102 protein-coding genes and 1 riboswitch (1 of these 103 only partly in view) are annotated in these 113,238 nt (G+C 62.0%); of the genes, 36 read left to right on the forward strand and 66 right to left on the reverse strand.

The annotated features are described in order from the left end of the window. The 9 genes from ACP7AD_RS11540 to ACP7AD_RS11580 form a co-directional block, all read right to left on the reverse strand. Nucleotides 1-404: GTP-binding protein (locus tag ACP7AD_RS11540; RefSeq protein WP_426166132.1), on the reverse strand; the 404-nt coding region annotated here is incomplete at its 3' end. 176 nt (nt 405-580) lie between these two features. Further along, a complete protein-coding gene (gene fusA / locus ACP7AD_RS11545; protein WP_426147659.1) occupies nt 581-2,683 on the reverse strand; it encodes an elongation factor G in 2,103 nt (700 codons plus the stop codon). Between the two features lie 200 nt (nt 2,684-2,883). Then, on the reverse strand, nt 2,884-3,357 hold the full coding sequence (gene rpsG, locus ACP7AD_RS11550) for a 30S ribosomal protein S7 (protein WP_011799634.1): 474 nt from the start codon (nt 3,355-3,357) through the stop codon (nt 2,884-2,886). A 216-nt stretch (nt 3,358-3,573) separates the two neighbouring features. Then, nucleotides 3,574-3,951: a 30S ribosomal protein S12 gene (gene rpsL, locus ACP7AD_RS11555; protein WP_011799633.1), complete on the reverse strand. Its 378-nt coding sequence runs from the start codon at nt 3,949-3,951 to the stop codon at nt 3,574-3,576. Between the two features lie 219 nt (nt 3,952-4,170). Then, nucleotides 4,171-5,379 carry a D-alanyl-D-alanine carboxypeptidase family protein gene (locus ACP7AD_RS11560; protein WP_426147656.1) on the reverse strand — a complete coding sequence of 403 codons (1,209 nt, stop codon included), beginning with the start codon at nt 5,377-5,379 and terminating at the stop codon, nt 4,171-4,173. Nucleotides 5,380-5,464: 85 nt separating this feature from the next. Then, complete coding sequence (locus ACP7AD_RS11565; protein WP_426147654.1) at nt 5,465-6,109, reverse strand: alpha/beta hydrolase; 645 nt, start codon at nt 6,107-6,109, stop codon at nt 5,465-5,467. 122 nt (nt 6,110-6,231) lie between these two features. After that, nucleotides 6,232-6,612: a (2Fe-2S) ferredoxin domain-containing protein gene (locus ACP7AD_RS11570; protein ID WP_426147652.1), complete on the reverse strand. Its 381-nt coding sequence runs from the start codon at nt 6,610-6,612 to the stop codon at nt 6,232-6,234. 9 nt (nt 6,613-6,621) lie between these two features. After that, a complete protein-coding gene (locus ACP7AD_RS11575; protein WP_426147650.1) occupies nt 6,622-7,797 on the reverse strand; it encodes a VanZ family protein in 1,176 nt (391 codons plus the stop codon). A 90-nt stretch (nt 7,798-7,887) separates the two neighbouring features. After that, the gene (locus ACP7AD_RS11580) at nt 7,888-8,310 is read right to left on the reverse strand and encodes a CopD family protein (RefSeq protein WP_426147648.1); all 423 of its coding nucleotides are present in this window, start codon (nt 8,308-8,310) and stop codon (nt 7,888-7,890) included. 342 nt (nt 8,311-8,652) lie between these two features. Between ACP7AD_RS11580 and hemB the strand changes: the two genes are divergently transcribed. The 4 genes from hemB (at nt 8,653) to ACP7AD_RS11600 (ending at nt 12,296) form a co-directional block, all read left to right on the forward strand. Continuing rightward, a complete protein-coding gene (gene hemB, locus ACP7AD_RS11585; RefSeq protein ID WP_426147646.1) occupies nt 8,653-9,669 on the forward strand; it encodes a porphobilinogen synthase in 1,017 nt (338 codons plus the stop codon). Nucleotides 9,670-9,776: 107 nt separating this feature from the next. Continuing rightward, nucleotides 9,777-10,892 carry a magnesium transporter CorA family protein gene (locus ACP7AD_RS11590; protein WP_426147644.1) on the forward strand — a complete coding sequence of 372 codons (1,116 nt, stop codon included), beginning with the start codon at nt 9,777-9,779 and terminating at the stop codon, nt 10,890-10,892. A 20-nt stretch (nt 10,893-10,912) separates the two neighbouring features. Next, complete coding sequence (locus ACP7AD_RS11595) at nt 10,913-11,701, forward strand: DUF72 domain-containing protein (RefSeq protein WP_426147642.1); 789 nt, start codon at nt 10,913-10,915, stop codon at nt 11,699-11,701. Between the two features lie 34 nt (nt 11,702-11,735). Next, the gene (locus ACP7AD_RS11600; RefSeq protein WP_426147640.1) at nt 11,736-12,296 is read left to right on the forward strand and encodes a DUF1003 domain-containing protein; all 561 of its coding nucleotides are present in this window, start codon (nt 11,736-11,738) and stop codon (nt 12,294-12,296) included. A 15-nt stretch (nt 12,297-12,311) separates the two neighbouring features. Here ACP7AD_RS11600 and ACP7AD_RS11605 read toward each other — a convergent pair whose 3' ends face one another. Continuing rightward, entirely contained in the window at nt 12,312-13,001 is a 690-nt protein-coding gene (locus ACP7AD_RS11605) for a dienelactone hydrolase family protein (RefSeq protein ID WP_426147638.1), read from the reverse strand. A 63-nt stretch (nt 13,002-13,064) separates the two neighbouring features. Next, a complete protein-coding gene (locus ACP7AD_RS11610; protein WP_426147636.1) occupies nt 13,065-13,670 on the reverse strand; it encodes a 2-hydroxychromene-2-carboxylate isomerase in 606 nt (201 codons plus the stop codon). 96 nt (nt 13,671-13,766) lie between these two features. On the opposite strand from ACP7AD_RS11610, the gene ACP7AD_RS11615 reads away from it, so the two are divergent. Both ACP7AD_RS11615 and ACP7AD_RS11620 read left to right on the forward strand, forming a co-directional pair. Then, complete coding sequence (locus tag ACP7AD_RS11615; RefSeq protein WP_426147635.1) at nt 13,767-14,513, forward strand: SDR family oxidoreductase; 747 nt, start codon at nt 13,767-13,769, stop codon at nt 14,511-14,513. 458 nt (nt 14,514-14,971) lie between these two features. Next, a complete protein-coding gene (locus ACP7AD_RS11620; RefSeq protein WP_426147633.1) occupies nt 14,972-15,604 on the forward strand; it encodes a MarC family protein in 633 nt (210 codons plus the stop codon). Nucleotides 15,605-16,327: 723 nt separating this feature from the next. On the opposite strand, the gene ACP7AD_RS11625 is transcribed toward ACP7AD_RS11620, so the two are convergent. From ACP7AD_RS11625 to ACP7AD_RS11640, 4 genes are all read right to left on the reverse strand, one after another. Further along, complete coding sequence (locus ACP7AD_RS11625; protein WP_426147631.1) at nt 16,328-17,035, reverse strand: ABC-type transport auxiliary lipoprotein family protein; 708 nt, start codon at nt 17,033-17,035, stop codon at nt 16,328-16,330. Further along, nucleotides 17,032-17,964 carry an MlaD family protein gene (locus tag ACP7AD_RS11630; protein ID WP_426147630.1) on the reverse strand — a complete coding sequence of 311 codons (933 nt, stop codon included), beginning with the start codon at nt 17,962-17,964 and terminating at the stop codon, nt 17,032-17,034. Before ACP7AD_RS11630 ends, ACP7AD_RS11625 begins: the two co-directional genes overlap by 4 nt. A 15-nt stretch (nt 17,965-17,979) precedes the next feature. Further along, nucleotides 17,980-18,771 carry an ABC transporter ATP-binding protein gene (locus ACP7AD_RS11635; protein WP_426147628.1) on the reverse strand — a complete coding sequence of 264 codons (792 nt, stop codon included), beginning with the start codon at nt 18,769-18,771 and terminating at the stop codon, nt 17,980-17,982. Nucleotides 18,772-19,100: 329 nt separating this feature from the next. Beyond that, nucleotides 19,101-20,237, reverse strand: coding sequence for an MlaE family ABC transporter permease (locus tag ACP7AD_RS11640; RefSeq protein WP_426147626.1), 1,137 nt, complete (start codon nt 20,235-20,237; stop codon nt 19,101-19,103). A gap of 244 nt (nt 20,238-20,481) precedes the next feature. On the opposite strand from ACP7AD_RS11640, the gene ACP7AD_RS11645 reads away from it, so the two are divergent. After that, the gene (locus tag ACP7AD_RS11645; RefSeq protein ID WP_426147624.1) at nt 20,482-22,224 is read left to right on the forward strand and encodes a GMC family oxidoreductase; all 1,743 of its coding nucleotides are present in this window, start codon (nt 20,482-20,484) and stop codon (nt 22,222-22,224) included. Between the two features lie 247 nt (nt 22,225-22,471). On the opposite strand, the gene ACP7AD_RS11650 is transcribed toward ACP7AD_RS11645, so the two are convergent. Both ACP7AD_RS11650 and ACP7AD_RS11655 read right to left on the reverse strand, forming a co-directional pair. Further along, nucleotides 22,472-22,786, reverse strand: coding sequence for a hypothetical protein (locus ACP7AD_RS11650; RefSeq protein WP_426147622.1), 315 nt, complete (start codon nt 22,784-22,786; stop codon nt 22,472-22,474). A 34-nt stretch (nt 22,787-22,820) separates the two neighbouring features. Continuing rightward, nucleotides 22,821-24,197: an ammonium transporter gene (locus ACP7AD_RS11655; RefSeq protein ID WP_426147620.1), complete on the reverse strand. Its 1,377-nt coding sequence runs from the start codon at nt 24,195-24,197 to the stop codon at nt 22,821-22,823. A gap of 489 nt (nt 24,198-24,686) precedes the next feature. Here ACP7AD_RS11655 and ACP7AD_RS11660 point away from each other — a divergent pair, with 489 nt between their 5' ends. After that, a complete protein-coding gene (locus ACP7AD_RS11660) occupies nt 24,687-25,445 on the forward strand; it encodes a sulfite exporter TauE/SafE family protein (RefSeq protein WP_426147619.1) in 759 nt (252 codons plus the stop codon). 46 nt (nt 25,446-25,491) lie between these two features. Here the strand turns inward: ACP7AD_RS11660 and mrdA are convergent, their stop codons facing one another. The 4 genes from mrdA to ACP7AD_RS11680 all read right to left on the reverse strand — a co-directional run bounded on the left by mrdA (nt 25,492) and on the right by ACP7AD_RS11680 (nt 30,338). Beyond that, nucleotides 25,492-27,618, reverse strand: a complete 2,127-nt coding sequence (mrdA, locus tag ACP7AD_RS11665) for a penicillin-binding protein 2 (RefSeq protein ID WP_426147617.1) — start codon at nt 27,616-27,618, stop codon at nt 25,492-25,494. Nucleotides 27,619-27,786: 168 nt separating this feature from the next. Beyond that, on the reverse strand, nt 27,787-28,305 hold the full coding sequence (gene mreD, locus ACP7AD_RS11670) for a rod shape-determining protein MreD (RefSeq protein WP_426147616.1): 519 nt from the start codon (nt 28,303-28,305) through the stop codon (nt 27,787-27,789). Further along, entirely contained in the window at nt 28,302-29,222 is a 921-nt protein-coding gene (gene mreC / locus ACP7AD_RS11675) for a rod shape-determining protein MreC (protein WP_426147614.1), read from the reverse strand. Before mreC ends, mreD begins: the two co-directional genes overlap by 4 nt. Nucleotides 29,223-29,294: 72 nt before the next feature. After that, complete coding sequence (locus tag ACP7AD_RS11680; RefSeq protein ID WP_426147612.1) at nt 29,295-30,338, reverse strand: rod shape-determining protein; 1,044 nt, start codon at nt 30,336-30,338, stop codon at nt 29,295-29,297. Between the two features lie 301 nt (nt 30,339-30,639). Between ACP7AD_RS11680 and gatC the strand changes: the two genes are divergently transcribed. From gatC to gatB, 3 genes are read left to right on the forward strand one after another with little or no spacing between them, the layout of a single operon-like run. After that, entirely contained in the window at nt 30,640-30,939 is a 300-nt protein-coding gene (gene gatC, locus ACP7AD_RS11685; protein WP_426147611.1) for an Asp-tRNA(Asn)/Glu-tRNA(Gln) amidotransferase subunit GatC, read from the forward strand. Beyond that, nucleotides 30,936-32,468 (forward strand): Asp-tRNA(Asn)/Glu-tRNA(Gln) amidotransferase subunit GatA, encoded by a 1,533-nt coding sequence (gene gatA / locus ACP7AD_RS11690; protein WP_426147609.1) that lies wholly within the window; start codon nt 30,936-30,938, stop codon nt 32,466-32,468. The genes gatC and gatA overlap by 4 nt, the downstream gene beginning before the upstream one ends. Further along, the gene (gatB, locus tag ACP7AD_RS11695; RefSeq protein ID WP_426147607.1) at nt 32,465-33,931 is read left to right on the forward strand and encodes an Asp-tRNA(Asn)/Glu-tRNA(Gln) amidotransferase subunit GatB; all 1,467 of its coding nucleotides are present in this window, start codon (nt 32,465-32,467) and stop codon (nt 33,929-33,931) included. Before gatA ends, gatB begins: the two co-directional genes overlap by 4 nt. A 126-nt stretch (nt 33,932-34,057) precedes the next feature. Here gatB and ACP7AD_RS11700 read toward each other — a convergent pair whose 3' ends face one another. Together ACP7AD_RS11700 and pyrE are read right to left on the reverse strand one after the other, a co-directional pair. Then, nucleotides 34,058-34,693 carry a DUF4124 domain-containing protein gene (locus ACP7AD_RS11700; protein ID WP_426147605.1) on the reverse strand — a complete coding sequence of 212 codons (636 nt, stop codon included), beginning with the start codon at nt 34,691-34,693 and terminating at the stop codon, nt 34,058-34,060. Nucleotides 34,694-34,706: 13 nt separating this feature from the next. Further along, nucleotides 34,707-35,462, reverse strand: coding sequence for an orotate phosphoribosyltransferase (gene pyrE, locus ACP7AD_RS11705; RefSeq protein WP_426147604.1), 756 nt, complete (start codon nt 35,460-35,462; stop codon nt 34,707-34,709). 21 nt (nt 35,463-35,483) lie between these two features. Here pyrE and ACP7AD_RS11710 point away from each other — a divergent pair, with 21 nt between their 5' ends. Next, nucleotides 35,484-36,533, forward strand: coding sequence for an exodeoxyribonuclease III (locus tag ACP7AD_RS11710; protein ID WP_426147602.1), 1,050 nt, complete (start codon nt 35,484-35,486; stop codon nt 36,531-36,533). Here ACP7AD_RS11710 and ACP7AD_RS11715 read toward each other — a convergent pair. Continuing rightward, nucleotides 36,515-36,766, reverse strand: a complete 252-nt coding sequence (locus ACP7AD_RS11715; RefSeq protein WP_426147601.1) for a hypothetical protein — start codon at nt 36,764-36,766, stop codon at nt 36,515-36,517. The genes ACP7AD_RS11710 and ACP7AD_RS11715 overlap by 19 nt on opposite strands. A 278-nt stretch (nt 36,767-37,044) precedes the next feature. Further along, nucleotides 37,045-37,257: a hypothetical protein gene (locus ACP7AD_RS11720; protein ID WP_426147599.1), complete on the reverse strand. Its 213-nt coding sequence runs from the start codon at nt 37,255-37,257 to the stop codon at nt 37,045-37,047. Nucleotides 37,258-37,660: 403 nt separating this feature from the next. On the opposite strand from ACP7AD_RS11720, the gene ACP7AD_RS11725 reads away from it, so the two are divergent. Further along, nucleotides 37,661-39,436, forward strand: coding sequence for an ABC transporter ATP-binding protein (locus ACP7AD_RS11725; protein WP_426147597.1), 1,776 nt, complete (start codon nt 37,661-37,663; stop codon nt 39,434-39,436). A gap of 6 nt (nt 39,437-39,442) precedes the next feature. On the opposite strand, the gene ACP7AD_RS11730 is transcribed toward ACP7AD_RS11725, so the two are convergent. Further along, entirely contained in the window at nt 39,443-40,285 is an 843-nt protein-coding gene (locus tag ACP7AD_RS11730) for a PA4780 family RIO1-like protein kinase (protein WP_426147595.1), read from the reverse strand. A 79-nt stretch (nt 40,286-40,364) separates the two neighbouring features. On the opposite strand from ACP7AD_RS11730, the gene ACP7AD_RS11735 reads away from it, so the two are divergent. The 3 genes from ACP7AD_RS11735 to ACP7AD_RS11745 all read left to right on the forward strand — a co-directional run bounded on the left by ACP7AD_RS11735 (nt 40,365) and on the right by ACP7AD_RS11745 (nt 43,477). Then, entirely contained in the window at nt 40,365-40,970 is a 606-nt protein-coding gene (locus ACP7AD_RS11735; protein ID WP_426147594.1) for a TetR/AcrR family transcriptional regulator, read from the forward strand. A gap of 126 nt (nt 40,971-41,096) precedes the next feature. Beyond that, the gene (locus ACP7AD_RS11740; RefSeq protein WP_426147592.1) at nt 41,097-42,254 is read left to right on the forward strand and encodes an iron-containing alcohol dehydrogenase; all 1,158 of its coding nucleotides are present in this window, start codon (nt 41,097-41,099) and stop codon (nt 42,252-42,254) included. A gap of 113 nt (nt 42,255-42,367) precedes the next feature. Continuing rightward, nucleotides 42,368-43,477 (forward strand): alkene reductase, encoded by a 1,110-nt coding sequence (locus ACP7AD_RS11745; RefSeq protein ID WP_426147591.1) that lies wholly within the window; start codon nt 42,368-42,370, stop codon nt 43,475-43,477. 25 nt (nt 43,478-43,502) lie between these two features. Here ACP7AD_RS11745 and ACP7AD_RS11750 read toward each other — a convergent pair whose 3' ends face one another. Next, entirely contained in the window at nt 43,503-43,652 is a 150-nt protein-coding gene (locus tag ACP7AD_RS11750) for a hypothetical protein (RefSeq protein WP_426147590.1), read from the reverse strand. Between ACP7AD_RS11750 and ACP7AD_RS11755 the strand changes: the two genes are divergently transcribed. Continuing rightward, nucleotides 43,651-44,334, forward strand: a complete 684-nt coding sequence (locus tag ACP7AD_RS11755; RefSeq protein ID WP_426147588.1) for a type 1 glutamine amidotransferase domain-containing protein — start codon at nt 43,651-43,653, stop codon at nt 44,332-44,334. The two genes, ACP7AD_RS11750 and ACP7AD_RS11755, sit on opposite strands and share 2 nt — an antisense overlap. Before the next feature lie 101 nt (nt 44,335-44,435). After that, nucleotides 44,436-45,806, forward strand: coding sequence for an NAD-dependent succinate-semialdehyde dehydrogenase (locus tag ACP7AD_RS11760; protein ID WP_426147587.1), 1,371 nt, complete (start codon nt 44,436-44,438; stop codon nt 45,804-45,806). Between the two features lie 169 nt (nt 45,807-45,975). On the opposite strand, the gene ACP7AD_RS11765 is transcribed toward ACP7AD_RS11760, so the two are convergent. The 19 genes from ACP7AD_RS11765 to ACP7AD_RS11855 form a co-directional block, all read right to left on the reverse strand. Beyond that, on the reverse strand, nt 45,976-47,949 hold the full coding sequence (locus ACP7AD_RS11765; RefSeq protein WP_426147585.1) for an acyltransferase family protein: 1,974 nt from the start codon (nt 47,947-47,949) through the stop codon (nt 45,976-45,978). Nucleotides 47,950-48,125: 176 nt separating this feature from the next. Continuing rightward, entirely contained in the window at nt 48,126-49,538 is a 1,413-nt protein-coding gene (locus tag ACP7AD_RS11770) for an undecaprenyl-phosphate glucose phosphotransferase (protein WP_426166136.1), read from the reverse strand. A 65-nt stretch (nt 49,539-49,603) separates the two neighbouring features. Continuing rightward, nucleotides 49,604-50,686: an acyltransferase family protein gene (locus tag ACP7AD_RS11775; protein WP_426147583.1), complete on the reverse strand. Its 1,083-nt coding sequence runs from the start codon at nt 50,684-50,686 to the stop codon at nt 49,604-49,606. Between the two features lie 78 nt (nt 50,687-50,764). Further along, entirely contained in the window at nt 50,765-52,012 is a 1,248-nt protein-coding gene (locus ACP7AD_RS11780; RefSeq protein WP_426147581.1) for a glycosyltransferase WbuB, read from the reverse strand. Between the two features lie 81 nt (nt 52,013-52,093). Then, a complete protein-coding gene (locus ACP7AD_RS11785) occupies nt 52,094-52,981 on the reverse strand; it encodes a glycosyltransferase family 2 protein (protein WP_426147580.1) in 888 nt (295 codons plus the stop codon). Between the two features lie 109 nt (nt 52,982-53,090). Continuing rightward, entirely contained in the window at nt 53,091-53,927 is an 837-nt protein-coding gene (locus tag ACP7AD_RS11790; protein ID WP_426147579.1) for a carbohydrate deacetylase, read from the reverse strand. A 40-nt stretch (nt 53,928-53,967) separates the two neighbouring features. Next, entirely contained in the window at nt 53,968-54,573 is a 606-nt protein-coding gene (locus ACP7AD_RS11795; RefSeq protein WP_426147577.1) for a putative colanic acid biosynthesis acetyltransferase, read from the reverse strand. Continuing rightward, nucleotides 54,573-55,727, reverse strand: a complete 1,155-nt coding sequence (locus ACP7AD_RS11800; RefSeq protein ID WP_426147575.1) for a glycosyltransferase — start codon at nt 55,725-55,727, stop codon at nt 54,573-54,575. The genes ACP7AD_RS11795 and ACP7AD_RS11800 overlap by 1 nt, the downstream gene beginning before the upstream one ends. Before the next feature lie 328 nt (nt 55,728-56,055). Continuing rightward, a complete protein-coding gene (locus tag ACP7AD_RS11805; protein ID WP_426147574.1) occupies nt 56,056-57,222 on the reverse strand; it encodes a glycosyltransferase family 4 protein in 1,167 nt (388 codons plus the stop codon). A gap of 33 nt (nt 57,223-57,255) precedes the next feature. Further along, nucleotides 57,256-58,350 carry a CgeB family protein gene (locus ACP7AD_RS11810; RefSeq protein ID WP_426147573.1) on the reverse strand — a complete coding sequence of 365 codons (1,095 nt, stop codon included), beginning with the start codon at nt 58,348-58,350 and terminating at the stop codon, nt 57,256-57,258. 43 nt (nt 58,351-58,393) lie between these two features. Next, nucleotides 58,394-60,049 carry a hypothetical protein gene (locus ACP7AD_RS11815; RefSeq protein ID WP_426147572.1) on the reverse strand — a complete coding sequence of 552 codons (1,656 nt, stop codon included), beginning with the start codon at nt 60,047-60,049 and terminating at the stop codon, nt 58,394-58,396. After that, complete coding sequence (locus tag ACP7AD_RS11820; protein WP_426147571.1) at nt 60,042-61,016, reverse strand: glycosyltransferase family 2 protein; 975 nt, start codon at nt 61,014-61,016, stop codon at nt 60,042-60,044. Before ACP7AD_RS11820 ends, ACP7AD_RS11815 begins: the two co-directional genes overlap by 8 nt. A 28-nt stretch (nt 61,017-61,044) precedes the next feature. Then, nucleotides 61,045-61,737 carry a polysaccharide biosynthesis C-terminal domain-containing protein gene (locus tag ACP7AD_RS11825; RefSeq protein ID WP_426166146.1) on the reverse strand — a complete coding sequence of 231 codons (693 nt, stop codon included), beginning with the start codon at nt 61,735-61,737 and terminating at the stop codon, nt 61,045-61,047. A gap of 985 nt (nt 61,738-62,722) precedes the next feature. Further along, nucleotides 62,723-63,832 carry a GDP-L-fucose synthase family protein gene (locus ACP7AD_RS11830; protein ID WP_426147570.1) on the reverse strand — a complete coding sequence of 370 codons (1,110 nt, stop codon included), beginning with the start codon at nt 63,830-63,832 and terminating at the stop codon, nt 62,723-62,725. A 6-nt stretch (nt 63,833-63,838) separates the two neighbouring features. Then, nucleotides 63,839-64,972: a GDP-mannose 4,6-dehydratase gene (gene gmd / locus ACP7AD_RS11835; RefSeq protein ID WP_426147569.1), complete on the reverse strand. Its 1,134-nt coding sequence runs from the start codon at nt 64,970-64,972 to the stop codon at nt 63,839-63,841. Nucleotides 64,973-64,999: 27 nt separating this feature from the next. Further along, complete coding sequence (locus ACP7AD_RS11840; RefSeq protein ID WP_426147665.1) at nt 65,000-66,433, reverse strand: mannose-1-phosphate guanylyltransferase/mannose-6-phosphate isomerase; 1,434 nt, start codon at nt 66,431-66,433, stop codon at nt 65,000-65,002. A gap of 70 nt (nt 66,434-66,503) precedes the next feature. Beyond that, nucleotides 66,504-68,735: a polysaccharide biosynthesis tyrosine autokinase gene (locus ACP7AD_RS11845; protein ID WP_426147568.1), complete on the reverse strand. Its 2,232-nt coding sequence runs from the start codon at nt 68,733-68,735 to the stop codon at nt 66,504-66,506. Between the two features lie 569 nt (nt 68,736-69,304). Then, nucleotides 69,305-69,865: a transcription termination/antitermination protein NusG gene (nusG, locus tag ACP7AD_RS11850; RefSeq protein ID WP_426147566.1), complete on the reverse strand. Its 561-nt coding sequence runs from the start codon at nt 69,863-69,865 to the stop codon at nt 69,305-69,307. A 737-nt stretch (nt 69,866-70,602) separates the two neighbouring features. Beyond that, nucleotides 70,603-71,445 (reverse strand): M48 family metallopeptidase, encoded by an 843-nt coding sequence (locus ACP7AD_RS11855; protein WP_426147564.1) that lies wholly within the window; start codon nt 71,443-71,445, stop codon nt 70,603-70,605. A gap of 31 nt (nt 71,446-71,476) precedes the next feature. On the opposite strand from ACP7AD_RS11855, the gene ACP7AD_RS11860 reads away from it, so the two are divergent. From ACP7AD_RS11860 to ACP7AD_RS11870, 3 genes are all read left to right on the forward strand, one after another. Next, nucleotides 71,477-72,868, forward strand: coding sequence for an AmpG family muropeptide MFS transporter (locus ACP7AD_RS11860; protein ID WP_426147563.1), 1,392 nt, complete (start codon nt 71,477-71,479; stop codon nt 72,866-72,868). Nucleotides 72,869-73,028: 160 nt separating this feature from the next. Next, a complete protein-coding gene (locus ACP7AD_RS11865; protein WP_426147562.1) occupies nt 73,029-73,751 on the forward strand; it encodes a response regulator in 723 nt (240 codons plus the stop codon). 19 nt (nt 73,752-73,770) lie between these two features. After that, nucleotides 73,771-74,961 (forward strand): ATP-binding protein, encoded by a 1,191-nt coding sequence (locus ACP7AD_RS11870; RefSeq protein WP_426147663.1) that lies wholly within the window; start codon nt 73,771-73,773, stop codon nt 74,959-74,961. A gap of 300 nt (nt 74,962-75,261) precedes the next feature. Here the strand turns inward: ACP7AD_RS11870 and waaF are convergent, their stop codons facing one another. From waaF to ACP7AD_RS11890, 4 genes are all read right to left on the reverse strand, one after another. Further along, entirely contained in the window at nt 75,262-76,269 is a 1,008-nt protein-coding gene (gene waaF, locus ACP7AD_RS11875; protein WP_426147561.1) for a lipopolysaccharide heptosyltransferase II, read from the reverse strand. Between the two features lie 146 nt (nt 76,270-76,415). Next, on the reverse strand, nt 76,416-76,625 hold the full coding sequence (locus tag ACP7AD_RS11880; protein WP_426147559.1) for a zinc-finger domain-containing protein: 210 nt from the start codon (nt 76,623-76,625) through the stop codon (nt 76,416-76,418). 36 nt (nt 76,626-76,661) lie between these two features. Next, nucleotides 76,662-77,603: a branched-chain amino acid transaminase gene (locus tag ACP7AD_RS11885; RefSeq protein ID WP_426147557.1), complete on the reverse strand. Its 942-nt coding sequence runs from the start codon at nt 77,601-77,603 to the stop codon at nt 76,662-76,664. A gap of 115 nt (nt 77,604-77,718) precedes the next feature. Further along, nucleotides 77,719-78,132 carry a glycerate kinase gene (locus ACP7AD_RS11890; RefSeq protein ID WP_426147555.1) on the reverse strand — a complete coding sequence of 138 codons (414 nt, stop codon included), beginning with the start codon at nt 78,130-78,132 and terminating at the stop codon, nt 77,719-77,721. 115 nt (nt 78,133-78,247) lie between these two features. Between ACP7AD_RS11890 and ACP7AD_RS11895 the strand changes: the two genes are divergently transcribed. After that, on the forward strand, nt 78,248-78,493 hold the full coding sequence (locus ACP7AD_RS11895) for a hypothetical protein (protein WP_426147553.1): 246 nt from the start codon (nt 78,248-78,250) through the stop codon (nt 78,491-78,493). A gap of 116 nt (nt 78,494-78,609) precedes the next feature. Here ACP7AD_RS11895 and radA read toward each other — a convergent pair whose 3' ends face one another. Then, nucleotides 78,610-79,989, reverse strand: coding sequence for a DNA repair protein RadA (gene radA / locus ACP7AD_RS11900; protein ID WP_426147552.1), 1,380 nt, complete (start codon nt 79,987-79,989; stop codon nt 78,610-78,612). Nucleotides 79,990-80,105: 116 nt separating this feature from the next. Between radA and ACP7AD_RS11905 the strand changes: the two genes are divergently transcribed. Both ACP7AD_RS11905 and ACP7AD_RS11910 read left to right on the forward strand, forming a co-directional pair. Next, nucleotides 80,106-80,273 (forward strand): hypothetical protein, encoded by a 168-nt coding sequence (locus ACP7AD_RS11905; RefSeq protein WP_426147550.1) that lies wholly within the window; start codon nt 80,106-80,108, stop codon nt 80,271-80,273. A gap of 78 nt (nt 80,274-80,351) precedes the next feature. After that, nucleotides 80,352-81,326 (forward strand): 2-dehydropantoate 2-reductase, encoded by a 975-nt coding sequence (locus ACP7AD_RS11910; protein ID WP_426147548.1) that lies wholly within the window; start codon nt 80,352-80,354, stop codon nt 81,324-81,326. Between the two features lie 149 nt (nt 81,327-81,475). On the opposite strand, the gene alr is transcribed toward ACP7AD_RS11910, so the two are convergent. Continuing rightward, nucleotides 81,476-82,576 carry an alanine racemase gene (gene alr / locus ACP7AD_RS11915; RefSeq protein ID WP_426147547.1) on the reverse strand — a complete coding sequence of 367 codons (1,101 nt, stop codon included), beginning with the start codon at nt 82,574-82,576 and terminating at the stop codon, nt 81,476-81,478. A 194-nt stretch (nt 82,577-82,770) separates the two neighbouring features. On the opposite strand from alr, the gene lplT reads away from it, so the two are divergent. Genes lplT through ACP7AD_RS11930 form a run of 3 tightly spaced genes read left to right on the forward strand, consistent with a single transcriptional unit; the run spans nt 82,771 to nt 85,510 of the window. Beyond that, nucleotides 82,771-84,051 (forward strand): lysophospholipid transporter LplT, encoded by a 1,281-nt coding sequence (lplT, locus tag ACP7AD_RS11920; RefSeq protein WP_426147545.1) that lies wholly within the window; start codon nt 82,771-82,773, stop codon nt 84,049-84,051. Nucleotides 84,052-84,065: 14 nt separating this feature from the next. Further along, nucleotides 84,066-84,977 (forward strand): DMT family transporter, encoded by a 912-nt coding sequence (locus ACP7AD_RS11925; RefSeq protein ID WP_426166140.1) that lies wholly within the window; start codon nt 84,066-84,068, stop codon nt 84,975-84,977. 35 nt (nt 84,978-85,012) lie between these two features. Continuing rightward, nucleotides 85,013-85,510 carry a glutathione peroxidase gene (locus ACP7AD_RS11930; RefSeq protein ID WP_426147542.1) on the forward strand — a complete coding sequence of 166 codons (498 nt, stop codon included), beginning with the start codon at nt 85,013-85,015 and terminating at the stop codon, nt 85,508-85,510. Between the two features lie 94 nt (nt 85,511-85,604). On the opposite strand, the gene glcF is transcribed toward ACP7AD_RS11930, so the two are convergent. The 3 genes from glcF to glcE are packed head-to-tail and all read right to left on the reverse strand — an operon-like array spanning nt 85,605 to nt 88,776. Continuing rightward, nucleotides 85,605-86,843 carry a glycolate oxidase subunit GlcF gene (gene glcF / locus ACP7AD_RS11935; protein WP_426147540.1) on the reverse strand — a complete coding sequence of 413 codons (1,239 nt, stop codon included), beginning with the start codon at nt 86,841-86,843 and terminating at the stop codon, nt 85,605-85,607. 8 nt (nt 86,844-86,851) lie between these two features. Continuing rightward, nucleotides 86,852-87,616: a YoaK family protein gene (locus tag ACP7AD_RS11940; protein ID WP_426147539.1), complete on the reverse strand. Its 765-nt coding sequence runs from the start codon at nt 87,614-87,616 to the stop codon at nt 86,852-86,854. 8 nt (nt 87,617-87,624) lie between these two features. Beyond that, nucleotides 87,625-88,776 carry a glycolate oxidase subunit GlcE gene (gene glcE / locus ACP7AD_RS11945; protein WP_426147538.1) on the reverse strand — a complete coding sequence of 384 codons (1,152 nt, stop codon included), beginning with the start codon at nt 88,774-88,776 and terminating at the stop codon, nt 87,625-87,627. Between the two features lie 29 nt (nt 88,777-88,805). On the opposite strand from glcE, the gene ACP7AD_RS11950 reads away from it, so the two are divergent. Continuing rightward, a complete protein-coding gene (locus tag ACP7AD_RS11950; protein ID WP_426147537.1) occupies nt 88,806-88,985 on the forward strand; it encodes a hypothetical protein in 180 nt (59 codons plus the stop codon). A 51-nt stretch (nt 88,986-89,036) separates the two neighbouring features. On the opposite strand, the gene ACP7AD_RS11955 is transcribed toward ACP7AD_RS11950, so the two are convergent. The 4 genes from ACP7AD_RS11955 to glnK form a co-directional block, all read right to left on the reverse strand. Further along, nucleotides 89,037-90,311 (reverse strand): glycerophosphodiester phosphodiesterase family protein, encoded by a 1,275-nt coding sequence (locus tag ACP7AD_RS11955; protein ID WP_426147536.1) that lies wholly within the window; start codon nt 90,309-90,311, stop codon nt 89,037-89,039. 409 nt (nt 90,312-90,720) lie between these two features. Next, nucleotides 90,721-91,647 carry an SMP-30/gluconolactonase/LRE family protein gene (locus ACP7AD_RS11960; protein ID WP_426147535.1) on the reverse strand — a complete coding sequence of 309 codons (927 nt, stop codon included), beginning with the start codon at nt 91,645-91,647 and terminating at the stop codon, nt 90,721-90,723. A gap of 138 nt (nt 91,648-91,785) precedes the next feature. Further along, a complete protein-coding gene (gene amt / locus ACP7AD_RS11965; RefSeq protein WP_426147534.1) occupies nt 91,786-93,321 on the reverse strand; it encodes an ammonium transporter in 1,536 nt (511 codons plus the stop codon). Between the two features lie 38 nt (nt 93,322-93,359). After that, a complete protein-coding gene (gene glnK, locus ACP7AD_RS11970) occupies nt 93,360-93,698 on the reverse strand; it encodes a P-II family nitrogen regulator (RefSeq protein ID WP_426147532.1) in 339 nt (112 codons plus the stop codon). Between the two features lie 337 nt (nt 93,699-94,035). Here glnK and ACP7AD_RS11975 point away from each other — a divergent pair, with 337 nt between their 5' ends. Continuing rightward, nucleotides 94,036-95,580 carry a YifB family Mg chelatase-like AAA ATPase gene (locus tag ACP7AD_RS11975; protein ID WP_426147530.1) on the forward strand — a complete coding sequence of 515 codons (1,545 nt, stop codon included), beginning with the start codon at nt 94,036-94,038 and terminating at the stop codon, nt 95,578-95,580. A 19-nt stretch (nt 95,581-95,599) separates the two neighbouring features. Here ACP7AD_RS11975 and metH read toward each other — a convergent pair whose 3' ends face one another. Beyond that, a complete protein-coding gene (gene metH / locus ACP7AD_RS11980) occupies nt 95,600-98,383 on the reverse strand; it encodes a methionine synthase (RefSeq protein ID WP_426166143.1) in 2,784 nt (927 codons plus the stop codon). Between the two features lie 50 nt (nt 98,384-98,433). After that, nucleotides 98,434-98,525, reverse strand: a riboswitch (S-adenosyl-L-homocysteine riboswitch). Nucleotides 98,526-98,590: 65 nt separating this feature from the next. On the opposite strand from metH, the gene ACP7AD_RS11985 reads away from it, so the two are divergent. Further along, nucleotides 98,591-99,175, forward strand: coding sequence for a cyclic nucleotide-binding domain-containing protein (locus ACP7AD_RS11985; RefSeq protein WP_426147527.1), 585 nt, complete (start codon nt 98,591-98,593; stop codon nt 99,173-99,175). Nucleotides 99,176-99,217: 42 nt separating this feature from the next. Here ACP7AD_RS11985 and ACP7AD_RS11990 read toward each other — a convergent pair whose 3' ends face one another. Next, a complete protein-coding gene (locus tag ACP7AD_RS11990) occupies nt 99,218-100,264 on the reverse strand; it encodes a homocysteine S-methyltransferase family protein (RefSeq protein ID WP_426147525.1) in 1,047 nt (348 codons plus the stop codon). A 218-nt stretch (nt 100,265-100,482) separates the two neighbouring features. Between ACP7AD_RS11990 and ACP7AD_RS11995 the strand changes: the two genes are divergently transcribed. Further along, nucleotides 100,483-102,468 carry a RecQ family ATP-dependent DNA helicase gene (locus ACP7AD_RS11995; protein ID WP_426147523.1) on the forward strand — a complete coding sequence of 662 codons (1,986 nt, stop codon included), beginning with the start codon at nt 100,483-100,485 and terminating at the stop codon, nt 102,466-102,468. On the opposite strand, the gene ACP7AD_RS12000 is transcribed toward ACP7AD_RS11995, so the two are convergent. Together ACP7AD_RS12000 and ACP7AD_RS12005 are read right to left on the reverse strand one after the other, a co-directional pair. Continuing rightward, nucleotides 102,426-103,448, reverse strand: a complete 1,023-nt coding sequence (locus ACP7AD_RS12000) for an acyltransferase family protein (RefSeq protein WP_426147521.1) — start codon at nt 103,446-103,448, stop codon at nt 102,426-102,428. The genes ACP7AD_RS11995 and ACP7AD_RS12000 overlap by 43 nt on opposite strands. Nucleotides 103,449-103,944: 496 nt before the next feature. Continuing rightward, on the reverse strand, nt 103,945-106,314 hold the full coding sequence (locus ACP7AD_RS12005; protein WP_426147519.1) for an ATP-binding protein: 2,370 nt from the start codon (nt 106,312-106,314) through the stop codon (nt 103,945-103,947). A gap of 203 nt (nt 106,315-106,517) precedes the next feature. Here ACP7AD_RS12005 and ACP7AD_RS12010 point away from each other — a divergent pair, with 203 nt between their 5' ends. Continuing rightward, a complete protein-coding gene (locus tag ACP7AD_RS12010) occupies nt 106,518-107,720 on the forward strand; it encodes a threonine ammonia-lyase (protein WP_426147517.1) in 1,203 nt (400 codons plus the stop codon). A 115-nt stretch (nt 107,721-107,835) separates the two neighbouring features. Here the strand turns inward: ACP7AD_RS12010 and ACP7AD_RS12015 are convergent, their stop codons facing one another. Continuing rightward, the gene (locus ACP7AD_RS12015) at nt 107,836-108,414 is read right to left on the reverse strand and encodes an MOSC domain-containing protein (protein ID WP_426147515.1); all 579 of its coding nucleotides are present in this window, start codon (nt 108,412-108,414) and stop codon (nt 107,836-107,838) included. Nucleotides 108,415-108,424: 10 nt separating this feature from the next. Next, a complete protein-coding gene (locus tag ACP7AD_RS12020; RefSeq protein WP_426147513.1) occupies nt 108,425-108,883 on the reverse strand; it encodes a glycine zipper family protein in 459 nt (152 codons plus the stop codon). Nucleotides 108,884-109,007: 124 nt separating this feature from the next. Between ACP7AD_RS12020 and ACP7AD_RS12025 the strand changes: the two genes are divergently transcribed. The 3 genes from ACP7AD_RS12025 to ACP7AD_RS12035 all read left to right on the forward strand — a co-directional run bounded on the left by ACP7AD_RS12025 (nt 109,008) and on the right by ACP7AD_RS12035 (nt 112,181). Further along, a complete protein-coding gene (locus ACP7AD_RS12025; RefSeq protein WP_426147511.1) occupies nt 109,008-109,175 on the forward strand; it encodes a hypothetical protein in 168 nt (55 codons plus the stop codon). 151 nt (nt 109,176-109,326) lie between these two features. Continuing rightward, complete coding sequence (locus tag ACP7AD_RS12030) at nt 109,327-109,974, forward strand: ABC transporter ATP-binding protein (RefSeq protein ID WP_426147509.1); 648 nt, start codon at nt 109,327-109,329, stop codon at nt 109,972-109,974. A gap of 338 nt (nt 109,975-110,312) precedes the next feature. Further along, nucleotides 110,313-112,181, forward strand: a complete 1,869-nt coding sequence (locus ACP7AD_RS12035; protein WP_426147507.1) for a phosphoenolpyruvate carboxykinase (GTP) — start codon at nt 110,313-110,315, stop codon at nt 112,179-112,181. A gap of 263 nt (nt 112,182-112,444) precedes the next feature. Here the strand turns inward: ACP7AD_RS12035 and ACP7AD_RS12040 are convergent, their stop codons facing one another. Next, nucleotides 112,445-112,621: a hypothetical protein gene (locus ACP7AD_RS12040; RefSeq protein ID WP_426147505.1), complete on the reverse strand. Its 177-nt coding sequence runs from the start codon at nt 112,619-112,621 to the stop codon at nt 112,445-112,447. A 182-nt stretch (nt 112,622-112,803) separates the two neighbouring features. Between ACP7AD_RS12040 and ACP7AD_RS12045 the strand changes: the two genes are divergently transcribed. Next, nucleotides 112,804-113,238, forward strand: the 5' portion of a protein-coding gene (locus ACP7AD_RS12045; RefSeq protein WP_426147503.1) for a metallophosphoesterase. Its footprint extends 432 nt past the window's final position; only the first 435 of its 867 coding nucleotides appear in the window; the start codon lies at nt 112,804-112,806; the stop codon falls past the right edge of the window.

Genomic DNA, 113,238 nt, shown 5'->3' on the forward strand with positions numbered 1-113,238 from the left:
AGGAACACGATGATGTAAGGCACGCCGACCTGGCGGGCCAGCAAGATATGCTCGCGCGTCTGGGGCATCGGGCCGTCAGCAGCCGAACAAACGAGAATGGCGCCGTCCATCTGGGCCGCACCCGTGATCATGTTTTTCACATAGTCGGCGTGGCCCGGGCAGTCAACGTGCGCATAGTGGCGCGCAGCCGTTTCGTACTCGACGTGGGCGGTGTTGATGGTAATGCCGCGCGCTTTTTCTTCCGGTGCCGCGTCAATCTGGTCGTAAGCCTTGGCTTCGCCGCCGAACTTGGCGGCCAGCACGGTGGCGATTGCCGCCGTCAGCGTGGTCTTGCCATGGTCGACGTGGCCGATCGTGCCAACGTTGACGTGCGGCTTGGTCCGCGAAAATTTCTCTTTTGCCATTTCTATCTCCAGATAAAGAACTTGCCCGTGTACGGTTTAATGTTTGCACTACGCTGCTTTGTTTTTCACCACGGGCAGTGAAAGGCGCGTAATCGCAGACAGGGAATTCGGGGATTAATCAGTTTGGGGACAGAGCGAAAGTGCGCTTCGCGCGTCTTTCAGTCTGTCCCGCAAATTTATTTGGCTCTCGCAGCCATGATGGCTTCCGACACATTGCGCGGTGCTTCGGTGTAGTGCTTGAACTCCATCGAATACGTGGCACGGCCTTGAGTTGCCGAACGCAGCGTGGTCGAGTAGCCGAACATTTCGGACAATGGCACTTCGGCCTTGATGACCTTGCCGCCACCAATCATGTCTTCCATGCCCTGCACCATGCCACGGCGTGAGGCCAGATCGCCCATCACATTGCCGGCGTAGTCTTCAGGCGTCTCGACTTCCACAGCCATCATCGGCTCCAGAATGACCGGGCCGGCCTTGCGGCAGCCTTCCTTGAAGCCAAAAATCGCGGCCATCTTGAACGCGAGTTCGTTCGAGTCCACGTCATGGTAGGAGCCGAAATGCAGCGTTACCTTGACATCGACCACCGGATAACCGGCGAGCACGCCAGCCGTCACGGCTTCGTTGATGCCCTTTTCGACCGCAGGAATGTATTCACGCGGCACCACGCCACCCTTGATGGCGTCGATGAATTCAATGCCCTTGCCGGGCTCGTTCGGCTCGATCTTGAGCACGACGTGGCCGTACTGGCCCTTGCCGCCCGATTGACGAACGAACTTGCCTTCGGCATCTTCGATGGTCTTGCGGATGGTCTCGCGGTAAGCCACTTGCGGCTTGCCGACGTTGGCTTCCACACCGAACTCGCGCTTCATGCGGTCAACGATGATTTCCAGGTGCAGCTCGCCCATGCCGGCGATGATGGTCTGGCCGGATTCTTCGTCGGTCTTGACGCGGAACGATGGATCTTCTGCGGCCAGGCGCTGCAGGGCGATACCCATTTTTTCCTGGTCAGCCTTGGTTTTTGGCTCGACGGCCTGGGCAATCACAGGCTCGGGGAAGACCATGCGTTCCAGCATGATGATGGCATCAGGATCGCACAGCGTTTCGCCCGTGGTCACGTCTTTCAGGCCCACGCAGGCTGCAATGTCGCCCGCGACAATTTCACTGACTTCCTGACGCTCGTTGGCGTGCATCTGCACGATACGGCCGATACGTTCTTTTTTGCCCTTGATGGGGTTGTAAACGGTGTCGCCCTTTTTCAGCACGCCGGAGTAGACGCGCACGAAGGTCAGCTGGCCCACGAACGGGTCGGTCATCAGCTTGAAGGCCAGCGCCGAGAATTTCTCCGAGTCGTCAGCCTTGCGGGTGACGGGCTCTTCATCATCGTCCGTTCCCTTGACAGGCGGAATGTCGATCGGCGACGGCATGAAGTCAATCACGGCGTCCAGCATGCGCTGCACGCCCTTGTTCTTGAAGGCAGAACCGCAGTACATCGGCTGGATTTCGCTGGCAATGGTGCGCGCGCGAATGCCGAACTTGATTTCCTCTTCGGACAAATCACCTTCTTCAAGGTATTTGTTCATGAGCTCTTCGTTGGCTTCGGCAGCAGCCTCGACCATTTTTTCGCGCCATTCCTTGGCCGACTCCAGCAGTTCGGCTGGAATGTCACGGTATTCGAACTTCATGCCTTGCGAAGCTTCATCCCAGATGATGGCCTTCATCATGATCAGGTCCACGACGCCGGTGAAGTTTTCTTCAGCGCCAATTGGGATGACCATGGGAACAGGGTTGGCCTTCAGGCGCAGTTTCATGCCCTCGACAACCTTGAAGAAGTTGGCGCCGGTGCGGTCCATCTTGTTGACAAAGGCCAGGCGTGGCACTTTGTACTTGTTGGCTTGACGCCAGACGGTTTCAGACTGGGGCTGCACGCCACCCACGGCGCAATAAACCATGCAGGCACCGTCAAGCACGCGCATCGAGCGCTCGACTTCAATCGTGAAGTCAACGTGGCCCGGGGTGTCAATGATGTTGATACGGTGCTCAGGGAAGGACTTGTCCATGCCTTTCCAGAAGCAGGTGGTGGCAGCGGAAGTGATCGTGATGCCACGCTCTTGCTCCTGCTCCATCCAGTCCATGGTGGCGGCGCCGTCATGGACTTCACCAATCTTGTGGCTCACGCCGGTGTAAAAAAGGATGCGCTCGGTAGTGGTGGTTTTGCCTGCATCGATGTGCGCGGAAATACCAATGTTGCGGTAGTTTTTAATGGGGGTAGCGCGGGACATAAATTACTTTCAGTTCGGTGTTACGAACAAAGACTCGTTGCCAAGATAGTTCTCTTGTTTTTCTACGCGTCTGCCGGCCGGGCGCTTTTGGCGCCGGGCCGGCAGGAGTTGGGGTTGAACCGCCAGAAATCAAGGTGTTTTGGTCACCTGATGCCTGGGGGCAGCCCGTCAAGCAAGCGCAGTCAGCACTGCAATCGATATTAGAAGCGGAAGTGGCTGAAGGCCTTGTTGGCTTCGGCCATGCGGTGAACTTCGTCACGCTTTTTCATGGCGCCGCCACGGCCTTCGGTGGCTTCCATCAATTCATTGGCCAGGCGCAATGACATCGACTTTTCGCCACGCTTTTTGGCCGCTTCCTTCAACCAGCGCATGGCCAGGGCCATGCGGCGGACAGGACGCACTTCTACCGGCACCTGGTAGTTTGCACCACCGACGCGGCGGGATTTCACTTCAACCATGGGCTTGATGTTGCCGATGGCCATGTGGAAAGCCTCCAGCGGATCTTTGCCAGGGTTCTTTTTCTCGATTTGCTCCAGGGCGCCATAAATAATGCGCTCTGCGACGGCTTTCTTGCCGCCTTGCATGATCACGTTCATGAATTTGGCAAGATCGACATCGCCAAATTTAGGATCAGGAAGAATTTCACGTTTAGGGACTTCGCGACGACGTGGCATTTTTTCACCTCTTTGCTTCAGTTGGCACCGCTTTGAGCAGCACCGCGAGAGTTATCACAACCCCCACTTACTCGACCGGCACAAACAACTTGCGCTTGGGTCACTTCGCTTCACATCACCTGCCAGGATGAGTCAAGCACCTGTTTTTTTGAAAAAGTCGTGACAAACCCGTCAAGACATCTTCTGGCGCGAACCGCAAGGCCCGAGCCGACTAGCTTATTTAGCCTTTGGACGCTTCGCGCCGTACTTGGAACGCGACTGCTTGCGGTCTTTCACGCCTTGCAAGTCGAGCGAACCACGAACGATGTGGTAACGCACGCCGGGCAAATCCTTGACCCGACCGCCGCGAACCAGCACGACGCTGTGTTCCTGCAGGTTGTGGCCTTCGCCGCCGATGTAGGAAATGATTTCAAATCCATTGGTCAGGCGAACTTTGGCAACTTTACGCAGCGCAGAGTTAGGCTTTTTAGGCGTGGTGGTGTACACGCGGGTGCAAACACCACGGCGCTGTGGAGAATTTTCCATCGCAGGGCTTTTTGACTTGATCTTTTCGACCTCGCGCCCCTGACGGACTAACTGATTGATGGTTGGCATTGAAAAACGTCCCTAAACGTCTGGAAAACGATATGAAAATACGGAAAACTTCTCCGCACCAAAAGCGGAAAAGCTTCCTAGTATAAGCCGGATAGCCAAAAGGCTCAAGGATTACGCCGTAACAGGGCTTGGCTGCACAGGCATGGCTTGATGCAACCCCCGGCTTTTTCGCTCAGGACAGGACGACCGCAAGCATCACTTTTGCCTGAAAACCCTTGTTTACTTGATCCACAACCGGATCGAATCCCATGCGCGGCCCAGAATGCCGGCCTCTTCCACGGCTTGCAGCGCCATCAGCGGCACTTCGGCCATGGGCATGGGGTCGTCGCCGTTCATGATCTTCAGGCTGCCCACCAGCTGGCCTTTCTTGAAGGGCGCAACCAGCGGCTCGGGCCGGGCGACCTGGGTCTTGAGTTTGGATGCGCTGCCGGCCGGCACGGACACCACGATCGCTTCGGGGCGGCCCAGCTTGACCACCGCGTCCTTGCCCTTCCAGACCGCAGGCGTGACGACGGCCTGGCCGGCATCGAACAGCTTGACCGCCTCGAACGCGGTGTAGCCCCAGTTCAGCAGTTTTTGCGTTTCATTGGCGCGGGCGCTGTCGCTCGACGCGCCCAGCACGATGGCCAGCAAACGCCGGCCGCCGGGCTTGCCGGCCGCGCCCAGGTTCGGAAACTCGCGCCGGGCCGTGGCAATCATGCAGTAGCCGGCGGCATTCGTATGGCCGGTTTTCAGGCCGTCGACTGTCGGGTCGCGAAACAGCAGCGTGTTGCGGTTGGTGTCGTTAGTCGCCGGCGTTCCGGGATAGCGGTATTTCTTGATCGCCGAGTAACCGATGTAGTCGGGAAAATCGCTCATCAGGCGCGTGGACAAAATGCTCAGGTCGCGCGCTGTGGTGGTGTGGCCCGGCTCGGTCAGGCCTTCGGGGTTTTTGTAACTGGTGGACTTCATGCCCAGCGCCTTGGCCTGCTGGTTCATCAGTTCGACGAAATGCTCGGCCGTGCCGCCCACGCCTTCGGCCAGCGCCATGGTGGCGTCGTTGCCCGACTGCACGATCATGCCCTTGATCAGGTCCTCGACCGGAACCTGCATTTTCGGGTCGATGAACATGCGCGAACCCGGCATTTTCCAGGCGTGCTCGCTGACGCCGAAGGTCTGGCTCAAGGTAATTTTCTTGGACTTGAGCGCGTCGAACACCAGGTATTCGGTCATCAGCTTGGTCAGCGACGCGGGCTCGACCGGCGAATCGATGTCCTTGGCGGCCAGGATCTGGTTGGCCGTGACGTCGAGCAGCAAATAGGAACGGGCAGCGATTTCAGGCACCTGCGGTGCCTGGGCATGCGCTGCCGGAAGCGCCACCGAGACAAACAGGACCAGCGTGGTAGCAAGAGAGCGCAGGCCGGCAGGGGCCTTGAGAAAGCATTGCATGTCAGAAAACCGGTAAGGGAAAGAGGGAAGAATAAGGGAGGAAACGCAAGGCAGAGCGCAATGGACCACGCTCGCCCCGAAAGATTCAATTCACGGACGAAGCCAGGTGGCGGAGCACCAGGTTTTTCAGCAGCGGCAATTGTCCATGAAAGAAGTGCCCCACCCCGGGGACAACCGTAACAGGCAGTGCCTGCGGACGCGCCCAGTCCATCACGTCAAGCAGCAGCACGGTGTCGTCCTGCTCGCCGTGCACCACCAGCGTCCGGTTGTGCGCGGCGGTGTCGATGGGCGCGGCAGGCGCACGGCTGACGCTGGTGCCTACCAGGACGAGCTTTTCAATCGGGCGGCTGGCCTGCAGCCGGGCAAACGCATGGGTGGTGACAAAGGCGCCGAACGAGAAACCGGCCAGCGCCAGCGCCGCCTGCCCAACGCCTGCAGGCGCGGCATGCTGCACCACGGCCAGCAAGTCTTCCAGCTCGCCCCGGCCTTCGTCATGGCTGCCGGCGCTGGCGCCGACGCCGCGAAAGTTGAAACGCACGGCGGTCCAGCCGGACTGCACGAAGGCCCGCGCCAGCGTCTGCACGACCTTGTTGTCCAGCGTGCCGCCAAACAGCGGATGCGGATGGGCGATGACGGCAATGCCGCGCGATTCGCCCGCAGGCAGGTCCAGGGCAAGGTCCAGCGCGCCGGCCGGGCCGGCAATGTGGGTCTTCTGGGTTTTGGAATTCATGGAAAACGCTTTCTTTTTCTGCCAATTGATCGCTATACAAACCATAGCTGCTTGCGCCCGCCGGTATTGCGCAAAAGGCTTAAATCATGCTGTTTTTATTGATTCAGCCGCCTCGCCAGGCCTTAGCGCCCCACGTCGGGCGGCATCAGCAAACGTTCGACGACCTGGCCGTTTTTCAGGTGCGACTCGACAATCTCGTCGATATCGCTGGCGTCCACATAGCTGTACCAGACGGCTTCCGGGTACACCACCGCCACCGGCCCGCCGGCGCAGCGGTCAAGGCAGCCGGCCTTGTTGACCCGCACCTTGCCCGGCCCGGACAAGCCGGCGGCCTTGACCTGTTTCTTGCAGTGGTCAAAAGCCTGCTCCGCGCCCCGGTCGGCGCAGCACGACTCGTTGTTGCGCTGGTTCAGGCAAAAGAAGATGTGTCGTTCATAGTACGAGGCCGCAGAGGCGGGCTGGACGCCATCGGGCGAAGGGTTGGGGGCAGTGGAAAGGGTCATGCGGCAATTTTACTTTTCGCCGGCGGGCGCCTTCAGCTCCTGGCTGGAAAGCCGCGCCAGCATGCAGGCGAGCGCGGCATAGGGCCAGAACCAGCCCAGCCACTGCACCAGGCCGTAAAACTTGATGAAGCGGCCCTGCTCCCAGATCTGCAGCGTCTGGGCGAAGTAGGGGTTGGCCGGCGCCTGGTTGAGCAGGCTCAGGTGAATCGCCAGCGCCAGCAGCGCCAGCGCGGCAGCGGCGCGGCTCGGCACGGCCAGCAGCAGCGCAGCCAGCACCACGGCCAGACCGATGCCGGCCTGGACCGGCAGATCCAGCCAGGCCCAGGCATGCTCGGGTCCGTAGCTGAGGGCGGCCGACAGCGCCGACACGCCCAGGCCGAGGGCCAGGGCAGCGGCGGCAAACACCGCGCGCTGCCCCAGACGGCGAATCACGCAATAGCCCAGCAGGCAGGGAATCAGCGCGCCCAGCGCCACGCACACCAGTTCGGCCAGCGGCACGAGGGGCTGGAGCTCGACCGCGCGCACGGGCATCCATTCCAGAAAGGGCGTGTCGGCCAATGCATCGGCGAGCGCCGACTCCAGCCGCTCGAACACCTGCCCCAGCCCCATGGGAACCGACGCCGGGAACAGCAGGGCCACCGGCCAGAGCAGCAGCAGCACCAGCACACTGCGCGCGTCAGGTGAAAACCAGCGCGCCCGCACACGGCTCCAGCGTTCAATCACTCCCGAGCGCTCCAGCGCCAGCGCGCAGCAGGCCCCTAGCCAGGCCCCCAGCGTGTTCAGCGCCAGATCGACATTCGAAGGAATGCGCGACGGCAAGTAGTTCTGCAGCGTTTCCATCGCCAGCGACAGCAGGCCGGAGCCCAGCACCGAAACACTGACAGCCCAAGCCACGCGCCGGCTGCGCAGCGCCGACACGGCCAGCAGGAAGCCGAGGGGCGCGTATCCCAGCAAATTGATGCCGACATCAAAGCCGGTCCAGTACTTTGGCAAGGGCGAGGCCAGATAGCGCAGCGGCGAAATGCCCTGGTTGCGCCACTCCGAAAACGGATACAGGCTGGCGTAAATGATCAGGCAGACCAGCGCCAGCGCGAGCAAGATGGCCACACCCCCATCGGCAGGAGTCGGCACACCCCCATCGTCGTCACTGCGCTGCGCTTCGTGTAGTTCCGCCCCCCCTTGCATGGGGCGACGCATGGCATCCGGCGAAGCCGGCCTGCCTGCGTCTGCTGGGGGGGAATCGGTGGCCACGTCGTGTTGGATTGAGCCGGGCCGTCAGAACGGCTTGACAATCACCAGGACGACGGCGACCGTCAGCAGCAGCACCGGTACTTCATTGAACCAGCGCATCCAGACATGGCTGCGGGTGTTGCGGTTGGCGGCGAACTTCGCCAGCATGCGGCCGCAGGCATGGTGGTAACCGATCACCAGCACCACAACGGCCAGCTTGGCATGCATCCAGCCACTGCCGCGCCCGATGCCGTAACCCAGCCACAGCCACAGGCCCAGGGCGATGGCCGGCACCGCCAGGATGATGGTGAAGCGCATCAGCTTCTTGGCCATCAGCAGCAGCCGATCGCGCTCGGCAATACTTTGCGGCGGCACCATGGCCAGGTTGACAAAAATGCGCGGCAAGTAAAAAAGACCGGCGAACCAGCTGGCGATGAAAACGATGTGAAAGGATTTGACCCAGAGCATCGGCGTAGTTTAGCCCCCGCGATTTCACCCCCCAGTCCGCCGCTGTGTTTGCCTGCGCGCCTGGCAGCGGGCAAAAAAATCCCGGCGACCTGATGGTCTGCCGGGATTAAAACGCCTTTTTGCTGTCACGCGCAAAGGCCCCGCCCAGGGAGGAAAAGCGGGATGCGATCGCCATACACTGGTAACCGCACGTTTTTATTCTATTCCCCGGACATACAAATCGCTACGCAACGTTGACAGCGGCGGCAGTAAGTGCTTGTAAAAACTGACACATTCATGGCGCAAAAAGGGAACTGGGCAAGGTATTCGGGCGCGGACGCAAAGCTTTGGCACAATTTGCCCATGACACTGCATGCCTCCAACTTCGCTCCTTTCCCGATGGGTCGCCCCCGTCGCCTGCGCCGTGACAGCTTCACGCGCAACCTGGTGCGTGAAAACGCCCTCACGGCGCACGACCTGATCTACCCGGTGTTTGTGCTCGCCGGCCAGCACCGGCGCGAGCCGATCGGCTCGATGCCGGGCGTCGAGCGCCTCAGCCTGGACCTGCTGCTGCCGGTGGCGGAGGAGTGCGTGAAACTGGGCATTCCGGTGATGGCGCTGTTTCCGGTGATCGACGCTTCGCTCAAGACCGAGGACGGCCGGGAAGCGCTGAACCCCGAAGGCCTGGTGCCGCATGTGGTGCGCGAACTCAAACGGCGCTTTCCCGAACTCGGCGTGATGACCGACGTGGCGCTGGACCCGTTCACCAGCCACGGCCAGGACGGCTTGCCGGATGCCAACGGCTACATCCTGAACGACGAGACACTCGAAGTGCTGGTGCAGCAGGCGCTGACGCAGGCCGAGGCCGGCGTGGACATCGTCGCGCCCAGCGACATGATGGACGGGCGCATCGGCGCGATCCGCGAGGCGCTGGAAAGCCAGGACCTGGTCCACACCCGCATCATGGCCTACAGCGCCAAGTACGCCAGCGCGTTCTACGGCCCGTTTCGCGACGCGGTCGGCTCGAGCGGCAACCTGGGCAAGGCGGATAAAAAGGTCTATCAGATGGACCCGGGCAACAGCGACGAAGCGCTGCGCGAAGTCGCCATGGACATTGCCGAGGGCGCCGACATGGTGATGGTCAAGCCCGGCATGCCCTACCTGGACGTGGTGCGCCGCGTGAAGGACGAATTCCAGATTCCAACCTTCGCCTACCAGGTCAGCGGCGAATACGCCATGCTCAAGGCCGCCGCGCTGAACGGCTGGCTCGACCACGACGCGGTGATGATGGAAAGCCTGCTGGCCTTCAAGCGCGCCGGCGCCGATGGCGTGCTGACATATTTCGCCATCGACGCCGCCAGAAAGCTGCGCCAGGCTTGAAACCATCAGCTTTCCATCTTCATTTGCTATTAAAACAGTAGCTACACGTGACCGTAAAATAAGCGCAAGAAGCCAATCCGATACTTAACCCAGAGGTTTTAGACTGCATGCGCGTGTTCACCATCATCTCCGGCAGCCAGGGCGTCCTGGAGACCGATGCCTTGCCGACCGAACTGCCGCCGCTGGGCTTTGTCTGGATTGCCTGCGCGCGGCGCGAGTTCGAGGTGATGCAGGCGCAAGTCCAGGCGACGCTGCAGTCGCTGTGCGGCACCCAGCTGGTGGACCTGCACATGTCGGACCTGCTGAACAACCAGCTGCCCTCGCACTACGACTACACCTCGCAGTACGACATGCTGGTGTTTCGCCGGCTCGCCGCCGGCCACACCGAAACCGACCTGTCCCAGCCCGGCGAGCCGCTGCACCAGCCGACCAAGCGCAGCGGCCCGCCGGTGCTCAAGCGGATCGACACCAGCCCGGTGGGTTTTGCGGTGTTTGACCGGGTGTTGCTGACGGTGCATCCGGCCGGCTGCGCCGTGCGCGAAGCCTATGCGCTCAAGCTGCTCAACGCCACATCGAGCGAAGCACGCGCCAACGGCGTCAAGCTGCCCAGCAGCCCGGCCGACCTGATGATGCGCATTGTCAACCAGATGGTCGATGGCTACCTTGATCTGCGGCGCGAACTCACGCGCCAGATGGACCACTGGCAGTCCGAGCTGCTCAATCCCGGCACGCGCTTCAACAACTGGAGTTCGGTGCTCGACGCCCGACTGGCGCTGCACCAGCTCGACGAGATTTGCGAAGACCAGCGCGCGGCCCTGCAGGACTGGATTGATTCGATTGAAACCTGGCCGGACGCCGACACGCCGGCCGCGCAACGTGAGCGCGATCTGCTCAAGGTACGGTCGCGCGATGTGCTGGAGCATATCGAGCGCGTCGTTCACCATGTGCGGCGCATGGAGCAAAGCGCTGAAACAGCGGTACAGATGCATTTTTCGGCGCAGAGCCACCGCACCAACGACATCATGCGCACCCTCACGGCGCTGACGGCGGTGTTTTTGCCGCTGAACCTGATCACCGGATTTTTCGGCATGAACTTCGAATTCCTGCCCATTATTCACAGCCCCACCGGTTTCTGGTGGACCTTCAGCCTGATGGTATTGGTGGTGGTCGTCGTGGTGTCAGTGTTCTGGCGAAAACGCTACCTGGCCAGGACCAGCCGCTAAAAACCAGAGGATTCCGGGACATGCAAGCCAGCCTCTTTCCCGATGCAAGCCCTTCTCCGGTCGCCGCGTTTTCTCCGGTTTCCCGCATCATGACGGGCTGCGCGGGCTGGAGCCTGCCGCGCGCGCTGTGGCCGTCGTTTCCCGCCGAAGGCACGCATTTGCAGCGCTATGCCGCCCGCCTGAACGCGGTCGAGATCAACTCGTCGTTCTACCGGCCGCACCGCTTCGAAACCTATGCGCGCTGGGCGGCCAGGGTGCCGGAGCACTTCCGCTTTTCGGTCAAGCTGCCCAAGACCATCACGCACCAGCAGCGCCTCGTCGATTGCGGCGAACTGCTTGACGAATTTCTGGCGCAGGCCGGCGGCCTGGGTGAAAAACTCGGCTGCCTGCTGGTGCAGCTGCCGCCCAGCCTGGCCTTCGAGCCGGACACGGTGGCCGCCTTCCTGCGCCTGCTGCGGGCGCGGCACCCGGGCCCGGTGGCGCTGGAGCCGCGCCATGCGAGCTGGTTCACCGCGCCGGCCGACCCCTTGCTGGACGCCTGGCAGGTCGGCCGGGTGCTGGCAGACCCGGTCGTGCATGAAGCCGGGCGCCTTCCGGGCGGTTTTTCCGGCCTGGTCTATGCGCGCCTGCACGGCTCGCCGCGCATGTACTACTCGGCCTATGACCGCGCCGTGCTCGATGCGCTGATCGCCAGGCTGTGGCTTGCGGCAACGCCCGATACAGCCGTCTGGTGCATCTTTGACAATACCGCCGAAGGTGCCGCAATTGAAGACGCCCTGTACACCGTGCAAGGGCTGGCCCAGCGCTGAACCAGCGTGGCCGCACCGCCAAAAAGGATTGTTGATGCCCGTTTTATTCACCGCCGACCCCGGCACGGCCGAGGCCAGCGCCGATGACCTGACCCGGGACAACGTCGAGTCGATGCGCCGGGTGGAAGCGCAGGCCATGGCCAGGCGCAGCCGGGCGGACCGCATCGCCGCTTTCGTGGCCACCTTTTGCGGCTCCATGCCCTTTGTCTGGCTGCATGTGCTGATTTTTTGCGGCTGGCTTGGCTGGAATTCGCTGCCGGGGCTCAGGCACTTTGATCCCTACCCGTTCACCTTTTTGACACTGGTCGTTTCGCTTGAAGCGATTTTTCTCTCGGCCTTCATCCTGATCAGCCAGAACTACGAGTTGCGCATCAGCGACCGGCGCAACCAGCTCGATCTGCAGATCAACCTGCTGACCGAGCAGGAAAACACCAAGATGCTCCAGTTGCTGGAGCGGATTGCCGAAAAAGTGGGCGTCGATGTGAGCGCGGATGCCGAGCTGCGCTTTTTAAAGCAGGTCACCCACCCGGAAAAGCTGATTGCCCAGATCGAGCAGGCACAGCAGGAAAACCCGCTGCAGGCCAGTTCGGTTTAACGGCCGGCCAATCGGTCAGCCCAGCTTATCGGCCAGGAAAGCCAGCGTGCGCTCGTGCGCCAGGCTGGCGGCAGCCTCGTTGTACGACGCGCGCTGGTCGCAGTTGAAGCCGTGGTGGGCCGGATAAACATACGCCTGGACCTGGGGATGCGCTTTTTGGAAGGCCTCGATGCCTTCCATCGGAATCCAGTGGTCCTGGTCGCCGAAATGCGCCATCACCGGGCATTGCGGCTGGCGGGCGATTTCGCTCTCGGCGGTGATGCCGCCGCCATAGTAGGGAACCGCCGCCGACAGGCCGGTGAGCAGGCACGCGGCCTTCCAGGTGAGCAGGCCGCCCCAGCAAAAGCCGATGATGCCGACCTTGCCGCCACCTAGCTGCGCCGCATGGTCGATGGCGGCCTGAATATCGGGCAGCACGCCGGCGCCCGGCAGCGCATCGACGGCGGTCTTGAGCTCGAACCCGGCCGTCATGTCGTCCTCGGTGTAGCCGAGCTCCACGCCGGGCTTGACGCGATCAAAAGTGGCGGGCGCCACCGCCAGGTAGCCCTCGGCGGCAAAGCGGTCGGCAACCGAGCGGATGTGCGAGTTGACGCCGAAGATTTCCTGAACTACGACGATGGCGGCGCGCGGCTGGCCTTCTGGTCGCGCGACATAGGCAGACAGCGTGAAGCCGTCGGCGGCGGTAAGCGTGGTGAATTGACCCATGGTGTTGAAAGCTCCTGTTGAATCGTTAATCGTTGTTTTGAAATGAATGCCGGCGGATGATGATCAAACCGCCTGGAGCCTGCGCTCGACAAAATCGAGCCGGTCCTGGCCCCAGAACAGCTCTCCCTCGATCACATAACTGGGCGCGCCGAAGACGCCGGCCTTGATCGCCTGCCCGGTATTGGCCTCATAACGCTCCTGCACCGCCTGGCTGTAGGACTGCTCCAGCCGGCTGGCATCCAGGCCGCATTCGGCCAGCAGTTCGGCCAGCACCTTCTCGTCGGCAATGTGCCGCTCCTGCGCCCAGCAGGCGCTGAAGACCGCGCCGCTGATCTTCATGGCGGCCTCCACGCCGTCGTGCAGGTCCACGGCAATGATGAGACGCGAGGCATCGTCGCCCGAGACCGGAAAAAATTTGGCCTTGACATGCAGCGGCAACCCCAGGAAGTCCGCATGCCGGCGCAGTTCGAGCAAGCGGTAGGCCTGACGCTGCGGCGCGCGCTGGCCCAGCGGCAAGCCGCCTGAGATGGGAAAGACCTTGCCGCCCAGGTCGATCGGCAGGATACGGACCGTGGCGCCTGTCCGGCACGCGATGTCTGCAAATCGCTCATGGCCCAGGTAGGCCCAGGGGCTTTGCGGGGTGAAGTAGTAGTCCACGGTGGTGCTCAAGGTTTTTCTCCGGTGGTTGTCAGGAAGTCATTACAGTCAGGGCTTTGGCGCGATTCCCTTTGTAACCGGGATTGCCACTTTTTGCAGGAGACTGGTTTGTCCCAACTTGTTTTGATCACTGGTGGCTCGCGCGGCATTGGCGCGGCCACCGCGCTGCTGGCGGCCCGCCACGGCTACGCGGTCGCCGTCAACTACGCCGCCAACTCGCTGGCCGCCGACGAGGTGGTGCGGCAGATTCGCCAGGCCGGCGGTCAGGCCATGGCGGTGCACGCCGACGTGGCCAACGAGGCGCAGGTGGTGGCGATGTTTGAAAAGATCGACGCCAGGTTCGGCCGCCTGAGCGCGCTGGTCAACAACGCCGGCGTGGTGGACCAGACCACGCGGGTCGAGGCCATCACGCTGGCGCGCCTGCAGCGCATGTTCGAGATCAATGTGTTCGGCTCCTTCATGTGCGCTCGCGAGGCCGTGCGACGCATGAGCACGCGCCATGGCGGCGCGGGCGGGGCGATTGTCAATGTGTCCAGCGTCGCCGCCCGGCTGGGCGCGCCCGGGCAATACGTGGACTATGCGGCGGCCAAGGGCGCCATCGACACCTTCACCGTCGGACTGGCGAAGGAAGTGGCGGCCGAAGGCATTCGCGTCAACGCCGTGCGGCCGGGCATCATCGAGACCGACATCCACGCCTCCGGCGGCCTGCCCGACCGGGCGCGCGACATGGCGCCGCAGGTGCCGATGCAGCGCGCCGGCAGCGCCGAGGAAGTGGCCGAATCCATCGTCTGGCTGCTGGGCGAATCGTCGAGCTACACCACCGGCGCATTGCTCGACGTGACGGGCGGCAGGTAAGTGGCCCCCACGCTTGTCGCTTCGCGTACTGCGCTGCCCCCCGAGGGGGCCGCTGCGCCTGCGGCCCGGCGAAGCCGGTTCCGCGGCCCCTGCTGGGGGAGCGTTCCCCCACGCTTGTCGCTTCGCGTACTGCGCTGCCCCCCGAGGGGGCCGCTGCGCCTGCGGCCCGGCGAAGCCGGTTCCGCGGCCCCTGCTGGGGGAGCGTTCCCCCACGCTTGTCGCTTCGCGTACTGCGCTGCCCCCCGAGGGGGCCGCTGCGCCTGCGGCCCGGCGAAGCCGGTTCCGCGGCCCCTGCTGGGGGAGCGTTCCCCCACGCTTGTCGCTTCGCGTACTGCGCTGCCCCCCCCCAAGGGGGCTGCTGCGCCTGCGGCCTGGCAAAGCCAATTCCGCGGCCCCTGCTGGCAGGAAGTCTGCGCTCGTTGCTTGTCCTAGGTTCCCATTTTAAAAAGAGTTGATTCGTGGACTTCAAACCTCTAGTGACGCTGCTGGCCATCGTCAACCCGCTGGCCATCGTGCCGTTTTTCATTCACTACACGCAGGGATTTTCACGGCACCAGCGCCAGCGCACGGTGGCGGTGGCCTCGTTCAGCGCCTTCGTGGTCATTGCCGTCAGCGCGCTGCTGGGCCTGCAGATTCTGGAATTCTTCGGCATCTCACTGGCCAGCTTCCAGGTCGGCGGCGGCCTGCTGCTCTTGATCAGCGCCATGAACATGCTCAACGCCCAGCCGGCCGAGGCCAAGCCGCTGACCAACGAGTATGAAGACGGCGCGGCAAAAGCCGCCCAGGGTGCCAGCATCGCGGTGGTGCCGCTGACCATTCCGCTGCTGACCGGCCCGGCCACCATGTCGACGGTGGTGATTTATGCCGAAAAAGCCAAGACCTTCCTGCAGCTGGGCACGCTGGTCGGCTACGGCCTGGTGATTGGCCTGGCAACCGCGCTGTGCTTTTCGCTGGCCGAGCCGATTTCGCGGGTGCTGGGCAAGACCGGCATCAATGTCATGACGCGGCTGATGGGCTTGATATTGGCCGCGCTGGCGGTCGAGGTGATGGCCGACGGTCTGGGCAAGCTGTTTCCCATTCTGCGGCATTGAGGTTTGTTCTCTGGCCAGATTCATGCTGCGGGCTTGGCTTGAACCCTGTGCCTGATTTGTGCTGGTTGGCTCTGCGTGGTTGGGCTGGCCGGGGGTTGCCCGGCGGCAAGTAACTTTCTTTTGGCTATCGCCAAAAGAAAGTCACCAAAGAAAAGGCGACCCGACTGTCTGGGTCCCTTCGCTGCGCTTCGGGCAACCTGTGATGAGCGGCAAAAGCCCAGCCAAACGGGACTTGCGGGAGCGGGTTCCGGGGACAGATTCCGGCGTTTCTGCATCAAAAGTGCCACTTCCGCATGACGAGGCTTCGCAAGCAGCTACTAAATTTGTAGCGGTTTTAGTTTAAATGCAGGCTGTTTGGCTGTTTGGCTGTTTGGCTGTTTGGCTGTTTGGCTGTTTGGCTGTTTGGCTGTTTGGATTTTTATCCCCGCCACTCCCGTTCTGGCTGGGCCTGTGATGCCTGAGAAAAATGGGATCAGGGCCGCGCGCTGTTTGAGCGCAACGCAGTGAAGCGAGTTTGCGCGGACCCCCATTTTTCTCAGGCAGCACAGGTTGCCCGAAGCGCAGCGTAGGGACCCGGACAGTCGGGTCGCCTTTCTTTTGCTTACTTTTCTTTGGCGAAGCAAAGAAAAGTGAGTTGCCGCCGGGCAACCCCCGGCCAGCCAATCCGCGAGAAGCCAACCCAGCAAGCACCAACAGCTACCGTTCCAATAGCAAGCAATTCAATCAACGCGCCGGCATCTGCCGCAGCCACGCATCCAGCTCGTCAATCGCCGCATCGGTGGCCGCCGTCAGGGCGCGCACGCCACCGGCCGCATCGGGACTGGTCGCCGGCCGCTGCACCGACAGCTTGCGCTGCGCAATCAGCCGTTCACCGGCGGGCGTGATCTCGACCAGCGTGGCATGCAGGCGAAGCAGGCCGACGCTGGCATCAGGCGCGCTGAACAGCTGGCTGAATTCTTCAAGTTCCAGGCGCAGCATCGGCAGATTGGCATTCTGGCTGCGGTTCAGCGCCACGCCTTCACGCGCATTGAGCACTATGCGCTGCTGGCTCAGGCGATCGCGCATGCGCTGGCGCAGCAGCTGCGCCGGCGGCATGGTCCAGCGCGCCTGCGAATAGGGGCGCAGCTGCTGGGCGTCAAGATAGCCCAGCCGGTAGAGCACCGCCTGGTTTTCCAGCGCGCCGCCCGAGGTGGCGATGTCGGCAATCGCCAGCGGCGACAAGGCGGGCACCGGGGGCGATGCCGCGACCTGCGTGGACAGCTCGCCCGGTCCGAAGTCGTAGGTCGTGGCGCGGGTCGGCTTGTCGATCACCGAGCACCCGGTGGCCAGCGCCAGCACACTTATCAAGCAAAAAAGCCGTTTTGCGCAATGCTGTCTGGCGCTGATAGCTACTGAATTAATAGCATTGAAAGAAAACTTGAAAGCCATCATGGTTGGTCTCCGTTGGCGTTAAAGCCGGTTTCGCCAGGCCCCGGCACGACCGGACCGTTGCCAAAGATCAGCGCTTGCGGGTTGTCATCGACGGCGTTCACGGTGCGGCGCAGCTGGCGCATGGTGCGCGCCGTTTCGTCGGCCACCTCGCCCAGCTTGGGCAGCGTGGCCGCGCTGAAGGTTTCCACCCCGGCCGCCAGCGCCGCGCCGCCGTCCTTGAGCCGGTCGAGCGGGCCGCCTTGTTCATTCAGGCGCCGCGCGGTCAGGCTGACCTCATCGGTCACGCTCTTGACCGAGCGCAGGGCGGCCTGCGCGTCCTTCGACAGCGCGGGCAGCGTCGCCACGGCCGGCTCCAGCGCCTTGGCCACGCGATTGATGCTGCCGGCGGCTTCGGCGAGCTGCGTGACGGCGGTGTTGATCGCCGCTTCGTTCTGCGCGGACAGCAGCTGGTTGATGCGCGTGGTTGCCTGCTCGGCCTGGTCGAAGATCACCCCGCCCTGCTTGAGCAGCTTGTCGATGCCGCCCTGCTTGAGCGGAATGCGCGGCGGATCGTCGTCGTTGGGCACCAGCCGCTGGCTGGAGCTGCCGTCGTCGTCGAGCTGGATGAAGCCCAGGCCGGTGACGCCCTGGGACGCCACGGTGGCAAAGGTCGAGCGCGTCACCGGCGCGGCCTCGTCAATCGACACGCGGATCAGCACATTGCCCTTGACCTTCTGGTCAAAACCGATGCGCTCGACCTTGCCGACGGCCACACCGCGATAGCGCACCGTGGCCTGCGGCTGCAGGCCGGAAACGGTCTCGGAGGTGCTCATCTCGTACAGGTTGCGCTCGGTGTTGTCGCGCGTGAGCCAGATGGCCAGCAATGCCAGCAGGGCGGTGACGAGCACCACGAACGCGCCGGCAATCAGCGCATGGGCTTTGTTTTCCATGATTGAAAAACCTTTCTAGATCGAAGGGGCGGTTGGTTGGTTCAGCAGCGCCATCGCCCGCTGGCCACGTTCGCCCAGGAAAAAGTCGTGAATGAAGGGATGCTCGAACGCCACCACCTTGCGCGGCACGTCGTTGATGATGACTTTTTGCGACGCCAGCACGGCAATGCGCGTGCTCAGCTCAAAAATCGTGTCCAGGTCGTGCGTGACCATCACCACCGTCAGCCCCATGCCTTGGTGCAGCGAGCGCAGCAGGGCGCAAAAGCTGTCGGCGCTTTCGGGGTCAAGTCCGGCGGTCGGCTCGTCGAGCAGCAACAGCGGCGGGTCCATGATCAGCGCACGCGCCAGCGCCACCCGCTTGATCATGCCGCCCGACAGGTCGCTCGGCATCTTTCCGGCCGCGTCAGCGGGCAAGCCGACCATCTGCAGTTTGACCATGGCCGCCTCGCGGATCAGCTCGGCGGGCAGGCAGTTGAGCTCGCGCAGCGGAAAAGCGATGTTCTCCAGCACGGTGAAGGCCGAGAACAGCGCGCCCTGCTGGAACAGCATGCCGACCCGGCTGGCCGCGCCGCGCTTGCCCAGTTCGGCGGCCGGCTTGCCGAGCACGGTGATCTCGCCCTGCGTCGGCGTTTCCAGCCCCAGCATCTGGCGCAGCAGCACCGTCTTGCCGGTGCCCGAGCCGCCAACCAGCGACAGCACCTCGCCGCGCTCGACCGTCAGGTCGAGGTCCTTGTGCACCACGGTTTTCTTGTCGCCGTGGGCAAACACCGTCCACAGCTTGCGGATTTCAACGACAGGTTCGGTCATGGCAGGTGCCTTTCAGCGGGGCAGGCCGCAAGCGGGCACCGGGGAGGCCCCCATCCCAGCCTTCCCCCAGCGGGGGAAGGAGCAAGAGCGGATACGGCGTGCCTCGAAAGACAGCCGAGGGAGGCAAGGCGCACACACCGCATTCCCTGCAAGCCAGGGCCGCAGGGCCGGCTTTGCCGGACTGCAGGCGCAGCGGCCCCCTCGGGGCTGAAGGCAGCGGCTCCGAGTCCGCCTGCGCGGGCTTGGACAGCCTGAAGATGCGCCGCCTCTGGCGGCGTGGCGCCCTGCAAGGGCAGCGAACCACGCGAAGCGGGGAGCGTGGGGGCCATCTAGATGCCCACGCTTTTGAACAAGACGGCGAACAGCGCATCGACCAGGATGACGACGGTGATCGACGTGACCACCGACGCCGTCGTGCCCTGCCCCAGGCTTTCGGTGTTGGGCTTGACGCGCAGGCCGTAATGGCAGCCGACCAGCGCGATCAGCAGGCCGAAGACGACCGACTTGGCCGTCGCCAGCGTCAGGTTGGACACGCTGACGGCCGCCGGCAGCGCGTTGATGAAGTAAGACGGCGTCACGCCCATCGACACATCAGCCGCCAGCATGCCGCCGAGCAAGGCGGCAATCGTGGTCCAGACGCTGATCAGCGGCATCACCACCGCCAGCGCAACGGCGCGCGGCATCACCAGCCGAAAGCCCTGCGCAATGCCCATGACGCGCATCGCGTCGAGTTCTTCGGTCACGCGCATCACGCCGATCTGCGCGGTGATGGCCGAGCCGCTGCGCCCGGCAATCAAAATGGCCGCGAGCACCGGCCCCAGTTCGCGGATCAGCGAAATGCCCAGGATGTTGACAATGAAGGCATCGGCGCCGAACTGGCGCAGCTGCTGCGAGATCAGGTAGGCCAGCACCACGCCGATCAAAAAACCCACCAGCGCCGTGATCGGCAGCGCGGTCGCGCCAAAATGGTAAAGATGGCCCGACAGGTCGCGCCACGGCCCCTGCTGCGGATGGCGGATCAGCCGCAGCAGATCGAGCAGCAGCTGGCCCAGCAGGCGCAGCATGCCCTTGACATGGCCAAGCAGTTCAAGCAGCCGCCCGCCGAGCATCAGCAGCGGTTCGGACCAGGGCGAGCGGCGTGGCGGCGCCAGGCCGACGGTGAATTTTTCCACCGTCTCCAGCATTTCCCGCTGTTCAGGCGCCAGTTGCAGGTCGGACGGCCAGCGATGGCGCCACGCCGTCCACACCACCTGCGCGCCCAGGTAGTCGAGTTTTTCAATGTCGTCCAGGCGCCACCGGGCAGGCGTGGCCGCGTTGGGCACCAAGCTGTCGAGCTGCGCGCTCAGCGCGTCCCAGGCGGGCGCCAGCGTCAGCCGGGCGGCGGTCCAGCTTCCCAGCAGGCGCACGACCCGGCCTTCAGGCAAGTCCTGAACTTCAAGGCGCGGCGGTGAGTCATCAAGGGGCATGCAGGCAACAGGGTGAAATGGCCACCGGAAGGCAAGGGAGATTCAACACAAAGGCAATCATGGTAACTGCTGAAAATGCAGAATCCCGGCGTACGGTCGAGATTCGCCATGGTCCTACAGGGGTTGGCGCCTGCCGGTGCGGCTGGTTGACCTTGGTCATCGGGCAGGCAAACGGGTAATCCCCGTGACGCAACACGGCCGGGTTTTGCCACAATGCAAGTCGAGCCCACCAGAACCTTATTTCATGCACGACCAGAACCTGACTTTCGACTACATCATCATCGGCGCGGGCACGGCCGGCTGCCTGCTGGCTAACCGGCTGAGCGCCGACGCGTCCAAGCGCGTGCTGCTGATCGAGGCCGGCCGCAAGGACGATTACCACTGGATTCACATTCCGGTCGGCTACCTGTACTGCATCGGCAACCCGCGCACCGACTGGCTGTTCAACACCGAGCCCGACGCGGGTCTGAACGGGCGCTCGCTGCGCTATCCGCGCGGCAAGACACTGGGCGGCTGCTCCAGCATCAACGGCATGATCTATATGCGCGGCCAGGCGCGCGACTACGACCGCTGGGCCGAGCTGCTAGGGGACAGCGACTGGACCTGGGACAACGCCCTGCCGCACTTCAAGCTGCACGAAGACCACTACAAGGGCGCCGACGCGCTGCACGGCGCGCGCGGCACGGCGCCGGCCCTGATGCAGGACAAGGCCCAGCCCTACCAGCAAATCCTGCGCCACCGCAACGCCGGCGGCGAATGGCGCGTGGAAAAGCAGCGCCTGCGCTGGGACGTGCTGGATGCATTTGCCGAGGCGGCGACCCAGGCCGGCATTCCCCAGACGCCGGACTTCAACCGGGGCAGCAACGAAGGCGTGGGCTATTTCGAGGTCAACCAGAAGAACGGCTGGCGCTGGAACACCGCCAAGGCCTTTTTGCGCCCGACCTGCCTGGGCCGGCCGAACTTTGAACTCTGGACCCACGCGCAAGTCAGCAAGCTGGTGATCGAGCAGCAAGGCGATGGCAGCCAGCGCTGCACCGGCGTGGAAGTCTGGACCGGCCAGGAGCGCGTCACGGCGCTGGCGACGCGCGACTCGGGCCCCATGGGCGAGGTGCTGCTGTGCGCGGGCAGCATCGGCTCGCCGCATATCCTGCAACTCTCTGGCATAGGCCCGGCGGCCCTGCTGCAGCAGCACGGCATTGCTGTGGTGCAGGATTTGCCCGGCGTGGGCGCCAACCTGCAGGACCATTTGCAGATCCGCTCGGTGTACAAGATCCGGGGCGACCAGGAGAGCCGGCGCTGGGGCCTGTCGCTCAACACCATGGCCAATTCGCTCTGGGGCAAGGCGCGCATCGGCATGGAATACGCGCTGCGCCGCACCGGGCCGATGAGCATGGCGCCGTCGCAGCTCGGCGCCTTCACGCGCTCATCGCCCGACCAGCCGTACCCGAACATCCAGTACCACGTCCAGCCGCTGTCGCTCGACGCGTTTGGCGAGCCGCTGCACAGCTTCAATGCCTTCACCGCCAGCGTGTGCAACCTGAACCCGACCAGCCGGGGCAGCGTTCGCCTGAAGACCGGCGCCTTTGCCGACGCGCCGGCCATTTCGCCCAATTACCTGAGCACGGCCGAGGACCGGCAGGTGGCGGCCGATTCGCTGCGCATCACGCGCAAGATCGTCAGCCAGGGCGCGCTGGCCAGATACCAGCCCGAGGAATTCAAGCCGGGCGTGCAGTTCCAGACCGACGAGGACCTGGCGCGGCTGGCCGGCGACATTGCCACGACGATTTTTCACCCGGTCGGCACGACGAAAATGGGCCGGGCCGACGACCCGATGGCGGTGGTCGATTCGCACCTGTGGGTGCGCGGCATTCGCGGCCTGCGCGTGGTCGATGCCGGCGTGATGCCGCTGATCACCAGCGGCAACACCAACTCGCCCACCTTGATGATTGCGGAAAAGGCGGCGCAGTGGATACAGGCCGGCGTCTAGGCGATGCAGGACGGTTGGCGGCGCAGCGTTGCCTGCCCGCTCAAGGTTGCCCACCGCTATTGCTCCGTAATTAATAGCTGCTTGCGCATGCCAGCCGTGCGCAATAGGCATTTTTGATGCTGAAAATCCGTTTTCACCTGAAATGAGCGCGCCTTAGCGCAGCCCCTTGATGTAGCGCGGTTCACTGGGCCGCAGCGTACCGCCCGCGCCGATCTGGCTGTCGCCAAACGCGCTGTCGCCGCCCGGCTCAAGCGGCAGCGCCGGCCGGGCGCCCAGCGCGCGGTCGTTGTACTCCCTGGCGGCATCCGACACCCGCTGGGCCAGCGGCCAGCGGCCGGTGGACCGGCGCGCCGGCAAAAGCCATTGCGGCCTCCAGCCTGTCGGCCAGCAGGCCCAGGTCGTCATGGCCGCCTTCGGCAGCTTTGTGATGCGCCAGGCGGATGATTTCAGCCGCATAGGCCGGGTTGCTGGCCAGCCATTCGGTGTCGGTCACGCGGCCGGTCTTGCGGCGCATCAGCACATGCAGGTGGGCGGCAATCGCCAGTTTTTCGTTCGAGGACATCGTCAATGCTCCTTATTGAAGGTCAGCCAGTCGGTCAGGTTCCCAGGCGCTCGGCATGCTGGTCGATGTCCAGGCCATCGCTTTCCGCCGTCTCGTCCACGCGCAGGCGCACGCACAGCGAGGTCAGCCACAAGAGCAGGCCGGTCATCACCAGGCTGTAGGCCATGACGCTGGCAACGCCGACGAACTGCACCAGCACGCTGCCTTCGACGCCTGAAATGGACTTGCTGGCAAACACGCCGGTGAGCAGCGAACCGACGATGCCGCCGACACCGTGCACGCCAAAGACATCGAGCGAATCGTCGGCCTTGAGCAGGCGCTTCAGGCCGGTGGCGCCCCAGTAACAGGCGACGCCGGCAACAACGCCAAAGACCACGGCAGAACCCGGCGACACATAACCGGCCGCCGGCGTGATGGCCACCAGCCCCGAGCACAGGCCCAGCAGCGAAGGGCGGCCGCGCGCCAGCCATTCGGCCGCCATCCACGACAGCGCGCCGGCCGAAGCGGTAATGTGCGTGACCGCCATGGCCAGCCCGGCCCGCCCGTCAGCCGCCACGGCGGAAGCGGCATTGAAGCCGAACCAGCCGACCCACAGCAAGCCCGCGCCGGCCATGGTCAGGCCCAGGTTGAAGGGCGAAAACGGTTCGACGCCATAGCCCCTGCGCGGCCCCAGCGCATAGGCGCAGACCAGCCCGGCCATGCCGGCGTTGACGTGCACCACCGATCCGCCGGCAAAATCCAGCGCGCCCAGGCGCGCCAGCCAGCCGTTCGGCTCCCAGACCCAGTGGGCAATCGGCGCATAAACCACGACCGTCCACAGCGACATGAAGATCAGCGTGGCCGAAAAGCGCATGCGCTCGACAAAGGCGCCGACCACCAGCGACGCCGTGATGATGGCAAAGCTGAGCTGGAACATGGCGTAGACCGACTCGGGAATGTTCGGCGCGATATGGCTGACCGCCACCATTTGCGCGTCCTTGAGGTAGTCCAGCCCGGAAAACCACATCCGCCCAGTGCCGCCGAGCACAGGGCCGAGCGTACCGCTGCCGGGGGTGAAGGCAATCGAATACCCGACAGCAAACCACAGCAGGCTGACGATCGCGCAGGTGGCTACCACGCAGGCCATGACATTGAGCACGCTCTTGCGCCGCACCATGCCGCCGTAAAACAGCGCAATGCCCGGCAGCGTCATGAGCAGCACCAGCGCGGTCGCGGTCATCATCCAGCCGGTGTCGGCGCTGTTGATGGTTTCAAGGCCGACCCGGCCCGGCTGCGTCAGGGGCGCGGCAGCGGCCGGCATGGCGCTGTCCTGCGCGCCCAGGGAAACGTCCGAAGGCGACTGGGCCCTAGCCGGTTGCGTGGCCAGGCCCATGCCCAGCCAGAAACACAAACTCAGCACAATCCATCGCATTGCATGTATGCAGGCCTGTCTTTCTTACCTAGATGTTTACAAAAATTTCAACGTAGTAACAAAAAACACGATCTGTGCCGGTTTGTACAAACCGGTAAAAACAGTGAAGAATCAGCGAGTGCGTGCATGAAAATGCGGTGATCGGCCCTACCGCCAGCGCTCCATGAGAGTGCTCACGACGATGCGCTTTGAGCGTTTCATCTGCGGGAAATCCCTGATGCACTGTCTCAGGGCACCCGTTACATTAAAAAACTTGCTGTCGAGCCTTGCTGCTCGCAATGCAGGGAGTTGAGGAGACATTTAAAAATAGAAAATACGGCATTGCAAAAAATGTTTGTTTGACCAAAAGCGCTGGCAACCCCGGCGCTTTTTTTCGTCCCGACCTTGCCATTCAGGCATCAAAAATGGCTTTTGCGCATGCTGCGCATGCGCCGATTGCTATAAATAACAGAGCAAAAAACCAGCCCGGCGGGTGCGACAATCGCCGCCATGGAATTGCTGCTTGTTTCGATGGCGTCGCTGCTGGCCGGTTTTGTGGACGCCATCGTCGGCGGCGGCGGCCTGATTCTGGTGCCGGCGTTGTTCGCCGTCTTTCCCACCACGCACCCGGCGACCTTGTTCGGCATCAACAAGGGCGCGTCGGTCTGGGGAACGGCGGTGGCCACGACCCAGTACGCGCGCCGCGTCCAGATGCGCTGGTCGGCGCTGCTGCCGGCGGCGGGGGCCGGGTTTTGCGGCTCGCTGGCGGGCGCCTGGCTGGTCACGGTGATCGACCCGGGCTTTCTGCGCAAGGTTCTCCCTTTTGTGCTGCTGGCCGTGCTGGCCTACACGCTAATCAAAAAGGACCTGGGCCGCCACCACACACCGCGTTTTTCCGGCCATGCCGAAACCCTGGCAGCCTGCTGCATCGGCTTGGTGCTGGGGTTTTACGACGGGTTTTTCGGTCCCGGCACGGGCAGCTTTTTCGTTTTTCTGTTCGTGCGCTGGCTGGGCTACGACTTTTTGAATGCGTCGGCGTCGGCCAAGCTGCTCAATACCGCAACCAACCTGGCGGCCCTGGGCCTGTTTGCCTGGAAGGGCCATGTCTGGTGGCATTTCGCGCTGACCATGGCCGTGGCCAATGTCGCGGGCAGCCTGCTGGGCACGCGCCTGGCGCTCAGGCACGGGGCGGGTTTCGTGCGGCTGGTGTTCATTGGCGTGGTCGGCGCGCTGATCCTGAAAACCGGTTTTGATGCTTTCCTGAAATAGCCTTGAGCGCACCGGCGGCCGGGTTGCGCGCAGGGTTGCGCGCAGGTTAAGGCGCGCTGTCTGGTGCAGGAATGACTGCAGAAGCCGGTCCGGCCGGCTTCTGGATGGCCTTGGCAGCCTTGACCGGTTTGGCGGGCTGGACAGCTTTGCCCTTGGCGCCGGCCGGTTCGGCCTTCTGAACGGCGGCGGCTTTTTGCGCTGCGGCCGACACCGTGGCGCCCGGCGTGTCGCCGACCAGCAGCGCATTCATGTCAAGGGCCAGGCGTGGCTTGCCAATCGGTGCCGCAGCCCGGCCCGTCTGCACCGCCAGCATGTCTTCCTCGCTCGGGTACTGGCCCAGCAGCACATAGTCAAACACCCTTCGGGCAATCGGCGCGGCCACGCCGCCGCCCCAGCCGGCATTTTCAACAATCACCGCCAAGGCAATCCTCGGGTTGTCGGCCGGCGCAAATGCCATGTACACCGCATGGTCGCGCTGGTGCTCTTCCAGCCGGGACTTGTTGTACTTGTCGTTCTTGCCAATGCTCACTGCCTGCGCCGTTCCGGTCTTGCCGCCAGACAGGTATTGCGCGCCGGCAAACACCTTGGTCGACGTCCCGCCCTGCGTCACGCCGACCAGCGCCTTGCGGATGATGGCCACGTGCTCGGGCTTGTAGCCCAGGTTGACCGGCGGGTCGGCCGGCAACGGATGCAGCGCGCGCGTCACCGTGTCCTGCGTGCCCATCACCAACCTGGGCTTGTGCTTGATGCCGTTGTTGGCCAGCGTCGCCGTGGCCTGCGCGAGCTGCAGCATGGTGAAGCTGTTGTAGCCCTGGCCGATGCCCAGCGAGATGGTTTCGCCGGCAAACCATTTCTGCTGCTCGGGCCGCTTGAAATAGCTGCGCTTCCAGGCCTGGTTGGGCAGCACGCCGCGCACCTCGCCGTTGATGTCGATGCCGGTGGGCTGGCCAAAGCCCAGCGGCGCCATGAAGTCGTGGATGCTTTCTACGCCCATCTCGTTGGCCAGCGTGTAGAAATACACATTGCTCGACTCGACAATCGCGCGGTTCATGTCCATGGCGCCGCCGCGCTCGTTTTCCGGGCTGCCGAAGCGGTGGCCGCCGAACATGAAGAAGCCCGGGTCGTTGATGATGGCGCTGGGCGAGCGCTTGCCGGTCTGCAGCGCGGCCATGGCCATGAAGGGCTTGTAGGTCGAGCCCGGCGGATAGGTGCCGCGCAATGCCCGGTTGAGCAGCGGCTTGTCGATCGACTCGTTGAGCGCCTGCCAGCTTTCCTGGTCGATGCCATCGACAAACAGGTTGGGGTCGAACGTGGGTTTGCTGACAAACGCCAGCACCTCGCCGTTTCTGGGGTCCAGCGCCACCAGCGCGCCGCGCCGCGCGCCGAACATGTCCTCGACCAGCTTTTGCAGGCCGATGTCCAGCGACAGCATCACGGTGTTGCCCGGCGTCGCCGGACTGCTCGCCAGCTTGCGCAGCGCGCGGCCGCCGGCAGACGTTTCCATCTGCTCGACGCCGGTCTGGCCGTGCAGCTGCTGCTCGAAGCTTTGCTCGACGCCGAGCTTGCCGATGTAGTCGGTGCCGCGGTAGTTGCCGTCTTCCTCGCGGTCCTCGATGGCGTCCTTTTCAGCCTGGTTGATGCGGCCGATGTAGCCCACGACATGGCTGCCCAGCTCGCCATAGGGATAGCTGCGAAACAGCCGGGCTTTGATGTCCACGCCCGGAAAGCTGAAGCGCCGCGCGGCAAAGCGCGCCACTTCCTCATCGCTCAGGCGGGTGCGCAGCGGAATCGACTCGAAGCTTTTCGATTCTTCGCGCAGGCGCTTGAAGCGGCGCTTGTCGCGCGGCTGGATATCGATCAGCTGCTCCAGCGCGGCGATGGTCTCGTCCAAGTCCGCGACCTTGGACGGCGTGATTTCCAGCGTGTAGGCCGAATAGTTGGATGCCAGCACGATGCCGTTGCGGTCCAGGATCAGGCCGCGATTCGGCACGATGGGAACAATCGCCGTGCGGTTGCTTTCAGCCTGCGCGCGCAGGTCTTCGTGGCGATGCACCTGCAGGTAGAACAATCTGGCCGCCACCAGCGAAAAGCACAGAAAAACCACCAGGCCGGCCACCAGCACCCGGACGCGAAACCGCGACAGCTCGGCTTCAACGTTTCTGAGTTCAGTCATGGGTTTGGGATTCGGCGTGGGTTAAAAAGTGCCGGGTGGCGCAATGGAAAAGCGGGAAAGTCGTTCACAAGGCAGAACGGGGTCATTAAAACAGGGGCATCTGATCAGTTGGGGACAGAGCTTGCCGCTGGCCTTCGGCTGGCGGGCTGCGGTCTGTCCCGCAAAGCCTCACAAGGGTCGGTTTTCATCGCGGTCTGGCGTTCGCAATTGCGGCACCAGCAGCAGCACGCTCGCCACCGGCCACAGCAGCGCTTCGGCCAGCGGCGCGACCCCCATGATCCAGCCCGGAAAAATGCCGCCGCCGAGCAGCCGCAGGATCAATTCGACGGCATGCGCCGCCGCAAACAGCGGCAGCACCTGCAAGGCCTGCAGCGGCACCTTGAACCACAGCAGCCGGCGCTGGATCATGGAGGCGAAAAAGCTCAGCGCAACATAGGAAAAGGCATGCTGCCCCAGCAAGGAAGTCTGGTGCACATCCATCGCCAGGCCGAACATGAAGGCGATGCCGATGCCCACCCTGAGCGGCTGGTGCACGCCCCAGAACACCAGCACCAGCGCCAGGAAATCAGGCATCCACGGCACCCGGCCCAGCGGCAGCATGTTGAGCAGCAGGGCCGCCACCAGGCTGCTCCAGATGAACACCGGATTGGCGGGCAGCAGCAGTTGCTGGCCGGAGCGCATGATCATTTGGCATACCCCCTTCGGGCAGGCACGGCCGGCGCGGTGCTGGAAGATGGCAGCGCCAGGTCCGCCGTGACCGGCTGGACGACGATGACATGCCGCGCGCCGTTGGTGAGCGCCTGCGGCACGCAGTAGATCTTGGAAAACGCCGATTCGGCCCGATGCTCGACGCGGCTGACCCGGGCCACCGGCAGGCCGGGCGGGTAGACGCCGTCCACGCCGCTGGTGGTCAGCAGGTCGCCTTCCTGGACATCGGCATTGCTGCCCATGAAGCGCAGCTCCATGCCGCTGCCGCCCACCGTCGGATCGCCATAGGCCACGCTGCGCGCGCCAGTGCGCACATTGAGCACCGGAATCGCCAATTCGGCATCGACCACCAGCGTGACCTCGCTGACCAGCGGATGCACCCGCGTCACCTGCCCCAGCACGCCGGACTCGTCAAGCACCGGCGAGCCCAGCGCGACCTGCTGCGTCTGCCCCTTGTCGATGATGACCTTGCGGGTATAGGGATCGGCGGCGTCGTACACCACCTCGGCCGCGGTGGCCGGCGTGGCAAGCTGCTCCTTGAGATCGAGCAGCTTGCGCAGGCGGTTGTTTTCCTGCATCAACAGTTCGACCTGGCCGGCGCGCAGCGACTGCAGCGCCAGCTTTTCCCGGGCCTGGGCACTTTCGGACTGCGCCTGGCCCAGGTCGGTGAAATAGCTGCTGGCGCTGCGCACCGCATGGACCGGCTGCAGGGCCAGCCACTGCACCGGGAACAGGGCGGTGGCAATGGCGGCGCGGATTGGCTGGGTGACGTTGAAGCGCGCATCGGCCACCATCAGGAACAGCGACAGCGCGCCAAAAAAAATCAGCTTGGAAAATACCGACGGCCCCTGGTTGAAAAAGGGCGGCAGGGATCTGTCGAGGGTTCCTAGAGCCATGGTGCGTGGTCAGGCAGGTCCGGCTTCAATGCGACACCGGACTGGCCCGAGGGATGGCGTGGTGAAAAAGGCTTATTCCGTGGTGAAGATCGAGCCCATGCGGTCCATGCGCTCCAGCGCAATGCCGCAGCCGCGCACCACGCAGGTCAGCGGGTCTTCGGCGACCAGCACCGGCAGGCCGGTTTCCTCGGCCAGCAGGCGGTCCAGGTCTCTCAAGAGCGCGCCGCCGCCGGTCAGCATCATGCCCCGGTCGGAAATGTCGGCGCCAAGTTCGGGCGGCGTCTGCTCCAGCGCGTTCTTCACGGCCGAGACGATCTGGTTGAGCGGGTCGGTCAGGGCTTCGAGAATTTCGTTGCTGGAGATGGTGAAGCTTCGCGGCACGCCTTCGGACAGGTTGCGACCCTTGACTTCCATTTCCTTGACTTCGGAGCCCGGAAAGGCCGAGCCGATGGTCTTCTTGATCACTTCAGCCGTCGGCTCGCCGATCAGCATGCCGTAGTTGCGGCGGATGTAGTTGATGATGGCCTCGTCGAAACGGTCGCCGCCGACGCGCACGCTGCCTTTGTAGACCATGCCGCCCAGCGAGATCACGCCGACTTCGGTGGTGCCGCCGCCGATATCGACCACCATCGAGCCGCTGGCCTCGGATACCGGCAGGCCGGCGCCCAGCGCGGCGGCCATGGGTTCCTCGATCAGATAGACAGCAGCAGCGCCAGCCGCTTCGGCCGCGTCCTTGATGGCGCGGCGCTCGACCTGGGTGGAACCGCAGGGCACGCAGATGATGATGCGCGGGCTCGGCGTGAGCAGACGGCGCGGATGCACCATCTTGATGAACTGCTTGATCATCTGCTCGGTGATGACGAAGTCGGCGATCACGCCATCCTTCATCGGGCGGATCGCCTCGATGTTGCCGGGCACCTTGCCCAGCATGGCTTTGGCTTCGCGGCCAACCGCCTGAATCACCTTTTTGCCATGCGGACCGCCTTCGTGGCGGATCGCGACCACCGACGGCTCATCCAGCACAATACCCTTGTTGCGCGCAAAAATCAGGGTATTGGCGGTACCGAGATCAATCGCCAGGTCGGTGGAAAAGTACCGACGGTATGCTTCAAACATGTTCAGGAATCCGGTTGGGGCATGGGCAAACTTCGTTGCCGCATCGCCTTTTATTATTAATCAGCAGTGAAAAGGGAGGACGTAGGAGATCAGGTTGCGCAACCTGTTTGAAGCGTCTAAAAAGCACCTAAAGGGTGGATCAGGCCTTGAATTCACGCCAAAGGCGGGATAATAACGCATCCACCCGATTCGGCGTGGCACAATGCCCCGTTTTTTTGGCGTTACAGCTGGTTTCAATTGCTGTTTCCGCGTCCTGTTCAAGGCGACTTTTCCCTTCTTTTGCACTACTTCACAAGCGCTTATGGTATTGACATTTAAAGACATAGAACGCGTGGCCAATCTGGCGCGGCTTGAACTCCGGCTTGATGAAACCGAGCGCACGCTGAGCCAGCTCAACGGCTTTTTTGCCCTGGTCGAGCAGATGGAGGCGGTCAATACCGACGGCGTGGAGCCGCTGGCGCACCCGGCAGCGCTGCTTGGCGAGGTCGCCCTGCGCCTGCGCGACGACATCGCCAGCGAACCCAACCAGCGCGAGGCCAGCCAGGTCAGCGCCCCGGCCGTCGAGCGCGGCCTGTTCCTTGTGCCGAAAGTGATCGAATGAGCAGCCTTTCTTCCAGCCCCCTGAACCTTGACCTGCACGACCTCGGCGTGACGCAGCTCGCCGCCCAACTGGCCGCAGGCAGCATCTCCAGCGTTGAAGTCACGCAGCATTTCCTGAACCGCATCGGGCAACACGCCAGCCTGGGCGCCTTCCTGTCCACCAATGCCGACGTGTCGCTGGCGCAGGCTAGAGCCGCCGACGCGCGGCTGGCTCTAGGGGAGCGCACGCCTTTGCTGGGCGTGCCGCTGGCGCACAAGGATGTGTTTGTCACGCGCGACTTTCCGACCACCGCCGGCTCGAAGATGCTGGCCAACTACCGCAGCCCTTTTGACGCCACCGTCGTCAGCCGGCTGGGCGTTGGCGCAGGCGGGGCCGGCATGGTCACGCTGGGCAAGCTCAACTGCGACGAGTTCGCCATGGGTTCCGGCAACGAAAACAGCGCCTACCAAAAAGTGCAGAACCCCTGGGACTTGAGCCGCGTGCCCGGCGGTTCCTCGGGCGGCTCGGCCGCAGCCGTGGCAGCGCGCCTCGTGCCAGCCGCCACCGGCACCGACACCGGCGGCTCGATTCGCCAGCCCGCGTCGCTGACCGGCATCACCGGCATCAAGCCGACCTACGGCCGCTGCTCGCGCTACGGCATGGTGGCGTTTGCCTCCAGCCTGGACCAGGCCGGCCCGATGGCACGCAGCGCGCTCGACTGCGCGCTGCTGCTCTCCGCCATGGCCGGACCCGACCCTGACCGCGATTCGACCTCGCTGGACCTGCCCGCCGTCAATTACGCTACTGATTTAATAGCTACTCCCACAGACGGAACAAGCGCAAAGCCCCTAAAAGGCTTGAGAATCGGCCTGCCGACGCAGTTTTTCGGCGCAGGCTGCGCGCCCGACGTGCTGGCCGCCGTGCGCGCGGCGCTGGCCGAGTTTGAAAAGCTGGGCGCCACGCTGGTCGATGTCAGCCTGCCGCTGACGGAATTGTCGATTCCGGTCTATTACGTGATTGCCCCGGCCGAGGCCAGCAGCAACCTGAGCCGCTTCGACGGCGTGCGCTACGGCCATCGCGCCAGCCACTACACCGACCTGAACGACATGTATAAGAAGTCGCGCAGCGAAGGCTTCGGCGACGAAGCCACGCGCCGCATCATGATTGGCACCTACGTCCTGTCGCACGGCTACTACGACGCCTACTACCTCAAGGCGCAAAAAATCCGCCGCCTGATCGCGCAGGATTTCCAGACCGCTTTCGCGCAATGCGACGTGATTGCCGGGCCGGTCTCGCCGACCGTCGCCTGGAAGATCGGCGAAAAATCGAACGACCCGGTGGCGAACTACCTGGCCGACATCTACACCCTGTCGTCGAGCCTAGCCGGCCTGCCCGGCATGAGTGTTCCGGCCGGTTTTGGCGCGGGCGGCATGCCGGTCGGCCTGCAGCTGATCGGCAACTATTTCAAGGAAGCGCAGCTGCTGGGCGCGGCGCACCAGTTCCAGCTGGCGACCGACTGGCACCAGAAAGCACCGAAGGCATCCGCATGAGCAAAACCACAAAATCCCTGCTGGACAAATTGGTAAATGGCTACGAAGTCGTCATCGGCTTTGAAACCCACACCCAGCTGACGACGAAATCGAAAATCTTCAGCCGCGCCTCGACCGCCTTTGGCGCCGAGCCCAACACCCAGGCCTCGGCCGTGGACTTCGCCCTGCCCGGCGCGCTGCCGGTGATGAACAAGGGGGCGGTGCAGCGCGCCATCGAGTTCGGCCTGGCGGTGAACGCGCACATTGCCGAGCAAAGCGTGTTCGCCCGCAAGAATTACTTCTATCCCGACCTGCCCAAGGGCTACCAAATCAGCCAGTTCGAGATTCCGGTCGTGCAGGGCGGCGTGGTCGAGTTTTTCCTCGACGGCGAGAAAAAATCCGTGCGCCTGGTGCGCGCCCACCTTGAAGAAGACGCTGGCAAGTCGCTGCATGAAGACTTCATCGGCCAAAGCGGCATTGACCTAAACCGCGCCGGCACGCCGCTGCTGGAAATCGTCACCGAGCCCGACATGCGCTCGACCGCCGAGGCGGTGGCCTATGCGAAAGAGCTGCACAAGATCGTCACCTGGATCGGCATTTGCGACGGCAACATGCAGGAAGGCAGCTTTCGCTGCGACGCCAACGTGTCGGTCAGGAAACCCGGCGAGCCGCTGGGAACGCGCCGCGAGATCAAGAACCTCAACAGCTTCAAGTTCATGCAGCAGGCCATGGACTACGAGGTGCGCTGGCAGATCGAGCAGATCGAGGACGGCCACGCCATCCAGCAGGCCACCGTGCTGTTTGACCCGGATACGGGCGAGACGCGCAGCATGCGCAGCAAGGAAGACGCCGCCGATTACCGCTACTTCCCTGACCCGGACTTGCCGCCGCTGGTGATTGGCCGGGACTGGGTGGAAAAGACCCGCTCGGAAATGTCGGAACTGCCGCGCGTGATGGCGGCGCGCTTCATCGCCGACTACGGACTGAGCGAGTACGACGCCGGCCAGTTGACGCAGAGCAAGGCCACGGCGGCTTATTTTGAAGCGGTGGCGAGCGCCAGCGGGCAAGCCAAGCTGGCCAGCAACTGGGTGATGGGCGAATTGTCGCGCCGCCTCAATGCTGAGGAAAAATCGATTGAGGCGTCCAGCGTCAATGCAGGCCAGCTGGCTTCGCTGATTGGCCGAATCGCCGATGGCACAGTGTCCAACAATGCGGCCCGCCAGGTGTTTGACGCCCTCTGGACCGGCGAAGGCCAGGACGTAGACGCCTTGATTGACGCAAAGGGCCTCAAGCAGATGAGCGATACCGGCGAACTCGAAGCCATCATCGACGACGTGCTAGCGGCAAACGCCAAGAACGTCGAGGAAGTGCGCGCTGGCAATGCCAAAGCGTTCAACGCGCTGGTCGGCCAGGCCATGAAGGCGACCAAGGGCAAGGCCAATCCGGCGCAGGTGAATGAATTGCTGAAGAAAAAGCTGGCTTGACCGGCCGCTTTCCGTTCGCCAAGATGCTATCGAAAATGTAGCCACTTACGCTCGCCAGCAAAGCGTAAACAGGCAATTTGGCTTAAAAAATCAGTTCGTGACGGTCCGGGAAACGCCAACGCCGCTTTAGGCTGGCGGACTCACCAGCGCCCACAGTTGCTTGAGCTTGGCCAGCTCTTCATCAAAGCGCTGGTTGACGCGCTTTTTTTCCCGTTCCTGCTCGGCAATGAACTTTTGCTGGACGGCGACGCTGTCCTCGTTTTCTTCCAGCCTGCGCTTGAGCGATGCGGGCGCCTTGGACGGGTCCTTGACGTAAAACTCCAGTTCGCCGCCCAGGGACTTGCGCTGGTCGGCCAGTTCGCCGCGCCGCTTGTTTGATGCCTTGATGACTTCATCGATCTGCAGCAGCGCGGCCGCGCGTTCGCGGTCATGCACCGCCGGCGTCGGATAGCGCAGCAGCAGCGCCTTGTCGCGGCGCCGCTCCTCGGCGTCCCGGGCGCGCAACCCGGCCGCCCGCCTGTCTTTTTCATCCTGCGCAGCCTGTTCATGCGCGGTCAGTGAAGGGCCAACCTGGTGCTTGACCATGCCGGACGGCGACAGCGCGCGCTGGGTGCGGTCAGTGCATTCGGCGATCGGCCGGTCTGCGGTGAGGGTGCGGCCTTTCGCATCCACGCAGGAATAGATGTCCTGCGCCGCCGCAGCGCCGCCCAGCAAGAAAACCAGGGCTGCGAGAGCGGGCGTGAGCAGTGAGGACGGGCGCAATGTGGTTTCTTCTTCAGTTGACGCCGTAGCGTTCACGGTAGGCCAGAACCGACTGGTAATGGTCTTGCAACTGCCGTGCCTCGGCGCTTTCGCCGCCAGCGGCACCACTGCGCTGCAAGTCCAGATACTGCAGCAAGTCGCTCAGCCGCGCAATGGCGCAAACCTGCAAACCGAGTTGGCGCGTGACATATTGCACCGCGCTGTGCTCGACGTCCACGCCATTTTCTGTGGCCTTTTCCTGGCGGTCCAGCGCAATCGCCACCGCATGCGGCGTGGCGCCGGCCGCCTGGATCAGCGCAATCGACTCGCGCACGGCGGTGCCGGCGGACATTACGTCATCGACGATCAGCACCCGGCCCTTGAGCGGTGCGCCGACCAGCGTGCCGCCTTCGCCGTGGTCCTTGGCTTCCTTGCGGTTGTAGGCAAACGGCAGGTTGCGCCCCAGCCGCGCCAGCTCGATGGCCACGGCGGCGGCCAGCGGAATGCCCTTGTAAGCCGGGCCGAAGATCATGTCGAAGGCCAGGCTGCTCCGCGCTTCTTCGGCCAGCAGCGCGCGCGCATAAAATTGCGCCAGCCGGCCGAGCTTGGCGCCGTCGTCAAACAGGCCGGCGTTGAAAAAGTAGGGACTCATGCGGCCGGCCTTGGTCTTGAACTGGCCGAAGCGCAGCACCCCCGATTCGACGGCGAACTGCACGAATTCCTGCGCCAGGGTGCTGCCTGCCGGCGTTTCCCCGTCCTGATGGTCTGCCCGCCCTGTTGTCGTATTCATTGAAAATCCCATGTTCACGCTATGTTTAGATTAACCAGCCTCAACCTCAACGGCATCCGTTCCGCCGCCACCAAGGGCCTTCAGGAATGGATGGTCCAGTCCCTGCCGGATTGTATTTGCGTGCAAGAGCTCAAGGCGCAGGCGGCCGACCTGAGCGGGCGCTTTGAAGAAATCGCCGGGCACAAGGGTTATTTTCAGTTTGCCGAGAAAAAAGGCTATTCAGGCGTCGGCATCTACACCCGCCACGAACCGAGCGACGTGATCGTCGGCTATGGCTCGACCGAGTTCGAGGCTGAAGGCCGCTATGTCGAACTGCGCTTTGACCGGCCCGGCCGCGCGCACAGCCCCAAACTGTCGATCATCAGCTGCTACTTTCCCAGCGGCTCGTCGGGCGAGGAGCGCCAGGCGGCCAAGTTCCGCTTCCTGGCCGAGTTGTTCCCGCACTTGGCGGCCTTGAAACAGTGCGGCGGCACCCCGCGCGAATTCGTGCTGTGCGGCGACATCAACATCGCGCACCAGGAAATCGACCTGAAGAACTTCAAGGGCAACCGCAAGAACAGTGGCTTTCTGCCAGAGGAACGCGCCTGGATGACCGGTCTATTGACCCCCACGCTCCCCACTGCGTGTGGTTCGCTGCCCTTGCAGGGCGCCACGCCGCCGGAGGCGGCGCATCTGCAGGCTGTCCAAGCCCGCGCAGGCGGGCTCGGAGCCGCAGCCTTCAGCCCCGAGGGGGCCGCTGCGCCTGCGGCCCGGCAAAGCCGGTTCCGCAGCCACGGCTTGCAAGAGACTTCTATAACCGTCGCCGTTGCACCTGCAACTGCCCTGGACAGTCCTGCAAAGGGTGGGGGCCTGGTCGATGTCTACCGCCAACTGCACCCGGCCACCACCGGCGACGCCTACACCTGGTGGAGCAACCGGGGCCAGGCTTATGCCAAGAACGTCGGCTGGCGGCTGGACTACCAGCTGGCGACACCGGGCTTTGGCGCCACCGCCCGCTCGGCGGCGATTCACAAGGAGCAGCGTTTCAGCGACCATGCGCCGCTGACGATTGATTACGACTGGACGCTTTGAACGCGCGCAGGCCTGGCGTCAGACAGCTTGCAGGCTTTCGGCATCTTCAGGGCAGAAGGCGACAAGGCGACAAGGTGACAAGGTGACAAGGTGACAAACACCATCACCATCTCCGCCTTGCGCTGCAAGAACTCCACCGCATGCGCCGTGAGGTGGACAAACACCCGTTCGCCGGACTTCTTGCGGTGACGCACCACGCCCCTGTCGCGGTGGTCGTCCTGCGGGCCGTGCATGAGCGCCTGCAGGCGTGAAAGGTCCTCGGCCGGGACAGATCGGTCAGCTTCATCAACAGCAACGCTTCACGCGAATAGCCGTAAAACACGGCGGTGGTGTCATTCGCGGCGACGGATTCCAGGGTCTGGCGGTCATGCGCCCACCGCAGTGCATGTCAATGAAACAAGTGTTGCGGTGCCTTTCAAACACCGCAACTGCGGGCTTGACTATTCCAGATTGCCTGGGCGCACAGCCCTGATCGCGGAAGTTTGATGCGACAGTTTGACGGGTTGGCCGCTTATGCCGCAGCTGCGCTCTTGGTGCGGAAAATCACTTCCCCGTCAGGCACGCGCACCACGCGCACTTCCGTTTGCAGCGGCCGGGTCACGCTCTTGGCCGCAACTGCCACGGCAAGCGAAGAATTGTCGTAAAGATGGTCAAAGTCAATCGAAAGCAACAAATTGCTGGTAAGCGTACCGCTGCTTTCAATTTTGAATTTTGGAGAGGACATGAGGAACCCTTGTCTTAATAGTTATGTGCCTGACCCGTGGCCATCAGGACTTAAGCCGCCGCCGCCGGTCCGAAACCAGCACATTGACACGGCACGCTGACTTTACAAAAAGCATAGCCGCCAGATGACGCAAATTTTAGGTAAATAGCACCGCCAGAACATCCCCACAACAAGGTATAAAAAGGTTTTACTTGGCAACAAAAAGTAATATTTAACGCAGTAACACCGCCGGATTTCCTCAAAAAAAGGTTGCTGAAAGCGCCTCTGGGAAAGTGAATAGCCGCCCCCCGCGCAAGGGGTGCGCGCCCTGCCGGGGTTGGCAAGGCGTCAGATTTTCTGTCCGGCTTCGTCCACCGGGCTTTTGGAGATACTGCAGCGCTGAGCCCCTGAAAGGAATAAAGCCATGCACATCCTCTGGACCTATCTGCGGCCGCACCGCGCGCTTGCGGCGCTCGCCTTGCTGCTGGCCGCCATCAGCCAGGTGCTGGCGCTGGTCGATCCGATCATCTTCGGCAGGATCATCGACGACTACGCCATCGGCCGCGCCGGCAAGACCGAGGAAGAACTGGTGTCAGGCGTGCTGTCGCTGCTCGGGCTGGCGGTGGGCGTGGCCGTGCTGTCGCGGCTGGCCAAAACGCTGCAGGAGTATGCGACGCGGCTGCTGGTGCAGAAGTTCGGCACGCAGATCTTCAACGACGGGCTGCGCCAGGTGCTGCGGCTGAAGTACCAGGAATTTGAGGACCTGCGCAGCGGCGAAACGCTGTCGCTGCTGCAAAAGGTGCGTGCCGACAGCGAGCGCTTCATCAACGCCTTCATCAACACTTTTTTTGCAGCCATCGTGGGCATCGGTTTCCTGAGCTGGTATTCGGTCACCCGGCACTGGCTGCTGGTGCCGGTGTTCCTGGTCGGCGTGCTGCTGATGGGCGGGCTGACCGGGCTGCTGAGCCGCGAGATCAAGACCCAGCAGCGCTCCATCGTGCGCGAAACCAACCGCAACTCGGGCTTCATCACCGAATCGCTGCGCAATATCGAGCTGATCAAGAGCCTGGGCCTGACCTTTCCCGAGATTCGGCGGCTGCAGGCGCAGACGATGAAAATCTTTGCGCTGGAGATGAAGAAAGTCAGGCGTATCCGGCTGTTGTCCTTCTTGCAGGGAAGCACGCTGAGCCTGCTCAAGCTGGCGATCTTGTTTGCCCTGCTGTGGCTGATCTTTCGCGACGTGCTGAGCACCGGCGAGCTGATCGCGATGCAGTTCATCTCGGTGGCGATTTTTGCGCCGCTGCAGGAACTGGGCAATGTGATCGTCGCCTATCGAGAGGTCGAGACGTCGCTGCTGAACTTTGACGCGCTGATGAAAAAGCCGGTCGAGCGCCGGCCCGAGTCGCCGGTCAAGACCGGACCGATCACGTCGGTGCGCTTTACCGATGTCAGCTTTCGCCACAAGGGCGCCGCCGACAACGCGCTGGAGTCTCTGTCGTTTTCGGCCGGGCTGGGCGACACCATCGCGTTTGTCGGCCCGTCGGGTTCGGGCAAGTCCACCCTGGTCAAGCTGCTGGTCGGCCTGTATTCGCCGGCCAGCGGCCAGGTGTTCTACAACGGCATTTCGACCCGCGACCTGCGCTACAACGAGGTGCGCCGGCAAATCGGCTTTGTCACGCAGGAAACGCACCTGTTTGCCGGCACGCTGCGCGAGAACCTCCAGTTCGTCAAACCCGACGCGACCGACGCGGAAATCATCGCCGCGATGGAGCAGGCCTCGTGCGCCTACCTGCTGGACAAGTCGCCCGAGGGGCTGGACCTGATCATTGGCGAGATGGGCATGAAGCTGTCGGGCGGCGAAAAGCAGCGGCTGTCGATTGCCCGGGCCTTGATCCGCCATCCGCGCCTGTTGATTTTTGACGAGGCCACGTCGGCGCTCGATTCGATCACCGAAGAGCAGATCACCCGCACGGTGCGCCAGCTGTCGGCCAGCAGCAGCCGCATCACGCTCCTGATTGCGCACCGCCTCTCGACCATCATGCATGCCAACACCATCTTCGTGCTGGAAAAAGGCGGCATCGTGGAAAGCGGCAGCCATGCGGAACTGCTCGACGCCAAGGGCCTGTACTACGCGATGTGGCGCCAGCAGATCGGCGAACGGCCGAGCCGGCACGCTGCGGTGGCGTCAATCGACGCCTAGCCGCTACTACTGCGCCATGCGCACGCGGCGCGCGGCTTCCTCGGCGCTGGCGTCGTCGATCTCGCGCAGCACGCCGCGCACATCGACTGGCCCGGTCTTGCGCTTGAAATGGCCAGTCAGCAGCGTGTCGGGATACAGCACGCCGCGCTGGTACAAGTCCCACATCTCGTTGCCGTAGTCGATGGTCAAGAGGTCTGGCGCGAAACGGCCAAAGAAGTTGCGCAGGTTGGCGACGTCGCGCAGCAGCATGCGGCTGGCGTGGTTGTTGCCGGCGGCGTCCACCGCCTGTGGCAGGTCGATGATGACCGGGCCGTCCTCGGCCAGCAGGATGTTGAACTCGGACAGGTCGCCGTGGACGATGCCGGCGCACAGCATGCGGATGACTTCGGTGATCAGGCTCGCATGGTGCCGGCGCGCCTGCTCGGGCGTGAAGTCCACGTCGTTCAGGCGCGGCGCGGCGTCGCCGTTCGCGTCGGTCACCAGTTCCATCAGCAGCACGCCGTCGCAAAAGTTGTAGGGCTGGGGCACGCGCACGCCGGCATCGGCCAGTTTGTACAGGGCATCGACCTCGGCGCTTTGCCAGGCGGCCTCGCTGGCCTGCCGGCCGAACTTCGTGCCCTTGGCCATGGCCCGCGCCTGGCGGCTGTTCTTGACCTTGCGGTTCTCGGTGTAGTCAACCGCCTGGCGAAAGCTGCGCTGGTCGGCTTCCTTGTAGATCTTGGCGCAGCGGGTTTCATCGCCGCAGCGAACGACATAAACCATCGCTTCCTTGCCGCTCATGAGCTGGCGGACAACGCTGTCAATCAGGCCCTCTTCAACGAGGGACTGGAGTCTTGGAGGTGCTTTCATGAGCGCCATTGTCCCCTGCCCGGCCGCTGGTTCCACCCCGCACTAGACGACTGGTCTAATTTTATGTATGATCAGCCACATGAGTCACGATCACCTAGACGTCAAACAGCACATCCTCGATACCGGCAGGGCCATCATTCTGGGCAAGGGGTTCACGGCCGTTGGCCTGAACGAGATCTTGTCTGCCGCGCGGGTTCCCAAGGGCTCGTTCTACCATTACTTCAAATCCAAGGAATCGTTTGGCGAAGCGCTGGTGGACAGCTATGTGACAGATTACCTGACGCATATTGACGCCCTGCTCCAGCCCGATGGCTCCCCGGCCGCCGAGCGCCTGATGCGCTACTGGAACAGCTGGATGACGACCGGCGAAAGCGAGAGTGCGCAATGCAACTGCCTGGTCGTGAAACTGAGCGGCGAGGTGTCGGACATGTCCGAGGCGATGCGCGTGGCCTTGCTGCGCGGCACCAACCTGATCGTTGAACGGCTCGGCAACTGCATCCTGGAAGGGCTGGCCGACGGCTCGCTGTCCGGAGAGTTCGACGCGCATCACACCGCGCTGACGCTGTACGAGCTGTGGCTGGGCGCTGCCCTGCTGACCAAACTGCGGCGCGAGCGCAGCGCACTGGATGCGGCCATGAGGTCCACCCTGGGTTTGTTGAATCTGCCGCGCCGGCTCACGGCCTGAGCGCCTCTTTCAATCTTCGGTTCCCCCAACCTTTCCCCGCCCGTACAGGATGCCCAGGCATCCACCTTGCGAGCGGATTTTTTGTAACCCATCATTAGCCGACCGGTCTATTTAAAAAAGAACCCCATGAAAAATTTCGAGTTTTACAACCCCACCAAAATTGTCTTCGGTCCCGACAAGGTCGCCGAGCTGGCCAATCTGGTCCCGGCAGCGGCCCGGGTGCTGATTCTTTTCGGCGGCGCCAGCGCCCAGAAAACCGGCACGCTGGACGAGGTCAAGGCGGCGCTCGGTTCGCGCGTGGTGCACGAATTCGGTGGCATCGAGCCGAATCCGACCTATGAAACGCTGATGAAGGCGGTCGAGCAGGTCAAGCTCGAAAAGATCGATTTCCTGCTGGCCGTGGGCGGTGGCTCGGTCATTGACGGCGCCAAGTTCGTCGCGGCCGCAGCCTGTTTTGACGGCGAGCCGTGGGACATCCTGCTCAAGGGCGGCAGCCTGGTGAATCAAGCTCTGCCGTTCGGCACGGTGCTGACCCTGCCCGCCACCGGTTCCGAAATGAACAGCGGCTCGGTCGTCACGCGCAAGGCCACGCACACCAAGCTGGCCTTCATGAGCCGCCATGTCTTTCCGCAGTTCTCGGTGCTGGACCCGACCAAGACCTACACCCTGCCTACGAAGCAGATCGCCAACGGCATTGCCGACGCGTTCGTGCACACCGTCGAGCAGTACCTGACCTACCCGGTGCAGGCGCTGGCGCAGGACCGCTTCGCCGAAGGGCTGCTGCAGACGCTGATTGAAATCGCGCCCAAGGCCCTGGCCGAGCCCGAGGACTACGACACCCGCGCCAACCTGATGTGGACCGCCACGCTGGCGCTCAATGGCCTGATCGGCGCCGGCGTGCCGCAGGACTGGGCGACCCACATGATCGGCCACGAGCTGACCGCCCTGTACGGCATCGACCACGCGCGCACGCTGGCCATCGTGCTGCCGTCGCTGCTCAAGGTGAAGCGCGAAACCAAGCGCGCCAAGCTGCTGCAGTATGCCGAGCGCGTCTGGCACATCACCAGCGGCACCGATGACGAGCGGATTGACGCAGCCATTGAGCGCACCCGCGCGTTTTTCGAAAGCCTGGGCATTCAAACGCAGCTGTCCGGCTACGCGCTGGGCCAGGAAGCCGTCGATGCGGTGGTCGCCCAGCTCGAAGCGCACGGCATGACCGCGCTTGGCGAGCACAAGGACATCAGCCTGGAAGTCAGCCGCGCCATTTTGCAGGCGGCGCTGTAAGGCAAGCACATCACCCGGGCGCCTGCGGGCTTGATGTTCGCAGGCCACCGGCCTCACGGCTGGCAGATCAAAACCCGGTCTTATTTTTTTAAACCCATTACCCCAAGAAACCCATGCTGAAAAAACTGCTTTCCCCCTTGAAAATCGGCGATCAAACCATTCCCAACCGCGTGGTCATGGCGCCGCTGACCCGCTCGCGGGCCGGCCAGCCCGGTGACATTCCGAATGCGCTCAATGCCGAGTACTACACCCAGCGCGCCACGGCCGGTTTGATCGTCACCGAAGCCTCACAGATTTCCCGCCAAGGCCAGGGCTACGCGCTGACGCCCGGCATCTATACCGACGCCCAGGAAACCGGCTGGAAAAAGGTTGTGCAGGCGGTGCATGCTGAAGACGGCCATATCGCGCTGCAGCTCTGGCATGTCGGCCGCATCTCGCATTCGCTGCTGCAGGAAAATGGCGCGGCACCGGTCGCGCCTTCAGCGCTGATTGCAAAAGGCGCCCAGTGCTTCGTGATCCAGCCCGACGGCAAGGCCGAAAACGTGCCGACCGAAACGCCGCGCGCGCTGGCGACCGAAGAGCTGCCTGGCATCGTGGACCAGTACCGCCAGGCCGCCAGGCGCGGCAAGCGGGCCGGTTTTGACTTTCTGGAACTGCATGCGGCCAACGGCTATCTGCTGCACCAGTTCCTGTCCACCAACAGCAACCAGCGCACCGACGCCTACGGCGGCAGCCTGGAAAACCGCGCCCGCCTGACGCTCGAAGCGCTCGATGCCATCATCCAGGTGGTGGGCGCCGGTCAGGTCGGCGTGCGGCTGTCACCGCACTTTGCCGCGCACGACATCGCCGATGCCGAAGCCGAGGCCAGCGCCCTGTACCTGGCCAAAGCCTTCAGCGAACGCGGCGTTGCCTACCTGCATATCGCCGAGCCCGACTGGGCCGGCGGCCCGGAATTGACCGATGCCTTCCGCGCGCAACTCCGCGCGGCCTTTAACGGCGCGTTGATTTTTTGCGGTGGCTACACGGCTGCCGATGCCGAGGCACTGATTGCGCAAGGCACTGCCGATGCCGTGGCATTCGGCCGGCCGTTCATTGCCAATGCCGATCTGGTCGAGCGTTTCCGCCAGGGCGCCGAACTCAATACCCCTGACCGCACGACGTTTTACGGCGGCGGCGCGCACGGTTACACCGACTACCCGACACTGGACTTGCAGCCGGCCTAAGGCATGGGCGCTTTCAAGCGTGCTATTAAAAATATAGCTGCTTGCGCCCGTCGCGCTTGCGCAAAAGCACTTTTTGATTGATAAAAGATGCTGGACAGCCATTTGGCTGATGTTGAACGCTCATCCCCTGCCGCGGCTGCGGCAGGGACGGCACCAGAAAGAATGGACATTCCATGAAAATCCTAATGGTTCTCACCTCGCACGACCAGCTCGGCAACACCGGTAAAAAGACCGGTTTCTGGCTGGAAGAGTTTGCCGCGCCCTTCTATGCGTTCAAGGACGCGGGCGCCGACGTCACGCTGGTCTCGCCCCAAGGCGGCCAGCCGCCGCTGGACCCGGTAAGCGACGAGGCCGACGCGCAGACCGATGCCACGCGCCGCTTCAAGGCCGACCCCGTAGCGCAGGCCGCGCTGGCCCACACCGGCAAACTGTCGGAAGCATCGGGCGACAGCTTTGACGCACTGTTTTACCCTGGCGGCCACGGCCCGCTGTGGGACTTGGCCGAAGATCTTGACTCGATCAAGCTGATCGAATCCATGGCGGCGGCCGGCAAAATCGTTTGCGCCGTGTGCCATGCGCCGGGCGTGCTGCGCCACGCCAAGGCTGCCGACGGCCAGCCGCTGGTGCAAGGCAAAAACGTCACCGGCTTCACCAATACCGAAGAAGCGGCGGTCCAGCTGACCGATATCGTGCCTTTCCTGGTCGAAGACGTGCTGGTGAAAAACGGCGGCCAGTACAGCAAAGGCGACGACTGGGCGCCCTATGTCGTCACCGACGGCAAGCTGATCACCGGCCAGAACCCGGCGTCGTCAGAGCCTGCGGCGCAGGCCGTGCTGCACCAGCTCAAGGGCGAATAGTCAAGCATTGGCCCCACGGACTCGCAGCCTGACGACCGACGGCCGGCCAGGCCGTCCCGGGGTTCAATTGTTCATCTGTCAACCGAAACAAAAAGGAAACCATGGCCTACCAAAGCACCAACCCTTTCGACGGAAAAGTCCTTCAAACCTTCGAGCAGATCAGCGACGCGCAGCTTGAGGAAAAGCTCAGCCAAGCGTCCAGCTGTTTTGAAGACGACTGGCGCGGCAAAAGCTTTGCCGAGCGTTCCGCCGTGCTGGCGCGCGCCGCCGCCATTTTGCGCGAACGCCCGCAGGAGTTTGCCGAGCTGATCACGCTGGAAATGGGCAAGCTGCTGCCGCAAAGCCTGGGCGAAGTCGCCCTGAGCGCGGCCATCCTCGACTACTACGCCGAAAACGCCGAGCGTTTCCTGGCACCCGAAAAGCTGAGCACGCCCCGGGGCGAGGCCATGGTTGAAAGCAGCCCCATCGGCGTGCTGTTCGGCGTCGAGCCGTGGAACTACCCGTACTACCAGATCGCCCGTTTTGCCGCGCCCAACCTGATGGCCGGCAACGTGGTCATGGTCAAGCATTCCTCCAGCGTGCCGCAGTGCGCTCTAGCCTGGGAACGGCTGATGCAGGAAGCCGGCGCACCGCTTGGCGCCTACACCAACCTGTTCATCTCCAAGGACCAGGTCGCGCAGGTGATTGACGATGTGCGCATCCGCGCCGTGGCGCTGACCGGCAGCGAAGCCGCCGGCGCCGTGGTCGCCGCGCGGGCCGGGCAGAACCTGAAGAAGACGACGATGGAACTCGGCGGCAGCGACGCCTTCATCGTGCTCGACGACGCCGACCTCGACAAGGCAGTCAAGCATGCCGTCAGCGGCCGCATGGGCAATTCGGGCCAGGCCTGCACCGCGTCCAAGCGTTTCATTGTGGTTGAGTCGATGGCCGACAGTTTCCTGGAGAAATTCCAGGCCGCGCTGGAAAACTTCAAGCCCGGCGATCCGATGGACAAGCAAACCACGCTGGCGCCGTTGTCGTCAATCGAAGCACTGAAGAACCTGCTCGTCCAGGTGGACGAGGCGGTAGCCGGCGGCGCGCGCGTGCTGACCGGCGGCGAGCGCATCAAGGGCCACGCAGGCGCCTTCATGCAGCCGACCATCCTGACCGACATCGACAAGGGCAATCCGGCCTACCACCAGGAGTTCTTTGGCCCGGTGGCGCTGTTCTTCCGCGTGGCCGACGAGGATGCGGCCGTGGCGCTGGCCAACGACTCGCCGTTCGGCCTGGGCGGCTCGGTGTTCACGCAGGACATCGAGCGCGGCAAGCGGCTGGCGCGGCGCATCGACACCGGCATGGTGTTCATCAACTCGGGCGCCTCGTCGTCACCGGAACTGCCGTTCGGCGGCGTGAAGAATTCAGGCTATGGCCGCGAACTCTCAAGCGCGGGCATCCAGGAATTCGTCAACAAGAAGCTGATCCGTGTGAGTTGAAAAGCCTTTTATTGCTATTGAAATAATAGCATTTTCGGCAAGATAGAAAAGCGCAACAGCCACATTTCGCTGAAATTTTGGCGGCTGTGCCTTCGCTTGGACTGGAACCGAAGCTATTGGCCCGCTGGCCAGTGGCTCGGTGGCCAGGCCAGCATTTCAAGGTGTTCAATCACCTGAAAAAGCGAACCTGGTTTTTGATCCCGGGATTGTCCCGGTTGGGCGCGCCATTGCCATGGGATTGAAAAACCTCGGCAAACATGGGCGCGAGCAAGTTGTTGCCGTACTCGCTCAAATGGTTGTCGTCGTAGTAGAGCGGCCGTCCGTTTTTGACACTGAGGCAGCGACCATTCGGGCAAAGATAGGGCAAGGGGTCAAGGATCTTCACGCCGCACTGGTCGCGCGCGGCATCCTGCGCGGCCCAGATGAAGGCGTTGCGCTGGTGGTAGTCGGCCAGGGAAACCGAGATTTCCTTGTGCTGGCCGAATAACATGGCACGTGACATGGCCTTGGGCACCTCAACTCCCATCTCCGGAATGGGTCGGACCAAATAAACACGGTGATCCTTGGCCAGCCGACAGGCCATTTGCGAAATTGCGTTTGCGTATTCTTTGAGAAATTCGGGCTCTGAGTTCAGGTAGGGACGAGATAGATATACCCAGGGCCCATTGATGAGTTTGGGACTTCCATTCTCTCCGATGGCGTACAAGCCATGAAGGTTGACCATGACCAGCGGGATGTCACGCGGCACATTTTTCAACTGCTGCATCATCCATTCGTTGTAGCCGCCACAGTTCCTTTCTGGCCACCGGCTGGTCACTTTTTCAAGCGTAGGACACCCAGAGTAAGACCACTCCATGACACCCATTCCGGCGTCCTGGGCGTTGGCGGTCACCGCAGAAACAAGGGCATTTGCGTGGCTGTCGCCCATCACAATGGCGCCTAGACGACTTCCGCCGTGCATACAGGAGGGCGAGACCGATCCAGTGGCAACCCAGCATTCGTTTCGCCGGGGATTTATGTCCAGCGCGCCTTGATGCATGCGTTCAATCTCCGGCGAAAACCGTCCAGGCACGCCCTCTTTCACGCGAACCCCAACCCCCGGCGCCGCCACGGCCACCGCAGTTCCCAGCAACGCCATTGCTCCCCAGCCCATCCGAAGCCGACCCAAATGAACCCGGGCCGGTGTTTCCACCAGCCGGTAAGACAGATCACCCAGGATAAGCGTCAAAATGAGCCCGGCAGCGATCGCCTTCGAGTCGTCCCGCCACTCCAGATAGGTCAGCGCCACCACGATCGGCCAGTGCCAGAGGTACAGTGAATACGAGCGTGTGCCCAGCCACTGCGCGAAAGGGTTCCCGGTCCATGCCGAAACAGATCGGGCGGCCAGCAGTACGGCGGCCGTGCCCAGCACCGGCACCAGCGCACGCCAGCCCGGCCAGGGCGATGAGGCGTCAAAGCCGGCGAATGACCCCATCACCAGGGCAATGCCTGCCACTTCGAGCGCAGTGCGCTGTCGCGCCGTCAGCGCCCAGCGGTTTGCCAGCAAACAAGCCAGGCCGCCAGCCAGCATTTCCCAGGCGCGCGTGGGCAGCAGGTAAAAAGCCGCCGTGGGCCGCAGCGACGTTGCCGCCACTGTCAAGGCAAGCGAGGCTAGCAAGCCCGCAGCCATCACCACGATCAGGGGACGTCGTCCGGGGCGCCACTTCCACATGACCAGCAACACCAGCGGCAGCAGCAGGTAAAACGGCCACTCCACTGCCAGCGACCAGGTGTGCAGCAGCCATTTTTCATGCGAAGCCGCGTCAAAGTAACCCGCCTCAAGCCAGAACTTGATGTTGGAGAGAAAAGCCAGGCTGAACACTGCCTGGCTGCCCAGCAGCTTGTACTCAACGGGCAGCAACACCCACCAGCCCAGCGCCAGCAGCACCGCACACAGCACGATCAGCGCGGGAAGAATGCGGCGCGCCCTTGCCAGGTAGAAAGCGAGAATGGAAAATCCCCCGCGCTCCAGACCGCTGACCACGATGCCGGTCATCAAAAAGCCCGAAATCACGAAAAACACATCGACCCCGACAAAGCCGCCGCGAAAGCCAGGGATGCCAAAGTGATAAAAAGTGACCGCCGCGACGGCCCAGGCCCGCAAGCCATTGATGTCGCTTCGAAAACCGGGGGGCGGTGCTGGCGTTCTGAATCACAGGTTCATCCTGGTTTGCAGGCGTTGCCAAATCACTCGCGTCTCAAGCGTGAAGCTGCAAAGAACACGCAGCGCAGCCGAGGTTCGAGGGTCAGGGCGGTGGCCATAAAGCGGTTTTGCGCCTGTCAATAAGCCGCAGTGTCTTTGAAGACAAGGCGTATCGTTTTTAAAATAATGATCATGTCCAGCAGCAGCGACCATTTGCGCAAATAGTCCAGGTCAAAATCAACGCGGGCCTGCATTTTTTCCAGCTTGTCGGTTTCTCCGCGCAAGCCGTTCACCTGCGCCCAGCCAGTAATGCCGGGCCGGACCTTGTGCCGGACCATGTAGCCCTTGATCAGCGTGCGGTACATCTCGTTGTGCGCAACCGCATGGGGACGCGGACCCACAATGCTCATGCGGCCTTGCAGCACATTGATGAATTGCGGCAGTTCATCAAGCGAGCTCTTGCGCAAAAATGCCCCGACCGGGGTAATGCGTGAATCGTTTTTGGTGGCCTGCTTGACCGTGCCGCCGTCTTCGGTAACGACCATGGTGCGGAATTTATAAACGACGATCTGCTCGCCATCAAGCCCATAACGCCGCTGCCTGAAAATGACGGGGCCGGGCGAAGTGGCCTTGACGACCACGGCAATCAGCAGCAGCAAGGGGAAAATCATCAGCAGGATCAGCGTCGAAAATACGATGTCGCTCCCACGCTTGAGAAAATCCCTGAAACCCCTGAACGGCGTGTCACACACCGAGATGACATCGACGCCACACAACGACTGGCTTCGGCCCTGGATCAGGTCGGTGATGAACATGTCGGGAACAAAGTAAATCGAACAGGTCGTGTCTTTCAGGCTGTCCAGGATTTCCAGGATTCTGGGCTGGGCGGTCATGGGCAATGACAGGTAAACGGACTGGACACGGTGTTTTTTGACATAGGCGGTCAGGTTCTCGATTTTCCCGAGCACCCGGTAGCGCTCTTGCCGGCTGATGCGGTCCACGCTCCGGTCTTCAAAAAATCCAAGGAATGCCGTGCCGGCATAGGGGGCGAGTTCGACTTTTCTGGCAAGGGCAAGGCCCTGTTTGTTCATGCCGACAATCACCATCCTGCGCGATAGCACTTGAACCCTGAACAACCCGGGCGCTACTGCGCGACCCACCAGCTGCGCGCTGGCCAGGGAAAGCGGAGCAGCCCAGAACCAGTTGAGAATCACGTCACTGGAAAAATACCGTGTGTAATAGGCGGAAAAATCACCCATTTTGAAAATCAAGGCAATGCAGCACCAGAAAAATATGATGCTCATTGTGTTTTTCTTGAGCAATGACTTGAAGTGCATGGAACACAGGACTGAGAGCAAAAATACCGCGCCAGACAGGCCGAGGTAGGCCGGGCGCAGCGATCCTTCAAAATAAAATACCAGCAACCATAATGGAAATACCAGTATCAGCGCCATGAAACCGCCTTCAGCGACCTCGGCAAGGCAATTGCCTGCCGGCCTGTTCCATGTATTTTCTTCGTTGCCTTCCAGATAAACAGGTTTTGTGAGCATGAAGGTTACCTATTATTTTTAAAAGAAATCGAAGCTGGATGCAGTTGTTTTGTTTGGAAATTTTCTCAAGCTATCCTTGCCGGGGCAGCACGCATACCAGAGAAGCTTTTCAGAATTTTTGGATAAACAATGATTTCAACAACATAGGCAAATGCCACCATTGCCACCATTGCCGCCATATAGGCCGAAAACTCAAGCGTCTTGTTTTTCATGAATTCAAAATAATGCGCGTTCGCCACAAAATAATAATGACTTATATAAACCACATAGGAGATGGGTGCAAAGAAAAGAAACGGCTTCACGATTTTGTCGAACCCTATCCAGCCCGATGCCTTCCACAAAATGGCTGTGGTCACGATCATCAGGGCTGAAAAATGGTCCCTCATTTCCAGCAGCGGATGGACGCCGGGTCCGGGCAGGGCTCCGACCATCGATGCGCGGTAAGCGCCAAAACCGCACACCAGCAAAACCGCAAAAACGCCAGACAAGGGCATGGCGAGTGTTCTTAAACTGATCACTTCCCTGTTTATATACTTGTTCGACAGCACGACGCCCAGCCACCAGATACTCATGTACATCAGCAGCCTTGGCACAAACACGGGAAAGTACAAATAGATGATGGCTGAAACGATTGACAAGCCCATCACCAGTCCGTCCTTCCCGCGATTGGAAGCAACATGCTTTTGCACCTGGAAATAAACCATGTAAAACCACCACTCGTATGACAGCGACCATAAAGGCGAGTTGTGCATATACGGGTCAACGACGACATTGGGCTTGAGGTCGCTGATGTCCTGCAGCATCATCAGGTTCAGCAATAACTCCCGGGGATGCGCATTGACGATTTCACCAGCGCCATAGCATTCCATGGCATAGCCCAAGGCCATGACAATCAGGAGCGGTATATAAATACGCGTGGCGCGCTTGAAAAAATAGGTGCGGAAGGTTTTGTCTTTGCCCTTGACAAATGAATAATTGATGACGAACCCGGACAGCAGAAAAAACAAGATAACGGCTTCTTCGCCAAACCTGAAAAGAAAGGCGATATTGAGCCCAAACAGCATGACGCTGTTTGATACTGAATGGTGAATAACGACATACAGCGCGGCCAGGCCTCTTAATGCATCAAGTTTTTCTAGTTTTGACATGGCGTTTACCAGGAAGCCTCAGGGAATGTCTGCACAAGCCGTTTGCCTGAACGGCTGGGCGCATGGCGGCATGCGCGCTTACACCTGCTCGACAGCGTGTCCGTGGGCTTCGGTCAGGCCCTGCTCAAACCGCTGCAGCACGGATTCACGGTCAATTTGCTGCACGGCGTGCTGCCTGCCGGCCTGGCCCAGCTGTTCGCGCCATGCGCGATTCGCTGCCAGTTCAAGAACTGCGCTGGTCATGGCGGCCGGGTCTTCAGGCGGTACCACGATGCCGCACAGCTGAACCACGTTGGCAAGCTCCGTGCCGGCAAGCGCAGTCGCCACCACCGGCCGGGCGCTGGCCAGCATCCCGGTCAGCTTGCTGGGCATGACCAGGTCGGCTGCGCCCGCCCGTTGGGGCATGAGATGGATGTCGGCCATGGCCAACAGATCGGGCAGCCGCGCAGCAGGCTGCAGGTCCATGAAGCGCACATTGGCAATGCCTTCGCATTGCGCCACCAGCTCAGCCCTGCCCACGCCGTTGCCGCAAAAGACAAACCACAGCCGGTCGTGGCCATGGCGCTGTTCGGCGCACGATTTCGCCACCTGGGCCATGATTTCCAGGCCCTGCTTGCGCCCCATGTTGCCTGAATAGAGCGCCACCACTGCGCCCGGCGGAATGCCCAGTTCATCGCGGTAAGCCTGTCCGCTGGCAGAAATGAACGAGCCCACATCGACCCAGTTGGGAAACGCCACCAGCCGCTGGGCATCGACGCCCTTGGACAGCGCGCGCTCCAGCATCCGCTGCGACACCGTCGATACCACATCGAAACGCCGCATCAGCCAGTGCTCGGCGGCAAGCACCACGCGCTTGAGCGTCTTGCCCTTGAGCAAGCCCAAGTCGAATGCCGCATCGACTTCGTAATCGGAAATGTGCAGCCAGGCGCGCGCCCCCGACAGCCGCGCCACCGCCCAGGCCGTGGGCGCGCAAAACAGCGGCGGCTCCACCACCCACACGGCATCGGGCAGCCACAGCATCTGGCGCAGCATCACTGGCAAGCTGCTCAGCGCAAAGCTGGCCAGGTGCAGCACGCGCTTGATGCCTCCCGGACGCGCCGGCACCCATAAGGGGCATCGCCACACATCTGCACCTTGCCAGCGCTCGCGCCGCCATGACCTGCCTGAGTAGCCGGCGCTGACCTTCCAGTCCGGGTAATACGGCGGCGCCGTGACCACCCGCACCTCATGGCCGCGCGCCGCCAGCCAGGCGGTCATCTCGCCGGTGTACTTGCCGATGCCCGTAAGTTCGGGCGCGAAATTGATGCAGTAGATAAGGATTTTCACAGGCAGGGACGACGATCGTCGCGGTTAGAGTCTGTTAAAAAACGAAGCTCAATTCAAGCGTCAATAAATACGCTGGCGGAATCAGCTGGAAACCGTAGCCTGGTGTGTCTCATTCTTCATGCTGGGTTCAAGCGCCTTCATTTCACGCACCTTCAGGACAATCATGTATTCATAGATGGAGCGCAGCAAGGCATAGGTAAACCCGGCCCGGCCATCGAGAAAACCGCGTTTGAAGATGTACAAAAGCACAAACATCAATACCGGCCGCAGCGGTGCCCGGTAATACATTTCTTTCTGGTGAAATCGCCGTTCATTGATGCTTTTTGAAAAAAACGCCTTCCAGACGCTAAAGCTGGCGCGGCTGTTGGTGTTGAGGACGATCTGGGCCGCCTCCGATGAACTGGCGCGGTTGTGCCTGTCAAACCAGTTGCTCATGCCCTTGCTGAAAGGAAAATGATTGAAATGCTCGTTGATTTCACCAACCGGGCCATCAACGACGGTTATTGAATTGACCAGTCGCTCGTAATGCACTTTTTCATGCAGAAAAAGCCGGATATTGAAAGGCGATGGCGTCACATGCTTGATCCAGGTGCCCAGGAAGTGGTCATGCCGGTGAATCCGGAACGCGACAGCATCTCCGGGCGATGCAATGGCCGATTCGACCGCCTTGACCAGCGCGGGCGTCATGCGTTCATCGGCATCAATCAGGTAAATCCATGGGTGCTTAAACTGAATGGTTTGCAGCGCCCAGTTGCGGTGTCCGGCCTCGTCGCCGCCATAAGGCAGTTTGTTGTCGCCATAACTGCGCTCGATGACATGGGCGCCAAACTGCCTGGCAATCGCCACGGTGGCATCGGTGCTGCCCGAATCGAACACATGAATATCGTCCGACCACGCAACACTTTGCAGGCAGGCCAGGATGTCAAGCTGTTCATTCTTGGTATGGACAAGGATGGAGATGGCGGGCATTGAAAACTCCTCTAGTGGTGAAATGCGCCGACTCGGTTGGCGCGGCAAATACTGTGGGCATTCAAGCCAAGCGGCCTGAACCCTGCCTGTGCGGCGGTTTTTGCAGTGTTCAGATGACGGCGCGGGACGGAAAAACGTCCGGCTGTGCGGACATGTCGTTCCAGTTGATGAAGGAAACGTGCCGCTTGCGTGCTTGCTCTGCAAAAGCCAGGCAGGCCAGCCGTTCCTGGTTTCGCCAGGCTTCACTGTGCCGCGGGCTTCCCGGATGAAAACCCACTTCCAGCACACCGCTCAGGGGCCGCGCCAGTATTTTCTCGATCCATTGGGGATCGTTGGCGTTCGTGCCCATGAAGAAATGCGGCGTCGTCACGAAATGATGCATGATTCTTCGCCGCCAGAAGGCGCCCATCCAGTAGGTTGGGCTGTTGAAGGGTTTGACGGTGTACTGGTTCTGCACATTCCTGACCTTGGAAATGCCGTACCGGGGAAGCGTTTTGGCCAGCGCCGCGACAAAGGGCTTGAACTTGTGCAGGTGGCCATGCGAATCCACATGGCTGATCGGGATGCCACTGTCAACGACACGTTCGATTTGCGCAGAAATTTCTGTGCATATCTGCTCGACTGGAATGCGTCCCAAAAGCGCCATCAGCCGCAATTGGTGCGAAGGGCGAAAAGCCCCGTCGTTGCCGACCAGCGCAGGAATCAGGCGGGAATCGGCAATGGGCGATTCCACTGTGTCGCGGACAAATGTCAAATGAACGCCGAAGGCATGCTGGGGATTTTCCCGGGCGAACCTGAAGGCCAGCTCCGTGGCCGGCATCTTCGGCATGATCGTGGCGCTGGTGAGCGCGCCCGCCCTGAAGCAGTCAATGGTTGCCAGGGTGCTGTCTTGGTCGTAGCCAAAATCATCGGCATTGACAATGATGGCCTGCAAGGGTTTTGCCATGGGGTTCCTGATGTTTTGATTGCAATACGCTGAGCTGCCTTCATGCGTCAATCACGGGTCGTTGACGCACCGCCACGGCAGGATTGCCTTTGTAGATGGTCCAGGCTTGCAGGTGATCGAAGGCAACGCCCCTGGCCGCCAGAATCGCGCCGTCTCCTGCAACCACGCCTGGCCCCACAAACGCATCGGCGCAAATCCAGGCACGCCGCCCAATCGTGATGGGTTGCGCGGTCAGCGGAAATTCCGGCGTCCGGAAATCATGGGTGCCGGTGCACAGGTAGCTTCCCTGGGAAACGTTGGCATGCTCGCCCAGCTTGATGGGGGCAATGTTGTAGCACCTGACACCCGGCCCCAGCGAGCCGTAGTCCTCGATGGTCAGGTTCCAGGGCGCCCAGATGTCCACGTTCGGGTAAACCGCCGCCCGCCACGACACCCTGGCGCCAAACAGGCGCAACACCAGCACCCGCCAGCGGTGCAAAGGCGGCGGCGTCCAGCGGGCGGCCAACAGCCAGGCCAGCTTCCACGCCACCCTTTTCACCCTGTTTTTCAAGGTGAAGGTGGGGCCGCTGTAACCTTTTCGATGCGGGATGACATCAAACTGGCCCGCTTCGGGGGTGGCGCGCAAAGGCTTGGAAGACATCAGCATCACGCATGCTCCATGACAATTTCCACCAGCCGCTCGGCCGCGCGCTGGATGTGGAACCGCCGCGCAAAACATTGGCTGGCCCGTTCGGCCATTTGCGCATACGCCGGGGCATCGAGCGCCAGCCATCGCCGCAGGCTGCGCTCGGTGCCCGCCACGGTGTCTTCGTCGATAAAGCCGGCGTCATCCGATTCGATTTCACGCCAGATGTTGACCTGGTTGCTGATCAGGACAGGCTTGCCGCAGGCCAGGGCCTCGGCCACCACGATGCCAAAATTTTCCTGGTGTGAAGGCAGGCAAAACAGTTCGGCCGCATAAAAGGCGCCCCATTTGTCGTCGCCCTGCAGCATGCCGGGCCAGCTGATGCGGTCGGCAATGCCCAGTTTTTCTGCCTGTGCCTTCAGGTCGGCCGTCCAGCCGGTCTGGTCGGGTCCGGCCATGACCAGGTGCAGGCGTTCGTCCCGGTCGGCCACCCGGGCAAAGGCGTCAACCAGCAGGTCACAGCCCTTTTTTTCATGGATACGGCTCAGGAACAGGGCAATCCGCTTGCCTTGCAAATGCGGGTGGTTTGCCAGGAACTTTTGCGCCAGTTCGCGGCCATTGGCCGGCGGGGTGGACGTGCCAAAAGCAGTCACCGCCTCCTTGACGCGGTACAGCCAGAAAGACTGCCGTGCCAGCAGCCGCTCTTCCTCACAGGTGAAAATCACCGCCCGCGCATCGCGCAATACGCGGTATTCGCCCCAGGGCCAGTAGAGCCACTTTTTGAGGTGCTTGAGCGGATAGGTGCGCTTGAACCAGGGGTCCAGCATGCCGTGCGAAAAAACAAAATACGGCACCTTGCTTTCCGCCAGCGCCTGCTGCACGGCCAGGCCGTTGTATTGCCACAGGCCATTGACAATCACGGCGTCAAAGCGCGTGGCATTGCGGCGCAGCCAGGGCACCAGGCTGGGCGTGTAGGCATAACCCAGATGCGAAGGCCCGAGCGCATGCACCGTCGGCATGCCGTCTGCCGCATGGTCGGGCGCATCGGGGGCGTCGCAGCAGACAATTTCCACGCTCACGCCCAATTCCTTCAAGGGCTCGCAAAGCTGCCTGACGCTTTCAATCGGACCGCCGTCCCGGGGATTCGTGGAAGAGATGACCTGAAGGAGTTTCATGGGAGGGCGGCGCCAGGCGAATGGCGCGGAAAGATTCAAAAAGGGCACGGTTGGCCTAATTTCAGCAAGGCAGGCGGCTTATGACGCTACAAAATCAATAGCTGTTGATGCCCGCCACTGTTGCGTGAAAGGCGATTTTTGCTTTGAAAAAAGGTGTTTTGGCTTGTCTAGCATGCCAATGGCACCACGCCACATTGGCGCGAATGAGGCAGCCAATGGTTTATGCTACTGAATTCATAGCTACTTGCGAATGCCAGACGTGCGCAAGAGGCCTATTTGATGCTTAAATTTTGTGGGCTGGCGAAAACGAAGACGCTCTGCAAAAAGCTCAAGCCCGGGTTTTTCCAAGCGCTTGCCGATAAATTCGCTCATAGGCATTGAGCGTTTGCTCGGCATCGAACTGGGCGACCTGCCGGTAGCCCAATTGCCGGCGGCTGCTGGTTTCATCAAGCGTGACCTGGAGTATTTCCACCACGCGGGCAGCGGCTTGTTCGGCCCATGCTTGGGCACCATGCGCGGGCATGGCAGGAATGTAGAACGCGGCATCGCCGCCCACTTCCGTCATGGGCGCCTCGCCAGTGGTCAGCACTGGGCAGCCACAGGCCATGGCCTCGGCAATCGGCCAGCCAAAGCCTTCGGCCAAGCTGGGAAACACCATCAAGCGCGCCGCCGAATACGCAGCGCAAACCTGTTTGTTCGACAGACCGGAAACAAACCGGACCTTGCCTTTTCCCTCCACGCGCTGGGCCAGCGCTTTCAAGTCGGCCGTGGGTTCGGTTCCCACCAGCCACAGCGGCAAGGGATTTTGGGCTTGCCGCGCATAGGCGTGATAAATCTCCAGCACGCCTTGGCGATTTTTGTACCATTCGTTTCCACCCACATGAAGCAGGAAGCCCTGCGGCGGCGGCACCAGCCCGGCAGGCAGCAGTTCAGCCAGCGCTTCGGCCGCGCTCATGCGCCGAAACGGATAGTTCAGCCCGTTGTAAATCACCTCCGACACGTCAGGCTGGTGCGGCAAAAAACGCTGCAACTGGCGGCGCGTGTTGTCGGACACTGACACAAAATAGCTTCCCTGGCTGAACCCGCGCCGGATCAGCGCCTGGTATTGGCGCCCGGCCCAGCCTGTCGGGTTTTGCGCAAACTCTCCCAGCGCCGAGCGCAGCGCCATGAAGTCATGCACATGGATCACATGCGGCCTGCACGCCACCAGGGGAACCCACGGCCCCAAGGCCTGGTCGCCAAAAACGAACAAGGTATCGGCCGCAAGCCGGCGAAGGCGCCAGCGCACCTGCAGCGGAAAAAGCATGAACTGGTCAATGTAGCCCAGCCACTTTTTCAGGCGCGCCGGTGCGGGAAAACTGTAGGCCAGAGGCCTGGCCGTCCAGGTATCGACTTCATGGCCCCGTGCCCGCATGCCTTCGGCAATCATTTTTGCAAAGCGCGGCATGCTTTGTGAGTTGAGAAAATCAGGATGGACGAACTGAACAATATGCATGGTCTATTTCACAATTCATCTTCACAGGCAAAACTAGCGAAAATCCGCAGCAAGGCTTGTTGGTTGCAATAATTGAATTGATCGCGTTTGCAATTCCGACATAAGGACCGCTCGGCACATATCTTCATGGCCGCGCTGGGACACCCTGACCCGCGTCATGCCGGCGCTGCGAACTGACTCACGCCATGCATCGTCGTCAAGAAGCCGGCGGCATTGCCTGGCGCATTCTTCTGCGTTGCTCCAAAACACTGCTTCGACGCCATCGACGTAAAGTTCCATATGCTCGCTTGTGCGTTCAGCACATAGAACGCCTCCTGCATAGGGAATCTCCATGGAACGGGTGGTATGCAAATCACGGTTGCCTTTGGACAGCATGCCCAAGCACACTTTGGCACCCTGAATGGCTGCAACGTAATCACGCCCGCCGAGATTTCCGCCCCGATAGCAAGTCTTGATTTGGTCCCAAAGGGGAGACTTTTCCCAGCGTTGGCCCCAAATGGCAATCGGTATTCCGCGCTTCAGCAAATCAAGCGCAAACTGGTCACGCCCCTCACCTCGCATCCAGGTTCCAATAAATGCAACTTCGGAGCAGAATTTGGACGGAATCTCAAGCAACTCCTTGTACGGAGCATGCATGACTTCGTCATAGCTTCGCCACAAGCAAACAACATTTTGCGCTCCACGGCTTTGATATTCTTTGATATTCTCATGGCGAACAACAACACACAGATCGTAAAGCGGAAGTGATTTTAATAGCGAGTCAAAGCGGCGACCATCCCGTTTTCCAGTTGGATCGTCGTGGTTATAAGAAATCAGCTTTGCGCCTGTCTGTGACAGCAGCTTGACTGCATTAAAACCAAGCAGTTCACCACTGTCAATCCACACAACATCAGGCGACTTAATGACGGCCAGATGAATCAGATTTTCAATCCATTGAGTGACATCGGACTGAAGCAGTCGATAACCACTGCGGTAGTGCAAGATACCCAGAATTTTTCCGTCTATCTTGTCTTTGAATTCAGCATAAGGATCCAGAATGCGTACCGCATGGCCCAACCTTGAAAGAGCATCAGCGCGGTGCCTGCTGGTGGATCCAGGCAGTTTGCAGCCTATATAAATAATGTTCAAAACAACCCCAAAAAATTTTATCAACAATACACCAAGCAGTGCATCAGTATCTGGCCAGTCTTTGTTCAGGGTTAAAAATAAAAATTATAAAACTTGCAATTAACCGAGAAAAATAGAATGCCAGAAGATATATTAAAATATTTTGCGGAAAAGTCCGGAACAAGAAAAATACCGGAGCAAAATAGGAATCGCCCGCTGAAATATAATAAAGCGCGATAAGCTGCATAAGAATGACAGGACTCATGATAATCATGTTATCTTTTAGCAGGGTAAGCGAATGCGCTGCAATAAAAGTAAATAAAAACATTGGAATGACAACGAGATAGGAAATTACACCCATGAGTGCAAATCCATGTGCCACCGATGATCCAAGCTTGTAATTATTAATGCCTATATCCGTGCCGTACTGTGCTGCATAAAGTACATCACCTATTGAAAACCTAAGATTCTCTTTATCCAGATTAGAGCCAAAAAATCTTAACATTGGCGTAGGAAATAATGAAATCAAAGTTTGCCGGGTAATATCCCAAATAAAATCGACCCGCTGACCTTCGCGTACGACACGAAGAGAAAGCATATTGTCCGTAAATTTGGTAACTACCAGACGACCAATAAACGGGTTTGAAATATATTTTTCATCATAATCACTCAGGTCAGCAATGTTGTCTTGATATTTCAGATATGCCTTTAATTCTTTTTTATTTTGAAAGGCATCAAAGGTCTTGGATATCAACTGAACAGCCGTGCTATGGTCCCGTTCAGAACGCACGACAAGCATGGCAATGGCGACATCTGAAATTATGGAACTTCCCAGAATAAACACCGCAGCGCCAGCCATTAATAATTTGCGGGCCATTTTGGTGAACACAAACTGCCCCAACAAAAACAACACAAGCATCACCAGACAAAGGTTTGTTATAGGTCCGGCAAATCCACCCCGGGTGTTTGCGGAAATTCCAACAACAATCAGAATGACAAAGTAAGGAAGCAGGAATTTATAACTACTTTTGATTGAAACATATTTTTCGTCATTTGGAAAAATATATGGCAATGCAGGCAAAAGGAAAGGCGCAAAAGCCAGGTAGCTGAATCCCGGTATGAATTTTGCCGAAGCATCACCAAATTTCACACTTTGATTAAAGTCTATGGATAAAACCATGGCAGTCAGACCAATGCCCCCCATTATCCAGACTTGCAGTGGAAACGGCGACCTCATCAAACCAAGCGGAACAAATACAATTGAATTAACAATCTTGCTAATTCTAGAAAATATACCGATATTTATAAAACACGTTAAAGCAATAAGCAAACCGATTTGAAATAATATCAAAGCTGGAAATGTATATTCGGGAACTTTCAGCCCGTCCGTTAATGAATTTAAGCTTAATGTCTGCGCTACAAGCGCGCCACTCAATGTAGCCACATTAAAACCAACCACTATCAAGCTGGGAAGTGCTGCAAGCCGGAAGGCACTGGCGCGAATCACTGTGCCAACAGTTATCAAGGAAGCAAAATAAACTGCCAGCACACAAGCAGTATTCGTCAAGTCTCCATTAATAACCAATTGCATCAGAACGCAAATTGTCATGATGTAAAAATTATACTCACGCAAGCTTTTACAAGCTTTTAGTGAGCGAGCATAAGGGTCAGAAGTGACTTCCGGATAATTACTCCAATTCGCAACATTAGCTTTAGTCATGTTTGTTATTCAGTTTTTTAATATTGTTCGACAACTCGGCCGTCGTTGCATGTCCTTTTACAGGTTTGAATTTGAATATTGGGTATGCAGCAATGCAACTCACAGGAGATATACCCAGCGGGATACCTTGCCAAGTCAACATCGCCTGTTGAAATTTACCTGTGCCAATTTGACGAATGAAATGCGAAAATCGGGGTGAAAAAAAATGGACTGTCCAATGTCGCTTGAGCACCTTTAGCAGCAAAGGATCCACTTTTTTGGCAAGAATCTGAAGGATTGAATTAACTTGTGAATATATTGAATTGTTTTTTTCTGAAAGACTTGAATCCTGCATTTCATGTATCCGCTCAAAAACGAGTTCTTCATTCTGCAAACATATTCCAAACATGCCCGCCACGCGCTGCCAGGCTTCATAGTCGCCCGCCGAAGGATATTTCGGATCAAATCCGCCGGCCTGCAGCACCATGCGGGGACGGCATGCTGCCCGGCAAATATTGCCCACCATGTTGCCAAACGTGGCAAATGCCAAGACTGATGCGGCGGGCTCAAGCCTTGACGGCAGCAGGCCTTCCCATTCCAGCTGTCCGCCTTTTGAATAGCGAACTTCATCCCCCACCGCCCAGCAGCGGCTGACGGCGCAGTCGGGGCGTTCTTCCATGAAGCGTGCAATGCGTTCGAGCGACCCGCTCAGCAAGGTGTCGTCGTGGCCCAGGATTTTTGCAATTGGCGCGCGCGCCTGGGCCAGCAGAAAGTTCAGGTTGCCCATGATGCCAAGATTCACCGGCTGCTCATGTACCCGGATGCGGGGGTCGGACAAGGTGCGCAAATAATCACGCGTTCCGTCCTTCGAGCCGTTGTCGCTGATCACAAGTTCCCAGTCCTGGCAATCTTGGGCCAAAACCGAATCCACGGCTTCGGCAATATAAAGAATGCCGTTGTAAACAGGAATAAGCACTGAAATTCGCATGACTCGTCACTCCAGACAGGAAAGATGATCAACTGATGCCGCCTACGGCCTTGTCCCGTCGTTTTCGCAATAACCGGGGTAAAAATCGAGACGCTTGCGCTGCTGCCGCCTCGCGGGCAATGGAAGGCAGTTGCGACCAATAGCTGATCAATATGAAAACCTGGGTGATCAATGCCAGCAGCAGGCACACACCGGCCTGTTTTTGAAACACGATGATCGAACCCATCCCGGCGGCGGCAACGACCAGCGACAGGGAAGCATTGGCAAAAGCCGAAGTCGGCCAGTGCATTACCACACTGGCAAGCCATTTTTTTGCCGCGCGCACATACAAGAACAAGGTGCTGGCTTCTCCTGCCAGCAGGGCCAGCGCCGCGCCCCTGACCCCCATGAGCGGAACCAGCATGTAGATGGCGCCCACCGTGATGACCGTCGCAATGGTGGAAATCACGACTTGCTCGCGGATCAGGTTGTTTCCGTTCACCACGGCGATGGCGGGCTGCACCAGGGCATACACCAGGACAGCCAGCGAAAGCAAGGCAAACAAAACCGGATCGAATTCGATCTTGCCCTGGGTCCAAAGCGGAAACAGCGTGGGCGCGAGGTATTGAACCACCAGCACGGCGGGCACCAGCACCACACACAGCATCAGCCAGATGACCGAAAACGCGCTTTCGGTTCGCGGCTGGTCGCGATTGACCAAAAATGACATCAGTTCGGGCATCAAGGGCGCGGTGATGGTTCCGACGCCCTGCAAGGCCAGGTTTGCGCCGGTGCGCATGGTCGAAAACGCAATCATCTGGGCCATGCCAGACAAAGGCAGCAAGATGAAACGCACCCCTTGCTGCCGGAGAATCTCCAGTCCAGATTGAGCGCCCAGTGCAAGCGATGCATAAAATCTTGAAAATCCCTTGGCCATTTCCAGCCGGGTGGAGATCAGTTTTTCTTGCCGCGCTATTCGATAAAGAATGACCGCCAGCGTGCTGTGACAGATGAAAGTAACAATGCAAGTGGCAACGGTAGTGGCCACAAGGCCGGCGCCAAAATGGACAGCTGCCACGGACGCGGCAGTGGACACGATGGCAAACAAAACCCCGCTCCAGGCTGACAAGGGGAAATGGCCGAAGGGATTGAGCACCCGGCCTAGCAGGCCGGTAAAGGTGATGGTGAGAACCCAGGTGGCGCAGGTCAGTAAAAGCGCGGTTTCAAAAGGCTGGACGCTGGCTGCATGGATTCCCACCCACTGGCTGATGGTTCCGGAAAGCGTGAAGGCACAAATAATGGTGAAGGTGATGATGGAGACGATAAACGCCACCACCATGCCGGTAGAAAATACCGCCGCCATTTCATCGCGCTTTTGCGGGCCTATTTTCAGGAATTCATTGCCCAGATAATTGTGATGCGCAATGTCGAATATCGTCAAAAAACTGACAATGCTCTGCACCAAAAGCCACGCCCCGTAGGTTTCAACCGACCAGTAATGCAGATAAATGGGTACCGCGATGATCTGGCTGAAAATTGTCACCGCTATCCGCATCCATGACGCAAGGCTTCCGGAAACGACTCTTTTGACAACTGACATGAGCGCTTTCGCTGGTTGCTGCAACAGTCTGACGGCCCAAAAGCAAGCCTGGCGAACCGTTGCAGGTTTTATGGAAACCCTGGCTTTTTATTCTTGCCACCGGACTTCAGACCCTCCGGGAAATTGATCAGACGTTACCGGCTTGGGATGCATGGGTGCCGTTCAGGTGGTGGTTCATTGCCGCGCCCGGTGTGACATCCCTTAACCAGGGAGAGGCAAATTCACTGATTGATTGCTTCTTTTCCTTCACGGCGATCGGAAGGTTGAGGCCTGATTCAGTTTTGCAGTAATCAGCGTAAGCCAGTGCCAAACCTGCTTCGAGTTCAACCTTCGGGCGCCAGCCCAGGTTCTTGAGCTTTGATGACTCCAGCAGCTTGCGGGGCGGTCCATCGGGTTTGCTATTGTCAAAATCGATATGGCCGGTGTAGCCCACGACCTTTGCCACCGCGAACGCCAGGGTCGATATGCTTATATCGCTGCCGAATCCGATGTTGATGTGGCTTTGCGTGGGTTGCGTATGCGCGTCATAGGTCGCCTTGTCAATGTCCATGATGTGCACGCTGGCGGCGGCCATGTCTCCCACGTAGAGAAACTCGCGCAGAGGCGTTCCTGAACCCCAGATGGTCACGGCAGGGGTTTGGTGGAGTCTGGCTTCATGAAAGCGGCGGATCAGCGCGGGAATGACATGGCTGTTTTCAGGGTGGTAGTTGTCGCCAGGCCCGTACAGGTTGGTCGGCATGACGTTGCGGCAGTCCGTGCCATGGCTTTTGCCATATTGACGGTTGTAACTTTCACAAAGCTTGATGCCTGCAATCTTGGCAATGGCGTAAGGCTCGTTGGTAGGCTCCAGCTGGCCGCTCAGCAAGACGTTTTCCACCATGGGCTGCGGCGCCAGCCGGGGGTAGATGCAGCTGCTGCCCATGAATAGCATCTTTTTAACGCCGGCATGCCAGGCTTCGTGGATCACATTGGCTTCCATCATCAGGTTTTGATAGATGAACTGGGCAGGGTAGGTGTTGTTGGCATGAATTCCGCCCACCTTGCCTGCAGCCATGTAAACCTGGTCAATTTTTTCCCTGGCAAAAAAATCGCGGACGGCTTGCTGCTGGGTCAGGTCCAGTTCAGCCTTGGTACGGGTGACGATATTTTTTCGTCCCAGGGCCACCAGGTAGCGCAGGATGGCACTGCCGACCATGCCGCGATGGCCCGCCACAAAAATCCGGGGTTCGTTGAGCATGCTGGTTTACTCTGCGCTGACGGTCATGGGATAGCCGTGCGTTTTCAGCAACGCGTGGCGACGGGCATGGTCCAGGTCGTGGGCCACCATTTCTTCAATCAACTGGTCCAGGGTAATTTCCGGCACCCATCCCAGGGTGTCTCTGGCTTTGCCGGCGTCGCCCAGCAGGGTTTCGACTTCCGTGGGCCGGAAGTAGCGTGGCTCGATCTTGACGATGACGTCGCCTATGGCCAATGCCGGGGCTTTGTCGCCGCTGATGGCCTGGACCATGCCGACCTCGTTCAGGCCGCGCCCTTCAAAGGCCAGGGTGATGCCCAGTTGCGCCGCGCTGCGCGTGATGAAGTCGCGCACATTGACCTGCTGCCCCGTGGCAATCACGAAGTCTTCCGGGTGGTCTTGCTGCAGCATGAGCCACTGCATGCGAACGTAGTCTTTCGCATGGCCCCAGTCGCGCAGTGCGTCGATATTGCCCATGTAGAGACAGTTCTCCAGCCCCAGCGCGATGTTGGCCAAGCTGCGCGTGACTTTTCGGGTGACGAAGGTCTCGCCGCGCCGCGGGCTTTCGTGGTTGAACAAAATGCCGTTGCAGGCGTACAGGCCATAGGCTTCGCGGTAATTGATGGTGATCCAGTAGGCATACAGCTTGGCCACTGCGTAGGGGCTGCGCGGGTAGAAGGGCGTGGTTTCCTTCTGCGGCGTTTCCTGCACCAGGCCGTACAGCTCGGAGGTGGACGCCTGGTAGAAGCGGGTTTTCTTTCCCAGCCCCAGAAGGCGAATGGCTTCGAGCAGCCGCAGCGTGCCCAAGGCATCGACGTCGGCGGTGTATTCGGGCAGCTCAAAACTCACCGCCACATGGCTTTGCGCGCCCAGGTTGTAGATTTCGTCTGGCTGGGTTTGCTGAACGATCCTGATCAGGTTGGTGCTGTCGCTCAGGTCGCCGTAATGCAATACAAAATTGCGGTTGTTGATGCACGGGTCCTGGTAGATATGGTCGACACGCGTGGTGTTGAACAGGCTGGCGCGCCGCTTGATGCCATGGACCACATAGCCTTTGGCCAGCAGGAATTCAGCAAGGTAGGAGCCATCCTGGCCGGTGATGCCGGTGATCAGGGCGACTTTTTGGGTGTTGTTGTTGTTCATGAGTGTCGCTTTGTGAGTGGGCAGGCATCAAGCCCGTTTTTTGCTCGGTTCAACCGGAATCACGCGGCCGTAGCTGTCTTCAAACCGCTCGATGTCGTCTTCGCCCAGGTAACTGCCGGACTGCACTTCGATCATTTCCAGCTGCGTCTTGCCGGGGTTATGCAGTCGGTGCAACTCGCCGATGGGAATGTAGGTGGACTGGTTTTCAGTCAGCAGGAATGTTTCGTCGCCACAGGTCACCTTCGCCGTGCCCTTGACGACGATCCAGTGCTCGGCCCGGTGGTAGTGCTTTTGCAGGCTCAGGGTCCCGCCGGGCTTGACGACAATGCGCTTGACCTGAAACCTTTCGCCGGTGTCGATGCTGTCGTACGAGCCCCAGGGACGCGACACCTTGCGGTGCATGGCGGCCTGCGGCGTGCGCCGCGCTTCGAGTTCAGCCACCACGATCTTCACGCTTTCGGCATGGTCGGCGGTGGCCACCAGCACTGCATCGGGCGTGTCGATGATGAGCAGGTCGTGGGTGCCCAGCGCCACCACCGGGCGGTAAGGGGCATGGATGTAGGTCTTGGTCGCCTCGATGGCCAGGCCCTGGCCGGCGACCCGGTTGCCATCCCCATCGGCCACGGTCATGTCGGCCACCGCATTCCAGCTGCCAACGTCACTCCAGGCACCGGCGAAAGGCACCACGGCAATGTTCGCGTGGTGCTCCATCACCGCGTAGTCAATGCTTTGCGCACGGCAGGCGGTAAAGGCCTGCGTCTGGGGGCGAATGAACGGTTCATCGGAAACGGCGGCGTCCATCGCCTTGCGGCAACTGGCCAAAATGTCTGGGGCATGCTGCCCGAGTGCTTCGAGCAGGGTAGCGGCCTTGCACAGGAAAATACCCGCGTTCCACAGCACATTGCCTTGCAGGATCAGGTTCTGGGCCTTTTCCACCACAGGCTTTTCAATGAAGCGTGCCACCGAGTAGCTGCTGTCGGAACGGAGTTCGCCCTGCTCGATGTAGCCGTACGCCGTGCTGGGATAGCTCGGCTTGACGCCAAAGGAAACAATGGCGCCCGAACTCGCCGCCGCCTTGCCTTGCTCCACCATGGCGGCAAAGGCCTGCGCGTCGGGTATGTGGTGGTCTGCCGGACAAAACAGCAGCCATTGACTGGGCTGCGCCTTCAATGCGGCCAGCGCCATGGCTGCCGCCGTGTTGCGCGCCACCGGCTCCAGAATCACCGCGCCGCTGACCCTGGCGGCCTGCATGGCCTCGACCACCAGGTAGCGGTGCTCTTCGGCGGCCACGCAAAGTACCTCGACGGCCGTGGCACCGCCCAGCTGGGCCACGCGCTCAAGCGTCAGCTGCAGCAGGCTCTTGTCGCCGATCAGGGGGACAAACTGCTTGGGAAATGATTTGCGGGACAGCGGCCAGAGGCGCGTGCCCGACCCGCCGCAAAGAATGACCGGCTGCACCATATGGTGATCAGCAGGCACTCCACTGAAATAGTGGGTTGACAGTTCAGGGGCTTGAAACATGGTGAGCACCTCAATACTGGTTGCTGGCATAACGGTGGTCGTTAAAGGCATAGCCCCGGCTGTACCGGCTCTTGCTCAGGGTGAGCCCGTTGAAAATCACGCCTTTGACCTGGGCGCCGTTCTGCGACAGGCGCTTGCCGGATTCGTGAAGTTCGCCCAGGCTGGTGACCTCGGCGTGGGCCACCAGGAACACGCCCCCCACCATGGGCGCCAGGATTGCCGCGTCCGACACCGCCAGCACAGGCGCCGAGCACACGATGACCATGTCGTAATACTTGGAGGCAAGCTGCAACAGCTGTTGGGTGGCGCCGGTCATCAGCAGTTCCGCCGGATTGGACGGGATGGATCCCGCCGCCAGGAAATCGACATTGGGCGCAATCTTGCGGTGCAGCGCGTCTTCCAGCTTTACATTGCCGCTCAGAACGTCACTGAATCCGCTGCCCTGTTCCAGTCCGAAGTATTGACGCAGGTGGCCTTTTCGGAGGTCGGCGTCAATGAGCAGCACTTTCTTGTTGGCCGCTCCCAGGACCGCCGCGAAGTTGCTGCTGATGAAGGACTTGCCGGTGCCTGCGGTCGGGCCGGTCACCAGCACGATCGGGCTGGTGGCATCGGCCATGGCGAACTGCAGCGAAGTACGCAGGCTGCGCAGGTTTTCAATGGCCGGCTCATCCGGAGACGTGATGGCCAAAATGTGCTGTCCGGTGGTCTTGCCGCCAATCCTGAGCTGCTGCCTGGCTTGCACCTTGCTAAACGGAATGGTTGAAAACACGCGCAGGCCCGCCTGCTGCTCGATGTCCGTCGGATGCCTGATGCCGTCGCGCATGCTGTTGCGCAAAAATGCAAGCAGCAGGCCCGTCAGCAGGCCCAGCATCCCGGCGATGGCCGTGATGTTCATGGGCAGTGGCCTGATGGGAACCTGGGGCACCGCCGCCATATCCACAATGCGTACATTGCCGACGCTGCCTTCCGTGACCAGCTGGAGTTGCTGCGAACTGTTGAGCAGGCTTGCATACAGTTCAGTGTCAACCTTCATATCGCGCGTCAGCCGCAGGAAGTCCTGCTCGACGGCTGGAAACGTCTTTATGCGGTTGTTGATCGCAGCGAGTTCCTTGGTAAGACCCTTGATCTGCACGTCGATGGTTTGAATGCTGGGGTGCTTTGGACCAAAACGCGCATCCAGGTCTGAGCGCTTTTGCTCCAGATCGAGCAATAACGTCTGAAGCTTGATGGATTGATCAAGCACTACCTTGGATTCGGTGTTCAGGTCAAAAGAGCCGTTGCGGTTGCGAAACTGGTTGAACTTGCTTTCGGACTGTTCGATCTTTGCGCGCAGTTGCGGCAAATTGGTTTTGAGGAAACCCAGCATTTTTTCAGCTTCGGCCACTTTGCGCGCTGCGTTCTGGCGAACGTACATCGAGCCGATTTCATTGAGGGTTTGCGCAATGACTTCAGGATCGTTGCCGGTCAGACTGGTAACAATGACACCCGATTGACGGCCCTGCTCAACGATCACGAGGGAACGCTGCAGCCTTTCAATGACAGCCAGTTGTGGAGACCGCACGAGGTTGAATTCAGCCCCTGGATTTCCCACGGCCGCGCTGACAAGCATCTGCCCCTTTTGTCCGCCCACGGTGAACGCAAGAGGCGTTCCAAAGCGGCCATTCGCCAGGGTTTCACCATTGGATGACACCAGGTCGTAGCCATCGCCGCTGAGTCGGACCACAAAGCGCTTGGCCTCAAACTTGGGCGGCACGACAAAACTCTCGACTTTCAGCGATTCGTTGCCGCTGACGTAACCCTTCATGCCCAGAAAACCTGGCTCGGAGGGCGATGTGGCCTCACGGGCCAGCCACTTGCCGACAAGGGGAATGTATTTGGGCCAAACGCTCAAATCGAGGTGAAGGCTTTGCACAGCCTGCCCGACGACCAAGCGAGAGCGAAGGATTTCCATCTCGGCCGATGCCGGCGACCTGATTTCAAACAGGTTGGCCGCCGCTCCCAGCGCGCTGGCCGTCGTGGCCGTGTTTTCCTTGGTTTCCTCAACCTGTATGAGTGCGTTGGCTTCATACACGGGCGTTGTAAGGACCGCATACGCACCACCGAGCAGCAGTGCCAGTGCAGTTACACCTGCAATCAACCAACGGTTGTCTGCCACCACGCCCATCAGGTCAAGCAGATTGGTCTCCGGGTCCTGGCGCAAGACGGACTGGGGAGGTGGAAGATTAAGCTGCTGGATGTACATCACGGACCTCGCTTTTTGAATCGGGCAGTGCTAGCCCAGTTACAGTAAAAACAGAATTTGCTTGACTAAGCAGAGACATTGCAAGTAGGGCGAAGATGAAGACACCTCAGCCATTGCAATGAAGAAATAACGGATTCAGAGCCAAAGAAAATAACTTGTTGCTCATTTTTTACAAAGCCAGCGGAGATAAAAACGTTCTGTGTGTTTTTAAATTAGATTTGAAAAATCTAATCACTCAAACGATTTGGCTGATCAAAATAATTAGCTGAAGGCTCAGTTTATTGGGGAGCAAAAACAATCGCGGGACACAACAATATTCGAGGTTGCTCAATTTATGGTTGTTTTTATTCCAGCGAATTACTTGGTATCCAGATGACCTGCAGCCTGATTTTTGATTAAAAAACTGAAAATGGATGGCTACCGCAGTGTTTTTGGCTTTTAAGGCCTAAAAACACTATTTTTTCTTCATCCCATGCACTGACTCAACCGACTTCAACCCCAACCAGCCTGCCAATGCAGACAGCGGAGTCCAGACAACGCTGTCCTCGCTATCTTTTCGAATGCAATGTTTATTGATCCAGCAGTTCGACCTGGTGATGTTCCAGATGCAGTTTCTTTTCTCGCCCCAGCAATTCGATCAGCAAAGTAACTCGCTTGCTGGAAACCGAATGGACCAATCCTTCAAGACCGCTCAAGCCGCAGTTTTTCAGGCGCACCTTGAGCCCTGGCTGAAAAGGACTGCTTTGCCCGGCATCAGCCTGGTTTTGTGCACTTTCCAGCGCCTTGAGCATGCGAAGCTCTTCGGGTTTCAACATGGCGGGCGTCACCCCGAACCGCAGTACAAAAGCAATGCCGCGTGTTGAACGCACCACCGAGATGGATTGCCCGGCATGGGCCGGCCTGAAAAATATATAACGGGGAAACATAGGCTGCCACACTTCAAGCAAGCCCTCCGGGGATTTCTTGAATGCTTTATATTGGCAAAGATATACTTCAAAGCCCTGAAGTTCCAGATTAATCCGGGCAAGCTGCTCGCGCTGGGGCTGGGTATAGGCAACATACCAGCCTTGCTCGTCCAAATCCATTTGGACAGGTTCGGGCGGTTCAGCACGTGACGGCGCGATATTCATTCCCTCAACTCCCTTGTTTAGTTTTTTCTGGTCTACCCGGAAAATTTTTATAACTGGCATCCGGCAGGTGCTTATTACCAAACATATTCACCTGCATTTTATTATTTGCTTACCCAACGTCTCCAGCCCCAGACGTGCAATTGTTTTTGGTAAAGCTTTTTACTGGAAAACCGTTGATTAAATTCTGCCACTGGAAACGTATGGCTGTGCAACTTTTATCTTTGAACTGGGTATATGAGAAGTAGTTAACTTGTTTGCTCAATTTTGGGTGGTGCGCGAGTGATTTTGAGAGAGGCCAGAACACCGCCAAAATGCATGCCGGAGTTTGAAAAAAAATGTTTCCATGTATCTAAGTTGTCACTATCTGTAATCAACTTGATTCACGCTTACGTTTTGAGCGGCTTGAGGCGGCAGATAAGGGAAGCAGGCATCTTGCTGGGCGCCGCGTCAGCGGCGCCTTGAAGAAGCGCGTGATGCGCAAAGGCGGGCGCATGGCGCTTCACAGCGCTGCAAATTCGCGGCACGCGGCACTTGCACTGATGGCCGAATACTTTCCGGCCTGCCCCCAATCAGCCCGGCATTACAAATGCAGGCGGTCGCCGGGCGGTTGGGCGTTTACCGTCCCAGACCCGAAGCTGACTTTCGGAAAGATGTTTCTTTAGTCTTCGCCAAGAACAGGCGAAGTGAGCGTTCGGTGAACGCCGGAACCCTGAAAAAAATAGGGTTTGAGCCGTCTGCTAGCTGCGTGCGCGCTCATACAAGCCCTGCACCTTGGGCACGTTGGACTGCAGTTCCTGGATGCGCTGCGGACCCGAGGGGTGGGTTGACAAAAAGCTCGGCCCGCTGGCGCCGCCGCCGGCCTTCGCCATTTTTTGCCACAGGCTAACGGCGGCCTGCGGGTTGTAGCCGCCACGCGCGGCCAGCTCCAGCCCGACCAGGTCGGCGTCGCTTTCGTCGTCGCGGCTAAAGCGCAGCGTGAGCAGTTCGGTTCCGACATTGGCCGCCATGTTGCCCAACTCGCCCAGCCCCAGCAGTTGCGCGCCCAGCGACAGCAGCGTGCCGGTGCCCTGGCTCTTGGCGATGCGCGCCCTGGCATGCTCGCGCAGGGCATGGGCCATTTCGTGGCCCATGATCATGGCGACTTCGTCGTCGGTGAGCTTGAGCTGGTCCAGGATGCCCGTGTAAAAAGCAATCTTTCCGCCCGGCATGCAAAACGCGTTGATCTGCTTGCTGCCAATCAGGTTGACATCCCAGCGCCATTGCCTGGCGCGGTCGTTCCATTGCGCGGTGTGGGGAATCAGCCGCCTGGCAATGACGTTCAGCCGCTGCAGCTGCGCGTTGCCCGCCGGTGCCAGCGCGCCCTGTGATCTGGCTTCGGCGAGCAACTTGACATATTGCTGGGTGGACGCAGCTTCAAGTTCTTCGGCAGGCACCAGGTTGCGCAGGCTCGATGACCCGCCTACGTCCACCTGAGCCAGCAGGGGCGTGGTGGCCAGTGTGGCCGCAGAACCGGCAGCCGCCAGCAAAAAGCCGCGCCGGCCCGGCCAGGCAGAGTGTTTGACATCGCATAAAAAGCACATGCGGGAATAATAGCCACAAACCGCAATCCCCATGTCAGACAAAACCTTTTCACCTCCCCTCTCGACACCGCCAGCTCCCACGCCAACGCTCGCCGCGCAAACCGACCCGGCGCCAGCGCCCAAGCCCGGCTGGCGCGAGGTCTGGCACGTCTATTCTGAAGCGGCCACGCTGCGCATGCTGCTGCTCGGTTTTTCAGCCGGGTTGCCGCTGCTGCTGGTGTTCGGCACGCTGAGCTTCTGGCTGCGCGAAGCGGGCATCGACCGCACCACCATCGGCTACCTGAGCTGGGTCGGGCTGGCCTATGGCTTTAAATGGGCCTGGGCGCCGCTGGTGGACCGGATGCCGATTCCGCTGCTCACACGCTGGCTGGGCCGGCGGCGCAGCTGGCTGCTGCTGTCGCAGGCCGTCATCATGACGGCGCTGGTCTTGATGGCCCTGACCGATCCCAAAGTCGCCCTGCTGCCGGTGGTGTGGTGCGCGCTGGCCGTCGCCTTTGGCTCGGCGACGCAGGACATCGCGCTGGACGCCTACCGCATCGAATCGGCCGACACGCAGCGCCAGGCCGCGCTGGCCGCCGCCTACCAGACCGGCTACCGCATGGCCATGATCTGGTCGGGCGCGGGCGCGCTGTGGATTGCCGCGCGCGCCGAAGTCGTCGGCGTGACCAGCTACCAGCACGGCGCCTGGCAGGCGGCTTACCTGGCCATGGCCGCGTCGATGCTGCTGGGCGTGGTCACGGTGCTGTGCTCACCCGAACCCCAGCGCCGCGAACTGCCGCCCAGCAAGAACACCGCCGACTGGCTCAGGGGCGCGCTGATCGAGCCGTTTGCCGACTTTTTGCGCCGCTATGGCAAGCAGGCGCTGCTGATCCTGGGCTTGATTGCGATCTACCGCATCAGCGACGTGGTGATGGGCATCATGGCCAATCCCTTTTATGTGGACATGGGCTACACCAAGGACGAAGTGGCCACGGTCACCAAGATCTACGGCGTCATCATGACGCTGGTCGGCGCCTTCCTCGGTGGCGGACTGGCGATGCGTTTCGGCGTGATGAAGGTCTTGATGCTCGGCGCGGTGCTGAGTGCCGGCAGCAACCTGATGTTTGCCTGGCTGGGAACGCGCGGGCATGACGTCACGGCGCTGATCTTCGTGATTTCGGCCGACAACCTGTCCAGCGGCATTGCCTCGGCGGCCTTCATCGCCTATCTGTCGAGCCTGACCAACATCAACTATTCGGCCACGCAGTACGCGCTGTTCAGTTCGATGATGCTGCTGCTGCCCAAGACGCTGGCCGGTTATTCGGGCGCGTATGTGGATGCCTTTGGCTACAGCAACTTCTTTACCGCCACCGCCCTGCTCGGCGTGCCGGTGCTGTTGCTGATTGGCCTGGCTTCACGATCAAAAACGCTTCCTGCGCAATGAAAGCGGGCGCTTATAGCTATTATTAAAGTAGCAATTAGAACTATTTATTTACATCAACTTTACGGTCGCTTCAAGCGCAATTGTTGCGCCCGGCGCACCATGAAAGCCTATGGCGACAGCTCCTGCGCAAGGACGCGCCTTTCCAATAAGAGGACGATCCATGACACAGCAACTTTTGATGATCGAAGATGACACCCGCCTGGCCGCCATGGTCGGCGAATACCTGCGCCAGTCGGGCTACGGCTTCACGCATGCGGCCACGGGCGCCGCCGGCCTGGAAGCCCTGCAGGCCGGCCCGGCCGACCTGGTGATCCTGGACCTGATGCTGCCCGACATGGACGGCCTGGAGGTGTGCCGCCGCATCAAGGGCCAAAGCGGCGACGCGGCGCGCACCGCCGTCTTGATGCTGACGGCCAAAGGCGACCCGATGGACCGCATCGTCGGCCTTGAAATAGGCGCCGACGACTACCTGCCCAAGCCTTTCGAGCCGCGCGAGCTGCTGGCGCGCATCCGCGCCGTGCTGCGCCGGAGCGGCGACAGCAGCGCCAGCAGCCATGTCTCGGCGGGCAGCCACAAGGTGATGCGCTTTGGCTCGCTCGAAATCGACCGCGATGCCCGCAGCGTTTCAGTGTCAGGCAATCCGTGCGAACTGACGTCCTACCAGTTCGACCTGCTGGTCGCCCTGGCCGAGCGCGCCGGCCGCGTGCTCAGCCGCGACCAGATCATGGAAGCCGTGCGTGGTCGCGAACTCGAAGCCTTCGACCGCTCCATCGACGTTCACATGGGCCGCATCCGCAGCGCCATCGAACTCGACGCCAAGGACCCCAAGCGCATCCTGACGGTGCGCGGCGTCGGCTACGTGTTTGCCAAGCAGCAAGACTGAGCGCCGCGTGAGCTCGCAGATCTGGTCACGCTTCACCTCGCACCTGTATGTGCGCATCTGGCTGGCCGTCGTGGCCACCGTCATGGTGCTGACCTTCCTGGTGGGCGCTGCCTGGCAGTTCAGCCGCGATCCGCCGCAGTTGCCGATCCGTGAAGTGCTGGTGCACAACGCTGCCGGCGAAGTCATCGGCAAAGCCCAGACCAAGCCCGACCGCCAGCGCGGCGATGACATCGAATTTGACGTGGTGACCACCGACGGCCAGACCCTGAACCTGCTGCTGCCCCGGCCCCAGCGGCCGCCCAGCAGCTCCTGGAACCGGCCGCCTTTCGGTTTTGGCTGGATGCTGGGACTGGTTGGTCTGGCCGTGGCGCTGGGCGCCTACCCGGTCATGCGCCGCCTGACGCTGCGCCTGGAGGCCCTGCAGCGCGGCGTGGAGCGCTGGGGCGCGGGCGACCTGTCGGCACGCATCAACACCGAAGGCCGCGACGAGGTGGCTTTTCTGGCGCGGCGCTTCAACCACGCCGCCGAGCGCATCGAAACGCTGATGGAGTCGCACAAGTCGCTGCTGGCCAATGCGTCGCACGAGTTGCGCTCGCCGCTGGCGCGCATCCGCATGGGGCTGGAGCTGATGGGCGTGGACAAGGCGTCGCCCCAGCGCATGGAAATCTCGCGCTCAATCACCGAACTTGACCAGCTGATTGATGAAATCCTGCTGGCCAGCCGGCTGGACACCAAGCAGGCCGACGCCGAACCGTTCGAGTCCCTGGACCTGACCGGCCTGGCCGCCGAGGAATGCGCGCGCGTCAATGCCGAGCTGCAAGCCGACCTGCAAACCGGGCCGGACGCCGAGCACAGCCTGACGCTGCAGGGTTCGCCCCGGCTGCTGCGCCGGCTGATCCGCAATCTGCTGGAAAACGCCAAGCGCTATACCCAAGGCGACATCACGCTGGAGCTGGCCCAGAGCGGCGCAGGCAAGCAGCAAAAAGCCATCATCCGCGTGCATGACCGGGGGCCGGGTGTGCCGGCCGAGCAGCGAAAGCGTATCTTCGAGCCGTTTTACCGGCTGCCCGGCGCCAGCGAGCGCGAAGGTGGCGTGGGCCTGGGGCTGGCGCTGGTCAAGTCAATCAGCGAGCGCCATGGCGGCAGCGTGCGTTGCGAAGCCAGGCCAGGCGGCGGGGCTTCCTTCATTGTCGAGCTGCCCGTTGGGTGAACCCGACCGTGAACTAGTTCACGAAACTGGAAGTTTCAACTGAAAATCTGAAAATCCCCTCTTTTGGGGATGTTCAGAACACACAAGCTGAAGCACAGTAGGGACGTTGCTGTCACAACATTGAAAACCAGAAAAAGTTAAAAATAAATTCGGCCAAGGCTACCCATCAAGAAAGATTCAGCGCTTCACCGAAAAAGATTTTTCTGAGAGGACTTTTACAAGGCCACCGCAAGGTGGCCTTTTTTTGCCTGTTCCTTGAAGCAACGCCGGCAACGCTTTTGCGCAGCAGACGGCCGCCAGTCAATGGGAATGCAGCGCCTTCAGCACCTGCTCCGCACTGATGTCATTCAGGCAGCGCGTATGCCCCAGCGGACACTCGCGTGCAAAACATGGCGCACAGTCCAGCGGCGGCTGGTAGGCCGGGTCGGCTTTCAGCCATAGCACTCTGGCTTTGTCGTTCAGCGGCGGCGTGTGCAGCGGGCTGGATGAGCCAAAAATCGCCACCTGCGGCACGCCCAGCGCGGCGGCGACGTGCATCAGGCCCGAGTCGTTGCTGACGGTCGCGCGGCTCGCGGCAATCAAGGCCAGCGCTTGCGGCAGCGAGGTCTTGCCGGCCAGGTTCAGGCATTTTCCGGATTGCGCCCTGTTGACCGGCTCGGCAATCTCGTCGCACAGCGCGGCTTCCTTGGCAGAACCCAGCAGCACCACCGGCCCGTCCAGCCGGGCGGCCAGTTCCGAAAAATGGCGAGCAGGCCAGCGCTTGGCCGCACCGAACTCGGCGCCCGGCGCGAACACGGTGTAGCCGCCCTGCTGCAGTCCCAACCCGTCCAGCGTGGACGCGGTGTCCGCCGCGTCAATCCGCAGCTGCGGCCGGTCGTCCTCCAGACCGGCTTCCCCGCTCAAGGCGGAATAAAAAGCCACCATGGGCGGCCTGGTTTTCGGGTTTTTCAGCCGGTGCGTGAGCAGGCCGATGCGCGCCTCGCCCAGGTAGCCGATGCGCTCAGGAATGCTCGCCAGAAACGGCAGCAGCGCACTTTTCAGCGAATTGGGCAACACATAGGCTTTGTCGAACTGGCCTGTCATGCGTTTGGCAATGCTGCGGCGCGCCTTGAACTGCAGCCCGCCATGGGCAAACGGAAACTCGATCACGTCGGCCACTTGCGGCATGGCGCGGTAGACCGGCGCGACCCACGGCAAGGCGCCCACCGTGAGGCGTTCGCCGCGCGCGTGCAGCCGGCGCAGCAGCGGCTCCGTCATGACCGCGTCCCCGATCCACTGCGGCGCGATGACAAGGGCGTTGTTAGTCATCTATGGTTTAGGTTTCGTGCTGCTCACAAGCGTCGCGCGGGCCTTCCCTACCAGCCAGGGCCGCAGAACCGGCTTTGCCGGGCCGCAGGCGCAGCGGCCCCCTTGGGGGCAGGGAGCCACACGCAGTGGGCGACCGTGGGGGCTAATCAATGCCCACCGCCAAAGTGCTCGCCGGCCTTGAGCTTGTACACCGTGCCGCAGTAAGAGCACTTGGCTTCGCCGGTGCGCGCCACGTCCAGGTACACCTTGGGGTGGCTGTTCCATACCTTCATATCGGCCTTGGGGCTGGGGCAGTACACGCCGCCTTGGTGATTGAGGTCGCTGGCCAGCAGTTCGATGGAGGAGGATTTGCTCATTTTTCAGGCTTCTCTTGGTTGTTTTGGTCTAAAAACTTAAACCCGGGTCAGCCAGGACGCGTACGCTGGATTGCGGCCATTGACGATGTCAAAGAACGCCGCCTGGATTTTCTGGGTGATCGGCCCGCGCGAGCCGCTGCCGATCTCGATGCGGTCGAGTTCGCGGATCGGCGTGACTTCAGCCGCCGTGCCCGAGAAAAACGCTTCGTCGGAAATATAGATTTCGTCGCGCGTGATGGGCTTTTCCTTGATCTCCAGCCCCAGGTCCTTGCAGATGCTGAAAATCGTGTTGCGCGTGATGCCGTTGAGCGCGCCGGCGCTCGAATCAGGCGTGTAGACCACGCCCTTGCGCACGATGAACAAATTCTCGCCCGCGCCTTCGGAGGCAAAGCCCTGCGGGTCGAGCAGCAGCGCCTCGTCGTAGCCCTCGTCTGTCGCTTCCATGTTGGCCAGGATCGAGTTGGTGTAGTTGCTCACCGCCTTGGCATGGATCATGGTGATGTTGACATGGTGGCGCGTGAAGCTGCTGGTCTTGACGCGGATGCCGCGCTTCAAGCCCTCTTCGCCCAGATAGGCACCCCAGGTCCAGGCGGCGACCATCAGGTGAATCGAATTGCCCTTCGGGCTGACGCCGAGCTTTTCCGAGCCGATCCAGGTCAGCGGGCGGATGTAGCCGCTTTCCAGCTGGTTCTCGCGCACCACGGCAAGCTGCGCGTCCATGACTTCCTGCGGCGTGAACGGGATTTTCATGCGCAGGATCTTGGCGCTGTTGAACAGCCGCTCGGTGTGCTCTTCGAGCCGGAAAATCGCCGTGCCGCCGTCGGGCATCTTGTAGGCACGAACGCCTTCAAAAGCGCCGCAGCCGTAGTGCAGCGTGTGCGTCAGCACATGGATCTTGGCGTCGCGCCACTCGACCATCTGGCCGTCCATCCAGATTTTGCCGTCGCGATTTTCCATGGAAGGGGCTGCTGGGGACATGAGTGATCCTGTGGTGAGTGAAAGGTAGGGCCTGAACGAGGGTCTGGCGCACTGGCAGCCTGCTGCTTGAAAAAAACAGCCGGCGCAGGCGGCGCCACAACCCGAAACAATGATTCTACGGCGCGGGCGGCAGCTCGATTTCAGCGGGCCGAAACAACTCGTGATGCGCCAGCTTGCCACCGACAAACGTGCAGGTGACATGCGACTGCGTGCCGTCGGTCCAGCGAAACACCTCGGGCTGCGCGTCTTTTTCCGACTGCAACTGGCCCAGCGCGCGCGTCATGGCGATCACATGCATCAGGCTCACGCCGAGCTTGAGCTTGGCGTTGAGCATCACGGCGCTGCCGACATAGCCGATCGGCCGGTCGGCGGCGCGTTTGAGGACCGCCATCATGCGGGTGAAATGCAGCAGCAGCCACATCACCAGACCGGTCGCCACGGCGGCCACGCCAAGCCAGCCGTACTGGCGGTAGGCCAGCGCCACCGCCGCCACGCCGGCAACGGGAACAAGAATTTTCTGGAAGTTCATGGCGCTATTTTCGCAGCCTGGGCAGGCGACCGGTCTGTGGGGAACGCGTAGCCTGGCCGCCATCGCGCCCTGACAGGCCAGAGCGGTCCAGCGAAATACCGGTTTAGGATGCCGCATGGATGAACTCAAAACCCTCGAATCGCTGGGGCTGGTCTTGCCCAGCCCGGCTTATATTCTGGGCGCCATCGTGTTCGGCCTCATCGGCTATGTGGCCTTCAGGCGCGGCCGCAAGACATCGACCGCCGCGCTGACCTGGACCGGCCTTGTACTGATGCTTTATCCCTATGCCGTGCCACAAACCTGGCTGCTCTGGACGGTCGGCGTGGCGCTGTGCGCCTGGCTGTATGTCCGGTGGAACTGAGCGGGTGAGTGTCAAGGAACCATTTACAAGCTTTTTATTGCTTCCGCGCATGCAGGACGGGCACAAATAGCTATACTTTTTATAGCGAATAACCAGTCACGAACCCTGCGGCCGGTTCACTGCAAACGGCGCACCAGATCGAGCGCCTCCTCGATGCGTTCGACCGCATGGATGGTCAGCCCTTCGATCGGCTTTTTCGGCGCGTTGGCTTTGGGCACCACCGCCACGCTGAAACCCAGCTTGGCTGCCTCCTTCAGCCGCTCCTGACCGCGCGGCGCGGGCCGGACTTCGCCTGCCAAACCGACCTCACCAAAGGCAAGGAAACCCTTGGGCATGGCCTTGCCGCGCAGGCTCGACGCAATCGCCAGCATCACCGCCAGGTCGGCCGCCGGCTCGCTGATGCGCACGCCACCCACAGCGTTGACGAACACATCCTGGTCCATGCAGGCCACGCCCGCGTGGCGGTGCAGCACCGCCAGCAGCATCGCCAGCCGGTCCTTGTCCAGGCCGACGCTCAAGCGGCGCGGATTCGGCCCGCCGTCATCGACCAGCGCTTGAATCTCGACCAGCAGCGGCCGCGTGCCCTCTAACGTCACCATGACGCAGCTGCCGGGCACCGGCTCGCTGTGCTGGCTCAGGAACATCGCGCTCGGGTTGGTCACGCCCTTCAGGCCCTTTTCGGTCATGGCGAACACGCCGATTTCATTGACCGCGCCAAAGCGGTTCTTGATGGCGCGCACCAGCCGGAAACTCGAATGCGTGTCGCCCTCGAAATACAGCACGGTGTCGACCATGTGCTCCAGCACGCGCGGACCGGCCAGCGCGCCGTCCTTCGTCACATGGCCGACCAGGATGATGCACACGCCGCTGGACTTGGCCGCGCGTGTCAGGTGCGCCGCGCACTCGCGCACCTGCGCCACCGAGCCCGGCGCCGACGTCAGCAGGTCGGAATACACCGTCTGGATCGAGTCGATCACGGCGACGGCCGGCTGCGTGACTTCAAGCGTGGCCAGGATCTTGTCGAGCTGGATTTCGGCCATCACCTTGACCTGCGAGCCGTCCAGCCCCAGCCGGCGCGAGCGCAGTGCGACCTGCGCGCCGCTTTCCTCGCCGGTCACGTAGAGCGTGTTCAGCCCGGCGCGCTGCAGCGAATCGAGCGCCTGCAGCAGCAGCGTCGATTTGCCGATGCCCGGGTCGCCGCCGATCAGCACCACGCCGCCCTCGACGATGCCGCCGCCCAGCACCCGGTCGAGTTCCTCGTGGCCGGTCGGCGTGCGGCTCATGTCGGTGGCCTCGATGTCGGCCAGCGCGGTGACTTCGGACGCCCGGGCCAGCCCCTGGCGCTGGGTGCTGTAGCGGTTTTTCACCGCGCCGGGGTTCTCGGCGACGGACTCGATCAGCGTGTTCCAGGCGTTGCAAGCCGGGCATTTGCCCAGCCACTTGGGACTGATACCGCCGCATTCGGTGCAGGTGTAAATCGTTTTTTCTTTGGCCATGCGCCTAGTGTATTGACCGCGCGGCGGCGTGAGGCAGCCCGGCCGCAAGCCCGTGCGCGGCGCCAGCGCCTTGTAGCATGCCTTCTCGACGACTGGCCTTTTCCATTGGAGTTTTCATGCTGCACCTAAAAATCGACTACACCGCCAACCTCGAAGCCACGGCCGACAAGGGCGGGCTGTGCACCACCTGGGCGGCCACGCTGGTGGCGCTGCGCCATGACGACGGCGTTCCGCTGTTTCCGGTGGCCGACGACAGTCTGAGCTGGTGCTTAATTGCTATTTAATCAATAGCTGCTTGCACCCGTGCATATTGCGCAAAAGGCATTTTTTCCTTAAATTTTGACATCTGGAGACGCTACACCATGAAAGTTTGCATTTACGGCGCGGGCGCCATTGGCGGCTGGATAGGCAGCGCTCTGGCGCATGCCGGCTGCAGCGTCAGCGTGGTGGCGCGCGGCGCCACGCTTGACGCGCTGCAGCTGCACGGGCTGCGCCTGCGCGAAGGAAACCACATCACCTCGCAATCCGTCGCCTCCAGCGACACGCCGGCTGACTTTGGCGTGCAGGACCTGGTGGTGCTGGCGGTCAAGGCGCCGTCGCTGACCGAGGTGGCGCGGCAGATGGCGCCGCTGCTGGGGCCGCAAACCGTCGTGCTGACGGCGATGAACGGCGTGCCGTGGTGGTTTTTGCAGGGCTTTGGCGGCGCGCTGGCCGGCACGCGGCTGACCTCGGTCGATCCGGACGGCGCACTGGCCGCCACCCTGCCCGTGCAGTGCATCGTCGGCGGCGTGGTGCACGCCAGTTGCTCGGTCGATGAGCCGGGGCAGGTCTGCCACCACTTTGGCAACAAGCTCATCCTGGGCGAACCGTCGGGCGAGAAAACCGGGCGCGTGCAGCAGCTGGCCGCGCTGCTGGAAAAGTCCGGCTTCGAAGTGGCGGTTTCCGAGCAGATCCAGAAAGACATCTGGTACAAGCTCTGGGGCAACATGACCGTCAACCCGATCAGCGCACTGACCGGCGCCACCACCGACCTGATCATGAACGACGAGCTGGTGCGCGGCTTCATCTCGCAGGTGATGCTGGAGGCCAAGGAAATCGGCGCGCGCATCGGCATTCCGATCGAGCAAGAGCCCGAAGACCGTCACCAGGTCACCCGCAAGCTCGGCGCCTTCAAGACGTCGATGCTGCAGGACGTCGAAGCCGGCAAGGCGCTGGAACTCGATGCGCTGGTCACAGTCGTCAAGGAACTCGGCCAGCTGACCGGGGTGCAGACGCCGTTCACCGACGCGCTGCTGGGCCTGGCGCGGCTGAAGGCGCGGGTCAGGGGGCTGTATTGAACTTGGGCATTGCCAAGTTTTCAAACTAGACCTGTCTGTTTGCCGACACGCTGGACTTCCTCAGCGGCTCCATCACGGCACGCTGCTACAGCTGTTCGGGCTCGGTCAGCCTTGATTCACATTCGCGCTCAGACGGTGCACCACCGGCCTCATGCCGCCAAGGGCGCAAACGGCACGCGCGGCGCCACCGCGCACATCAGCTCATAGCCCACCGTGCCGGCGGCCCGCGCCACCTCATCGATGGGCAGCACCGCGCCGCTGGACGCGCAGCCCCACAGCGTGACCTCGCTGCCCATGCCGGCCTTGGGCACCGGCGTCAGGTCGACGGTGATCATGTCCATGCTGACGCGGCCGACCATGCGGCAGCGAACGCCGTTCACCAGCACCGGCGTGCCGGTCGGGCAGTGGCGCGGGTAGCCGTCGGCGTAACCGCAGGCGACCACGCCGATGCGCATTGGCTGGTCGGCGGTAAAGCTCGAACCGTAGCCGACCGTGTCGCCGGCGGCAAGCTGCTGCAATCCGATGATCCGGGACGACAGCGTCATCGTGGGCTGCAAGTCCCAGTGGGCGGCGCTGTGCTCGGGAAAGTCGGGCGCGCTGCCGTACAGCACGATGCCGGGCCGGACCCAGTCGGAGCGGCCGGCCAGCGCTTGGCCGTGGCGCAGGATGGCCGCGCTGTTGCTCAGCGTGCACTCGCCGGGCAGGTCGCGGGTGACGGCGTCGAAGGCCTGCAGTTGCGCGTCAATGCCCCGGGGTCCGTCGGCATCGGGGAAATGCTGCATCAGCGAGATTTCCTCGACCTGCGGCAGGGCATTGAGACGCGTCCAGGCGGCGCGAAAGCGCTCGGGCGTGAAACCCAGGCGGTTCATTCCGGTGTTCATCTTCAGGAACACGCGGTGCGGCAGCTGCGTCTTGTGCGCGGCCAGCCGGTCGATCTGCTCGTTGCAGTGGACCGTGTGCCACAGGCCCAGGCGCGAGCACAGCTCCAGGTCGCGGGCATCAAAACAGCCTTCCAGCAGCAGGATCGGGCCGCGCCAGTCCAGCGCGCGCAACCGCTGCGCCTCGGCCAGGTCAAGCAGCGCAAAGCCGTCGGCGCTGCGCAGCGCGTCAAAAACACGCTCGATGCCGTGGCCGTAGGCATTGGCCTTGACAACGGCCCAGACGCGGGAATCCGGCGCGCCAGTGCGCACCCGCGCAAGATTGTGGCTCAGGGCGGCGGCGTGAACGGTGGCAAGAATGGGACGTGGCATGACGCTATGAAATCAGGTGGCGTTGTCAGGCTGGGGCAAGCGCCTTCAGCTCAACAAACAGGTTCAGGGGGTCTTGATGCATTTTGACATCTGCCACCCATGCTATAAACGGCGATATTTTGGAGACTTTCACCCCCCTATTTTGAGACACCGGACCCACCGGTGCGTTCTCCTGCGGTGATCAATACAGTTCAATGAAGCGCGGTTTTTACACCATCATGGCAGCCCAGTTTTTCAGTTCGCTGGCTGACAACGCGCTCTTTGTAGCGGCCGTCGAACTGCTCAAGACCAACGGAGCGCCCAAGTGGCAACCGGCCGCGCTGGTGCCGATGTTCGCACTTTTTTACGTCATCCTGGCGCCTTTCGTCGGCGCCTATGCCGACGCCCGGCCCAAGGGCAACGTCATGTTTGTCAGCAACGCCATCAAGGTTATCGGCTGCCTGATGATGCTGTTCGGCTCGCACCCGCTGCTGGCGTACGCCATCGTCGGCCTGGGCGCCGCCGCCTATTCGCCGGCCAAGTACGGCATCCTGACCGAACTGCTGCCGGCCTCGCAACTGGTCAAGGCCAACGGCTGGATCGAAGGCCTGACCATCGCGTCCATCATCCTGGGCGTGCTGCTGGGCGGCCAGCTGGTCGGCCGTGCGATTTCCAGCCATTTGCTGGCTTTTGACTTTCCCCTGATCAACACCGGCATCGACAGCGCGCCGGAAGCGGCCATTTCACTGCTGATCTTGCTGTATGCGGTGGCCGCCTGGTTCAACCTGCGCATCCCCGACACCGGCGTTGAAATGCGCCCCATGCCGCGCAACAAGTTCGAGCTACTGCCCGATTTCTGGAGCTGCAACTCGGCGCTCTGGCGCGACAAGCTGGGGCAGATTTCGCTGGCCACCACGACGCTCTTCTGGGGCGTGTCGGGCAACCTGCGCTACATCGTGCTGGCGTGGAGCGCTGCGGCGCTGGGCTACAGCACCACGCAGGCGTCGTCGCTGGTGGGCGTGGTGGCGATCGGCACGGCAGTCGGCGCCATCCTGGCGTCGATGCGCATGCGGCTGGAGCATGCCCCCAAGGTCATGCCGCTGGGCATTGCCATGGGCGTGCTGGTGATCCTGATGAACTTCATCGACAACGTCTGGGTGGCCGCGCCCTTTTTGATCCTGCTGGGCGGGCTGGGCGGTTTCCTGGTGGTGCCGATGAACGCGCTGCTGCAGCACCGGGGCCACAACCTGATGGGCGCGGGCCGCTCGATTGCCGTGCAGAACTTCAACGAGCAGGCGTGCATCCTGAGCCTGGGCGCGGGCTACAGCCTGTCCACCGGCATGGGCCTGTCGGCCTTTGGCGCGATCACCGGTTTTGGCGTTGTGGTGGCCGGCTTCATGTGGCTGATCCAGCGCTGGCACAAGAGCAACACCATCCATCACAAGGTGCAGCTGGACCACTTGATCAGCATCGCCCGCAGCGATAAAACGCACTGATGGCGGGGGCTGACATGACAGGCGCCGCGCCGGGGCGCACGGCCGCGCTGGCAGTCACGGCGCTGGTGTTGAATGCCTTTGTCTGGGGCGTTTCCTGGTGGCCGTTTCGCCAGCTGCAGGGCCACGGCCTGCATCCGCTGTGGGCCACGGCGCTGATGTACCTGATGATCGTCGCCGGTGTGCTGGCGGTGAATTTCAAGGCCTTGCGCGGTTTTCTGGCGTCTCCGCAGCTGTGGCTGCTGGGCGCGGCGGCGGGCCTGACGAATGTCGGCTTCAACTGGGCCGTGACGGTGGGCGACGTGGTGCGGGTGGTGCTGCTTTTTTACCTGATGCCGGCCTGGTCGGTGCTGGTGGCCTGGTGGCTGCTGGGAGAAAAACCGACCGCCGGATCGCTTTTGCGGCTGGCGCTGGCCATGGCCGGCGTGCTGGTCGTGCTAAAGACGCCTGATTCCGCCTGGCCGGTGCCGCAAGGCGCCGCCGACTGGCTGGCGATTGGCGGCGGCTTGAGTTTTGCGGTGACCAATTCACTGCTGCGCAAGTGTGCCGACACGCCCGGCAGCGCGCGCATGCTGGCCATGTTCGGCGGCAGCGGCCTGCTGGCGGCCCTGGCTGCGCTGCTCGGCATGGCGTTGGAGGTGGTGCCCGGTCCGGCGCTGCAGGCGGCCGGCATTCCGGTGATGCTCGGACTGGGCCTGGCCTTTATGGCTAGCAACACCGCACTGCTGTATGGCGCGGCGCGGCTGACGGCCGGCACGACGGCGATCGTGATGCTGACCGAAATCCTGTTTGCCAGCCTGTCGTCGGCCGCCCTGGGCGCCGCCGAGCTGACGCCGCGCGTGCTGCTCGGCGGCAGCCTGATCGTGCTGGCGGCGGTGCTGGCGGCGGCAGCGCCGTCTGCCGAAAAAGGGCGAACGGGGGCAAAATAGGCCTTCTCATTTCATCCAACCAGGAACCATGATTCATGGCCAGCAACACATCCACGGTGTACGACTTCGAAGCCCGCCAGATCAACGGCCAGAACCTAGCCCTGTCAGCCTTCAAGGGCAAGGTGATGCTGATCGTCAACACCGCCAGCCAGTGCGGCTTCACGCCGCAATTCGGCGGGCTGGAGGAACTGCACAAGGCCTATGCCGACAAGGGGCTGGTGGTATTGGGCTTTCCGTGCAACCAGTTCGGCGCGCAAGACCCAGGCCCAGACAGCGACATCGCCACCTTTTGCCAGGTCAACTACGGCGTGAGTTTTTCGATGATGTCCAAGATCAACGTCAACGGCCCGGCTGCCCATCCGCTGTACCAGTGGCTCTCTGGCGAGGCGCCCGGCCTGCTGGGCAGCAAGTCCATCAAATGGAACTTCACCAAGTTCCTGGTTGGCAAGGACGGCCGGGTGGTCAAGCGCTATGCGCCGCTGGACAAGCCGGCTGACCTGGCCAGGGACATTGGAGCGGCGCTGGCGGCCTGAAGGCAACGGCCGGGCGCGCAGTCGGCCCACGCTTTAACTTGTAAAGAAAAAACTGCTTTTGCGCAATATGCACAGGCATATCGCGCTATTTATTTTATAGCGCCGCATCGAGCACCTCGACCCAGTGGCGCACCGGCGTTGCCGTGCCGCTTTGCAGGTGCGTGATGCAGCCGATGTTGGCCGAGACGATCACCTCGGGCGCCATGGCGCCCAGGTTGGCCAGCTTGCGGTCGCGCAGCTGGTAGGCAATTTCCGGCTGGAGCACCGAATAGGTGCCCGCCGAACCGCAGCACAGATGCGCTTCATTGTTTGACACCTTGATATCAAATCCCAGACTGCCAAGGTGCTGCTCGACGCCGCCGCGCAGCTGCTGGCCGTGCTGCAGGGTGCAGGGCGGGTGAAACGCCAGCCGGGGTGCGCTGGCGGCGATTTTTTCCATCAGCTCGGGGCGGCTGGCGCGCAGGGATTCGGCAATGACGGGCAGCAGCTCGCTCAGGTCGCGCGTCAGGTCGCTGATACGCGCGGCTTTTTCGGCGTAGGCCGCATCGTCCTTCAGGATGTGGCCGTATTCCTTGACCGTGACGCCGCAGCCCGAGGCGTTGATCACCAGGGCTTCAACGCCGCTCTGCACGTAAGGCCACCAGGCATCGATGTTGCGGCGCATTTCAAGCTTGCCGCCGTCCTGGTCGTTCAGGTGGAACTTGACCGCGCCGCAGCAGCCGGCCTTGGCCGCCAGCACGACCTCGATGCCGGCGGCGTCCAGCACCCTGGCCGTGGCCGAATTGATGTTGGGCATCATCGCGGGCTGCACGCAGCCCGCCAGCATCAGCATCTTGCGGCCATGGCTGCGCGTGGGCCACTGGCCCGCGTCCCGCTTGGGCGGCACCTTGTTTTGCAAACTGTGCGGCAGCAGGCCGCGCACCGCCTGGCCGATTTTCATGGCCGGTGCGAACAGCGGCGACGGCAGGCCTTCCTTGAGCGCCCAGCGCACCGCGCGCTCACCCACCGGGCGCGGCACCCGTTCATCGACCAGCTTGCGGCCAATGTCAATCAGATGGCCGTACTGCACGCCGCTGGGGCAGGTGGTTTCGCAGTTGCGGCAGGTCAGGCAGCGGTCCAGGTGCAGCTGGGTCTTGCGCGTTGGCGCCTGGCCCTCAAGCACCTGCTTGATCAGGTAGATGCGGCCGCGCGGGCCGTCGAGTTCGTCGCCAAGCAGCTGGTAGGTCGGACAGGTGGCGGTGCAAAAGCCGCAATGCACGCATTTGCGCAAAATCGCCTCGGCCTGCAGGCCGTCGGGGGTGTTCTGGAATTCGGGGGCGAGTTGGGTTTGCATGGTGTTCTTCAGGTACTTTGGCGGGCGGTTTTTCGCCGGATGGTGCGCACGAGGTCGGCATACAGGGGTGGCAGGCACAGGCCGAGCAGCAGCAGCGCCAGCGGAACCACCCAGACGAAACCGACATGCTTGAAGCCCGCCGCGCCGACGATGCCGCCGCCGATGAAGGCGCCCAGCAGCGTGCCGAGCAGGCGCAGCTTGATGCGGTTGGCGCGCACCCGCGACTCGAACGGGCTTGCCGTGCGGTTCCAGTAAAACAATTTGCCCAGCTCGATGCCGATGTCGGTCACGATGCCGGTCATGTGGGTGGTGCGGATTTGCGAAGACGATATCTTGCTGACCAGCGCGTTTTGCAGCCCCATGATGAAGGACAGCACCAGCACGGTGAGCGGAACGGCAAACGGCGTCTGGCGGTTCAGCGTGGCGCCCATCAGGCCAAACAGCAGCAGCAGCACGGCTTCGACCAGCAGGGGCAGCGCGTATTCGCTGCGCAGCCCGTGCTGGCGCGCCCAGTTCACCTGGACGGCGGTAAAGGCCGCGCCGAGGGTAAAGGCCAGCAAGGCGCCGATGGCGTTGAGCACCAGGCGCATGTTGCCCAGCACCAGGTTGTCGGCCAGCTGCGAAGCAAAACCGGTCATGTGCGAGGTGTACATCGTCACCACCAGGAAACCGCCGGCATTGACCGCACCGGCATTGAAAGCCAGGATGCCGCCGAGCAGGCGGTTGGTGGACGCCGTCCGGTGCTGGCTGGTCAGGTGGCGAAAACGGCGCATGCGCTGCCTCAGCCGTCGATCGGCATGCGGCCCGGATTGAAAATGCCGGCGGGGTCGAACTGCTTCCTGAGTTCGCGCTGGATGCGCGACTGCACCGGGGACAGCGGGGTGAACACCGGCAGGTTCGCCGGCACCAGGCCAGTGCGCCTGAACAAGGTCGCATGGCCGCCCGCCTGCGCGGCCAGCTGGCGCAGCTGCGCGGCGGCGGAAGCCGGCGCCCAAAGCCAGCGCAGGCCGCCGTGCCATTCCACCAGGGGCGTGTACGGCAAATCCATCGCGGGCGTGGTCTGCGGCACGCTCAAGCGCCACAGGCAGGATTCAAGCGCCGGCGGCTGCGCGAAAAACGGCAGGGTCTGCTCGCGGCAGGCATTCCAGTCGTCACCGGCCTGGGAATTGTCCATCGGCGCCGCTTGCCCGCCTGCCGCCTGCACATCGGCGATCATGCGCGGACATGCGGCCTCGACGGCGGCCAGTGCGCCGCGCAGGCGAACGAACAGGAAATCTTGCACCGGGGCAACGCTTTCATCGCTCACCCAGCAGCTGGCGTTGAGCGGCAGCGGCTGGCCGCCCCAGCGGTTGAGCAGGTCCAGCGCCTTTTGCTGGCTCAAGCCGCTGCACATCAGCGTGGCTTCGCCGGGGGCGACCGGCAGCACCTTGAGCGACACCTCCAGCAGCACGCCGAGCGTGCCGAGCGCGCCTGCCATCATGCGCGACACGTCATAGCCAGCGACGTTTTTCATCACCTGGCCGCCAAAGGTCAGGCGTTCCCCCTTGCCGTTGAGCAGCACGGCGCCCAGCAGGAAGTCGCGCACCGCGCCGCTGCTGGCGCGCGCCGGGCCGCTCAGGCCGCTGGCGACCATGCCGCCGACCGTGGCCCGAGGGCAGAAGTGCGGCGGCTCGAACGGCAGGCACTGGCCTTGTCCGGCCAGCAGCGCTTCGAGTTCAGCCAGCGGGGTTCCGCCGCGCACCGTCACGACCAGCTCACTGGGCTCGTAGCTGATAACGCCGGAATAAGCGCCCATGTCAAGCACCTCGCCCGTCAGCACCTGGCCGTAAAAGTCCTTGCTGCCGCCGCCGCGAATACGCAAGGGGGTTCCTGCCCGCGCCGCATCGCGAACACGCTCTGCCATTACGCTGGTCCAATCAGTGTTTGAATTCATGACGCGAATGGTACGCGTCCCCATTGCGGATGGGTTTTGATTTTTTTGAACACCTTATGTTCGATTTTTTTGCAGCCCGGCAGCTGGTCGCCAGCGTTGCCCCGGGGGAAGCGCTGGCGGCCATTGCCGGCTGTCAAAATGGCAAAATTGCTATTAATAAAATAGCAATATATCTATGCCGCGCAAGCGCAATTTACCGTTTTTCCTGAAAATCGGAACGCCGCCAGCGGGTGCACAAGCCTACTCGCGGCGCCTTGGGCTTAGTCTTTGCCCATGCAGTTGGCATAGAAAGTCACCGTGGCCGGCCAGTCGGAAAAGACGCCTATGACGCCGACCTGCCTGGCCAGCACGTCGAGCACGCGCAGCATGTCGCCTTCCTTCTTGATCGCCGAATCGAAGCTCTGGTAATAAAAGCCGTTGTCGCCGTCGGCAAGGATGCCCGAACGCTCCAGCGTCCAGGTAATGATGTCCAGGCCGGCCATTTTGGCGTTCCCGGCGTAGGTTGACGGCACGATGTTGCCGCTGCCATCGGTGCTCAAGAGCGCAAAAATCGGTGGCGCGACGATGTTGATGCCCTGCGCCTTGTAGCCCGCCAGCTCGGCAAAGCCGGGCAGATCGGCCACGGTGTTGGCGTCGTCGAGAAAGACCGCCTGCCTGCCGAAAGCCCGCTCATTGGCAATCCAGTACAGCACATCGGCCTTGTCGAACGACTGCGCCCAGACGCGGCGCGCGGGCACGCCGGCCTGTTTGTACTCGTCAATCATCTTCTGGGCGTAAGCCTGCTGCGTGAAGCCATCAAAAGGCATGGGCACGCTGGCGCTTTTGAGTTCGGGCGTCATCTTCACGCCGAGTTTCTTGAACAGCTCGATGCTTTCCTTGTGGGTCATCAAGGTGCCGCTGCTCGGGCCCGAATACAGGTCGGTGCGGAAATTGGCAGTGCCGTCCAGATACTCGGCCACTGTTTTTGCGCGCGGGTTGGACGCGTCCATCTTGCCGCGCAGGGTCTTGAACTCGGCCAGGGTGATGTCGCTGGTGCGGCATTCTGCGGCGGCCGGGGCCACGAAGTTGCCATTGCCATCGAAGGTGGCGGGCGTAAAGGGCTTGGTGCACTTGGCGGCCAGCGGCGTGGCGAGGATATTGGTAGTGGTGTGCAGGTCGTTTTGCGCATGGCGGCAGACCAGTTCCTTGTCCTTGGTGAAGGTCACATCGCACTCGACGATGCCCGCGCCCATGCGCGCTGCGGCTTCATAGGACTGTTTGGTGTGCTCGGGGAACTGCAGCGCCGCGCCGCGGTGTCCGATCGAAAAATCGGTGCGGCTGAACTGCGTTCGCCGGGTGCAGGCCTGCAGCTGCTGCTTGAGCGGGCTGTCGCTCATGTCGTTGACGAGAAAAAACGGGCGAGGCCCCAGCTGCGCGCTGGCGTCTCGCCCGTCGCCGCCGCGTCGTTGCCAATGATCGTCGTCGGAAGCTGCCGCTAGAGTGGGTAGCAAGGTGACGGTGCTGGCAAGCAAAAGGCTGAGTATCGAGGTACGCATGGAATCTCCTGGCTGGCGATGTGATGGAAAAATTCGCAGCCAAACATCGCCGGGATTGGCCAGCGTTGACGGTATTTTCTGGATGTGACAGCAAAATGACGAGCCGATGCCAAAGTCAGGGCAGCCTGTTGGCCAGAACCGCGCCGTGACATTTCCCGGATCGGGCATTTGAATCTGCTTTTTTTGATAGCTGCCTTCGCGCGCCTGGCTTGCGCTGAAAGGCTATTTGATGCCAAAAAAGCGGGTTTCTGCTCTCCTTGGAAGTGCCTTTTTGAACGGAGGGCTGCTGGATACGCGGCGCTTGGATTTGGGCGCGCGGCGCAAAAAAATTCATTCGTTAAGGCATGTAAACGTAGCGTTATTTTGTACCCGCGCCATGCCAGGGGCGAACGCTCTCACCGCTTCTTTTTCACTCCAGAAAGAAATTCACCGGCAACCCCGGCACCTCGACCGGCATTGACAGCACGCAGCCCGAAGCCGGCCAGTCCCGCAGTTCGCCGGCCGGGCGGTTCTGGCGCGCAGTCGTGAGGTAGAGCGTCTTGAGGTCGGCGCCACCAAAGCACGGCATGGTCGGGCATTGCGCGGGCACGGCGAACTCGGCCAGCACCTCGCCGCTAGGTGCCAGCTTGAGCAGCCGCCCGCCTTCATACATGGCGACGAAATAATTGCCCTGCACATCGACCGCTGCACCATCGGGCCGGCCGCCGTAGCCCGGCATGCCGGGCTGCCAGCCGGCGGGCTTGCCAGGCCATTGCCGGAACACCCGCTCATGGCTCAGGGTGTTGCTGGCGGCGTCCCAGTCCCAGGCGCGGATGGCATGGCGCGGCGTGTCGGTCCAGTACAGCGTGGCCGCATCGGGCGACCAGGCCAGGCCGTTGGCCGTGGTGGCGTTGCCGGCCTTGGGTTCGAGCACGGGCGCGCGGCCATCACGGCCATCGAGGCAAAAAAGCTGCGCGCGGGCGGCGTCGCGCGGCTCGTAAATGGTGCCGGCCCAGAAGCGGCCCAGCGGATCGGCCTTGCCGTCGTTGAAGCGCGTGGTGGCCGCGTCGTGCAGCGCGGGCGCAAGCAGCGCCAGCGCGCCGCCCCATTGCCGGGCGCGGTAGATGCCGCCCCGCAGGGCGATGACCAACCCGGTGTTTGTGCCCCCGGTGCGCGCCGGCGCGATGCAGCCAGGCTCGGACGGCAGCGTCCAGCGCTCGACGGTGCCGGCCGGAACCGTTGAGCGGCAGACCTGCCGGGCAGCAATGTCCACCCAGTACAGGCGCTGCTCGTCAGGGTGCCAGAACGGCGATTCGCCCAGTTCGCTGGGCTGTGAAATGGCGGTTTTCCAGGGCATGCATTTCTCCTTGAGGCCGTGCGGTTGGGTGAAGGGGTCCGCCACGCCTGCGACTGTAACGACAAAAAAAGGCCCGCTGGCTTGAGACCAGCGGGCCGAACTTCCCAAGGAGATTTTTGTCAGTTCACAGCACCGTGCTTAACGGTTGTAGGCGGTTTCGCCATGCGCCGTGATGTCCAGGCCTTCGCGCTCGTCTTCTTCGCTGACGCGCAGGCCGATGGTCAGGTCAACCACCTTGAAGGCGATGAAGGACACGACGCCCGACCACACGATGGTGATCAGGACGGCCTTGGCCTGGATCCAGACCTGCGACACGATGGAATAGTCGGCGGGCGCCACCATGGCCACGGTCACCCAGTCAGCGACAAAGCCAGGACCGCCCAGGGCCGGCGAGTTGAACACGCCGGTCAGCAAGGCGCCGACGATGCCGCCCACGCCATGCACGCCGAACACGTCGAGCGAGTCGTCGGCGCCGAGCAGTTTTTTCAGGCCATGCACGCCCCAGAGGCAGGCAAAACCGGCGGCAAAACCGATCACCAGGCCGCCGCCGATGCCGACATTGCCGGCGGCGGGGGTGATGGCGACCAGACCGGCCACGCAGCCGGACGCGGCGCCCAGCATCGAGGCCTTGCCCTTCATCAGCGCTTCACCGACACACCAGGCCAGCACGGCAGCAGCGGCAGCGCCGAGCGTGTTGATGAAGGCCAGGGCGGCAAAGCCGTTGGCTTCCAGCGCCGAGCCGGCGTTGAAGCCGAACCAGCCGACCCACAGCAGCGAAGCGCCCACCATCGTCAGCGTCAGGCTGTGCGGCGCCATGGCTTCCTTGCCGTAGCCAATGCGCTTGCCGACCATGAAGGCGCCGACCAGACCGGCCACGGCGGCATTGATGTGCACCACAGTGCCGCCGGCAAAGTCCAGCGCGCCCGACTGCCAGATGTAGCCGGCCTTGCCGGTCATGGCGTCAACCACTTCGGCGCTGGTGTAGGCGTCAGGGCCCATCCAGAACCAGACCATGTGGGCCATCGGCGCATAGCTGAAGGTGAACCAGATGACCATGAAGAGCAGCACGGCGGAGAACTTGATGCGCTCGGCAAAGGCGCCGACGATCAGGCAGCAGGTGATGCCGGCAAAGGTCGCCTGGAAGGCGGCGAACACGATCTCGGGAATCACGACGCCCTTGCTGAAGGTCGCCGCATTGGCGAAGGTGCCGGCGGCGTTGTCCCAGATGCTTTTCATGAACAGCCTGTCAAAGCCGCCGATGAAGGCGCTGCCCTCGGTGAAGGCCAGGCTGTAGCCGTAGATGAACCACAGCACGACGATCAGCGAGAACGTCACCATGACCTGCATCAGCACCGACAGCATGTTCTTGCTGCGCACCAGGCCGCCGTAAAACAGCGCCAGGCCGGGAACGACCATCAGGATCACCAGGATGGTCGAGACCATCATCCAGGCAGTGTCGCCCTTGTTGGGAACGGGGGCCGGCGCGGCGGCGGCATCGGCAGCTTCAGCAGCCGGAGCTGCAACGGCAGCGGCGGGCGCAGGCGCGGCGACATCGGCAGGCGCTGCGGCAGAGGCCGTCGCGGCAGGCGCTTCGGCCGGGGTCTGCGCCAGGGCGGTCACGCCCGTGCCGAGCAAGCTTAATCCCAGCAGCAGGGAGGCAATCAGTTTTTTCATGGCGATGTTTCTCTTTTTTATTTTCAGGAGGGTGAATGTCAGAGGGCTTCCTTGCCGGTCTCGCCGGTGCGGATGCGCACGACCTGCTCCAGGTCGTAGACGAAAACCTTGCCGTCGCCGATCTTGCCGGTGCGCGCCGACGTCTCGATGGCTTCGATCACCCGGTCCACCAGGTCGTCGGACACAGCCGCTTCAATCTTGACCTTGGGCAGGAAATCGACGACGTATTCAGCGCCCCGGTACAGCTCGGTATGGCCTTTTTGCCGGCCGAAGCCCTTGACTTCGGTCACGGTGATGCCCTGCACGCCCATGCCCGAGAGGGCTTCGCGCACCTCGTCCAGCTTGAACGGTTTGATGATGGCAGTAACGAGTTTCATTTCAGTTTTCCTCCAGGATGAATGACAAGGCAGCAATCGGGTGGCGCTGCCGGCGCATTACAGGGTTGTTGTAGGCATCACGTCCAGCGTGTTCTTGATGCGAAAGCGGCCGCTATCAACGAGGGTGACGACGATTGATTTCATGGAATCCCCGAAAATTTTTTAAAGTTGGCGGAACTTCTTTAGCAGGGACCGTGCCAGCTATTTTTGCGTCGCCTGCGAGCGCCCGGCTGGTTTCATCGGCCACCGGGTTACGCTAGAGCTTTACAAGTTGTTACGCACCATTTTGACGCACTCTTTGTGCACGACTTTGATGCATTTATAGGAAAGTCACCGAATGAGTCTGTCTTTAGTGCACAGCCGTGCCTTGCTGGGGCTTGAAGCGCGTCCGGTGTGCGTTGAAGTGCACCTGGCCAATGGTTTGCCGAGCTTCACGCTGGTCGGGCTGGCCGATACCGAGGTCAAGGAAGCGCGGGAACGCGTGCGCTCGGCCATCCAGAATGCCGGACTGGAGTTTCCGGGCAACAAGCGCATCACGGTCAACCTGGCGCCCGCCGACCTGCCCAAGGACTCGGGCCGCTTCGACCTGCCGATTGCGCTCGGCATCCTGGCGGCCAGCGGCCAGATCGATGCGCGCAAGCTGGCGGGCTATGAGTTTGCCGGCGAACTGTCGCTGGGCGGCGACCTGCGGCCGGTGCGCGGCTCCCTGGCCATGAGCCTGGCCATTGCCCGGCCGGCGCGCGGCACGCCGCAAAAACTGCCCCGGCTGGTGCTGCCCGAAGGCAGCGCGCAGGAGGCGGCGCTGGTGCCGCAGGCCGAGGTCTACCGCGCGCTGCATCTGCTCGACGTGGTCCGGCAGTTTTTGCCGGGTGATGCCGTTCCCGAAATCGCGGATGGCTGGACCCGCGTGGCGTCCAGCGCGCCTTCGCGGCAACCCGCCTACGCCGACCTGGCCGATGTCAAGGGCCAGGCCGCCGCGCGCCGCGCACTGGAGATCGCGGCGGCCGGCGGGCACAGTATTTTGATGGTCGGCGCTCCGGGCTCGGGCAAGTCGATGCTGGCGCAGCGCTTTGCCGGCCTGCTGCCCGCCATGACCACCGACGAAGCGCTGGAAACCGCCGCCGTCGCCTCGCTGGGCGGGCGCTTCACGCTGGACCATTGGGCGGTGCGGCCGACCTGCGCGCCGCACCACACGGCCAGCGCGGTGGCGCTGGTGGGCGGCGGCTCGCCGCCCAGGCCGGGTGAAATTTCGCTGGCGCATCGCGGCGTGCTGTTTCTCGACGAGCTGCCTGAATTCCCGCGCGCCGCGCTCGAAGCCCTGCGCGAGCCGCTGGAGTCGGGCACCATCACCATCTCACGGGCCGCCAGCCGCGCCGAGTTTCCGGCGCGCTTTCAGCTGATTGCCGCCATGAACCCCTGCCCGTGCGGCTACCTGGGCTCCAGCCTGCGCGCCTGCCGCTGCTCACCTGAAGTCGTGTCGCGCTACCAGGGCAAGCTCAGCGGACCGCTGCTCGACCGCATCGACCTGCATGTGGAGGTCGGCAGCCTGGCGGCCGATGAGCTGGTGAACGCGCCGCCGGGCGAGTCCACCGAGGCGGTGCGCAGCCGGGTGGCCCAGGCCAGGTCGCGCGCGATGGACCGCCAGGGCAGCGCCAACCAGGCGCTCGACGGCCAGGCCATCGATGCGCAGTGCCAGATGGACCCGGCAGCGGCCAAGTTCCTCCATGTGGCGGCGACGCGGCTGGGCTGGTCGGGCCGGGGCATTCACCGCTGCCTGAAGGTGGCGCGCACCGTTGCCGACCTGGCAGGCGCCAAAACCGTGCAGGTCACGCATGTGGCCGAGGCGGTGCAGTACCGGCGCGCGCTCAACGCCGCGCACTGAACAAACGCGCCGGGCGTCGTCAGAGGTTGGGCGCCAGCAGCCGTGCCAGGTCTTCTGCCCGGGCGCCGCGCCGCTTGGCGAGGTCCTGCAGCTGGTCGTCGCCGATCTTGCCGACGCTGAAATAGGTGCTTTGCGGATGACTGAGGTAAAAGCCGCTGACGCTGGCCGCCGGCGTCATCGCCAGGCTTTCCGTCAGCGCCATGCCGATGTCTTCGGCTTTCAGCAATTCGAACATGTCCTTCTTGACGCTGTGGTCCGGGCAGGCCGGGTAGCCGGGCGCGGGACGGATGCCCTGGTATTGCTCGGCGAGCATCGCGTTTTTGTCCAGCGCTTCGGCTGGCGCGTAGCCCCACAAGTCGCGGCGCACGCGCTGGTGCAGGGCTTCGGCGAAGGCCTCGGCCAGCCGGTCGGCGAGCGACTTGAACATGATCGACGAGTAGTCGTCATGCTCGGCCACGAACTGCCTTTCCTTTTTCTCGGCGCCCAGGCCGGCGGTGACGGCGAAAACCCCGATGTAGTCGGCAATTTTCGAGTCTTTTCGGCTTTTTGCGCTTGCTGCATCTGCGCGAGCAGCTATCAATTCAGGAGTCAGCACCTTAGGCGCAACAAAGTCGGCCAGGCAGCGGCTCGGGCGCATCACGCCATCGGCGGCGGTTTTCTCGGTCTGCTGGCGCAAGCCGTGCCAGGTCATGGCGACGTCGCTGCGGCTTTCGTCGGTATAAAGCTCGATGTCGTCGCCGACGCTGTTGGCCGGGTACAAACCCATCACGCCGCTGGCCGTGAGCCAGCGGCCTTCTGTCAAACGCTTGAGCATCTTTTGCGCGTCTTCATAAACGCGCGTCGCCTCGACGCCGACCACCTCGTCGGTCAGGATGGCCGGGAACGGCCCGGCCAGATCCCAGGTCTGGAAGAACGGTCCCCAGTCGATGAAGGGCGCCAGCTCGGCCAGGTCGAAGTTCTTGAACACGCGCCGGCCGATGAACTTCGGAACGGGCGGTGTATAGCTCTTCCAGTCGATAGCCGTGGCGTTGGCGCGCGATTTGGCCAGTGGCCACATCGGCGTCTGCTTCTTGTTGGCGTGCTGGGTGCGCACCTTGTCGTAGTCGGCGTTCAACTCGTCGATGTACTTGGCCGCCTGCTCGGACAGCAGGCTTTGCGCCACGCTGACGCTGCGTGAGGCGTCGGGCACATAGACCACCGGGCCTTCGTAGTGCGGCGCAATCTTGACGGCCGTGTGCACCCGGCTGCAGGTCGCGCCGCCGATCATCAGCGGAATCTTGTTGAGGCGAAAATGCGCGTCTTTTTGCATCTCGCCAGCGACGTACTGCATTTCTTCCAGACTCGGCGTGATCAGGCCCGACAGGCCGACGATGTGCGCGCCCTCGGCTTTCGCCAGCGCCAGGATCTCGTGGCAGGGCACCATCACGCCCATGTTGACGACCTCGAAGTTGTTGCACTGCAGGACCACGGTGACGATGTTCTTGCCGATGTCGTGCACGTCGCCCTTGACGGTGGCGATGATGATCTTGCCCTTGGTCTTGACGTCGCCGCCAGCGGCCTCTAACAGCAGCTTTTCGGCCTCGATGTAGGGCAGCAGATGCGCCACGGCCTGCTTCATCACACGCGCGCTTTTCACCACCTGCGGCAGGAACATCTTGCCCTGGCCGAACAGGTCACCCACCACGTTCATGCCGTCCATCAGCGGACCTTCGATGACGTGCAGCGGCCGGCCGCCCTCTAGCTGGATAGCCTGCCAGACTTCCTCGGTGTCCTCGGTGATGAACTCGTTCATGCCGTGGACCAGCGCGTGCGACAGGCGCTGGCGCACCGGCAGCGCGCGCCATTCGTACTTCTTGCTGTCGTCCCGGGCGCCGCTTTGCGCCGTCTCGGCGACTTCGATCAGGCGCTCGCCGGGCGTGAGGTGCGCCTCGCCCGACTTGTACATCGGCGGGCGGTTCAGCACCACGTCCTCGACGCGCTCGCGCAGCACCGGTTCTAGGTCGTCGTACACGCCGACCATGCCGGCGTTGACGATGCCCATGTCCATGCCGGCCTGGATCGCGTGGTACAAAAACACCGTGTGAATCGCTTCGCGCACCGGGTCGTTGCCGCGAAAGCTGAACGACACGTTGGACACGCCGCCCGATACCTTGGCGCCCGGCAGGTTCTGCTTGATCCAGCGCGTGGCGTTGATGAAATCGACCGCATAGTTGTTGTGCTCGTCGATGCCGGTGGCAATGGCGAAGATGTTCGGGTCGAAGATGATGTCTTCGGGCGGAAAACCGATCTCGTCGACCAGCACGCGGTAGGCGCGCTCGCAGATCTCGGTCTTGCGCTGGTAGGTGTCGGCCTGGCCCTTTTCGTCAAACGCCATGACGACGGCAGCGGCGCCGTAGCGCTTGAGCAGCTTGGCCTGGTGCTTGAAGACGTCCACGCCCTCCTTCATCGAAATCGAGTTGACGATGCCTTTGCCCTGGATGCAGCGCAGGCCGGCCTCGATCACGCTCCACTTGGAGCTGTCGATCATGATCGGCACGCGCGCAATGTCGGGCTCGCCGGCAATCAGGTTCAGGAAACGCACCATGGCCGCCTGGCTGTCGAGCATAGCCTCGTCCATGTTGATGTCGATGATCTGCGCGCCGTTTTCGACCTGCTGGCGGGCGACGGCCAGCGCCGCTTCAAAGTCGCCGTTCAAAATCATGCGGGCAAAGGCCTTGGAGCCGGTGACGTTGGTGCGCTCGCCGATGTTGACAAAGAGCGAATCCGTGCCGATGGTGACCGGCTCCAGGCCGGAAAGCTTCATGGGCGGGACGGGGTGGGGAAATTCAATTGCGGACATGGCTCACCTTGGAACAAAGGTGAGCGTCGTTGCTAAAAAGAACGCTTGGCGCCCTGTTCACCCAAGCCTGACGAAACGGTGTTTCGCTGCAACGCTCCTTGAGTTAAGCTCGATTTTAAGCACCAATGCCGGCAGGCGGGCTGCCAGCGACAAATTCCACCGGGTTGATCCATGCTTAGCACCTTCTTCAGAAAAAAAAACTTTCCCCCGGTCAGCCAAAGACATGGCGCCACCAAAGGCTCGGAAGCGGCCGACCTGGCAGCCGAGATGCTGATGGCGCCCACGGCCCTGATGCAGCTGACGATGCAAGAGGCGCGCTTGGTGGTGGACTACATGCAGCCGCAGATCGTCGCCAAGGGCACGGTCTTCATCCGCGAAGGCGATGCCCGGGACACCGGTTTCCTGATGCTGCTGCTCAATGGCGAAGTGACCGTGGAAACCATGGTGGTCAGCCGCGTCGAGCCCATCGTCATCACCCTGCTCGGCCCCGGCAGCCTGATTGGCGAGCTGGGCATGTTCGACGGCCTGCCCCGTTATGCCAGCTGCATTGCCGCCACGCAGTTGCGCTGCGCCATCCTGACGCGCGAGGCCCTGAATCGCCTGATGCAAGAGAACCCGGCGGTTGCCGCCAAACTGCTTCTGGCCGTGTCGCTGCGCATCGGCGCGCGCCTGCGCGAGGTGACCGACAAGCTCAAAATGTACATTCAGCTGACCCAGGCGATGGAGCAGGAAATCGCTTCGCGGCCCGACGCCTGAACAGGCATCCGCCAGAACGGCGACCGCCAGCTCAGCCAGTACTCAGGCCGCTTCGGCGTAGAAAACACCGCGCTGCAGTTTGCGCCCGCCCACCAGCGCCACCGACCGGGCGATCGCCTGGATGTGCTCGGGCGTGGTGCCGCAGCAGCCGCCGACGATGTTGACCAGCCCCTCGGCGGCAAACTCGTGCAGCAGGCGCGAGGTGACGTCGGGCGTTTCGTCAAAGCCGGTGTCGCTCATCGGATTGGGCAGGCCGGCGTTCGGATAGCAGCTGATGAAGGTATCGGGCGCGGCCTTGGCCAGTTCCTGGATGTAGGGCCGCATCAGCGCCGCGCCCAGCGCGCAGTTCAGCCCCACGGCCAGCGGCTCGGCATGGCGCACGCTGTGCCAGAAGGCGGTCACGGTCTGGCCGCTGAGGATGCGGCCCGACGCATCGGTCACGGTGCCGCTGATGATCAAGGGCAACCGCTCGCCGGAATCCTCGAAATACTCGTCGATGGCAAACAGCGCCGCCTTGGCATTGAGCGTGTCAAAGATCGTCTCGACCATCAGCACGTCGCTGCCGCCCTTGACCAGCGCCTCGGTCTGCTCGTAATAGGCTTTTCGCAATTCCTCGAAACTGGTGTTGCGCGCGCCGGCATCGTTCACGTCGGGGCTGATGCTGGCGGTCTTGGGCGTGGGGCCGAGGGCGCCGACGACAAAACGCGGTTTGTCTAGCGTGGAAAACTTGTCGCAGGCGGCCCGGGCAAGCCGCGCCGATTCGTAGTTCATTTCCACCGCCAGGTCGGCCATGTCGTAGTCGGCCTGCGCCACGGTGGTGGCGCCAAAGGTGTTGGTCTCGATCAGGTCGGCGCCGGCGGCCAGGTAGCCTTCGTGGATGTCACGGATCACGTCGGGCCGCGTGAGACTCAGCAGTTCGTTGTTGCCCTTCACGTCCCGGTGAAAGTCCTTGAAACGCTCGCCCCGGTACTGCGCTTCATTGAGCTTGAAGCGCTGGATCATGGTGCCCATCGCGCCGTCGAGAATCAGGATGCGCTCTGCCAACAAGGCGGGGAGTTGCTGGGCGCGGGTGTAGGTGATCGGCTTCATGGCGTGCATTTTAGGTCGGGCTTCAAGGCCTGCCACTTTCCCCGACAATAGCGGGCAGCTTGCCTTCGACTCATTCGTTCGAATGACGGCGTTATCGCCTGGGGCCAGCTGTTAATTTTAAGCAAAATATGGCTCCAGCGCTTATTCCACAATCGTAATCAGCTATTATTTTCATAGCGTATAAGCTTCTTTTCAACGCTCACCAGTCTGGCCCGCCCTTGTCCTCATTGCCTCTTTCATCAGACCAGCCCACGCCGCTGGATGTGCTTGGCCAGGTTTTTGGCTACAGCGACTTTCGCGGCCCGCAGCAGGCCATCGTCGAGCATGTGGTGGCTGGCGGCGATGCGCTGGTGCTGATGCCGACAGGCGGCGGCAAGTCGCTGTGCTACCAGATTCCGGCCATCGTGCGGCAAAACGCCGGCCACGGCGTGACCATCGTGATCTCGCCGCTGATCGCGCTGATGCACGACCAGGTCGGCGCGCTGACGGAAGCCGGCGTGTCGGCGGCCTTTCTTAATTCCACCCAGACTTACGAGGAAAGCAGCGCGCTGGAAAAGCAGTTGCTGGCCAACAAGCTGACGCTGCTGTATGCCGCGCCCGAGCGCATCAACACGCCGCGCATGAAGGGCCTGCTGGCCTCCCTGCACGAGCGCGGGCTGCTCAGCCTGTTCGCGATTGACGAGGCGCATTGCGTCAGCCAGTGGGGCCACGATTTCCGGCCCGAATACCGCAGCTTGAGCCTGCTGCACGAGACCTTCCCCGACGTGCCGCGCATGGCGCTGACGGCGACAGCCGACCACCTGACGCGCCAGGACATGATCGAGCGGCTCAAGCTGGAAGACGCGCGCGCGTTTGTCAGCAGCTTTGACCGGCCCAACATCCGCTACACCATCGTCGAGAAAACCGATCCGACGCGCCAGCTGCTGCGCTTCATCGAGACCGAGCACCACGGCGAAGCGGGCATCGTCTATTGCCAGTCCAGGAAGCGCGTCGAAGAAATCGCCGGCATGCTGGAGAGCGCCGGCATCAAGGCCATGGCCTACCACGCCGGGCTTGACGCCAAGCTGCGCCAGCAGCGCCAGGACCGTTTTTTGCGCGAAGACGGCATGGTGATGGTGGCGACGATTGCCTTCGGCATGGGCATCGACAAGCCCGATGTGCGCTTCGTCGCGCACCTGGACATGCCCAAGAACATCGAAGGCTACTACCAGGAGACAGGACGAGGCGGCCGTGACGGGCTACCGGCCGACGCCTGGATGGTCTACGGCCTGCAGGACGTGGTGAACCAGCGCCGCATGATCGACACCAGCGAAGTCGCCAGCGAGGAATTCAAGGCGGTGATGCGCGGCAAGCTGGACGCGCTGCTCACGCTGGCCGAGGGCACGCGCTGCCGGCGCGCGAGCTTGTTGAGCTATTTTGGTGAGGAGCTGAACGACGGCCGCAGCGACGGGCCGCCCCTAGCAAGGCCAACCCCCTCGGGGGGCAGCGAACCACGCGAAGCGGGGAGCGTGGGGGCCTCATACTTTTGCGGCAACTGCGACAACTGCCTGACGCCGCCGGCCGTGTGGGACGCGACCGAGGCGGCGCGCAAGATGCTCAGCTGCATCTACCGCGTGCAGCAGGCCAGCGGCATCAGCTTTGGCGCCGGGCACATCATGGACATTTTGCGCGGCAAGCCGACCGACAAAGTCGTGCAGTACGGCCACGACCAGCTCAGCACCTTCGGCATCGGCGCCGACCTAGCGGAGGCGCAGTGGCGCGGCGTGCTGCGCCAGCTGATCGCAACCAACCTGGTGCGCGTCAACACCGAGGCCTTCAACACGCTGCAGCTGATGCTTGATGCCAAAGCGGTGCTCAAGGGCGAAGTCAGCGTGCTGCTGCGCCAGCAGGCGGCCAGCAGCAAACCCGAGCGCAGCCGGCGCGGCAGCAAGGCACCGGTCAAGACATCGGTCAAGGGCATGGCCGAAGCCAGCCTGAACGCCGGCGCGATCGAACGCCTTGGCCGCCTGAAAGCCTGGCGCACCGACGTGGCGCGCGAGCACAACCTGCCGCCGTTCGTGATCTTTCACGACGCCACGCTGCGCGCGATTGCCGAACAGGCGCCGCAAGACCTGCACGCGCTAAGCGGTATCAGCGGCATGGGCGTGAAGAAGCTGGCAGCCTATGGGGCCGAGGTGCTGCGGGTCTGCGCCGAGACGGGTTGAACCGGCAGGGCCTGGGGCTTGGCCTTGAAGGGTTCGCCAAGCGGCCAATGGCCCAGTGGCAGCCTGCGCAAGATAACGTAGGCCAGGATCGGCCCCAGGATGCCCACCAGCAAGCCGCTCACGAACAACGCGGAGACCGATTCCACGCCCAGGCGCACCAGCGCAATGCGCGATGCGGCGCTGAACATGCTGTGGAACAAATAGATGGCAAAGGAAAAATAGCCAATCCAGGCCAGCCAGCGAACCTGGATGCGGCTGCGCAACAAGACAATGCAACTGCCCGCGCCCAGGAGCACCGCCGTCAGGCTGTTCCACACAGGAAAACCCTGGTCCGCTAAGACAAGGTAAAGCACGAAACCCAGCAGCCCGGCAGCCATCCAGCCGACAGGGATCTGCTGCAGCTGCTCGCCAAAACGGTTGCAGGCCAGGCCCAGCAGGAAGAAGGGAAACAGGTAGACCGCACCATTGATGCCCAGTATTTCGGTCGGCGATGTGGACATGAAGAGAATGACCGCCGCCAGCCAGAACGCCAGCAGCCGGCCCGGGGTGGACAAAAGACCGAGACGCTCCAGCACGGCGGTGACCATGAAGACGATGAACAGTGATTCGAGAAACCAGAAATGCGCCACGGGCAGGATGTGCAGCATGCTCCAGTCGTAATGGGCGCCGTTGACGCCAGGCGTCAGTGATTGCAGCACCGCATGGAACGTGCCCACCAGCAGCATTGGAATCAGCAAGCGGCGGACCTTTGCCTTCACGAACTTGCCGGGCTCGCCACGGTAAGGACGCCATCCGTAGACAAAACCGGACAGGAAGGAAAACAGCGGCATCCTGAGATATATCAGCACATTGTTGACCTCGCTCAGGAAATGGGAGGTGTCCAGCCGGAGCCCGGTGTCTTGTCCGCCGACGACGTGAAACGCCACCAGCAAAATGCAGGCAATGCCTCGAAGGGTGTCAATGGGAATATTTCGGGACATCTATTCAGCGTTCCTGGCTCTTCAATCTTGGATCTTTTTGGATCCTGAAAACGACGATTCACTCGGAGAATCGAATTCTAGCGGCTGAGTAAAACAGTGTTTGCCCCGGAATTAACTAAAAAACGTTTGTATCTGTGTAAGACTTAATTCAAAAAGATGACGGCTCTGCTTTTATCGACAACCATGAGAATCCACTAAACCAAACTATCGTGACCTTTAATGTCGACATCTTCGGGGAAATTTTTTCATGCCCAAAAAAGCAGACACCTGTTAGCACGCGGAGTAAGCACCACCAAGTAGTTACCCCTACTCACTCACGTTACGAAAACGCCTGCCCTTGCGGAAGTTCAACATAGGCATTGCATGGGGCGTTGATCAGGTTCATGCCGCTGACGCGCGAACAGCGTGAAGTCCTGTTCACCATCAAAGCCCCTGGCCGGCGACGTCCGCATGACCCGCTGGCGATGGCGGACCTGCGCCTTCGCCTGGACAGGTCCTAGCGCATGAACCCCATGCCCCGCCCTTCCCGCACCTCGGGCTTGATGCGGTGCTCGGCTTCGAGCTGGGCCAGGAATTCCTCGGCCGACAGTTCGGCATCCAGGATCACCCCCTGCCGCTTGACCGCCGCAAAATCGCCGGGGCACAGCTGCGTGAGCTGGGCCAGCCGCTGCGCCAGCTCGCCGCTGAGCAAACGGTCGTCGCCGGCCAGGGCTTCGGTGGTGAACATGACCTCGCGCTGCCCGGCGGTCAGCGGCATGAATTTGATCTTGAAGGTAAAGCGCCGCAGCGCCGCCTGGTCCAGGCTTTCCAGCAGGTTGGTGGTGCAGATGAAAATGCCGGCGAAGCGCTCCATGCCTTGCAGCATCTCGTTGACTTCCGTCACTTCATAGGTTCGCTGGGCGCCGCGCCGGTCCTGCAGAAAGCTGTCGGCTTCGTCGAGCAGCAGCACGGCCTTCTCAAGCTCGGCCTCGCGAAACATCGCGGCCATCTGCTGCTCGGTTTCGCCGACGTATTTACTCATCAGGTCGCTGGCCTGCTTGATCAGCAGCGGCTGCTCCAGCACGCTGGCAATGTGCTCGGCCAGCGCGGTCTTTCCGGTGCCGGGCGGGCCATAGAAACACAGGCTGCCGTGGCCCCGGCTTTTGAGCGCCTGCACAATGCGCGCAATCTCGAACCGCGACTCGACATTGAGCATCGCCAGGTCATAGGTGGTCACGTTGTGGCGGCCGGAGGCTTGGGCCTTGTTGCCCAGCGCCACGTCGGCGTTTTTCAGCTGCCGCTCGATCAGCGACTCCATCAATGAGGGGCGGCCGCCGGCCAGGATCGCCTGCAGCCCGGCGCCATCGACCTGCGCGTCGATGGTTTTCTCGGGCGCGCTGGCCAGGCGCGCAAAGCGCACCGCCGTGCGGATCTGCGCCGGCGTCAGGCCCTTGCGGGCGGTGAGCTTGGCAATGAAGGCATCGCTGACCTGCACGCCTTCGAGCGTCTTGCGCACAATGCCTTCGCGCGCGCCGGGCGGCGGCGAGCGCAGCTCCAGGTGATAGGCAAAGCGGCGGCGAAAGGCCGGGTCAATCTGCTCGATGCGGTTGGTCACCCACAGCGTGGGCACGGGATTGGATTCGAGAATCTGGTTGACCCAGGCCTTGCCGCTGACCGAATGACTGTTGGGTGCGGTCAGCTGTTCGGAACGCGCCATCAGCTGCGCGGCTTCGCTGGAAATCGGCGGAAACACGTCCTCCACCTCGTCGAACAGCAGCGCCGAATGCATGCTGCCCTTGAGGAACACCTGGGCGATCTGCAGCGAGCGGTAGCGGTCGCGCCCGCTCAGGGAATTGCCGTCGCGGTCGGCGTATTCGACCTCGAACAAATCAAGCCCTGCGGCCTGCGCCACCACCTTGGCCAGCTCGGTCTTGCCGGTGCCGGGCGGGCCGTAGAGCAGCACATTGACGCCCTGCTCCCTGGCGGCCACCGCGTGGCGCAGCAGCGACACCAGCACCTGCGCGTCTTCCTGCACGAACGCAAAATCGTCCAGCCCCAGCAGGCTGCGGGTCGCGGGCCGGGTAAAGACGGCCATCAGTTCGCTGTGGTCGCGGTATTTGCGCATCAAAACCGGCGGCAGCTTTTCGCTGACCTTCATCAGGTCGGCCAGGTCGGTGATGTTGTGCTCGGAGATCAGGTTCTCGACCATGCCGATGCGCTCCAGCCGCGATCCGGGCCGCAGCGCCTCGGCCACCTCGAGCGCCTTGACGCCAGCGACGTCGGCAATCGCCGCATAGGCTTCAGGCGCGTTGTTGACCTTGAACTCGACCAGCAGCGAGCGCAGGTCGCGCTGGTAGCGCGCCAGCGTGCCGTAGAGCAGCAGCGCGCGCTCGGCGCGGTTGAGCTGCAGCAGGCTGGCCAGCGACTCGATGTTTTTCTCGACCAGCGTGGACTGCTTTTTCAGCGCCAGCGTCAGCCAGTCGCCGGTGGCGCTCAGCACCGACAGCAAGTCCTTGGGCTGGTCCTTGGCATGCTCGTCAAGGTAGAAGAACAGCGTGCCTTCCTCGTACGGGCCGCGCCAGACGCCATGGCGCGCCATGAACTCGGCATCGCTCAGGGTTTCATGGTCCTGCCAGAACTCGTTGCCCTTGCAGCGGCGGTTCAGAAATTCGCGCAGGCGCTGCAGCGCCGGCAAGGGCCAGACCAGGTGCCGGCCGGACAGCGAGAGCAAACTGGTCAGGTCGCGCCGCACATTGAACTTGGCGCCCTGGCGTGCTGCCAGGGTCAGGACGAAATGCGAGCACATCAGGTCCAGCACCGGCGCTTCTTTCAGGCCGGGAGAAAGCAGCCACTGCTGCGGATGCTCGACAAGGGAACGCTTGTTCATGGACCAACTCCAGTTTGCAACGGTATCGCCAACTCCCCCACGCTAAATTTTTATTGATTCGAAGAAACTGCACCATAACGCATGCTGAAGCCCCATGGAAGACACTACTTCAAGAGTGCCGCCCGGCGATCCCCCCAAGATGCGCTTCAAAGGCGCGGAAAATGCCGGCTACCTGCTTCACGCCGTGTTCAACAAGGAAATCCATGCTCAGCCTGACCGATGTCGAACAAGCCGCCCAGCGCCTGCATGGCCACTTGCTGAACACGCCGTGCGTCGAATCGCGCACGCTGTCGCAGCTGACCGGGGCGCAAATTTACCTGAAATTTGAAAACCTGCAGTACACCGCTTCCTTCAAGGAGCGCGGCGCGTGCAACAAGCTGGCGCAGCTCACCGAGCCAGAGCGCCAGCGCGGCGTGATCGCCATGAGTGCGGGCAACCATGCGCAGGGCGTCGCCTACCATGCGCAGCGCCTTGGCATCCGCGCCGTCATCGTGATGCCGCGCTTCACCCCGGGCGTGAAGATCGAGCGCACCCGGGGCTTTGGCGCCGAGGTGGTGCTGCACGGCGACACGCTCGACGAATCGCGCGCCCATGCCTTGCAACTGGCCGAGCGCGAAGGCCTGGTGTTTGTCCATCCCTACGACGATGAAGCCGTCATGGCCGGACAGGGCACGGTGGGGCTGGAAATGCTGCATGCCGTTCCCGACCTGGAAGTGCTGGTGGTGGCCGTGGGCGGCGGCGGCCTGATCGCCGGCATGGCGACGGCGGCCAGGGCGCTCAAGCCGGGCATTGAAATCATCGGCGTGCAGACCTCGCGCTTTCCGGGCATGGTCAACGCCATCAAGGGCACGCAGCACCGCCAAGGCACCAGCACGATCGCCGACGGCATTGCGGTGGGCACGCCAGGCGTGATCACGCAGGCCATCATCGCCCGGCGCGTCGATGACCTGCTGCTGGTCGATGAAGGCGACATCGAGCAGGCCATGGTGATGCTGCTGGAGATCGAGAAAACCCTGGTCGAGGGCGCCGGCGCGGCCGGGCTGGCGGCGCTGCTCAAGTACCCGGCGCGCTTTGCCGGCCTGAAGGTCGGGCTGGTGCTGTGCGGCGGCAACATCGATCCGCTGCTGCTGGCCGCCATCATCGAGCGCGGCATGGTGCGCGCCGGACGGCTGGCGCGCCTCCGGGTCAGCGCGCGCGATGTGCCCGGCTCGCTGGCCAGGATCACCGCCACGGTCGCCGACGCCGGCGCCAACATCGAGGAAGTGCACCACCAGCGCGCCTTCACCATGCTGGCGGCGCTGAATGTCGAGATCGAGCTGGTGGTGCAGACACGCGGCCGGCCGCATATCGAGCAGGTGCTGCAGGCCTTGCGCGCGGCGGGGTTTGAGGCGGAAGAGCAGCACTGAGGCGCTTGGCCAGAGTGCATTCGTTTTAGCCAGCCGGCAACTTTTTAATGCCAAACAGCCATTTTGCGCATATCCAACGAGCGCAAGCAGCTATTGATTAAATAGCAAAAAACTCTCAACGCAGATGCTTGGACAGCTTGGCCGCAAACAGCGCCGGAATGCCAACGCCGCGCCGGCCCGCAATAACTTCAAACGCATCGCCGGCACGCAGCGTTCCAGGCGTTTGCACCGCCAGGTAAAAGCCGCAAAAGCCGGTCTGCGCCATCAGCCGGGAGGCGCGACCAAAACCCATCGCCGCATTGAATTTGTAGCAAGGCTCGCGCGGCAGCGTCACGCGCAGTTCGCAGCCGGGAAACTTCAGCACGTCGCCGGCCCAGACGCCGGTCTCAAACAGGCCTTCAAGCGTCAGGTTTTCGCCCAGGCTGCCATGGGGCAGGCTGTCGTCGATGCCGCCGAGGCCGGCTTGCCGCCGGGCATCCTGCCAGAAGGCGTAATGCTCAGACGGATAGGCATAGACGGCTTTTTCCAGCCCGCCGTGAATCGACAAATCGGCCTGCTCGTCCCCCAGCAGGCCCAGCGGCAGCACCGGCACGGCACCTGGCACCGGCTGCTTGTAGTAGGCGCTCAGGATGCTGCGCTCGCCAATCCTGATGCGGCGCGCCAAACCCAGCTGAACCGAAAGAACCTGCGGCATGGCGCGCCGCTCAGTTCCAGCCGATGACGTCAAAGCCTTTTTCGCTCAGGCAGCGCTGCACGAAGCTGCGGTAGACGCCATTGGGCCGGTCGTTGTGGAAAGCGCCCGACACGGCGCCGGCCGAGCCGCCGATGGCCGCGCCGGCCGCGCCGGCGCGCAACACGCCTTCGCTGCCCCGGCCGGTGATCAAGGCACCGACAACCGACGCCACGCCGGCAGTGGCGGCGCCTTCGCCGGCGCGGCGCCCCACTTCATTGGTGTTTTGCGACGGGCTCAGGCCGGAAGCCTGCGCGCGCGACAGGCAGGCGTTCACTTCCATCTGGCCCTGCGCATCGCCGACGCGGTTGAGCGCGGCGTTGGGGTAAAGCACGGGTCTGGCCGATGCGCTGCCTGCGCCATTGCTGGCGCAGCCGGCCAGCCCCAGCACCGCAATGGCCGCGAGCGGGAAAAGGCGGGTGGGAAAATTCATGGTGGGGAATCCGGACATCTGCATGCCTCAAGGTTAGCGCAATGGCTGAAGGCCGCAAGAAGTGTCCGGGCTTGCCAAGAAGGTAGACTTGCAACAAGTTTTCCAAGCATTCCAGGAGCTTTCCATGAACCCTTCAGCCGAACACACCACCAACGCAGCCCACAGCAGCCCGACACCGGCCGAAGAACAGGATGCGGTTGACGCCATCGTCCCGCTGATTCCGCTGGTGCTGCCGCTGGTCGGCGGCGTGCTGATTTTCCTGCTGGCCTTCATTGCCGTGTCCATGGCTTGATTCGGCTTTGCCGCTGCCATGCTTGCTGAAAAAAGTCCGCCTCGTGCGGACTTTTTTTCATTGGCAAGGTGCGCAGGCCTGGAAAAGCCAAGCCTAAAACAGGTTGGACCGCAGGAGCGGCAAACGCCCGGCAGACGTTTAAAGGACTCACATGATGCATCCGCAAGTGACTATTTTGAAGGCCCAGAACCTGGTCTTCAGCCATTCCCCGCTGCCCGCGCCGCCGCTGTTTGACCGCCTGTCTTTGGTGCTGCCGCCCGGGGTGACCTGGCTGGGCGGCGGCGAAGGCAGCGGAAAAACCACGCTGCTGCGTTTGCTGGCCGGCGCACTGCCCGCGAGCGCGGTGCAGGGCCAGCTTCAACTCCACGGCGCCAGCCTGGCGCAACACCCGTCCGCCTACCGGCGCCAGGTCGCCTGGCTGGACCCGCGCGACGGCGCACGCGACCTTCAAACCGCCCGCGATGTCTTTGCCGACATGCCGGCGCACCACGCCGGCTGGAATCCGCAATCGCTGCAGGCGCACATCGCCGGGCTGAGCCTGGCGCCGCATCTGGACAAGGCGCTTTTCATGCTGTCCAGCGGCACCCGGCGCAAGGTGCTGCTCGCCGCCGTGCTGGCAGCGAGCGCGCCGCTTACCCTGCTCGACCAGCCTTTCATGGCGCTGGACCGGCCGTCCATCGACTACCTGCTGGATCTGCTGGCCGAGGCCGCGCGCCATTCCGGCCGGGCCTGGGTGGTGGCTGATTACGAAGCACCGCCGGGCGTGGCGCTGTCAAACACCGTTGAACTGCCGGGCTGAATCCAAAAATAAAGCCAAATCAGCCGTTTGCGCTCTAGCAGCCTACGCTTGCAGCTATTAAAAAATAGTATTTCTGTTGACCGGTCCGCTCCTGCCGTTGTGATGAAGGGCAACCTTTCGAGGTTAATCAAGCATAACTTCATGTTTGTTTTGCATAACTTTTGCATGTAACTCGGTGGTAACCGAAGCCGATGTTCCTAAAATGGCTTTCAGGCCAATCTGTGGCGAAGCAGCACCAAGCAGCATCCCGACAAACGTCCGCACGCCACCGCAGTTGTCAACTGCGCCGTTGCCTGACGTTTTTCGAAATCCCGCTTTTTTACTTTGGAGTTTTTTCGATGAACCAACCCAGCATGCAAGGGCTTGAAATCAATACACCCGCTTACGTCAAGAACGCAAAACTGATTGCCTGGGTCGCCGACATGGCGCTTTTGTGCAAGCCCGACAGCGTGTACTGGTGCGACGGCAGCGACGCCGAATACCAGCGCCTGTGCCAGCAACTGGTGGACGCCGGCACGTTCAAGAAGCTCAATGAAGCCAAGCGCCCGAACAGCTTCCTGGCCTGCTCTGACCCGAGTGACGTGGCCCGCGTCGAAGACCGCACCTACATCTGCTCGGCGCTGAAGGAAAACGCCGGCCCGACCAACAACTGGATGGAACCCTCCGAAATGCGCGCGACGCTGCAGCCGCTGTTCGACGGCTGCATGAAGGGCCGCACCATGTATGTGGTGCCGTTCAGCATGGGTCCGCTGGGCTCGCCCATCGCGCACATCGGCATCGAGCTGTCCGACAGCCCGTACGTGGCCGTCAACATGAAGATCATGACGCGCATGGGCAAGGCCGTGTTCGACGTGCTCGGCGCCGAGGGCAACTTCGTTCCCTGCGTGCACACCGTCGGCGCGCCGCTGGCCCAAGGTCAGCAGGACGTGGCCTGGCCATGCAACAAGACCAAGTACATCGTGCATTACCCCGAAACGCGCGAAATCTGGTCCTACGGCTCGGGCTACGGCGGCAACGCGCTGCTGGGCAAGAAATGTTTTGCGCTGCGCATCGCCTCCAACATGGGCCGCGACGAAGGCTGGCTGGCCGAGCACATGCTGATCCTGGGCGTGACCAACCCGGCCGGCAAGAAATACCACGTGGCAGCGGCCTTCCCAAGCGCCTGCGGCAAGACCAACTTCTCGATGCTGGTGCCGCCCGCCGGCTTTGACGGCTGGAAGGTCACCACGATCGGCGACGACATTGCCTGGATCAAGCCCGCCGCTGATGGCAAGCTCTATGCCATCAACCCCGAAGCCGGCTATTTTGGCGTAGCCCCTGGCACCAACATGCTGACCAACCCGAACTGCATGCTCAGCGTTCGCGGCAACACGATTTTCACCAACGTCGCGCTGACCGACGACGGCGACGTGTGGTGGGAAGGCATGGAGCAGGATGCGCCCGGCAAGGCCTTGCCCGACCACCTGATCGACTGGCAGGGCAAAGACTGGACACCGCAAATCGCCAGGGAAACCGGCGCCAAGGCGGCACACCCGAATTCGCGCTTCACCGTCGCCGCGACCAACAACCCGGCGCTCGACAGCCAGTGGGACGACCCGAAAGGCGTGGCGATCGACGCCTTCATCTTCGGCGGCCGCCGCTCGACCACCGTGCCGCTGGTGACCGAAGCGCGCAACTGGGTCGAAGGCGTGTACATGGCCGCGACCATGGGCTCGGAGACCACGGCCGCCGCCACCGGCCAGGCCGGCGTGGTGCGCCGCGACCCGTTCGCCATGCTGCCGTTCATGGGCTACAACATGAGCGACTACTTCCAGCACTGGCTTGACCTGGGCAAAAAGCTGGCCGCTTCCGGCGCCACGTTGCCGAAAATCTACACCACCAACTGGTTCCGCAAGGGCGCCGACGGCAAGTTCGTCTGGCCCGGCTATGGCGAGAACATGCGCGTGCTGGCCTGGATGATCGACCGCATCGAAGGCAAGGGCCAGGGCGAAGACCATGTGACCGGCATCAGCCCGAGCTACGAGGACCTGAACTGGACCGGCCTGGACTTTAGCGCCGAGCAGTTCAACACCGTCACCAGCATCGACAAGGCGGCCTGGCTCCAAGAGCTGGAACTGCATGCCGAGCTGTTCAAGCAGCTGGCCTACCACCTGCCCAAGGAACTGGGCGACACCAAGGCCGAGATCGAGCGCCGCCTGGCGGCCTGATACCGCTTCGCACCCTGGCACTGGCTTCCTTCCAGGGGGCCAGACGAAAAAAAGCCACCTGCTTTCAGGTGGCTTTTTTTCGTCCGGGCGCTGCGGGCGTGCGCCGGTCGGTTTCGATCAGATGTGGTGGCGCGTGTGCGGCGGCGGCACAGTCACGGTCGGTTTCACGGCAGGCGATGGACCCGCTGACACCAAGGCAGGCGGCTGAAGAGACCTTCACGGCCTGAAAAAGCCGACAGCGCTTTCGTGCGAGCAGCTGGCGCTCAGCGAATGACGCTCAGGAAGGCGCGCGCTGCGCTGCGCAGCTCTTGCGCCTGGTGCGGGTCGCGTCCGGCGCCGGCGTCGGCGCGCTCCATCAGCTGGTGCGCCACCTCGCTGGAGGGCGCCTGGGCGTTGCGGGAAGAGATGAAGGAGGCGATTTTGGAAAGAATGCGAAACATAGGAAACTGCGATCAGTGTTAAAAATGGTGATAGAGGTAGATTAAGGGTTTTCCCTAGGTTTACAAGCCCAGGCAGGTCACAAAGCCATGCCGATACGGCATGGCCGCATTCAAAACGGCCTTTTTGCCATGAGAAAGCGCCGGCGCGGGAGAAATTGCGCGCCTTCCCGCACAATCAACCGGTGAACATCCAGCTTCTTTCCGACCTGCATCTTGAGTCCAACCCCTACTTCAAGCCCCGGCCGCTGCCTGGCGCCGACGTGCTGGTGCTGGCGGGCGACATCGGCTCCTATCAGCAGGGCTCGCTGCTGACCAGCCTGGCGATTGACGACTTTGGACTGGCGCGGTTTTCGCCCTTGCCGGTCGCGCAGGGCGGCGCACTCTGGCCGACGCCGGTGCTGTTCGTGCCGGGCAACCATGAATACGATGGACTGGAGTTCGACGAAGCCGACGCCCGGCTGCGCGAAGCCTGCCAGCGCCTGGGAATCGTCTGGCTGGAACGCGAATGCGTGCGGCTGCAGGGCGTGCGCTTCATCGGCTGCACCTTGTGGACCGATTTTGATGCGCTGACGACCAGCGCCAACAGCAAAGACCCGGCGGCGCCAGGCCGCATCACG

It is taken from the genome of Polaromonas sp. DSP2-3-2b2, assembly GCF_049895905.1.
Taxonomy (GTDB): Bacteria; Pseudomonadota; Gammaproteobacteria; order Burkholderiales; family Burkholderiaceae_C; genus Polaromonas.

Excerpts from the sequence above, each read along its gene's own strand:
- fusA (WP_426147659.1), bottom strand. The coding sequence starts at position 2,683 with ATGTCCCGCGCTACCCCCATTAAAAACTACCGCAACATTGGTATTTCC.
- rpsG (WP_011799634.1), bottom strand. The coding sequence starts at position 3,357 with ATGCCACGTCGTCGCGAAGTCCCTAAACGTGAAATTCTTCCTGATCCT.
- rpsL (WP_011799633.1), bottom strand. The coding sequence starts at position 3,951 with ATGCCAACCATCAATCAGTTAGTCCGTCAGGGGCGCGAGGTCGAAAAG.
- ACP7AD_RS11560 (WP_426147656.1), bottom strand. The coding sequence starts at position 5,379 with ATGCAATGCTTTCTCAAGGCCCCTGCCGGCCTGCGCTCTCTTGCTACC.
- ACP7AD_RS11565 (WP_426147654.1), bottom strand. The coding sequence starts at position 6,109 with ATGAATTCCAAAACCCAGAAGACCCACATTGCCGGCCCGGCCGGCGCG.
- ACP7AD_RS11570 (WP_426147652.1), bottom strand. The coding sequence starts at position 6,612 with ATGACCCTTTCCACTGCCCCCAACCCTTCGCCCGATGGCGTCCAGCCC.
- ACP7AD_RS11575 (WP_426147650.1), bottom strand. The coding sequence starts at position 7,797 with ATGCAAGGGGGGGCGGAACTACACGAAGCGCAGCGCAGTGACGACGAT.
- ACP7AD_RS11580 (WP_426147648.1), bottom strand. The coding sequence starts at position 8,310 with ATGCTCTGGGTCAAATCCTTTCACATCGTTTTCATCGCCAGCTGGTTC.
- hemB (WP_426147646.1), top strand. The coding sequence starts at position 8,653 with ATGACACTGCATGCCTCCAACTTCGCTCCTTTCCCGATGGGTCGCCCC.
- ACP7AD_RS11590 (WP_426147644.1), top strand. The coding sequence starts at position 9,777 with ATGCGCGTGTTCACCATCATCTCCGGCAGCCAGGGCGTCCTGGAGACC.
- ACP7AD_RS11595 (WP_426147642.1), top strand. The coding sequence starts at position 10,913 with ATGCAAGCCAGCCTCTTTCCCGATGCAAGCCCTTCTCCGGTCGCCGCG.
- ACP7AD_RS11600 (WP_426147640.1), top strand. The coding sequence starts at position 11,736 with ATGCCCGTTTTATTCACCGCCGACCCCGGCACGGCCGAGGCCAGCGCC.
- ACP7AD_RS11605 (WP_426147638.1), bottom strand. The coding sequence starts at position 13,001 with ATGGGTCAATTCACCACGCTTACCGCCGCCGACGGCTTCACGCTGTCT.
- ACP7AD_RS11625 (WP_426147631.1), bottom strand. The coding sequence starts at position 17,035 with ATGATGGCTTTCAAGTTTTCTTTCAATGCTATTAATTCAGTAGCTATC.
- ACP7AD_RS11630 (WP_426147630.1), bottom strand. The coding sequence starts at position 17,964 with ATGGAAAACAAAGCCCATGCGCTGATTGCCGGCGCGTTCGTGGTGCTC.
- ACP7AD_RS11635 (WP_426147628.1), bottom strand. The coding sequence starts at position 18,771 with ATGACCGAACCTGTCGTTGAAATCCGCAAGCTGTGGACGGTGTTTGCC.
- ACP7AD_RS11640 (WP_426147626.1), bottom strand. The coding sequence starts at position 20,237 with ATGCCCCTTGATGACTCACCGCCGCGCCTTGAAGTTCAGGACTTGCCT.
- ACP7AD_RS11645 (WP_426147624.1), top strand. The coding sequence starts at position 20,482 with ATGCACGACCAGAACCTGACTTTCGACTACATCATCATCGGCGCGGGC.
- ACP7AD_RS11650 (WP_426147622.1), bottom strand. The coding sequence starts at position 22,786 with ATGTCCTCGAACGAAAAACTGGCGATTGCCGCCCACCTGCATGTGCTG.
- ACP7AD_RS11655 (WP_426147620.1), bottom strand. The coding sequence starts at position 24,197 with ATGCGATGGATTGTGCTGAGTTTGTGTTTCTGGCTGGGCATGGGCCTG.
- ACP7AD_RS11660 (WP_426147619.1), top strand. The coding sequence starts at position 24,687 with ATGGAATTGCTGCTTGTTTCGATGGCGTCGCTGCTGGCCGGTTTTGTG.
- mrdA (WP_426147617.1), bottom strand. The coding sequence starts at position 27,618 with ATGACTGAACTCAGAAACGTTGAAGCCGAGCTGTCGCGGTTTCGCGTC.
- mreD (WP_426147616.1), bottom strand. The coding sequence starts at position 28,305 with ATGATCATGCGCTCCGGCCAGCAACTGCTGCTGCCCGCCAATCCGGTG.
- mreC (WP_426147614.1), bottom strand. The coding sequence starts at position 29,222 with ATGGCTCTAGGAACCCTCGACAGATCCCTGCCGCCCTTTTTCAACCAG.
- ACP7AD_RS11680 (WP_426147612.1), bottom strand. The coding sequence starts at position 30,338 with ATGTTTGAAGCATACCGTCGGTACTTTTCCACCGACCTGGCGATTGAT.
- gatC (WP_426147611.1), top strand. The coding sequence starts at position 30,640 with ATGGTATTGACATTTAAAGACATAGAACGCGTGGCCAATCTGGCGCGG.
- gatA (WP_426147609.1), top strand. The coding sequence starts at position 30,936 with ATGAGCAGCCTTTCTTCCAGCCCCCTGAACCTTGACCTGCACGACCTC.
- gatB (WP_426147607.1), top strand. The coding sequence starts at position 32,465 with ATGAGCAAAACCACAAAATCCCTGCTGGACAAATTGGTAAATGGCTAC.
- pyrE (WP_426147604.1), bottom strand. The coding sequence starts at position 35,462 with ATGAATACGACAACAGGGCGGGCAGACCATCAGGACGGGGAAACGCCG.
- ACP7AD_RS11710 (WP_426147602.1), top strand. The coding sequence starts at position 35,484 with ATGTTTAGATTAACCAGCCTCAACCTCAACGGCATCCGTTCCGCCGCC.
- ACP7AD_RS11715 (WP_426147601.1), bottom strand. The coding sequence starts at position 36,766 with ATGCACGGCCCGCAGGACGACCACCGCGACAGGGGCGTGGTGCGTCAC.
- ACP7AD_RS11720 (WP_426147599.1), bottom strand. The coding sequence starts at position 37,257 with ATGTCCTCTCCAAAATTCAAAATTGAAAGCAGCGGTACGCTTACCAGC.
- ACP7AD_RS11725 (WP_426147597.1), top strand. The coding sequence starts at position 37,661 with ATGCACATCCTCTGGACCTATCTGCGGCCGCACCGCGCGCTTGCGGCG.
- ACP7AD_RS11730 (WP_426147595.1), bottom strand. The coding sequence starts at position 40,285 with ATGAAAGCACCTCCAAGACTCCAGTCCCTCGTTGAAGAGGGCCTGATT.
- ACP7AD_RS11735 (WP_426147594.1), top strand. The coding sequence starts at position 40,365 with ATGAGTCACGATCACCTAGACGTCAAACAGCACATCCTCGATACCGGC.
- ACP7AD_RS11740 (WP_426147592.1), top strand. The coding sequence starts at position 41,097 with ATGAAAAATTTCGAGTTTTACAACCCCACCAAAATTGTCTTCGGTCCC.
- ACP7AD_RS11745 (WP_426147591.1), top strand. The coding sequence starts at position 42,368 with ATGCTGAAAAAACTGCTTTCCCCCTTGAAAATCGGCGATCAAACCATT.
- ACP7AD_RS11755 (WP_426147588.1), top strand. The coding sequence starts at position 43,651 with ATGAAAATCCTAATGGTTCTCACCTCGCACGACCAGCTCGGCAACACC.
- ACP7AD_RS11750 (WP_426147590.1), bottom strand. The coding sequence starts at position 43,652 with ATGGAATGTCCATTCTTTCTGGTGCCGTCCCTGCCGCAGCCGCGGCAG.
- ACP7AD_RS11760 (WP_426147587.1), top strand. The coding sequence starts at position 44,436 with ATGGCCTACCAAAGCACCAACCCTTTCGACGGAAAAGTCCTTCAAACC.
- ACP7AD_RS11770 (WP_426166136.1), bottom strand. The coding sequence starts at position 49,538 with ATGCTCACAAAACCTGTTTATCTGGAAGGCAACGAAGAAAATACATGG.
- ACP7AD_RS11775 (WP_426147583.1), bottom strand. The coding sequence starts at position 50,686 with ATGTCAAAACTAGAAAAACTTGATGCATTAAGAGGCCTGGCCGCGCTG.
- ACP7AD_RS11785 (WP_426147580.1), bottom strand. The coding sequence starts at position 52,981 with ATGCCCGCCATCTCCATCCTTGTCCATACCAAGAATGAACAGCTTGAC.
- ACP7AD_RS11790 (WP_426147579.1), bottom strand. The coding sequence starts at position 53,927 with ATGGCAAAACCCTTGCAGGCCATCATTGTCAATGCCGATGATTTTGGC.
- ACP7AD_RS11795 (WP_426147577.1), bottom strand. The coding sequence starts at position 54,573 with ATGCTGATGTCTTCCAAGCCTTTGCGCGCCACCCCCGAAGCGGGCCAG.
- ACP7AD_RS11800 (WP_426147575.1), bottom strand. The coding sequence starts at position 55,727 with ATGAAACTCCTTCAGGTCATCTCTTCCACGAATCCCCGGGACGGCGGT.
- ACP7AD_RS11805 (WP_426147574.1), bottom strand. The coding sequence starts at position 57,222 with ATGCATATTGTTCAGTTCGTCCATCCTGATTTTCTCAACTCACAAAGC.
- ACP7AD_RS11815 (WP_426147572.1), bottom strand. The coding sequence starts at position 60,049 with ATGACTAAAGCTAATGTTGCGAATTGGAGTAATTATCCGGAAGTCACT.
- ACP7AD_RS11820 (WP_426147571.1), bottom strand. The coding sequence starts at position 61,016 with ATGCGAATTTCAGTGCTTATTCCTGTTTACAACGGCATTCTTTATATT.
- ACP7AD_RS11825 (WP_426166146.1), bottom strand. The coding sequence starts at position 61,737 with ATGCCCGAACTGATGTCATTTTTGGTCAATCGCGACCAGCCGCGAACC.
- ACP7AD_RS11830 (WP_426147570.1), bottom strand. The coding sequence starts at position 63,832 with ATGCTCAACGAACCCCGGATTTTTGTGGCGGGCCATCGCGGCATGGTC.
- gmd (WP_426147569.1), bottom strand. The coding sequence starts at position 64,972 with ATGAACAACAACAACACCCAAAAAGTCGCCCTGATCACCGGCATCACC.
- ACP7AD_RS11840 (WP_426147665.1), bottom strand. The coding sequence starts at position 66,433 with ATGGTGCAGCCGGTCATTCTTTGCGGCGGGTCGGGCACGCGCCTCTGG.
- ACP7AD_RS11845 (WP_426147568.1), bottom strand. The coding sequence starts at position 68,735 with ATGTACATCCAGCAGCTTAATCTTCCACCTCCCCAGTCCGTCTTGCGC.
- nusG (WP_426147566.1), bottom strand. The coding sequence starts at position 69,865 with ATGAATATCGCGCCGTCACGTGCTGAACCGCCCGAACCTGTCCAAATG.
- ACP7AD_RS11855 (WP_426147564.1), bottom strand. The coding sequence starts at position 71,445 with ATGTGCTTTTTATGCGATGTCAAACACTCTGCCTGGCCGGGCCGGCGC.
- ACP7AD_RS11860 (WP_426147563.1), top strand. The coding sequence starts at position 71,477 with ATGTCAGACAAAACCTTTTCACCTCCCCTCTCGACACCGCCAGCTCCC.
- ACP7AD_RS11865 (WP_426147562.1), top strand. The coding sequence starts at position 73,029 with ATGACACAGCAACTTTTGATGATCGAAGATGACACCCGCCTGGCCGCC.
- waaF (WP_426147561.1), bottom strand. The coding sequence starts at position 76,269 with ATGACTAACAACGCCCTTGTCATCGCGCCGCAGTGGATCGGGGACGCG.
- ACP7AD_RS11880 (WP_426147559.1), bottom strand. The coding sequence starts at position 76,625 with ATGAGCAAATCCTCCTCCATCGAACTGCTGGCCAGCGACCTCAATCAC.
- ACP7AD_RS11885 (WP_426147557.1), bottom strand. The coding sequence starts at position 77,603 with ATGTCCCCAGCAGCCCCTTCCATGGAAAATCGCGACGGCAAAATCTGG.
- ACP7AD_RS11890 (WP_426147555.1), bottom strand. The coding sequence starts at position 78,132 with ATGAACTTCCAGAAAATTCTTGTTCCCGTTGCCGGCGTGGCGGCGGTG.
- ACP7AD_RS11895 (WP_426147553.1), top strand. The coding sequence starts at position 78,248 with ATGGATGAACTCAAAACCCTCGAATCGCTGGGGCTGGTCTTGCCCAGC.
- radA (WP_426147552.1), bottom strand. The coding sequence starts at position 79,989 with ATGGCCAAAGAAAAAACGATTTACACCTGCACCGAATGCGGCGGTATC.
- ACP7AD_RS11905 (WP_426147550.1), top strand. The coding sequence starts at position 80,106 with ATGCTGCACCTAAAAATCGACTACACCGCCAACCTCGAAGCCACGGCC.
- ACP7AD_RS11910 (WP_426147548.1), top strand. The coding sequence starts at position 80,352 with ATGAAAGTTTGCATTTACGGCGCGGGCGCCATTGGCGGCTGGATAGGC.
- alr (WP_426147547.1), bottom strand. The coding sequence starts at position 82,576 with ATGCCACGTCCCATTCTTGCCACCGTTCACGCCGCCGCCCTGAGCCAC.
- lplT (WP_426147545.1), top strand. The coding sequence starts at position 82,771 with ATGAAGCGCGGTTTTTACACCATCATGGCAGCCCAGTTTTTCAGTTCG.
- ACP7AD_RS11925 (WP_426166140.1), top strand. The coding sequence starts at position 84,066 with ATGACAGGCGCCGCGCCGGGGCGCACGGCCGCGCTGGCAGTCACGGCG.
- ACP7AD_RS11930 (WP_426147542.1), top strand. The coding sequence starts at position 85,013 with ATGGCCAGCAACACATCCACGGTGTACGACTTCGAAGCCCGCCAGATC.
- glcF (WP_426147540.1), bottom strand. The coding sequence starts at position 86,843 with ATGCAAACCCAACTCGCCCCCGAATTCCAGAACACCCCCGACGGCCTG.
- ACP7AD_RS11940 (WP_426147539.1), bottom strand. The coding sequence starts at position 87,616 with ATGCGCCGTTTTCGCCACCTGACCAGCCAGCACCGGACGGCGTCCACC.
- glcE (WP_426147538.1), bottom strand. The coding sequence starts at position 88,776 with ATGAATTCAAACACTGATTGGACCAGCGTAATGGCAGAGCGTGTTCGC.
- ACP7AD_RS11950 (WP_426147537.1), top strand. The coding sequence starts at position 88,806 with ATGGGTTTTGATTTTTTTGAACACCTTATGTTCGATTTTTTTGCAGCC.
- ACP7AD_RS11955 (WP_426147536.1), bottom strand. The coding sequence starts at position 90,311 with ATGCGTACCTCGATACTCAGCCTTTTGCTTGCCAGCACCGTCACCTTG.
- ACP7AD_RS11960 (WP_426147535.1), bottom strand. The coding sequence starts at position 91,647 with ATGCCCTGGAAAACCGCCATTTCACAGCCCAGCGAACTGGGCGAATCG.
- amt (WP_426147534.1), bottom strand. The coding sequence starts at position 93,321 with ATGAAAAAACTGATTGCCTCCCTGCTGCTGGGATTAAGCTTGCTCGGC.
- glnK (WP_426147532.1), bottom strand. The coding sequence starts at position 93,698 with ATGAAACTCGTTACTGCCATCATCAAACCGTTCAAGCTGGACGAGGTG.
- ACP7AD_RS11975 (WP_426147530.1), top strand. The coding sequence starts at position 94,036 with ATGAGTCTGTCTTTAGTGCACAGCCGTGCCTTGCTGGGGCTTGAAGCG.
- metH (WP_426166143.1), bottom strand. The coding sequence starts at position 98,383 with ATGAAGCTTTCCGGCCTGGAGCCGGTCACCATCGGCACGGATTCGCTC.
- ACP7AD_RS11985 (WP_426147527.1), top strand. The coding sequence starts at position 98,591 with ATGCTTAGCACCTTCTTCAGAAAAAAAAACTTTCCCCCGGTCAGCCAA.
- ACP7AD_RS11990 (WP_426147525.1), bottom strand. The coding sequence starts at position 100,264 with ATGAAGCCGATCACCTACACCCGCGCCCAGCAACTCCCCGCCTTGTTG.
- ACP7AD_RS12000 (WP_426147521.1), bottom strand. The coding sequence starts at position 103,448 with ATGTCCCGAAATATTCCCATTGACACCCTTCGAGGCATTGCCTGCATT.
- ACP7AD_RS12005 (WP_426147519.1), bottom strand. The coding sequence starts at position 106,314 with ATGAACAAGCGTTCCCTTGTCGAGCATCCGCAGCAGTGGCTGCTTTCT.
- ACP7AD_RS12010 (WP_426147517.1), top strand. The coding sequence starts at position 106,518 with ATGCTCAGCCTGACCGATGTCGAACAAGCCGCCCAGCGCCTGCATGGC.
- ACP7AD_RS12015 (WP_426147515.1), bottom strand. The coding sequence starts at position 108,414 with ATGCCGCAGGTTCTTTCGGTTCAGCTGGGTTTGGCGCGCCGCATCAGG.
- ACP7AD_RS12020 (WP_426147513.1), bottom strand. The coding sequence starts at position 108,883 with ATGAATTTTCCCACCCGCCTTTTCCCGCTCGCGGCCATTGCGGTGCTG.
- ACP7AD_RS12025 (WP_426147511.1), top strand. The coding sequence starts at position 109,008 with ATGAACCCTTCAGCCGAACACACCACCAACGCAGCCCACAGCAGCCCG.
- ACP7AD_RS12030 (WP_426147509.1), top strand. The coding sequence starts at position 109,327 with ATGATGCATCCGCAAGTGACTATTTTGAAGGCCCAGAACCTGGTCTTC.
- ACP7AD_RS12035 (WP_426147507.1), top strand. The coding sequence starts at position 110,313 with ATGAACCAACCCAGCATGCAAGGGCTTGAAATCAATACACCCGCTTAC.
- ACP7AD_RS12040 (WP_426147505.1), bottom strand. The coding sequence starts at position 112,621 with ATGTTTCGCATTCTTTCCAAAATCGCCTCCTTCATCTCTTCCCGCAAC.